Source organism: Collinsella aerofaciens, assembly GCF_027679495.1.
In the GTDB taxonomy this organism is placed as follows: domain Bacteria; phylum Actinomycetota; class Coriobacteriia; order Coriobacteriales; family Coriobacteriaceae; genus Collinsella; species Collinsella aerofaciens_AK.
In genome coordinates, this window is the sequence record NZ_JAQEKC010000007.1 from 1 (window position 1) to 110,181 (window position 110,181).

The window sequence follows — 110,181 nt, forward strand, 5'->3', positions numbered from 1 at the left end:
TTTTCGTTAAACGGACGCTAGGGCGTCACCCTTACACCAACATTTTCGACGCGATCACATGCAGCAATCGATCCTAATCCGTAATCTCCGAAAATGTGGTCGTCGTATTTCATAAGCACATTGGGCGTTTCTAATAGAGCTAGGTCGGATTTATCATTCTCAATGATGAGGTTGATCTGCTCATTCATTTTGATGACGGCGGATTGGCCACCATCAAAACTAAGGGTGTTGCAGCCCCAGATTTCATTTAAAGGATTGAAGCTCAAAGCGCATAGATTGGGATGGTGCTTTCTCATCTCGCTGACGATGCTACTAAACGTAATTGTTGAATCGGCGGGTGTATATAGATTCCCGACAACAATTTTTGGTATCAGGGCTAATTCCTGCATGTCGCTTTTGCTAGACTCAATTTGTTCAGTGGCGAGTTGACTGACAACCTTCTTATTTACAGAATGTGCATAGGTTTCAGCGTGTTTACTAAATTCTATGAGTCCTGTGGCGCTTTCTTTCGTCGATAAAACGACAACCAGGTCTGATTCATCGATTGTCGTTACATAGTTAATTCGATTTCTTATGCCAATTTCTTTGCAATTAACAAGGCTGGCAACATCTACGCCGTCCGGTAGAATGCCGCATGGTGTTGATACCCGAATATTGTAGCCAATTCCTAGCAATCCAATTAGAAGAGGATAGTCATCTCTCGTGAAAGATATAAGTCCAATTGTCTTCATGATTTTTATCGCTTGTTCCTTTTAAGAGCCGTTGTAATGGACACTTCGTGTCTATGAAGCTCAAAGCGAAGTATTTTCTGATTAAGTCGATCAAAGGCAATTCGTTTTGAGTTGTCGCATGCTGTTCGCTTGTAATCAGGGCTAATTACTCCTTTGCAATCTGCGCTTTTAATGCATTGAGTGCACAGCTGAAATGCCCAACATTTTTTACATGAATCGCTGGTCAGCTTTGAAACATTGATCATCTTTTCAATTTGACCTAAATCAAATCCTGAATCCAATGTACCGATATACATGTCCTTGGTTGTTTCGCTGACCCTTTCGCAAGGAAGAAGCGCTCCTGCTGTTGTCACAAATAGACGCGTAACTCCTGGCTCGCATGGACCACCGGGTATAGCTTTTGTTGGGATGTTCGAAGGTGCAAATCGCTTAATGTTTTGGTTGATGCTTGCAAGCGTATATGAAGCGAGCCTATCGCTGCGGTTTCCTTTTTCGATCTTTCGCTCGTCCATAATTCTTGCTTTAAATAAGGCGTAATTCAGTTGACTTGAGAACTTGTCATTGTAGGGGGCGATACGTCCGTTGCGTTCCAAGTAGTTGAACTGAACATCGCAAGCCTCGATATCCTTATCATTTATAAAGGAAGAGACTGTTTTATAGATGTTGTTCGTGTCGACTACGGCATTAAAATGAATTTATTTGTTGCGTTCAGGATGGTTGTCTAAGATCATATGAACATTGTCTATAACTGCTTGGTATGAGGACTCACCATTAGCGTAATGCCTAGACTTATCATGGATTTGCTGCGGCCCGTCAAGACTGATTAGCAAATAGAATTCATGTCCAGAATCGAAGAAGAATTTAACCATATCTTCAGATAAAAGAGAGCAATTGGTTGTAATTCGAAATGAGATGTGTTTTCCTTCAAATACCTGTTCTGCATATTGAGTAATTTGCTTAATTTCACTAAATCGAAGGAGAGGTTCTCCTCCATAAAATGCTACGACCGGGTTTGGGTTGTCAATCGAGTGCATCTTAAAGAATTCGATTGCATGTTTGGCCGTCGAAACAGACATAGAGTTATGACTGTGGGTTCTGTTGTATAAGGAGTTTTCGGAATAGATACAGTAATCACACCGGAAGTTGCAAGATTGAGTCAGCTGAAGGGTTATCATCCGTAAATTTCTTTCCAGCTTAACTTTCAAAAGGTCAATTGATGGATAAGCGACATCCTGCAATGGCGAATCGCAGCAGTAGCCACATGATTGTAGTAACTGGAATTCTTGGTCTGATTTATAGGAGTCGGGGCAAACTTCGCCTGCTTGGACTTCTGAGATGTAATTGAAGAGATCTTTGCTTACTGCAAGTATCTCATTTCGATTGGCATCATAAATGTAGTGGCCCAAGAGGGTCTTTATGGGTAGAGCTAACATCTCTACCGCCTCTTTCATTTCACTAATGTTATTTTAGTGAACTAAGATGTTCACTATAAGGTAACCATTTATAAACGTATTGTCAAACATATATTGCTAAAACAGAAACAATTTATAGACTGAGTCGGTCGTATTCTTTGGGCGATTGCTCCTATAATCTAGCCTTCGCTGCTGTCGAGAGGGAAGGACTAGGGCTCCGTTATTCTGTTGAAACGCTTTAACAATTTTGACGTTCTCACGTGTTTTTCGTTTCAAAAGCGTTAGGATGGGACTCATAGCGTGGGGCGTATGGGTGCCCCGCACACGATGGGAGCCTATCAATGGCTAATCGTTTCGTTCTCAACACCATTTCTTATCATGGTTCCGGCGCCATCAAGGAGATTCCCGGCGAGCTCCAGCGTCGCGGCTACAAGAAGATCTTCGTCTGCTCCGACCCCGATCTGGTCAAGTTCGGCGTTACCGCTAAGGTGACCGACGAGCTCGACGCCGCCGGCATCGCTTGGAGCCTCTACTCCGAGATCAAGCCCAACCCCACTATCCAGAACGTCAAGGACGGCGTCGAGGCCTTCAAGGCCGCCGAGGCTGACGCTATCGTGACCATCGGTGGCGGCTCCTCCATGGACACCGCTAAGGCCATCGGCATCATCATCAACAACCCCGAGTTCGCTGATGTCCGCAGCCTCGAGGGCGTTGCTCCCACCAAGAACCACGCCGTGTTCACCATCGCCGTGCCGACGACCGCCGGTACCGCTGCCGAGGTGACCATCAACTACGTCATCACCGACCCCGAGAAGGTCCGCAAGTTCGTGTGCGTCGACACCAACGACGCCCCCGAGGTCGCCGTCGTCGACCCCGACATGATGGCTTCCATGCCCGCCGGCCTGACCGCTTCCACAGGTATGGACGCTCTGACCCACGCCATCGAGGGTTACACCACCAAGGGCGCCTGGGAGCTTTCCGACATGTTCCACTTTGAGGCTATCAAGCTGATCAGCGAGAACCTGCGCGACTCCGTTGCCGAGGCCAAGTCCGGCCAGCCCGGCTCCGGCCGCGAGGGCATGGCTCTTGGTCAGTATGTCGCTGGCATGGGCTTCTCCAATGTTGGCCTGGGCATCGATCACGCCATGGCTCACACCCTGTCCGCTCACTACGACACCCCGCACGGCGTCGCCTGCGCCATGCTGCTGCCGATTGCTATGGAGTTCAACAAGCCGGTTTGCACCGAGCGCCTGGCCAAGGTCGCCGTTGCCATGGGCGTTGACACCACGGGCATGAGCACCGACGAGGCCGCCGATGCCGCCATCGCCGCCGTCAAGCAGCTCTCTGCCGACGTGAACATCCCGCACGTCTGCGAGGCCATGAAGGCTGACGAGATCGAGGTCCTGGCCAAGGACGCCATGGCCGACGCCTGCTTCCCGGGTAACCCGCGCGAGGCGACGCTCGACGACGTCATCGAGCTCTTCAAGAAGATCTGCCCGGCTGCCTAACTTGGTTCGGCGGGCCCCTGCCCGTTAGCCCCACAATCGTCCTCGGACATGTCGGAAGCCCCCGCTGCGCACTTCGTGCGGCGGGGGCTTCCTCCGTCCTGCGGAAAGATTGTGGGGCAAACGGGCAGGGGCCCGACGGCTCGTTATCGTGGCGGGCGCAGTTCTGAAGAGCTCGATGGGTCATCTCGCTAGGTAAAAAGATGGTTCGCGGTGGTATTGTTGCTGTGGGTTTAATTCGATACGAAAGGGTGACTTTGGTGTCCAAGATGGATTCTACGCTCTCCTATATTACTGACCAGTTGAAGGCGCTTACCTCGATTGCTTCGCCTACGGGCTATACCCGTGCGGCGACTGATTATCTGATGGAAACGTTGCGCGATATGGGCTTTGGGCCCGAGCGTTCTAACAAGGGCAATGTGCTCGTTGAGCTTGGTGGTGAGGGTGAGCCGCTCGTACTGGCGAGCCATGTCGATACCCTGGGCGCCATGGTGCGCTCCATTAAGGACAATGGCCGCCTGCGTCCCACGACGCTTGGTGGGCACCAGTGGTCTACGGCCGATGGCGAGAACTGCACCGTCTACACGCGTGACGGCAATGTGTACACGGGCGTGGTTCTCAATACCGAGCCTTCGGCGCATGTGGCCGATGAGCCGGTCAAGACCATCGAGAAGAACATGGAAATCCTGCTCGACGAGAACGTTGACAGCAAGGACGATGTGCTCGAGCTGGGTATTCAAACCGGCGACATCATCGCTATGGATCCGCGCACCACGGTAACGGAGAGCGGCTTCATCAAGAGTCGCTTCCTTGACGACAAGCTGTCCGCGTCGATTCTGCTGGGTTTGGCCTGCGCTGTCGCCGACGGCGAGGTGACCCTTTCGCGCAAGGTGTCGCTGCTCTTTACCGTGTACGAGGAGGTCGGCCACGGCGGTGCTTTCGTGCCGGCCGACACGCGCGAGATGATCAGCGTTGACATGGGCTGCGTGGGCGACGACCTGGGCTGCACCGAGCGCATGGTGTCGATTTGCGCCAAGGATTCGGGTGGTCCCTACAACTACGATCTGGTGACCACGCTGTCCAATATCGCGCGCGAGCTTGAGCTCGATTATGCCATCGACGTGTACCCACATTACGGCTCGGACGTCGAGGCCACGCTTTCGGCCGGCTACGACATTCGCCATGGTCTGATCGGCCCCGGCGTGTACGCGAGCCACAACTACGAGCGCAGCCACATGGACGGCGTGCGCAACACCTTTGAGCTCGTCCGCGCCTACGTCCAGCGCTAACGATGCAGCGGCCTCGGCTGATATGGCAGTACCGACCGAGGCCGTCCTCTCTAAGTTGCGGTGAAATAGGGACTGTTTGGCGGTTTTAAACGCATAAGCAGTCCCTATTTCACCGCAACTTATGAAGGGGGTGGGACTACTTGATGGCGGCAGTCACGGTGCCGCCGCCGAGGACGATGTCGCCGCGGTAGACTACAACGGCTTGGCCGGGGGCGATGGCTCGCTGCGGCTCGTCAAAAGTCAGCAGCATTTGCCCGTCTTCGCCGCGCGTAAGGGTCGCTGCCTGGTCTTTCTGACGGTAGCGGTGCTTGGCGCCCACGCGAATGCCGCCGGCATCGAGCCCTGCTTCCATGCGGTCGGCGGGGGCGCTCCAGATCCAGTCGTTGGCCGTGAGCGCTGTGGCCGTCAGGTCCTCGGCCTCGCCCAGATGCACGGTGTTGTTGACGGTGTCGACGCCCGTCACATACACGGGATGCGCCATCGCGACGCCCAAGCCCTTGCGCTGGCCGATGGTATAGCGCAACGCGCCGTTATGGCGTCCGACCACGCTGCCGTCGCGCCACACAATGTCGCCCGGTGCAGCGGCATGTCCGCAGCGGTGCTCGATATAGCCCGCGTAGTCGCCGTCTGGAATAAAGCAGATATCCTCGCTTTCGGCCTTCTTGGCGTTGATGAAGCCCTGCTCGGCGGCAATGCGGCGCACGTCGTGCTCCTTGTCCAGGCCTGCCAGCGGAAAGATTGTGCGTGCCAGGCGCTCCTGCGTAAGCGAATACAAAAAGTAGCTTTGGTCCTTCTTGGGGTCCTCGCCACGGTACAGCTGCCAGGTGCCGTCGGACGCCTGGCTCGTTTTGGCGTAGTGACCTGTGGCGATGTAGTCGCAGCCCATATCGAGCGCTGCATCGAGCAACGCGCCAAACTTAATATGGCGGTTGCAGATAATGCACGGATTGGGCGTCAGCCCCTCCTGGTAGGCGTTCACAAAGCGCTCGATAACGCTGTGGTCGAAGGTCTGCTGCAGGTCGAGCACATGGTGGGGTATCCCCAGACGCTCGGCGACGGCCTTTGCATCGGCGATGTCGCGGTCGACTTTGCTCATGCCCGTGGCGGGGTCGGGTGCGGGGCAGGTGAGGCGCATGGTGGCACCGACGCATTCGTAGCCCTGGCTTTTGAGCAGGTACGCGGTCACGCTGGAATCGACGCCGCCGCTCATGGCGACGAGCACGCGCTTGTTGTGCATGGGGAGGTTCTCCTTGGTGGCATGTGGCCAAAAAAGAAAAGCGGCGCGGGAGGCTGGTTCCGCGCCGCAGACATTGTAGCAAGTTCGGACGTCTCGTGGGACACCCTAACGAGATGGACTCAGGCTGCCAGAAGAGAGGGGAGACTGGCGTGCCCTGGACTCGTTCTAAGAACGAGAAGCTCTAGTCCTGGAAGAGCGCCGTGGACAGGTAACGCTCACCGGTGTCGGCGAGCAGCGCCACGATGGTCTTGCCCTCGTTCTCGGGGCGCTTGGCCAGCTGCAGTGCGGCCCACACGGCGGCGCCGGACGAAATGCCCACGAGCACGCCCTCCTTGTGGCCCACGGCGCGGCCGGTCGCAAAGGCGTCGTCGTTCTCGACGGGGATGATCTCGTCATAGACCTGGGTGTCGAGGACGTCGGGCACAAAACCGGCGCCGATACCCTGGATCTTGTGCGGGCCGGCTTGGCCCTTGGAGAGCACCGGGGAAGTGGCGGGCTCGACGGCGACGACCCTGATTTCGGGGTTCTGCTCCTTAAGGAACTCACCCACGCCGGTCACGGTGCCGCCGGTTCCAACGCCGGCGACGAAGATGTCGACCTTGCCGTCGGTGTCATCCCAGATCTCGGGGCCGGTCGTGGCCTTGTGGATGGCGGGGTTGGCGGGGTTCACAAACTGGCCGGCGATGATGCTGTTTGGCGTCTCCTTCTGCAGTTCCTCGGCCTTGGCGATGGCGCCCTTCATGCCCTTGGAGCCGTCGGTGAGCACGAGCTGTGCGCCGTATGCCTGCATAAGCTTGCGGCGCTCGACGGACATGGTCTCGGGCATGGTGATGATTACCTTGTAGCCGCGGGCAGCCGCCACCGAGGCGATGCCGACGCCGGTGTTGCCGCTCGTGGGCTCGATGATGGTATAGTCGCCACCGCGCACGAGCTTGCCGGCCTTCTCGGCTTCGTCGATCATGTTCTTGGCGACGCGGTCTTTGACGGATCCGGCGGGGTTGAAGTATTCCAGCTTGACGAGCACGCGGGCCTTGAGGTCCTCATCGGCCTCAAAGTGAGTGAGCTCCAGAAGCGGAGTGTGGCCGATAAGCTGATCGATGGACGTGTAAACATTGCTCATGGTGAACCTCCAAAGTGTTCAAATGACTGGATACCGTGTGGTTTTACGGTGTGTAGCAGCGAAACCCATAAACCTTATGGGTTGTTCGTTTTGCTGTTGGCAAGCATAGTAGACAGTAAAGCCTAGTAATGCAATAGGAAATAGGAGATTATTGCAAGTTGATTAACCATCTTGACCGGAACGGGTATTTTCAAAACCAATTTTTCGGCTAGAATTTCTACGGACTAAATGACCGAAAGGCAGCACTATACATGTTGGTTTCTACTAAGGGCAGATATGCCCTGCGCGTTATGGTCGACCTGGCCGAGCACCAGGCGGCCGGTCGCATCCCGCTCAAAGAGATCGCGGCGCGACAGGGGATTTCCGAGAAATATCTGGAGAACATCTTGGCTACGCTCGTGCGCGCCAACATGCTCTCGGGCATGCGCGGCAAGGGCGGCGGCTATGTGCTCACGCGCCCGCCCGAGCAGTACACGGTGGGCGAGATTTTGCGCCTGACCGAGGGCAGTCTGGCGCCGGTCGCCTGCCTGGATGGCGACTGCAAAGGCTGCTCGCGTTCGGATGAGTGCCCCACGCTCGACGTGTGGAAGAACCTTGACAAGCTCATCAACGACTACCTCGACGGTGTGACGCTCGATCAACTTGTCGCTCCCAACCATGGCTACGACTACGTCATCTAGCCCCACCTGCCATTTGGGGACGGGGCAGAAATGGTAGATTTTCTTGCCCTCTGAGGCTTGACAAATGACATGGCCGCCCATCGTTGCGATGGACGGCCTTCGTTTTGGCGTGTTGTGGCGGTCCGTATCTGGTCGCTTTAGTTCCTGGCGATGCTGTCGAGAATGCTGCGCATGATGGATACCAGGATGCTGCCCATAAAGGCCGATCCAAAGCTGGCAATGGAGATACCCGCGCCCAGCAGATTGACCGACAGGTAGCTGGCCAGCTCGAGCATAAAGCTGTTGACCACAAGCTGAAAAATACCAAGTGTGATAATAGTGAGCGGCAGCGAGATGACCGTCAGGAACGGCTTGACGAGCGAGTCGACGATGTTGAGGAACAGTCCCACGAAGGCAAAACACACCCAGGCGTCGGCCATGCCGAAGGGCTGAATGCCGGGGACGAGAAACGTTGCGATCGCGATGGCGATTGAGGTAAAGAGCCAGTTAAGCATAAAGCGCATGGTGTGAATCCTTTCTTGCGCAAGACGTGGCAAAGAGGCGTGAGAGGCACATGCCTTTGCAACTCGGATAGATGCGCGGGCACGGCCCTGTTTGGGCGCCCATTGTCTCAGATATTCATGGAGCTTGCGTGCGTATTCGGTTTCAAAACGGCGTTCGTCCTAGAAAACGCGCCGCTGGCAGAGAGTCTTGTCGCTTTAGTTTGGTGGTGTGCTACACTGCTACGGGCAAAAGCCACAGGCGTTGCCCTATTGCATAGAACGGGCGAACGATGTCCGATGTCAGTATCAACTTCGATGCCTTTTGGCGGGTTTGGCGGTGATCGATGAATATCGAGAACATGTTTGACAAGCCTGATGTCAAGCAGCTGGTCCACGCATTTAGCCTTTTGGACGACGAGAAAGATATCCAAGCGTTCTTGACCGATATCTGCACGCCGCGCGAGATTTGTGATCTATCGCAGCGTCTGCAGGTCGCGCGTTACCTGGACGAGGGCGAGCCCTATGTTGAGGTTCAGGCGCGTACCGGCGCTTCGTCCACCACGGTGAGCCGTGTGTCCAAGGCGCTCAACGGCGAGTACGGTGGCTACCGCAAGATCCTCATTAAACTGGAGGATGGCGAGTAGGCCGCGCCAAAAACGAATTGTGCAAAACCGCTCCTCCGGGGGCGGTTTTTTTGATCCCTTGGGGACGGAGGAAAACGGATCACCGGGTTAGACAGACCCCCTCGGTGATCCGTTTTCCTCCGTCCCCAAGGGATCAAATCTGTTGGCGTGGGGCAAATCTGTCCGCTTGGGCGGGTAGGATGGATGCATTGATTATTGCGAACAGTTTGAGCGGAGGACCATGCCTGTTCGAATCTATACCACCAATGCCGGCACGGATTTGAGCGATGCCGAGTCGGCGTTGCTTGCCGACCTTATTGCCCGCCACGGGCGTGCCGTGTTGCTGGCACCTACGTTTGCCGAGCTCGACCTGTGCCGTCATGATGCGGCGGAAGCCGGCGTTTCGCTGGGTATCGACTACAAGACGCCTACATCGTGGCTTCGCTCGCTTTGGGAGCTTTTGGGCGACGGGCGAGGTTTTGTCGACAACCTGCAGCGCCAGATGCTGTTCTCGGACATGGTCACGCGTCTCGACGATGCCGACCTGCAGCCGCTTTCGCGCAGCCAGGGCACGGTGCGTATGCTTGCGCGCATGGCCCGCGATGTGCTGCCGGGTGTGGCGGGGACGACGGCCGAGCGATGCCGTGGCAACAATTGCCAGCCTGAGCCAAAAAGCGATGCCGAGGCTCGTGTGTTCGAGCTTTTGCGTGCCTACGCGGGCGGTTTGGACCGTCGAGATATGGTCGAGCCCTGCGAGGCGGCTGACATTATGGCCGGTGCCCTGGCCGATAGCCTGCCGGCGTGCGCCCGCGCCGTATGCGTGCGCGGTATCACGTCGTTTACGCACGGTCTGCTCGAGCTGCTGTCTGCCGTGGCGAACAATGGGGGAGAGGTCGTCGTGCTGCTTGCCCGCGAGCAGGCGGCGATGCGCGAGGAGCTTGCCACGGCATTTGATGCCCGCGGTGTGCTGTTTGAGGTCGGGCCGCTGGGGGAGGGTGTCGGCGCGTCTGATGCCGCTTGCGGGACCGCCGCTCAGCCTGCCTTTATTGAGGTCGCCGGGCCCCATGCCTGTGCTCATGTCTATGCGGACGCAATTGATGATCTGGTAAAAACGTGCCAGGGTTCCGAGGTCGACGGCGCCGCAACGCCCGCCGACCCCGTGCGCGTGCTCGTTGTTTCTGCCCGGGCACCCCAGCTGTTCGGTGAGCTCGCCTCTCGTCTGGCGGCTCGTCATATCGCCGCCGAGACAGCTGAGTTCACGGCGTTTTCCCAATCCATTGCGGGCAGGCAGTTTGCGGCGCTTGCCGGTCTGATCGAGCGTATGAAGGCCGCCGATGAGGGCATGGCGTCAAAGACCGAGTGGTGGCCCGCGCCGGAGCTTACCGACTGGATCTACAGTCCGCTTTCGGGCGCTGATGCCGTCAATGCCCGTACCTTCGATAAGAATATGCGTCTCTCGCGCAGCAAGACTACCGCGGGCGTTAAGAGCCTGCTGCAGAGTGTCCAAGGCCAGGTGAGGGGCGCGCGCAAGGCGGCGAGCGACGATAACTGGTTTAAGAACGTACCGTGTGTGGTCTCGGACGTGTTCCAGGCTCTGTGGCGTGACAAGCCCGTGACGGCGCTCAAGGCCATGCTTGCCGTTGCCGAGGCGTTGCCCGATCGCTCGCTGGGCAGCTTGGATGGCCAGGCCCGTCGCCAGGCGGAGGTAGCCCTGCTGCGCCACGCCATCGACATCCTTATGAATGGCGCCCGCGCGCTCGACGTGTCGCAGGCCGCGACCGTGCCCGTGCTCGATGGCATTCGCACCAAGGTGGACAAGCGTAGCACCGCCTACGATTACGAGACCTACGAGGTTGACCGTGCGCCACGTGCTCAGGTTCGTTTTGCTTCGCTTGCCGATGCGGCAGCTCTGCGCCCCGGCAGCTACGATGCCGTGCTGTTTGCCGATGTCGATCTGGACAGCTATCCGCTCTCGCACGAGGAGGGGCCGCTGGCCACGCTGACGGCGAGCCTTGGTCGCGAGGGCGTGACGCTTGAGCCCGCGGCCTTGCTGCGCGCGCGCTTTGGCCACGCGATGCAGGCGTCACGCGGCCCGGTTACGCTCGCCCGTGTGACCCACGATCGCCAGGCGCGCGAGTGCTATCCGGCTGCCGTGTGGACCGAGTTGCGGGCGCATGCCGAGGCTGACGGCGCTAAGATCGCTGACGACGCTAAGACCGCTGGTGACGCTAAAGCCGCTGGCGCCGACAAGGCGAAGTGCGTGGGTGAGGGTGATATCGTAAAGGACTTCGATCCCGCGGCAGGCGAAGGTCTCAAGCGCGAGCGCGTGACCTGTGAAGCCCCTCAGCATCTGAGTGCCGAGGCCGTGCCGTATTTGGTCCTGCGTCGTCGCGATGGCGAGGGCGAGGACGCGCCGCTCGTGCCGCGCCTGACGTCCGCCTCGCAGATCGAGGCCTATTCCACCTGCCCGCTGTGCTGGTTCGTCTCGTATCGCGTCAAACCTCAGTCCATCGATGCAGGCTTTGGCAACATGGAGAAGGGCAACTTTGTCCATGACGTGCTGGAGCACTTGCATGCACGTCTTCCGCAGGAGGGCATGGAGCGCGTGACGCCCGAGAACCTGCCGCGTGCACAGAAGCTGCTGCACGAGGTCTTTGACGAGACGTTGGCCGAGCACGCCGGCAAGCGAGGCACGGAGGGCCCGCTGGTGCCGCTCTCCCCGGTGGAGGAGCGTCAGGTGGCCGAGATTTTGCCCCAACTGGAGGGCGTGCTTGCCTACGAGTCCGAGGCGCTCACCCTCTTTGCTCCGCGCTACCTGGAGTTTGCGTTCAACGAGCTCCAGGTCGAGTATGCCGGTTGGCCGCTCGGCGGGCGCATCGACCGTGTGGACGTGGACGCCGAGAATCGTGCCGTGGTAATCGACTACAAGCATCGCACGGGCGTTGAGGAGTTTAAGCTCGCCGACCCTACGGTGCGCGACGAGGAATCGGGCACGGCGCCCATCGACGATCCGCGCTGGCTGCCGCCCCATACCCAGACACTCATCTACGCGCAGGCCATGCGTCGGGCACTGGGCCTAGATACCCGCGCGGCGCTCTATTTTTCGACCAAGGGCGGCAAGCCCGCACTGCGTGGTGCCGCAAGTGCCGAGTTGCTCGAGGAAGAGCGCGGCGACGGCCGCATTCCGGGCCTCAAGAAGGGCTTTCCGGGCGAGGGCGGCAACATGGACTTCGATGCGCTGCTCGACCGCGTGGAGACCGGCATTGCCGAGCGCCTGCGCGAGCTCGAGGCGGGCAACGTTGCCGCTGTCGACCCAACGTCGGCTCAGGCCGCGCATGCGCGCTGCTCGTATAACCACGAAGGAACGTTTGTAAGGAGGGACGTGTAGACCATGGATCTTTCGACCTTGATGCCGCAACAGCTGCAAGTCGTCAAAACGCTCGACCGCCCGCTGTTTGTCTCGGCGGGTGCCGGCTCGGGCAAGACCTTTACCCTCACGCGCCGCATCGTCTATGCGCTCTCGCCCGAATCCGGTCCGTTTGTCGAGCATCTGGACCAGGTGCTCGCCATTACCTTTACCAAAGACGCCGCGGCCGAGATTCGCGACCGCGTGCGCTGTGCGCTTATCGAAGAGGGCATGGACGAGGAGGCCCTGACGGTCGACGACGCTTGGATCTCGACCATCCACGGCATGTGCTCGCGTATCCTGCGCGCGCACGCGCTGGAGCTGGGCATCGATCCTGAGTTCACGGTGCTCACCGATACCGATGAGCTTATGGATCAGGCTGTCGAGCATGTGCTGGGGCGCGCGACGGCGCCCGATGCCGCGCCCGAGCTTGCCGCCTCGCTTAAGGCCCTCTACGCTTGGTATCCCATGGCGGGCGAGGGCGGGCCGTTTGGCGCCGGTACCACCATCAAAGGCCTGGTGCGCGACCTGTTGGAGCTATCGAGCCAGCTGCCGGGCGGCATGGACGATGTGTGCGTGGCGCGCGGCCAGGCCGACACCTCGGCGCTTGCCGATGCCTATCGTGCGGCGCTGGGCGCAAGCAAGGCCACGACCGAGAAAGCGCAGGCGGCACTCGACGCCATCGACGCGTTTGAGGCGAGCGGCAAAACCATGGAGGATGCGGCGCGACTCATGATGTCGTGCAGCATGCCGCGCGCGAGCAAGGCGTTTCCTAAGGAGCAGGTGGAGCTACTCAAGGCCGAGGCGGCTGATGCGTTTATCAATATCGTGCTTGCCTGCGGCGGCCCGGCGCTCGATGCGCTGGTGGGGCTTGCCCGTGCCGTAGAGGCGGAGTACCGTGCGCTCAAGGCCGACCAGTCCGCGCTCGATAACAATGACCTGCTGCGCATGGCGTACGAGGCGCTGCGCGACTACCCGGCTATTCGAGCTGCCTATGAGGGCCGCTTTAAGATGGTCATGATCGACGAGTTCCAAGATACCGACCAGATGCAGGTCGATCTGATTCGCTATTTGACGGGTGCGGGCGAGCGCGCGCTGTGCACGGTGGGCGATGCGCAGCAGTCGATCTATCGCTTCCGTGGTGCCGAGGTCGAGGTGTTTCGCCGCCAGGAGCGCAAGGTGGGTTCGACGACGGCGTCCGAGACGGTCACCACGTCCGATGCTCCCGCCGGCGAGCTCGTCAAACTCGTGCGCAACTTCCGCAGCCACGACGAGGTGCTGCGCTATGTGGCGCGCGTCTTTGACGGCGACACCGGTGGTTTGATGCAGGGGTTCTTGGATCTTGAACCGAGCGACAAACGCAAGGACAAGCTCAAGGCAAAGGCTTCGCGCCGCCAGGCGCTGTTCGTTGCCGGCGGCAGTATGCAGGAGCGCACGCAGGCCAAGGCCCGTGCGATCGCCGAGCGATTCCATGCGCTTGCCGATGCCGGCCAGCCCCAGGGCGGCATGGTGCTGCTGCTGGGTCGCATGACCAATGCCGACGTCTACGCGCAGGCCTTCCGCGACCAAGGACTCGACTGCGTCATCGCAGGCGGCTCGGTCTTTGCCCAGGCGGCCGAGGTGCAGACGGTGCGTGCCCTGGTCTGCGCGCTCGCCAATCCGGCTGATACGGCCCAAGGCCTTATGCCGTTGCTGGCCTCGCCGATGTTTGCACTCGGCGCCCAGGAGTTCCTGGCGCTGGCGACCAAGCTCGACGAGCAGACGGGCGAGACGTCGCGCCGCAATATCGATGTGGGCATCATGAGCGATTCCGATGTGCCGGGTTTGCAGAGCCTGCCGCTCGTGACGCGTGCCCGCGAGGTGCTGCGCTACGCGCTTCGTCGCGTGGGACGCGATTCGTTCGCCGCCATCGCGCGCGATGTGGTCAATGCCTCCGGCTGGTTCGTGCGTCTGGCGCAGCGCGGCCCCGAGGGCAAGGCCATTGCCGCCAACGTGCTCAAGGCGCTCGACGCCGTGGCCGAAGCAGAGGCCGAGCTCGGCAATTCTCCGCGCTCCATCGCGCTCGCCTTCGACCGCTTCTTGGCGGGCAAGGAGGCCCCGGGCGCCCTCAACGAGGAGGGCGACGGCGCGGTGCGCATCATGACCGTGCATGCGTCCAAGGGCCTGGAGTATCCGGTCGTGGCGGTTGCCGAGTGTTTTGGCGTGCGCAAATCGTCCGGTGCGGCACAGATGGGTCGCGTCGAGGGCGGAGCGCAGGTCGTGGCACTGCCGGCACGCTTCGACGGCGTTAAGCTCGCCGACGGAACCTTTGTGAAGGGCGACGACGTTAAAAAGCAGTTTGAGCATGCGTTTAAGGGCAAGGGCACGTCGCTGTGGTTGCCGCCGGAGCTCATGGAGGACGTCTGTGCGACGGGTTCTCCCGCCGAGGCATTTGCTCGCTTGCGCAACGACGACCTTCAGCTTTCGCTCGAAGAGCGGGCTCGTTTGCTCTATGTCGCCATGACGCGTGCGCGCGAGCTGGTGATCTTGGCGATGGATGCCGGCGTGAGCCGTGGCAAGGTGACGGCGCCGACCTTCGACGTCGAGACCGATCTGACCTACGACGTGCTGCGCCGTATTTTGCCGACCGACGCTCTGGACATGCCGCAGCTCGATGCCGACCGCCTGGTGTTCGACAACTCCCAGCCGGGCGACTACGAGCTCATCACGCTGGCGAACTTTACCTTTGGCGAGCAGGCGTTTGAGGCCAACGCTTCACTGGATGCCGAGGGCAGGCTTGTCCGCGGCGATGCGGAGCCGGAGGGCGCCGGTGCAGATGCCCGCGCCGCTGTTCCCGGCCCTGCCGACCCCGAGCCCGATGCGTTTGAGCTCGTGTATCCCCAGGCAGTGGGCGTGCGCATGGGCATCTGTCCGTTCCCGGTGCGTGACTCGTATAGCTACTCGTCAATTGCCGTGGCGCTGCATGCCGAGTCCGAGGACCGTGCCGCCGAGGCGCTTGTTCCCATGGACGAGTCCGGCGATGATGCGGAGTCGGATGGCTCGGAGATGGCCGATGCGGACGTGGCTGCTGTCGAGCCCGCCGGCAACCCCATGGCGCTGGGCTCGGCCTTCCACGCCGCTTGCCAGTGGCTCATCGAGATGGGTGCCGATGCGCTGCCCGTTGAGCGTGCCGACGCCCTGGCTCGCTTGTGGCGCCTGACGCCGGAACAGCGCGAGCGCTTCGATGTCGCTCTGGATCGCTGGCTCAAGTCGTCGGTTCGTGCCGAGCTGCTCGCGTGGCCGTGCATCCGTGCCGAGGTGCCGTTCTTCTCGCTGGGCTGCGAGGACGAGGATATCGCCCGCTACGGCGCCTATGCCGAGGGCGCCATCGATGCCTTGGCAACCGACCCGGCGGATCCGTCGCGCGCACTGGTCATCGACTACAAGACGGGCGGCACGCCGGATGAGACGCCGGAGCAGCTGCTCGAGAAACACGCCTTGCAGGCGCGCGTTTACGCCGACGTTCTGCACAAGGCGGGCTTTGAGGTCGTGACCGTCAAGTTCGTTCGCGTGGAGCGGGCGAATCCAACCATCTTCGTCAATCCCGCCGAACCTCAAGTGGTCACCTACAACCTCTAGTCCTCAGATAACTTGCGGTGGAATACGGACTGTTTTGGTCAAAAAAGCCGCCAAACAGTCCGCATTTCACCGCAACTCAATAGGAGCCGTGTGGGTTTGGGCTAGGTTCGGGTGCCGTCCGCGCTGTGCGGTAGAATCGTAACCCTAAGATCACGAACCCGCATCGGAGCTCATTACATGGCATTCGTCCATCTGCACAATCACACTGTTTTCTCCATGCTCGACGGCGCAACCCGTATCCAGGATATGGTCAACCGTGCCGTTGAGCTGGGCATGCCCGCCGTCGCCATTACCGACCACGGCTACATGTATGGCGTGCCCGACCTGGCGCTGGCCTGCGACGCCGTTAACCACAACACGCCCGAGTACAAAACCTGGAGTCACGACAAGGCCTTCTTGGAAAAGGACCGCCGCGACGAGCTGGTGGAGCCCGATCCCGAGGAAAGCCCGCGCGAGCATGCCCAGTATGTGAAGGACATGGCCATGTGGGACGAGAAGGGCAACATCGACGAGCTCAAGCCGCCCCTGGTCATCAAACCCATCTTTGGCTGCGAGGTCTACTTTACGCCGGACGAGACGCTCGCCCGCGACCATAAGCCCGAGCTCTACCACATGATTCTTCTGGCCAAGGACCAGGAGGGCTACGTCAACCTGATGCAGACGGTCTCCGAGGCCGCTGTGCAGGGCTTTTACTACAAGCCGCGCGTGACGCTCGACAACCTGCGTCGCCATGCCAAGGGCATGATCTGCACGAGCGCCTGCATCGCGGGCATCATTCCCAAATACATCGACCGCGGTGACATGGAGGGCGCCATCAAGTGGGCCGAGACCTTCCGCGACACCTTCGACCCTGGCGACTTTTACATCGAGATCCAGGAACACGGTATTACCACCGACAACGGCCTGACCGACGAGCAGATGGACCGCACTCTCATCGACATTGCCAAACAGGTGGGTGTCAAGGTCATCGCCACCAACGACTTCCACTACCTGCGCCGCGAGGACGCGCCCGTACAGGACGTCATCATGTGCATCGGCATGAACGCCAAGGTCGACGACCCCAACCGCATGCGCATGACCGGCTCGGAGTTTTACATGAAGACCGAGGAGGAGATGCGGGCGATGTTCCCGTATTGCCCCGAGGCCTGCGACAACACGCTCGAGATCGCCGACAAGTGCTACGTGGAGCTGGACTGGGATTCCATCATCCTGCCGCGCTTCCCGCTGCTCGACCCCGGCGAGACGCACGAGAGCCAGTTCCGCCGCGAGTGCGAGAAGGGCCTGCGCCAACACTATGGCGATGACTGGGCCACACGCGAAATCGGTGGCGTCAACATCAAAGAGCGCTTTGAGTACGAATACAAGGTCATCTGCGACAAGGGCTTTGCCGCCTACTTCCTCATCGTTGCCGAGTACGTGCAATGGGCCAAGGACAACGGCATCGGCGTCGGCCCCGGCCGTGGCTCGGCCGCCGGCGCTATCGTCGCCTACGCCATGAACATCACCGCGTTCGACCCGCTCGAGAACGGTCTGATGTTCGAGAGGTTCCTGTCCCCGCAGCGTACCGAGATGCCCGATATCGATATGGACTTCGACGATGAGCGGCGCCTCGAGGTCGTGGAGCACGTTCGCCAGCTCTACGGCCCCGAGAAGGTCACCCACGTCATCACCTACTCGACCATCAAGGCCAAGCAGGCCATCAACGATGCCGCGCGCGTTCTGGACTACCCGGTCTACATGGGCCAGCGCCTGTCCAAGATGGTCTCGAGCGACCCCAAGGTCAAGCTCAAGCAGGTACTCGAAAAACAACCCGGCAAAGAGGATCTGTTTAACCCCGACTTTGCCGAGGCCTATAAAAAGGACGACGACGCCCGCCGCATCATCGACACGGCGCTCTCGATCGAGGGCCTTACCCGTGGCGAGGGCGTGCACGCGTGCGCCGTTCTGATTTGCCGCGACCCCGTCAACGAGCACGTGCCCACCAAGCTCGATACCAAGGGCGGCGTCGAGATTACCCAGTACGAGGGCCATACCGTTGCCGACATGGGCCTGCTCAAGATGGACTTCCTGGGCCTGCGTACGCTGACGGTTATCTCCAAGGCCAAGGCCAACATCAAAAAGAACTTCGGCATCGACATCAAAGAGGAAGAGATCCCCTTTGACGATCCCGAGATCTTTAAGCTCATGGGCTCCGGCCACACCGCCGGCGTCTTCCAGGTCGAGTCCGCCGGCATGACGGCCACGATCAAGAACATGAAGCCCACCGAGTACAAACACGTCGTAGCATTGATCGCCCTGTACCGCCCGGGCCCGTTGGGCGCCGGCATGGTCTCGTCCTACATCAACCGTATGAATGGTAAGGAGCCGGCGGTCTCCTACGACGACCGCCTGGACGACATCCTGGGCGAAACCTACGGCACCATGGTCTACCAGGAGCAGGTTATGCTCATCTCCGTCGAGATGTGCGGCTTCTCCAAGGGCGAATCGGACTCGCGTATCCGTAAGCCCGTGGCTAAAAAGAAGATCAAACTGCTCACGTCAACGGTGCTCCACTGGGAGGATGGCTCGGACGAGACCACCTACGACCACTGGATGAACGGCGCTATCAAGAACAACTACACGCGCGAGGTCGCCCAGAAGATTTGGGACGATGTTCTCGAGTTCGCGTCCTACGCCTTTAACAAGTCGCACTCCGCCGGCTACGCCATCCTGGTTATGCAGACAGCGTGGCTCAAGGCGCACTATCCGCACGAGTACATGGCGGCCGTTCTGACGTCCTATACGGGCAAGACCGACAAGATCGTTCACTACGTCTCGGCGTGCCGTCACGACGGCATCCCCGTGCTGTCGCCAGATGTCAACGAGTCCGGTACCGAGTTCACGGCTACCAAGGAGGGCGTGCGCTTTGGTCTGGCCGGCATCCGCGGCGTGGGCACCGGCGTGGCGCAGGCGATTATCGCCGAGCGCGAGGCGGGTGGTCCGTTTAAGACGCTGCACGACTTTGTCGAGCGCGTGGACTCGAGCCAGGCCAACCGCCGTGTGATCGAATCGCTCATCAAGGCAGGCGCCTTCGACTCCACGGGGTATCCGCGTCGCCAGATGATGCACTTTGTGGATAAGAACAACCCCGAGAACATCATCGATGCCGCTGTGAAGCGCCAGAAGGATCGTGCGAGCGGTCAGACGTCGTTCTTCGATATGTTTGGCGACGTTGAGGGCTCGGGCTTTGAGGTGAGCGTGCCCGATCCGGATGGCCAGGAGTGGGACCGCCACCTTAAACTGAGCCAGGAGAAGGAGGTTCTGGGCATCTATGTCTCGGACCACCCGCTGCGCCCGTTTGAGTATGCGCTAGCCAAGGCACGCGACTTCTCGTTCTCGCAGATCGATACCGGCTACGAGGTGCAAAACCCCACGGGCGGTACCATCAACCAGGAGATTCCCGAGGGCAAGGCGCTGTGGTGGGCCGGCATGGTCTCGAGCGTGTCCAAGCGCGTGACCAAAAACGGCGACCCCATGGGCATCGTGCAGCTCGAGGACATGGAAGGCGAGGCCACGGTCGTGGTGTTCCCCAAGACCTACAAGGAGGCCGAGGGGTACCTGTACGGCGAGGTCGATCCCGAGACCGGCGCGCAGCTGTCCGATGCGTTTGTGCGCATTAAGGGCAAGCTCGAGCGCTCGGACCGCGGCGACCAGATCATCGCGCAGGAGATCGTGCCGCTGGAGCTCAACGAGGAGAACAACAAGCCCAAGGTGTTTGAGGTCATGGTGCCCAACAGCCGCTTTAGCCAGGGCAATATGGCGCGTCTTGCCACGGTGCTTACCGCCAACCCGGGCGGCGACCGCGTGGAGATCTTTATCGAGCAGGTGGACGGGCGTGTGCTGCGTGCCGAGGTGCCGGCCAAGGTCAACGCACGCTCGATTCCGCTGTTGGCAGAGGCAAAGGCCATCGTCGGCAACCAAGGCCGCGTGACGGTGATCTAGGGACGGCGTTGCTGGTCCGCGCGAGATTGGAGGAAGTGATGGAGCAGGGGACGTTTGCGCAGGCGCTTCGTAAGGAGGCGGCGCTCAGCAGTACCTTTATGAAGGGGCGCTCGCTCATGCTCAACGGCGCCGTGCTGTCGTTTGAGGACTCCGGCTCGCGCTTCTCCAAAAATGTGACTATTGAGGGCACGGTGCGCGGCTCGCGCGGCGACCTGTACAAGACGCACGTGGCGCTCGACATGGACGAGCACGAGGTTGTCGACTACGACTGCGATTGCCCCGCCGCCTTCCGCTATTCCGGCATGTGCAAGCACGCTATCGCCACGGCGCTGGCGTATCTGGATGCCAGTGGCGCCGAGCCCGTCGAGGGCTTGCGTACGCCGGTCCGCACGTTTACGGCACCGCCCGCACAGTCAAAGCAGCCCACACACCCCGCGCCCACCGCATCTGCGGTCAACCCCAATTTTCCCTTCCCGGCACCCGTCCCCACGAGCCCGAGCCTTGTGGCGGCGCTTTCCGATCTTTCGGACGCGCGCATGGACGAGCTCGTGGCTATGCGTCGCAAGTTCGCCAGCACCATTGACCCCGATGCGCCCAAGGCAGTGCTGGAGCCCTCGCTGGTGCCGTACTACAATCCGCTGTTTGCCGATCGTTTTAACTGGGCACTCGAGTTTCGCATTCGCTGCGGTTCGGTGTCCTACGTGGTTAAGGATATCGACGGCATGGCCGATGCCTATGTGCGCGGCGGTACGTTCTCCTATGGCAAGAAGCTTACGTTTGTCCATGTGCCCGAGGCATTCGATGACGTGTCGACAAAGCTGCTTGACTTTGTTGCAATGACGGTCGCCTACCTAGGTGATATTACGAGCTCGCGCTCGGCATCGTACGACTTTGCCCGCAGCGGCTTTGTCGCCGAGCGTCAGTTGCCGGTATCCGAGTATTCCGTCGTGTCCGTGCTGGACCTGCTGCGTGGCAGGACCCTGTCCTTTGAGCCTGCTTGGTCGCGGGGGACGACGACGCATCGCGCCTACGAGGTGGCGGTCGAGCCGTCGCCGCAGGGGGAGGGCGAAGTCCCGGCCAAGCGCCCGCCGCTCCTTGCCGCCAAGATTGCACCGGCGGCGGGAGGCAGCTACGACTTGCGTCTGCCGGCCGATACGTATTGCTTTGTCGCTGGTGACGCAGCCTATCTGGTCGATACGCGCCGCGCACGCCGTAGCGACACGGCGTTTGCCCAGCATGCGGCACCGTTCCTATCGCACTTGTTGCCCTGCCGCACGCCGGTCCATATCGCCGCCGACCAGGTGGGCGAGTTCTGCCGCATGGCGCTGCCTATCTTGCGCGACTACACCGACCTGACCGCTCCCGCCGCGCTCGACGCCGTGGCGCCCGAGCCGAGCTTTGCCATGGCGATCGGCGTCGACGATGGTCTTGTGACCTGCAAGATTACGGTGACCTACGGCGATTGGTCGGCAGATCTCTTTAGTCTTGGTGCTCCGGGCAGTCCCTTCGAAGAACAACGCCCCGGCGTTCCGCCCCGCGATACGGTGGCGGAGTTTCGCGTTATGGACACGGCTGCCCTGTACTTCGATTTCTACGAGGGCGGCCTGGCATTTGAGGAGCGCGATGACGCCCGCCTGTTCCACTTGCTGACCGAGGGCCTGTCTGCCCTGTCCGAACTGGGCGAGATCATGCTCAGCGATCGCCTGCGCCAGATCTCGGTCCGTCCTGCGCCCAAGCTTTCGGTGCGTGCGACCGTCAAGAGCAACTTGCTCGACGTCGAGCTGGGTGCGAGCGGGCTTTCAGCGGCTGACCTTGCCATCTATCTCGATTCGTATAAGCGCCACCAGACGTTTGCGCGCCTTACGTCCGGCGGCATCGTTCGCCTGGACGAGGGCGCTCGTGCCGCGTTTGGTCTTGCCGAGGACCTGGGCGTCGATGCCGTCGACCTGCTCGACGGCGTGTCGCTTCCCGCCTCGAGCACCCTTTTTGTCGACAGCATGCTCGCGCGCACGCCGGCGCTCGAGGCCGATCGCGACGCCGCGTTCCGCCGCACCGTCGAGCGTCTGGACACGCTCGGCAAGATGGACTTTACGGTGCCCGCCTCGCTCAAGGCTACGCTGCGTGGCTACCAGGTCGACGGCTATCAGTGGCTCGGCTCGCTTGAGCACTTGGGCCTCGGCGGCATCTTGGCCGACGATATGGGCTTGGGCAAAACGCTGCAGATGATCGCACATATCCTGGCGCGCGTGGAGGCGGGGGATACCAAGCCCACGCTCGTGGTATGCCCCGCGTCGCTCGTGTACAACTGGGCTGCCGAGTTGGAGCGCTTTGCCCCCTCGCTTGATGTGTGCGCCATCGTGGGCGCCAAAGCCCAGCGTCGCGTGCAAATTGCCGGCGCAGCCGAGCACAACGTGGTCGTGACGTCGTATGACCTCATGCGCCGCGACATCGACGAATACATCGAGCAGGACTTTACCCGCGTGGTGCTCGACGAGGCCCAGTACATTAAAAACCCGCTCACCCAGGTGGCGCGCGCCGCCAAGCGCCTGCCGGCCGGCGTGCGCTTTGCCCTGACGGGCACGCCCATCGAAAACCGCCTGTCCGAGCTCTGGAGCATCTTCGACTTTTTGATGCCGGGCCTTCTGGGCACGCGCGACTCATTTGCCAAGCGCTTTGAAAGTCCCGTCGAGCATGCTGAGGGCGATAGTGCCGCTCGTCTGCAGGCGCTCGTATCGCCGTTTGTGCTGCGTCGCGTCAAGGAAGAGGTGGTGGCCGATCTGCCCGAGAAGATCGAGGATACGGTGATGGCGCAGCTTACCGGCGAGCAGCGCAAGCTCTACCTGGCCAACCAGGACCGCATTGCCCAGCAAGTGCAGCACCGCGAGGCCGGGGAGTTTAAGAAAGACAAGCTCAAGGTACTTGCCGAGCTCACCAAGCTGCGTCAGATCTGCTGCGACCCGCATCTGCACTATGCGGACTACAAGGCGGGAAGCGCCAAGCTCGATACGTGCATGGAGCTCGTTCACGGCGCGCTTGACGGCGGTCGCCGCATCTTGCTGTTCAGCCAGTTTACGGGCATGCTCGATATCATTGGCAAGCGCCTGGTCAAGGAGGATATCGCCTTTCTTAAGCTTACGGGTGCATCGTCTAAGGAGAGTCGCGCCAAGATGGTTGCGCAGTTCCAGGCGGGCGAGGTGCCGGTGTTCTTGATTTCGCTCAAGGCGGGCGGCGTGGGCCTTAATTTGACGGCTGCCGACGTGGTCATCCACTACGACCCGTGGTGGAACGTGGCGGCGCAGGACCAGGCGACCGACCGCGCCCACCGCATTGGCCAGCAGCACACCGTGACCGTGTACAAGCTCATTGCCAAGGACACGATCGAGGAGCGCATCATGCAGATGCAGGAGTCCAAACGCGATCTGGTCAACAGCGTGCTCGGCGGCGACGGCATCTCATCGGCGCTGTTCACGCGCGAGGATGTTCTGGCGCTGCTCGGCGGCGACGGTCGCTAGCTGCGCGCGGGATGGGGCTGCCGGGTCGGGCCGGGTCACCGGTTCGTCCTGGCCCGACCGCTTGCCTCCCCGTTATGTGTTCATTTGCAATGCCATGGATGGTTCGGCGCTCTTTGGGCATAAGAAGCGTCAAGTACATTGGCACATCAGCAAAGGAGAACATCATGGCGAAATTCTTTAAGGACTCCGATGGCAAGCTCGTTGCCGCCCTTGGCGACGGCGTTGCGACCCCTGCCGGCTGCACGGAGCTGACGGCGAACACCGAGGACGCGGCGCACGAGAAGCACGTGCCTGTTGTCGAGATCGAGCGCGACGGCCACGTCATTCGCGCACGCGTGGGCTCGACGGAGCACCCCATGCTGCCCGAGCACTACATCGAGTGGATCGCGCTTGAGGCCGAGGGGCGCCTGGAGGTCCATTACCTCGAGCCCGGCATGAAGCCCACGACGTTTTTCGCTGGCGGCTCCAAGACCGGTACCGTCTATGCCTACTGCAACCTGCATGGGCTGTGGTCCGCGACGTTCTAGGAGCGCGCCCCCGCTCGGGGTATCATAGCTAGCATATGCACATGCGAGCGCCGGCTGCATTATGCGGCCGGCGCTTTTACTACGACAACGACGATTTACGACGGAAAGGGCTGGGCCATGAAGCTCGCACTTGCACAGATCGATATGCGCCTGGGTGACATCGAGGGCATTTGCGGCCGCATCGAGGACCAGGCTCGCCTGGCTCATGAGCGCGGCGCGCGCGTGCTGTGCGTTCCGGCTCCGCTCTTTATGGGTGCCATGCCGGGCAGCCTGGTGGGCGCTGCCGATTTTGAGCACGATATGCTGACGGGCCTGACGGGCGTTGCCGAGCGCATCCAAGAGCTCGATATGATCTGCATCGTGCCCGCTGCGGTTTCGTTTGAGGGCCAGCCCCTGCTTGACTATATGATGCTTAAGGATGGTCGCGTGGTGCCTGCGCGCGCAAGTATTGCCCTGCAGCGCGGTGAGAACAACGACACACGTTGGGCACCGCCGGTGTTTGACGTGGACGGCGTGCGCATCGCCGTGGTGTTTGACCTGGATCGCGAGCTCGAGATGCTGCCGACCGGTGTCGACCTCATTGCCTATTTCCAGTTTAATGCGTTTGACATGACCGATCGCGAGACCGCCGCCGTCGCCGCCGTGCGCAGCGGTGCTTACCGCAAGATCGCCTCCAAGCGCAGCGTATGGTTTGCCTGCGTGGCTCCGGTCGGCGCCTATGACGAGTCGGTGTATACCGGCGGGTCGTTTGTGCTCGACGATTGCGGTCGCGTGGTGGCCCAGGCGCCGTGCTTTGAGGAGAGCCTGCTGGTTCAGGAGATTCAGCGCGGCGTGATGCTCGATGCCCTGGAGGACCATGAGCTGCCCCAGTTTCGCTCCGAGGAGTGGCTGTGGCAGGCGCTGGTGCTTGCCGTGCGCGACAATGCCCGCGCCCGCGGTGCGTCGCGTGCCGTGGTGGCGCTCGAGGGCGATTTGCCGTCGTCCCTGTTGGCGGCGCTTGCCGTCGACGCTCTGGGCCCGCGTAATGTGATTGGCCTGGTGCTGGGGCGCAACCGCATCTTTACGCCGGCGCAGGAGGAGTCCGAGGCTGCCCGCTGTTCCGCTGTTCGCTCAATCGCCGAGCGCCTGCACATTCGCACCGTCGAGCGCGATGCGCCGGATGCGGCGCGCGTGCTCGACCGCGACGTGTCGGCGGGCGATGCCGAACGCCTGCGTTCGCGTGCGCTGGGCCTGATGCTCGAGGATACGGCGCTCGAGCTGGGCGCCATGGCGTTGAGCCCGCTTTCCAAGACTGAGTACGCACTGGCGGCGCCCGCGCTGTCCGGCGGCTATCAGGGCGACTTTGCGCCCTTTGGTGACGTGTATCTGTCGACGCTCGAGTTTGTTGCACGCGTGCGCAACCGTGCCTCGGCCGTGGTGCCCCAAGAGCTCGTGACACTCAACGCGGTGGAGGATTGCATGGATCGCGTGCTGGCGCAGGCGCTCTCGACGCTCGCCGGCCCGGTTGATATGCTCGATCGCGCGGCGCAGCTGCTGGGCGGGCTTGAGCCGGGCGAGGTCGATGGTGCGCTCGAGTCGCACGTGGACCGCAATCGACCTTTCGACGACATCCCGATGGCCGCCGGCAAGCCCGAGGCCTGCTCGCTGCTGTTGATACTCGTGCGCCAAGGTGAGGCTGCTCGTCACATGCTGCCGACGGTGCCGATCGTCTCGGCCCGTTCGTTTGCCGAGCGCGCTTGGCCGTACATGCTTGCGTGGTCCGATCTGGGGCTCAACGGCAAGGAGCGCATGACGGTTGATTCGCTGGCACGCGCTGAGGTGCGACGCTTTGCCGACGACGATACGAGTGACCGTATGCGCGGCGAGATGATGGGCTTATTAGGCGAGCTGTTGGGTATTTCGCCCGAGCAGATGGAAGAGCTGCGCTCCGAGGACGGTCAGCGTCGTCTGCATGAGGGCATGAAGCGGTTTGAGGGCGAGGTCCAGGACGCCATCGAAAAAATGATGGGCGGCCAGGGCGGACCGCAGGGTGGTCCGATGCCGCATCCGCCGGTAGACCCCCGACAGTTCCCATTCTTCTCGCAGAACTAAAAAGGTTACGCGGTTTTACCAAACCGCGTAACGAGTCGACGCTGCGCGCCCGCCAGAGCGGCAATCTGCCTTTCAATCGTCGGGCATGACCACCAGGTCAATGCCCTCCTCTTTCAAGGCACCTTGCTCGCTCTGGCGGGCGCTCGCTTGCGTATGCTCAACCTACAATTCGATCTCGGCTGACTTATAGGGCTAGCGTTGTGTTATTCTAGAACAGACGTTCGTGAATGATGCGCGGGGCCTTGCCTTGCGCTTGGAAAAAAGGCGAGGGGAGGTTGGCTTGGTCATTTTGGGTATCGACCCCGGTTTGGCCCATACGGGCTGGGGGATTATCGAGGAGCGACGTGGCGAGGTTCGCTGCCGTGCCTACGGTTGTATCGAGACCAGCGCGGGCAGCCCGCTCGCGGTGCGCCTGTCGCATATCGCCCACGACCTCAAGGGCGTCGTCGAACGCTACCGTCCCGATACCGCGGCTATCGAGAGCATCTACTTTGGCGCTAACGTCCGCTCGGCCATCCCCACGGCGCATGCCCGCGGTGCCGCGCTCGTGGCGCTTTCGGAATGCGCGCTCGAGATTGGCGAATACACGCCCATGCAGATTAAGCAGGCCGTGGTGGGCACGGGTGCCGCAGACAAGCGGCAGGTTGCCTACATGGTGCGCACGCTCACGCAGCTCGATCACGACCCTCACCCAGACCATGCCGCCGATGCCCTAGCTTGCGCCATCTGTCACGTTAACCTAAGCCGCACCCGGGCGCTTACCGGCGGCGAGTTCTATCAACAGAGAGGAACCGGATACTGATGATCTCCCAGCTCCATGGAACGCTTATCGAGGCCACGATGAGCTCGGCCGTCGTCGATGTGTCGGGCGTGGGCTTTGAGCTCGGTATTTCGGGCAGCACTGCCGCCACGCTGCCTACGCCCGGCGGTGAGGTTCGCCTCTATACCCGCATGCAGGTGCGCGAGGACGCCATGACGCTTTTTGGCTTTGCTTCCAAGGACGAGCGCACGATGTTCGATCGGCTCGTTTCTGTCTCGGGCGTCGGTCCACGCCTGGCGCTTGCCGTGCTTTCCACCTATACCGTGGGACAGCTGTATTCCCTGGTAATGGCCGAGGATGACAAGGGCATGGCCAAGGTGCCCGGTGTGGGCAAAAAGACCGCCCAACGCCTCATCTTGGAGCTCAAGAGTACCTTTGCCAAGGACAAGGGCTTTGTTCCGGTCGACGTAATTCCCGGTCAGGTTGCGATGCCGGTTCCCGCCGCCGCTCCCTCGGCGATCGATGACGCCCGCGCGGCGCTCCTTTCCATGGGCTTTAGCCCTCAGGAGACCGAGGTTGCCCTGAGCGGGTATGATGGGCAGGATATGCGTGTCGAGGATCTGCTCGGCGCGGCGCTTAAGCGACTCGGAATGGATGCGTGATGTGGGAAGCCGATGACTCTCAGGACCTGTGGGCGACGCCCGGCAACTCGCCGGCGGCATCCATGGCGCACGGCGAGCGCATGGTGGGCTCGGAGCTGACGGCCGAGGACCTCGATGTCGACCGCACTTTGCGCCCCCAGCGCCTGGACGATTACTGTGGTCAGGAGCACATCAAGCAGAGCCTGCGCGTGTTGATCGAAGCGGCGCAGAGCCGTGGCGAGACGCTCGACCACGTGATTTTCTCGGGTCCTCCGGGTCTGGGCAAGACCACGCTGGCCACCGTTATCGCCAACGAGCTGGGCGCTCAGATCAAGACCACGAGTGGCCCTGCCATCGCGCGCACGGGCGACCTGGCGGCCATCCTTACTAACTTGCAGCCGGGTGATGTGCTGTTTATAGACGAGATCCACCGCCTCAACCGTTCGGTCGAGGAGGTCCTGTACCCCGCGATGGAGGACTTTGCCCTCGATATCGTGATTGGCAAGGGTCCGGCGGCGCGCTCGATTCGCCTGGATATTCCCAAGTTTACGTTGGTAGCGGCAACGACCCGCTCAGGCATGTTGACAGGCCCGTTGCGCGACCGCTTTGGCATTTCATATCGCCTGGATTACTACACGGTCGAGGAGCTCGCGCAGATTGTGACGCGCTCGGCGACTATCCTGGGCGTGACGATCGACCGTCCCAGTGCACTCGAGATCGGCTCGCGTTCGCGCGGCACGCCACGTCTTGCCAACCGCCTTCTCAAGCGCGTGCGCGATTACGCACAGGTGCGCGGCAACGGCCCCATCGAGCTCGATATCTGCCGCCAGGCGCTCGAGTTCTTCGAGATCGACGAGCTCGGTCTGGACTGGATGGATATTCGCATTTTGGAGACGCTCGCCAAGACGTTCTCCGGCCGCGCCGTGGGACTTACGACCCTTGCCAGCGCGGTGGGCGAGGACCCAGGCACGCTCGAGGATGTCTATGAGCCCTATTTGCTGCAGTGCGGGTTGATGATTCGTACGCCGCAGGGCCGTCAGGCAACCCTTCGCACCTTTGAGCACCTGGGGATTGAACCTACCGTTTAGGGCGCTTTGTTTTGGCGGGCTGTTGGGCTATCGCTGGGCATCGGGTAAACATATCGCCGTTCATCGGTTATGGGCGTTTTACTATTGCGCGCCCGTGCTATGCTGAATTGGTCTTTTTCTCATTCGGTAACGAAAGGACCGCCCATGCCTACTGACATCGAAATCGCACGTTCTGTCACGCCGCTGCCTATTACCGAGGTGGCCAAGAACGCCGGCGTCGACGTTAAGCACCTTATTCCGTATGGCTTCGACAAGGCTAAGGTCGACTATTCACTGCTCAACGAGCCGACTGATCACCAGGCCAAGCTCGTCCTCGTGACCGCTATCAACCCAACGCCTGCGGGCGAGGGCAAGACCACCACGACCATTGGTCTGGCCGATGGCTTGCGTCGTCGCGGCGTCAAGAGCGCCGTAGCCCTGCGCGAGCCTTCGCTCGGCCCCGTCTTTGGCGTTAAGGGCGGTGCTGCCGGCGGCGGCTGGGCTCAGGTCATCCCCATGGAGGATATCAACCTGCACTTTACCGGTGACTTCCATGCCATCGGTGCTGCTAACAACCTGCTGGCCGCCATGCTCGACAACCACATCCAGCAGGGCAATCAGCTCGGTATTGACGTTAAGCGCATCACTTGGAAGCGCGTCGTCGATATGAATGACCGTCAGCTACGCCACGTTATCGACGGCATTGGCGGTAAGGCCCAGGGCGTGCCGCGCGAGGACGGCTTCGATATCACTGTCGCCTCCGAGGTCATGGCAATCCTATGCCTGTCTACGAGCATCAGCGACCTCAAGGAACGCTTGGGTGAGATCGTCGTCGGCTACAGCTTTGCCGGCGAGCCCGTCCGCGCCCGCGACCTTAAGGCTCAGGGCGCTATGGCCGCTCTGCTTAAGGACGCGCTCAAGCCCAACCTGGTCCAGACGCTCGAGGGCACGCCCGCGTTTGTCCACGGCGGTCCCTTCGCCAACATTGCCCACGGCTGCAACTCCATCATGGCCACGCGTATGGCGATGCGCTTTGGCGATGTTGCCATTACCGAGGCCGGCTTCGGTGCCGATCTGGGTGCCGAGAAGTTCCTCGACATCAAGTGCCGCATGACGGGCGTTCGCCCCAGCGCTGTCGTAGTCGTCGCGACCGCTCGTGCGCTGAAGTACAACGGCGGTGTTGCCAAGGCCGACCTCAACGAGGAGAACCTCGAGGCCCTCAAGGCCGGCATGCCCAACCTGCTGCGTCATGTTGACAACATCCAGAACGTTTATGGTCTGCCCTGCGTGGTCGCCATCAACCGCTTCCCGACGGACACCGAGGCCGAGCTTGCGCTCATCGAGTCCGAGTGCCAGAAGCTCGGCGTCAACGTTAAGCTTTCCGAGGTCTGGGCCAAGGGCGGCGAGGGCGCGCTCGACCTGGCCGATGAGGTCATGCGTCTGATTGAGCAGCCGAGCGAGCTCAAGTTTGCCTATGAGGACGGCGCTGATGTCGCTGATGCCCTCGAGGCCGTTGCCACCAAGGTCTACCGCGCCGACGGTGTCGACTTTACGCCGGCCGCCAAGCGCCAGCTCGCCGAGCTGCGCGAGAATGGCTTTGGCAACCTGCCGGTGTGCGTCGCCAAGACGCAGTACAGCTTTAGCGACAACGCCAAGGCGCTGGGCGCTCCCGAGGGCTTCCGCATCACCGTGCGCGAGCTCAAGGTTTCCGCCGGTGCCCACTTTGTGGTCGCGCTGACCGGCAGCGTTCTGACCATGCCGGGTCTGCCCAAGGTTCCCGCGGCCGAGAACATCGACGTCGACAACGACGGCAACATCACCGGCCTGTTCTAAGTCTGCTGTCCATAGCTGATAGCCCGCCCCGCCGTGCCCACAAGGCCCGGCGGGGCTTTTTGATCCTTAGGCCCGCGCATGTCTTGTAGATACCGACGGGCTCTGCCCATCATGGGCTTTTGCGCGGGTAGAATGCATGGATAACTTGATGCTTACAGGCGACGGAAAGGAATCGTTGCATGGATCAGGACAAGACAACCGTGATGGGCGGCTACGGTTCCGCGCAGGCTGGCGATAGCGCCGATGCGACCCGCGTTGTTCCCAACCCCGGTTATACCGACCCCGCCGCGACGCAGCCTTCTGCCGAGCCCACCCGGGTTATGGGCTATGGCGACACGGCGCAGGACCCTTACGCTGCATCTTTGCAAAGCCCCTATGGCAACGCGGCGGCAGACCCGTTTGATTACGCGCCGCAGGATTCTTATGCCGCCTCGACGCCGAATCCCTATGATGACCTGCCGCAGAATCCCATTCCGCAGCCTCAGCAGACGACGTATATGCCTCGCACGGCGCAGCCTCGCTACGAGTCGCGCGAGCCGTATCGCGAGTACCCCAAGTCGATTCCGCAATATGGCGAGGACGAGGAAGAGACGCCGTCGCGTTCGTCGAGCGTGATTAAGAAGATCCTCATCGTGCTGGCGATCTTCTTTGCGCTGTCGGTTGTGTTTGCCATCGTGTCGGGCATGCTCAACAAGCGAGGGAGTTCAACGGCCGATACCGCTGCCGAGCAAACCGAGTCCGCCTCGTCTAGCACCGTCGATCTGAGTGATATCCCGGGGCAGTACTGGTCCAACGCCAAGAAGATCCTCAAGTCGCGCGGCGCCGATCTTTCGAATGCCGTGGTCCTGACTGATGATGGCTCAACGCCCGTCGTCGATGCCAACTGGGTCGTTACTTCTGCCTACTATAACGACAACGGCAACCTCGAAATTCAACTCACGCACAAGAACAGTTCGGGCAACTCGTCCGACGGCCAAAGCGGTACCGACAGCTCGAGCTCCAATACGCTGGAGGACTTGAGCAACAAGGCGCAGGAGTTGGGAGACAAGGCGCAAGGGCTGGGCGATACGGCACAAAATCTGGGCGATACCGCGCAGAACTTGGGCGACATGGCGACGGATGCCTGGAACGCCCTACAAAACGGCATCTCGGGCGCGCAGGGAAACTAGCTGTTAAGTGGGCTACAGCTGCTCGGCCGGACGGTCGGGCGAGCTAAAGCCCGAGTCAAACGTAACGACGCATGAGGCATCGGGTCGGCGCTCGTGCACGATGCGCGTGACGAGCCCCAGCAGCTCCTCGTCGGATATGTCAAAGCCGTCGGGACGCACAAGGTCAAATGACACAAAGCCATCGTGCTCGTGCAGGTCGTGGATGGAGAGCGCAGGATCGATCTGCATGATGCCGCGCTTGACCCAGCCGCGCAGGTCGTCGCCGGTGGTGGCGATGGGGTCGCAGTGTAGCGTGATACCGATGCCCATCTGATGCTTGATATCGTGTTCGATGGTGTCCAGAATCTCGTGGTGCTCAAAGGCATCGCCCTCGCCGGGCATTTCCACGTGTGCGCTGGCAAACTGACGGCCGGGGCCGTAGTCGTGCACCATGAGGTCGTGTGTGCCCAGGACCTGCGGATAGGACATGATCTTGTCGCGGATTGCCTGGACGAGCTTGGGGTCGGGCGCTTGCCCCAGCAACGGGCTGATGGCGTCGCGCACCAGGCCCATGCCGCTGATGCAAATGAAGATGCCCACGCCCAGGCCCGCCCAGCCGTCGAGGTCAAAGCCTGTCGCTTGCGAAATAAGCGCCGCCGCTAAGACCGAGCCCGAGGTGATGACGTCGTTTTTGGAGTCCTGCGCCGTGGCGATGAGTGTCTCGGAATCGATGCGGTTGCCCAGCGTGCGGTTGAACGCTGCCATCCAGAGCTTAACGAGCATGGACGTAGCCAGTGCCGCAAGGGAAATAAACGTGTAAGCGGTGGGCGAGGGCTTGATGATCTTGGTGACCGACTCGAGAATCAGGTTGATGCCGACGGCGCAAACCAGGACGGCGACGAACAGGCCGGCTAGGTACTCGTAGCGGCCGTGACCATAGGGGTGGCCTTCGTCTGCCGGGCGGCTGGCAAGGCGGAAACCGAGCAGGCTCACAATGTTGCTCGAGGCATCGGAGAGGTTGTTGAAAGCGTCGGCGATGAGGGAGACGGAGCCGGCGAGCAGACCCGCGATGCCCTTGGCCAGGCACAGGGTAATGTTGAGGCCAATGCAAATGAGGCTTGCGGCAAAGCCCGCGTTGGTACGGCGAGTCGTATCGACCGGCTCGCCCTCGCTGCCGGGAACAAGCGTATGTACCAGCCGATTTACAAATAGCATGGCGATCGTCCTCACAATCATGGTTAAGGGGATAGTGTAGCTCGCATGGGCGCACCGTGCGCCGGTGCTCAGAAAATGCAGTAATGGTCTGCTGGAGCTAACGAGCGGCCCTTCTTGTCCGACCGGGTGCTCCATTTTGGGCCACATGGGTATGGGCATGTGCCTGCCTGCCCGACATACTTAATGTCGACAGCCCCTGCGCAAAGGAGGACGTATTCATGGACGAGATGTTTGCCATTAAATGCCAAAACTGCGGCGGCCCTATGTACTCACACCAGGCTAAACGCAGCTTTGAGTGCGCCTATTGCGGCACGGTCGTTCCGTGGCAGGCCGATGCGGGGGAGCCCAAGAGCGCCCTGGGCATTCGCCATACGCCACTGACGGTTGTCGATGGACTGCTTAAGCTCACCCACGTGTCGCAGCTCGAGCGCCCGGAGGACCCGGACTGGTATTTCTTTAATTCACACTGGCGCAATCAGTCGGTTCTGGAGCATCTGCTGTGGGAGGACCGCGGCACGGCGCAGGAGTTCCAAGAAGCCACGCACGTGAGCATTCCCTGCCCCTTCTGTGGAGCGTCCTTTGAAGGCGAGTCCACTCAGCGCGTGCTTGAGTGCCCGTCCTGCGGAAATAAGATCGGCGTTGCCGACCTACTCAAGCCCGGTACCTTTAGCAAGCGTCTGACCATGGGCGTTGGTGCCGAGTACGTGCCTGAGCAGGGTATTCCTTGCGAGATAACGCCGCAGCAGGCACGTGCCAACGCGCTGCAGCTGGTGCGCCAGTATCCCGATGCCTTTGCCGGGCACGACGTGGAAGACGCGATTCAAAATGACATGTCGCTCTTCTACTTCCCCATGGCGCTCGCGGATTTGCGCATGATGGCGTCCTTCCCGGGCAAGGGGCTGAGCAAGGAGACCCTGGTGTACTACGAGGTGCTCGACTGGGCGTATCCGCGGGCAAACTACCTGGACGTTCGCCTTATGGGCATTTTGGAGCCTTGGGACTTTGCCAAGGTTGGGCCGTTCGATCCCGCTATGCAGGAAGGCGACTTCCGCGTTGTCTCCGTCGATGCGTCTACCAAGGACCAGGTGGTCATTGATAAGCTGGCGCTCGACATTGCCGGCAACGATGCCGAGGCGGTGCTGGGGCTCAATAAAAAGAGCATCCGCACCTGGGCGCGCAAGGCTCGCAAGCATAAGGACGGCCTGGTGATGGTGCCGGTCTACTTTGTCGATCGCCCGGCGACGGACAGCCGCGATGGCGAGCAGGTGCGCATTGCCGTAAACGGCCAGACGGGCCGCGCGGCCGCGGCGGTGTTTAGCGACAAGCGTGAGACGCATGTGGTGGCGCCGCTCAACCCGAGTCTGCATCTGTCCAGAGAAAGCACCGTGCACGCCACGCCCATCGAGGTCAAATACGTTAAATCGCCCTTCCTATACCAGATCGTGCGCCGTGGAGACGGCGAACAGCCGCGTCAGGTGGCAGCGGTTGCCGAGGGTTCCTACCGAGAAGAAAAGCCCAAACGTCGCGGCCTGCTGGGTGCGCTATTTGGTAAGTAGGGGAGTGGTGTCAGTTGGCGCTGCGATCCGATAGCTAGAGGAACGGGGCAGCTCGCAGGAGTGCGGACTGTCGTCTGATTGTTTGAGGGTGCCAGATGTAAATAATCGGTGGAGCGGCTGCAAAAGAGCCGTCTCGCTGGGTAAAATCAGGATGTGCCGCGGAACCCGCTCCTCAGCTAGTCACACTTCGGAAGCGCGGGCAACGCAGGTATTATCGTCTAAAGGGCCGGCTGCAACCGGCCCTTTTTATGACTCCCTTCGCTATCCGTTACTGCTTATATTCCCGCCAGATCGAGTAGAGGTTCCGGGCAATGCCGGTCACATACATCGAGAGGCGCAGGATTTCAAGAAACAAGTTCATAGGCTTCACCCCAATCGGAGATCGGAGCGTTGCCCGCAGGCGGATTCCGCGGCAGTCAAGATTTTACCTCACAGGCCGCGGTGGGAGACATCCTGCCCATTCCATGGTTTGGAACAGTGTCGATCTAACGGGCAATCAAACCCCTAGCACTCTTTGAATTGAGCAAGCATCTGCCCGAAGAAGCTGAGCCCGGATGGCTCATAAATGAGTGAGCCGCCATCTTCGGTTCGGTAGACCCCGCAGGGGAGGTAACGCCCGTCGGGGAGAACATAGAGGTTGGCTTCTTCCTTCAGTCCTGCTGGAAATAGCGGAATCCCGTTTTCGTCCACTTGGAACTCGTCTATATTTGCGATCTTTCTTTCCGTGGTGCCTCCTGGTCAGTTTCTATCGTAAGTGCGCCCTAAAACAAACACTGCTCTATCAGCTCTTTACCGCGCAAGGCGTCGGTCCACTCCTGCGGAATTGCGTCGATGCCGTATACCGTGCCGGCGAGGGCGCCGGCAACGGCTGCGGTGGTATCGGTGTCGTCGCCTAGGTTGACGGCGGCAAGCACGCAATCTTCGTAGCTGTTAGTGTTGACGAAGCACCAGGTGGCTGCCTTAAGCGTGTCGCGCACGAAGCCACCTGACTTGATCTCCTGCTCAGGCATGCCTTTCAGATGGAGTGCCCACGAGGGGAGCGCGTCGTTCATCACATTCCTCATCAGCTCAACAAATATGATGCATGCATCGGTTGATGTTCTGTGGGCGTGCGTGATTGCCGAGACCTCGCGGATCTCGTTGTCCGTCGCATCGGTGAACGCTAGGGGAGCGATGCGCATGAGCGATCCGTTGCCGTTGTCGCGCTCGCCGGAGCCTCCTTTGCCGGTGTGCAAAGCGCGGGCGGTCGTGCCGCCGTAATCGAAAACGCCGTCGATCGTATACTCGCCACGGGCAATCCAACTTACGAACTTGTCGCGCATGTCCGCGGTGTCGATGTGCCCAAGCTCCCTAATCGAGTCGCAGGTAGCAAGCGTCATGGACGTGTCATCGCTCCAGGTGCCGGCGGGCTGCCCATGCGTGCCGTAGCCGATCATGTCGGTGCATTCGAACGTGCCGCGGGGCCTGAACTCGTAGGGAACGCCCAGTGCGTCGCCGACGGCGAGCCCATAGATGCAGTCGCGCAGTGTTGTTTTCGGTCTGTCTGTCATGGAAAGCTCCTCTTATCCCAGGTGATGTGGAGCGCCATCGGTGGTGTCGGTCGCAACGTATTGCTATCCTTGTGCTTCGCCATTAGTCGCTTCGTTGATGGCGCGGTACTCGGCACTCAGCTCGCGCGCCAGCTCTTCCTTACTTGGAAGATACGGCAGGTATTTGGCGGCAAACACTTGGTCGTTGTCTTCGGGCAGCGTGTACTCGACAATCGAATCGCTTTTGTCCGCGCAGAGCACGATGCCTATGGGCGGATTGTCGCCTTCGTTCATGAGCTCGCGCGTGTAGTAGTTCACATACATTTGCATCTGGCCCAAGTCCTGGTGCGTAAGATCGTCCGTCTTAAGGTCGATAAGCACGAAGCAGCGCATCAGATAGTTGTAAAACACAAGGTCAATATAGAAATGGCGCCCATCAAAGGTGATGCGCTTTTGGCGCGCCTCGAAAGCGAAGCCACGGCCAAGCTCCAGTAGGAACTTCTGAAGATGTGTGATGAGCGCCTGCTCTAGATCGCTCTCGCGAAACGCAGTATCGTCCGAGAAACCTAAAAACTCCAGTACATATGGGTCGCGGATGATATCCTCGGGGCGACGAGCCGGGGCGCTCTTCTGGATTTCTTGGGCGGCGGCCTCCTTGTCCTTGCTGGCAAGCAGGCGCTCGCGGAACATGGTGTTGATCTGGCGCTCGAGCTGACGCGTGCTCCAGCGAGAGTCAGCGCATTCGTTCATGTACCAGGCGCGAGCTTCGGGGTCGGGAATGCGCATCAGCCTGCGGTAATGAGTCCAGCTCAATTCGCTACGCAGTGCGTCGCGAATTGGAAACGCAAGAAAGAACTGACGCATATTGCGAAGGTTTGCGATGCCAAAGCCTCTTCCGAAATCCGCTGTAAGCCTTCTGGAGAGGCCCGCAATCAATGCCTCTCCATATGCTGCGCGCTCCTCTCCACCCTGTTCATCAACAATACTCTTGCCGATTTCCCAATATGCCTCAACCATCGCAAAGTTAACGGCGGTATAGGCCTTGTCGCGAGCGGCGTTGAGAATCGAGGAAACCTGCTTGTAAAAACCTTCGGGCACGATTGCCGATTCTCCACGGTTTACCAGTTCGCCCATCACTGTCGCCCCACTTTCCTCTTGTGGAATGCATCTTTATCGCATTTAGTTTAAAGCCTCGCGCGGACACGAATTGCTGTGCTGTCTGACATCTTCGCATGGGGCCTTGAGGTGGTTAAAATGTGGCCATAGAGACAGTTTTAATGAACCCCATGGGGGTGACGCGCATGGACAACAACACCTTGCTGTTCCAGGACAAAGGTTCGGGCGGGTTTAAAGACGTCAGGATCTACCCCAACCGCATCGAGGTGTTCAAGAAGGGCACTTTCGGCGGCAAGCATATCGAGATTGTCTACCTTAAGGACATCACGGGCGTTAACAGGATCAAGGGCCGCAATGTTTTTCTGCGCAACAGGTTGTTGACTGCCTGTGTCTTTTGCCTGAGCAGCCGCTCCCGGGCTCAGGAATTCGTCAACGTGCTCAATATGGTGATGTGACCGGGCGCTTTCGAACACAAAAAGCCGGGATGCAAGGAGTCACACCTTGCATCCCGGCTGAGCTAAAACGGCGCTGCTGCATGCCGTTGGAGCTTTAGCGCTTGATCTCGATATCGTCGAGCTTAACGTCCATGGCCTCGGTTTTTGCCTCGGCGATGTCATCGGCAAATTCCAGAGACTTCATCATGGTTTCGACGGCATCCTTGTGCTCCTCGACATTGTCGATGCGCACGTAGACGCTGCCGCCGCCTGCTTCGGTGAAGTACTCAGTCGTCACGCCGCCCGAGTGTGTATAGGAAGCGTTGCGCCAAGTCTTGCCGTTGTACTTGACGGGGTCATTCTCGGTCCACTCAAAGCTGGCATTCCACTTTGCCTCGTAGTCGAACAGCTCGTCGGCGTTCTTGTCAGGATCGAAGACGGGGATGAAGCGGTCGCTGGCGTGCTCGCTCTCGGTGAACTTAAACTGGGCCCTGTCGGCCGTGTCGCCGGCAACATCGGTGATCTCAACGCCCTCGGGGACCTCGACCTTAAACCAAATGAAGTCGGTCCTCATATCCACGGCTGGCTTTTCTGCTCCGCCGCCACCGCCACTGCCGGTAGCGCCGCCGCTTCCGCCACAGCCCACCAGGGCAACCGCGGCAAAGAGACTGATGCAGAGGGTGAGAATCGCAAAGGCCTTCTTTTTCATGGTCGTGTCCTCCTCGATCTGTAACCGCCCATGGATTACCTGCTTTTACTGTACGCGTTGACGGCTCGCTAGGGTGGGCCATGTGTCCCATTCTGAGGGCCGGATTTGCGCCGTTAAGTGGCAATATGTTCGGGCGCAAAAGAGGGGAGGGCCGATGTTGTCGGCCCTCCCCGGGGTTGGGTGCCCGTTGTTTTAATGGGGCGCGCGTACGTGGGCGTTGCCCCAACAGATTCCTTGTTTATAGATATGCCCCAGTTTGTGACGTCCGGAAGTCCCGAAAGGTGGGCCATGTGTCCCATGTTTGCGTTGGCATGGCCTATCGTGTGCCATAGAAATCCGCGATGGCCAGGTGTACTGACGCTAATGTGCTTATGGGCTAGACTTAGCATCATTACGTGTTTGATGCGGTTGGCCGGCGGTTGCCGCCCGACCGATCTATATGACTTGAAGGTGCATGCGTATGAGCCAAGAGATGATGGACAAGACCTGTCGCGGGTTTGCCGAGGCGCTGGCCGCGCGCGAGCCGGTTCCTGGCGGTGGCAGCGCGAGCGCCTTTGTGGGCGCGCTGGGCGCCTCGCTGTGTGGAATGGTTGCCCGCTACGGTGCGACCAATCCCGCGCTTGCTGATCGTGCGGATGACCTGACGCGCGCGTTTGCCCAGGCTGATGAGCTGGCGCAGGAACTAGTGGGTCTGGTTGCCGAGGATGTGCGCGCGTACGGCCAGGTGTCTGCGGCATACGGTATTCCTTGTGATGACCCGGCTCGACCCGTGGCGATTCAGGACGCGTTGCGCGTGGCGGCCATGCCACCGTATCGGATCATGGATGCCTGCGCCCGCGCGCTGGCGCTGCTCGAGGACATGGCCGACAAGGGTTCGCGCCAGTTGCTGTCCGACGTGGCATGCGGCGCCGTGTTCTGCCGCGCCGCCATGCAAGGCGCGAGCCTGACGCTCTTTGCCAACACCACATCTATGAAAGACCGGGCGCGCGCCGAGGAACTCGAGGCGGCGTGCGATGAACTACTAGATACGTGGCTGCCGCGCGCCGATGCACTGGCGCGCCGTGCTGCTGACGCCGCAAGGAAGAGGGGATAGCCATGGCCGAACTGCTCAAGGGTGCTCCCGTTGCCCGCGCTTTGACCGAGGAACTTGCCGCTCGTTGCGCCGCCCTGCGCGAACAGGGCATCGTGCCGACACTGGCCATCGTTCGTGTGGGCGAGCGCGAGGACGACCTGTCCTACGAGCGCGGCGCCCTCAAGCGCTGCGAGAAGATTGGCATTGAGGCTCGCCGCGTTTTGCTTCCCGCCGATGTTTCACAGGACGAGCTGTTGGCGGCTATTAAGGACATCGATGCCGACCCCGCTGTTCACGGCTGCCTGATGTTTCGTCCGTTGCCCGCTGGGCTTGACGAGGATGCAGTTGCCGCGGCACTCGAGCCCGCCAAGGATGTTGACTCCATGACGCCGGCCTCGCTGCTCACCACGCTTTCGGGGCGAGGCGAGGGCTTTGCTCCTTGCACGGCAGAAGCCGTGTTGGCGCTGCTGGACCATTACAGCGTTGAGCTGGATGGGGCCAAGGTCGCGGTCGTCGGTCGGTCGCTCGTGATTGGCCGTCCCGTTGCCGCCATGCTTACGGCTCGCAATGCCACGGTGACGATGTGCCATACGCATACGCGCGACTTGGCTGCCGAGTGCCGTGCGGCTGATATTGTGGTTGCGGCCGTTGGACGCGCACGCACGATTGGCGCGGATGCGGTTCGCGAGGGCCAGACGATCATCGATGTGGGCATTAACTGGGACGAGGCCGCTGGCAAGCTGGTCGGTGATGTCGATTTTGATGCTGCGCAACCGATCGTTGGCGCAATTACTCCGGTGCCGGGCGGCGTGGGGGCTGTGACCACCGCGATTCTCGCCAAGCACGTGATCGAGGCGGCGGAGCGCGCATCGAAATAGTCGTTTTTGACCACAGGGGTTGCCGGGGCGGCTGTTTCGCCCTTTTTGCGCCGAAGCGATACACTGTTGCCGTTTGATTTCTTCGCTCAAGGAGGATGCGCATGCCGTGCACAACGATTTTGGTTGGTAAGAACGCGAGCTACGACGGGTCGACGCTTGTCGCCCGCAACGAGGACTCGTCCAACGGGGTGTTTGAGCCCAAGCGCATGCGCGTGGTGCACCCCGACGAGCAGCCGCGTGTCTACACGATCGTTCTGAGCCACCTGACCGTTGAGCTGCCCGATAATCCCATGCGCTACACAAGCGTCCCTGACGTTGTCCCAGGCCATGGCATTTGGGCCGAGGCCGGCTTCAACGAGCTCAATGTTGGCATGTCCGCAACCGAGACGCTCACCACCAACGAGCGCGTCCGCGGCGCCGATCCGCTCGTGGACTACGTGCCCGCCAAGGGCAACGAGGGCGAGGACGGCTATGTTCCGGCGCAGCCCGGTGGTTTGGGCGAGGAGGATATGGTGACCCTGGTGCTGCCGTACGCCAAGTCCGCCCGCGACGGTGTGCGCATCCTGGGCGACCTGCTCGAGCGCTACGGCACCTACGAGAACAACGGCATCGCCTTTAGTGATGTTGACGAGATCTGGTGGCTCGAGACCATCGGCGGCCACCACTGGATCGCCAAGCGCGTGCCCGATGATGCCTACGTGACCATGCCCAACCAGCTGGGTATCGATAGCTTTGACCTGGACGACGCCGAGGGCGCCCAGGTCGACCACATGTGCTCCGCCGACCTGCGCTCCTGGATGGCCGAGTGGCATCTGGATCTGACGCTGGGCGTTAAGGGCGATGGTCCCGCTGCGGTCTTTAACCCGCGCGAGGCCTTTGGCTCGCACAGCGACAGCGACCACGTCTACAACACGCCGCGCGCCTGGTACATGCAGCGCTGCCTCAACCCCAGCGATGTGTGGGACGGTCCCGACGCCGACTACACGCCCGAGAGCGACGACATCCCCTGGAGCCGCGTGCCCGAGCGCAAGGTGACCATCGAGGACATCAAGTACGTGCTTTCGAGCCACTACCAGGGCACAGAGTACGACTGCTACGGCAGCAAGGGCACGCCCGCCACGCGCGGCGCCTATCGTCCCATCGGCATCAACCGCAACAGCCAGCTTGCCGTGCTGCAGCTGCGCCCCTATGCGCAGCCGGCGTATCGCGCCGTGCAGTGGATGGCGTTTGGCTCCAACTCGTTTAACGCGCTCGTGCCGCTGTACGCCAATGTCGAGACCATGCCCGAGTACTATGCCGACACGCAGGCTCGCGTGACGTCCGAGAATTTCTATTGGGCAAATCGCCTGATCGGTGCCTTGGCCGATGTTCGCTTCCATGAGTGCGGTCGCGCGGTCGAGGATTATCAGGAGAAAGTTGGCGGCATGGGCCACAAGCAGATCCACGACGTCGATGCCGCCGTGGCCGCGCTGCCCGAGGCCGAGGCGCCCGCCGAGCTCGCCCGCGCCAACGAGGCCTTTGCCGAGCTCGTGCGCGTGGAGACCGATGCCCTGTTGGGCAAGGTGCTCTACACCACGAGCTGTGCCATGAAGAACTCCTTCGCGATGAATGACAACGTAAGGTAAAGACGGCCTTGCGGCGAACGAGCGGGACAAACGCCGTCAAAGGCTTCGCCCCGCTCGATTTCTATCTTGGCGATAAAACGATTTTGTGTCGTTCACCCAATCTTGGGTACAAGAACGCCAATGCAGTTGTTCATGATTGGAGCCAACCATGGTTATGAAATTCGATCAGCTTGTTAACGGTGCCATCAACGTGGGCTTCGGCGCCGCTGCCGTTGCCGTTGAGGGCGGCAAGAAGGTCCTTGACGACCTCAATACTAAGGGCGAGCAGGTCCGCAAGGACGCCGGCACCCCCGATATCGCCCGCAGCGTGTCCGATATGTTCGAGCAGGCCGGCGGCACCATTTCCGACCTGACCGAGCGCCTGGGCATGCAGGGCGAGACTGCGGCGCAGCGCGTGCTCGACGAGCTCATCCTGGCTCGCGTCCGGGTTATGACCGCCCTCGAGCGCACGGCCTTCCTGGCCCATGTGCGCGACATCGTCGACTCGGTCGAGGACAACGTGACTTCGGTGCCCGTCGAGTCCGTTGAGCCCGACGATGCAGAGGACACCGAAGAGGCCGAGTAGCAGCGCAGATGGCAGATTCCACCACCGATTACAACAATCTAGATCCCTTGGGTGACGAGACGGCGGTTGTCGATGAGGTTGAGGCCGCCGTCTCGGGTGCTCGTAAGAAGCCACGCGCTGTCGATATGGTCCCCGAGGAGCCCGACGCGATGGCGCCGGACGAGGAGTATCAGCTCACACCGGCAGGTCGTCGTGAGCGCATTGGGCAGATCGTTCGCCTGATCAAAAAGTACCGCGTATGGGATAACCTCACGCCGGTGCGTCTGCGTCGTCTGCTCGAAGAGCTCGGTCCCATGTTCGTCAAGATGGGGCAGATTCTGGCTAACCGCTCCGAGATTTTGCCGCAGCGGTTTTGCGACGAGCTCCGTCGCCTGCGCTCCGACGTAGAGCCGGTGCCATATGAGGTAGTGCTCCGCTGTCTGGAAGAGGAATACGGCCAGCGCCTGGGGCAGATGTTCGACGCGATCGACCCCAACCCGCTCGGAAGCGCGTCGCTCGCGCAGGTGCACCGCGCCCGTCTGGTGACCGGCGAGGACGTAGCCGTTAAGGTGCAGCGCCCCGGCGCGCAACAGGTCATGGCGCAGGACATCGACATCATCCGTTCGGTGGTGCGCATCGTTTCCAAGTTCGTCAACACCGATCAGTTTGTTGACCTGCACGGTGTGGTCGAAGAGCTGTGGACCTCATTTCGCGAGGAGACCAACTTTTTGGCCGAGGCCAAAAACCTCAACGATTTCTATGACTTCCACAAAAGCGTGCACGGCGTTTCGTGTCCCAAATCCTACCTGGACCTTTGCACCGAACATGTCGTGGTCATGGACTACATCGACGGCATCTCCATTGCCGATCCCGAGCGCCTGGTGGCCGAGGGCTATGACCTGGAAAAGATCGGCTCGGCGATCGTCGAGGACTATTCGACGCAGGTGCTCGACGACGGCTTTTTCCATGCCGACCCGCATGCGGGAAACATCATCCTCAAAGACGGCATTGTCTACTTTATTGACCTGGGCATGGTCGGGCGCATGTCGAGCCACGACCGCGGTATCGTCAAGGATATGATTTTCGCCGTGGCCGAGGGCGATGTGCCCAAGCTCAAGGATTCGCTCATGCGTTTTGCCGTGACGCGCGGTGATTCGGCCGAGCTCGATCATTCGGCCTTTTTGTCCGATTTGGACTTTATCGTTGCCGACTTTGCGGGCCTCGACCTTAAGGATCTTGATATCGGCGAGTTTTTGACCTCGTTGCTAAACCTGGCGCGCAAAAACGACGTTGAGCTGCCGAGCGTGGTGACGATGTTCGCCCGCGGCATGGTGACGCTCGAGGGTCTGCTGACCGAGTACATGCCCAACGTCAACATGATCCAGATCATCCAAGCGCACATCAAAAACGAGAAGAGCGCCTATGCGCGCGTCCGCGAAATGGGGCGCGATCTTGCCGCGAGCAGCTATCGCGCGGCAAAAGGCTCGCTCGAGGCGGCCGAGTATCTGGGCTTGGCGTCGCGTATGCTCACGCGCGGTCAACTTAAGGTAAACACGCAGATCATGAGCAGCGATAAGGCGCTGCGACAGCTGGGTGGAATTATCGACCGCATGTCGATGGCAATTGTGATTGCCGGCCTGTTTATCGGTTCGTCGGTGGTGTACTACGCGCGCATCGAGCCGGTTGTGTTTGGTATCCCGGTGATTGGCTTTATGGGCTACGTGAGCGCGCTGGTGCTGGCGCTGATGCTGGGCCGCGAGATCTGGCGCAACAGCCACGGCGGCAAGCGGTAATGACCCCTGGGGGACGGAGTAAAACGGATCATTTTGCTCAGCGATCCATCCATGCCCTAGTCTATCGCAAACCATAGCTTTTACCTTGGGCTTCGCCTGCGTGCGGGACCCTTTTGCGTGATACCATAATGACAGTAATAATCGATGGCCTAGATGGTGGTGCGGAGACGCACGAATGCGCGGTTTTCCTGCGCGTTTGGGAGAATCGGGGTGCAAGTCCCCGGCTGTACCAGTAACCGTAATTCCTCTTGGCCCGGGATGGTCGCGTTGCAGATCGGACGGCGCGCCCGGGTCGGTAAGGTTAAGTCGGATCGCCTCCCATCTTGCATGCGGCTGCGGCGTATGCCGCCGGTGTGCATAGGGCTCTGGAGGGAAGGGGGACCCCGATGGGGGAACTCGAGCGTAACATGCGCGATGACGTGGGGCAGCCGCTGGGCAATGCTCCAAGTACAGACAATGGGGGACAAATGGATATGTTTGAGGACGAGCGCGAGCGCGCCTCGCTGCATCGCCGTGGCGCAATTGCGCGCGGCGTAGCCAAGCGCGGCCTGGTGGCATTCCTGGCCTTCGCGATGGCCCTTGGCACCACACCGGCTCAGCTGTGGGCCGAGGGCGCCGAGGGCATTGCCGAGGCTGTGGCTCAGGCTGCGACGCCGGGCGAGGACGCAGCGCTTGCGGGCGGTGCCGCTGAGCAGAGCGGCGCCGAGTTTTCGGATTCTGGGAGCGCGTCTACAACTAGTGCCGCCACAACTGAGGCGGCAACTGGCGACGAAGGCTCGGCGACAGGGGAGAGCCCTGCCACGAGCGAGCAGTCTTCGACGGCATCCGCTGGCCAAGCAGGATCTGCCGCCGCGGCTGCCGTCCAGACAGAGAACCCGACAGAAACCGGCGATGTCGCCAAGAAGCAAGTCGAGGTCTCGTTCTCGATTATCGGCACCGATGCCGACGGCAAGGCTCAGACCTGGGTGGCACCTACGCAACTCAAGCTCGACGAGGGCGCGACGGCTGCGGATGCCTTCGTTAAGCTGCAGCAGAAGACGGGCTTCAAGGCGGATTACGATCCGAACACGGCATACGGTTTCTACCTCAAAAGCATCACATCCCCGAGCGATGGCCGTACGCTTGCCTTCGATCCGGCGACTTATGCCTACTGGCAGCTGTTCGTCGACGGCGCGTCTTCCTCGGTTGGCGCGAGCAGCGTCAAGCTCACCCAAGGGCAGAAGATTGAGTTTGCCTATACGGCTGGTAGCGCGTCCCCTGTCGTTAAGGACCAGGTTGCCGCAAATGTGACCGTCATTGGTCGCGATGCCCAGGGCAAGACTCAGACTTGGGTCGATAACGCGCAGTATGTGGTGACGTCCGGTTCGAGCGCGCTTGACCTTACGAAGGCCGCGCTCGAGGCGAATGATATTGACGCCGTTGCTGCGGGCTCCTTCATTCTGAGCCTTAAGTACAACGGTGTTGAGCTGGGTACGCCCCAAGATTATTCGACCTATTGGCAACTGTTCATCAACGGCAAGTCGAGTGACTATACGGCGGACAATGTCACCATCCATGCCGGCGATACCGTTACGTGGTTCTACGGTGGCTGGGGCGACCAGCTGCCCTCCGATTCTGTCCATGCTTCTGTTCAGGTTCTCGGTAAGGACAAGGACGGCAAGCAGCAGGTTTGGGCTTCGACGGGCCAGACGAGTCTCAAGGCAGGCTCCACTGCTAAGGATCTCCTTGAGCAGACCGGCCTTAAGCTCGATGCTAGCGAATCGTCTTGGGGCTGGTTCCTCAACGGCATTTATTCGCCGTTCGATGGTAAGTCCTATGGCTGGGATGCTGCGACCAGTAGCTATTGGCGCTTCTACGTAAATGGCAAGTTCGCCGACGTTGGCGCCGGTGCCTACGAGCTCCATGAGGGCGATGCCATCACCTTTATGTATGGTGCTGACGCCGATGCCCTTCCTGGCCAGGTGCTTGGGTCTGTCGATGTTATCGGTCCCGATGTCAACGGCAACAATACTCGCTGGGGCTCGGCAAGCAGTGTTTCTTTGCCTGAAGGCTCTACTGCCCAGAACCTTATTGAGACGGTCCTGAAGGCCAAGGGCGTTACGTACAACGGCTCCCAGAGTGGTGAGTACTGGTTCCTGAATTCCATTACTTCGCCGTTTGATCACAAGTCGTATGGTTGGGATGCTGCGACCAATAAATATTGGCATCTGTATATCAACGGAGAGTCCTCCTTACTCTGCGCCAATCAGATTACGCTCAAGAGCGGCGATAAGGTTACGCTTGCCTATACCACCGACGATTCGGCCATGCCCGATCCCGACAAGATTGTCGTGGACCCGGGTGCGACGACTCCTGATTGGGATGCCGAGTGGGCCGGCTACGGCAACAGTGGCAACGGTTCGACCGTAACGGATGCCAAGACGCCTGCGCAGGCCGCCGGTCTTAAGTGGGCCTTCGATTGGAAGGCCGAGTCTGGTCAGCAGTATGCCAACTGCAGCGAACCTGTCATCGCTAACGGCTTTGTCTACATCGCGACCGAGAACGAGCTCATTAAGATCGATTCGTCCACGGGCAAAAAGGTTGCCTCTGCGCCGCTTGCCTCTAAGGTGAGCTATACCTCTCGTCCAATCTATACCAATGGCCTTCTCATCGTTCCGCTCAACGGCGGTGCGGTCCAGGCGATTACTGCGGACAAACTGATCTGCAAGTGGCTGACGCCTGGTTTGACGGACTTGACGCAGAGCTCCTGCACCGTCGTTTCGGACGGCGAGTACGTCTATGTAGGCTCGGTCGATATTTCGTATGACGAGAATTACAACGCGACCTACGGCAACGGCTCCTTTGCGCGCATTAAGATTGCCACGGGCGAAGTTTCTTGGCAGAACATCGACCCTGCCGAGGGCTATTACTGGACTGGTGCGGCTTTGACGGATAAGTATGCCATCGTTCCTACGAGCGCGGGTACGCTTAAGTGCATTGATAAGACGACGGGCGATGTCGTTTCGACCATGAAGCTCGGCGCTGTCGCAAATGCCGATTGCATTGCCGATCCGACCAATGGTTCGACCTTCTATCAGATGACGCACGACGGAAAGCTCCATGCGATTTCGCTTTCGGCGAAGGGCGTGCTGAGCGAGCAGAAGACGGTTGATCTGGGCCTCACAAATAACATGAGCGCCCCGGCGGTGTCTGGTGACAATCTGATTGTCGGCGGACAGACGGCTACTGGCTCTGCTCTGGTTCTCTATAACCTGAAGACTGGCAAAACCACGATGGTCACTGCTGCCGACGGCAAGGCGCTGCCGGCTGGTTTCAACGGTATTGCTGCTACTCCGCTGGTGAGTGTTCAGGGCGGCAAGACCTATGTGTATTTCACCGTTAACAGCGCGGATAGCAAGGATTACGTCAACTACTCTGCTGGTGGTGGCGTGTATCGCTATACGCTCGGCGATGCAGAGGCGACGCAGATTTATGATGCGGCTGGCCATTACCAGTACTGCGACTCTCCGGTCATTGCCGATGCATCTGGCAACCTGTACTACATCAATGACTCGGGCACGCTGTTCAAGCTTGGTGCCGTTGAGTCGTGGACGGTTGCCTTTAATTCCAACGGTGGGTCTGCTTGTGACACTAAGTTTGTTGCTACGGCAGATGGCAAGCTGGTCAAGCCGGCCGATCCGACGCGCGATGGCTACACTTTCGGCGGTTGGTATACCGATGAGGCTTGCACGCAGGCGTATGACTTCGGTACGCCGGTGACGGCCGATCTGACGTTGTATGCCAAGTGGACCAAGAACGCCGTTAACCCTGGCGGCATTGGCGGTTCTGGTTCCAATGGCGGCAATGGTGGCGCTGGTAACGGTTCCGGTGCTGGCACGGGCGCTGGCACGGGTTCCGGCTCCGGCACGAAGGGCCAGCAGGCTGGCGGCGCTGTCGCCCCGGGTCATAAGCCGACGACCAAGACGACGGTGTCGACCAAGACCGAGACCAAGGACAACAAGTCCGACAAGAAGGACTCCGATAAGTCCGATAGGAAGGACGAGAAGAAGTCTGACAAGAAGGACAGCAAGTCCGACAAGAAGTCCGACAAGAAGTCCGATTCCAAGTCCGATACGGGTGCTGCTTCTACGACCACTGCTAAGAAGTCCTCTAGTGCTTCCGAGCAGGAGACTAGCACCAATCCGCTCGCCATTGTTGGCGTTGCCGCCGGCGTCATCGGACTCGCCATCGTCGGCATGTTCGTGTTCACCAAACGTCGGTAGGTGAGGGCTGTGTCCAATAAGTCCAAGGACGCTGACCCCAAGCAACCAGATTCCTCGTTCATTCAGTTCGACGATGCAAAGCAACAGGGCGCCGTTTCGGCGGCGTCCGCCCCTCGACGGAAGGCGCTCCTTGGCGTTCTGACTGCCGCGTGCACCATTCTGATCGTCGTCTCGCTGGGCTTTGTCCATCCCTCCGAGAGTGGCGCCTGGTCCATTGACTGGATCATTCAGACCGTGACGGGGGAGAGCGTCGTCACCAAGGACACCAAGGCGTCTGGCTCGTCTGCCGCTTCGGGCGAGGCCAGTTCCAAGGATTCCAAGTCATCGAATGACGCAAAAGATGAGTCCAAGTCCAAGGACGATTCCGAGTCTTCGCACAAGGAATCGGATAAAAGCTCGGATAGCAAGAAGTCTGAGGACCAGGACGGCAAGAAGTCTGGCGATAAATCTGCTGCCCAAAATACGGGAGCCGGTGATACTTCCAATGTGTCTGGCGGTGCTTCTTCGGGCGGTGGCCAGTCGTCTAATGGAGCCTCATCCTCTAATGGTGGAAACGCCTCCTCGGGCGGCCAGAGCGGCTCACAGGAGTCCAACTACGTTACGGTGACGGTTTCGGTCACATCGAGCGCTGTGGGCAATCCTGTGTCCTCTGGTGGCACCTTTACCTTTAACGAAGGTGCTACCGTCTACGATGCCCTGTGCGCGCTGGGCCTTTCTGTCAACGCACACGGCTCATCGTACGGCACGTATGTTTCTGCGATTGGTGGTTTGGCCGAGAAACAGTACGGCGGCACGAGCGGCTGGATGTATTCCGTCAACGGCAGAACGCCCATGACGGCCTGCAGTAACTACGTTCTCTCCAATGGCGACAACGTGGTCTGGTATTACGTTACAGGCTAGGGACCTCGGCATATCGTACCAAACGGGCGGTTCGGACAAACATCCGGGCCGCCCGTTTTCGTGCGAATGGGACTGGGTCGCCGGGTCTCTCGACAAATAAAAAACCGGTTGGAACGAGAATTCCAACCGGTTATACCTTCAAGCAAATGTCGAACAAACTACGACTGCGCGCCCTCGAGGAAAAAGCGGCGGCTGAAGTAGTTGTACCAGGTGACGAGGAACGTGGCGATGGCCTTCATGGCCTGGTAACCGATGCTCAAAAACGTGACGCCCACAAACATGTACAGGTCGTTGAGGCCCAGGCCGATCACCGACAGGATGGTGAAGATCGTGAACTCGCGCTTGCGGCTCATGCCCTCGCGGTGGTCGAACACGTACTTCATGCTGAGCCAGTAGTTGACCACGACGGACGTGATAAACGAAACCGTGGTGCTCATCAAAAAGTCGAGGTGGAACAGCTCGACGAGCGCAATGAGCATGCCCCAGTCGATGCCAAAGGAGATAAGACCCACGACGGCAAACTTGAGGAACTGCTTGGTATGAGGTTGTGCCAGCGCCTTGCGCACGTAATCACATCCAATGCGTTGATGAATCGAGCAGGGGATACTTTAGATCTTTTGCAAAGGAAACGTAAGGTCTTTGCCAAGAACTATACGAACTCGTCAAATTTTCAAGAGTCAATCCGCAAACGTTGAGAATTTGCCCGTAAACGAACGATGCCCACGGGCGATACTGCGCTGAGCACGCATTGTCCGTGGGCATCGTAAGGCTGTAAGGTTGCGAGTTACTTGGTCTCGTCGCCCTCCAGAAAGATCTTTCGGGTCACAAAGTTGTAGACCATGACAAGTGCGGTGGCACAAATCTTGGCGATATTGGCCTCGAGTCCCAGGCCGGCGTTGAGTGTCAGCACAATACCGTCGTTGAGCACCAAACCGATCACGGACAGCACGACAAAGATGATGAACTCGCGGCGGCGGCTCATGCCTTCCTTGTGCGCAAACACGTATTTCATGCTTGCGAGGTAGTTAAAGATGAGTGAGATGATAAAGCCGCTGGTGTTGGCGATTAGGATGTTGAGGCCCAGACCGTAGTGGAGCAGATTCATAATGCCAAAGTCGATAACCGTGGCAATGACACCGACGACGCCAAATTTCATAATCTGCGCAAGGAGCTTTTGCATAGTACCTGCCTTAAGCTGGCGCCGAAGCGCCGCGGGGATGACAAACTTAGCAAGTTTAGCCAATCCCCGCGGGTGGTGCTAGGCGCGCTCCTCGATAGCACCGTTTCTATATGCATCGAGCAGCTGGCGCAGGTCTTGGATCTGGCTGCGAATCTTGGCGCCAGTATCGGTGTCGCTCACCATGCGGCGACGGTCTGCTTGGTCAAAACGGTTGGTCTCGCTCTCGATGTCCACGTTGCGCGTGAGTGCCTCGGCAACCGTCGTAAAGGCCCGGTGCGACTTGAGGCGGCAGCCGCGCGAGCTCGAGATGAGCGTATAGCCGGCGATGCCCGTCTTGGGATGGTAAGCGCGGCAGAAGCCGCCATCGATGACCAGTAGCTTGCCCTCGGCGCGGATGGGCTGCTCACCCTTGGTGGTTTTAACGGGCGTGTGGCCGTTGATGATGTGGCCGGTCGGCGAACATGCCATGGGCGCGACGCCAAACTCGCGCATGATGTCGTCGCAGACCGAGGGCGACTTGGTAAGCGTAAAGTATGGGTCCATCGGCTCGACCCAGGTGCTCTTATCGGCGATATAGGCGCGCTCAAAGGTACGCACCAGGCGTCCGCTGGCGGGCGAGTTAAAGCCAATCCACAGGTACCACATCCAGTCGAGAGCGTCGCGGTCGCCCACGCGCCAGGCGCGGCGGGCGATGTGGTCGCAAAAATCGAGATAATCGCGGCCAGCGTGCCAGGTGCCCAGACAGTTCATGCTGCTAAAGGTGCCGTCTTCGTTGAGCGGAACGCAGCCGTGGAAGAGCAGGTTGCCGTTGGCGACCTTGTACATCGAGCCGTGGGAATAGAGGAAATCGATATGGCGATGCAGGTGATCGGCGGTGACAAACTCGGACACGAGCTTGTCGATGATGTGCTGCTCCTGGGGCGTGAGCGTATAGGGGTCCGCCGGGTCGACGGTGGGGAAGTCGTTGGTCGTGAGCGGCCACACGCTGCCGTCGGCGAGCGTGACCGTGCCGTTGTCGTGGTCGATCTTGTCGAGCAGCAGGCGGTCGGTCATATCGAACTCGGGGTGACGCTGGATAATCTGGCCCTCGAGCTTAAAGAGCAGCACGTTGATGGCCTTGATCAGCGGGGTGATGGACTCACCGGCGGTATAGGTGGCATCGGCAAAGGCGACAAGCTCACGCAGCGAGATGCCGTAGTCGTTCTCCAAGATCTCGTAGTTGTCGTAGCGTAGGTTGTTGCGCAATACCGTGGCGATGCAGGCGGGCTCACCGGCCGCAGCGCCCATCCACAGCAGGTCGTGGTTGCCCCACTGGATGTCGAGCGAATGGTAGGTGAGCAGGCGGTCCATAATCTTGGCTGCGCCGCCGCCGCGGTCGAAGATATCGCCCACCAGGTGCAGGTGGTCGACGGCCAGGCGCTTGATGAGCGAAGCGAGCGACTCGATAAAGTCGTCGGCGCTGGCGGTCTCCAGGATGGACTCCACGATGCGCTCGTGATAGCGCACGCGATAGTTGTTCTCGTCCGGGTGCGTGTGCAACAACTCGTCGATGATATAGGCGTAGTCGCGCGGGATGGCCTTACGCACCTTGGAGCGCGTGTAGCGGCTTGAAAGCGAGCGAGCGACCATGATGAGCTGGTCAAGCATCGTCTTGTACCAGGTGGGCGAGTCCTCGCGCTGGCTGCGGACCAGCTCAATCTTCTCGCGCGGGTAGTAAATGAGCGTGCACAGCTCGCCCTTTTCGTCAAAGGAGAGCGTGTCGCCAAAAATCTCGTCGACATGCTCGCGTACGACGCCCGAGCAGTTGTTGAGGATGTGCATAAAGGCTTCGTACTCGCCGTGCACGTCGCTCATAAAATGCTCGGTGCCCTTGGGTAGGTTGAGGATGGCCGAGAGGTTGATAATCTCGGTAAATGCGGATTGTTCGGTGGGGAACTGTCTCGACAGCAGGCGCAGATACTTGAAGTCTTGCGGGTTGCGATCGAATGCGACCATGAAACACCTTCCGATGGGGCTGGTAAAACTGATAAACAGCGTCAAACGTTTACCAGTATGCGCCGCTTTTGTTTCGATTTTGCGCCAGCGGCTGAATTGTTGACTGAACGGTTTGGTAAATCGATTTAGTGAAGGTAGATGTGTCGGTTGGGTGGAGACGACAGAGAGTGTTTTCTCAGATATTTATGCGTGGGGTCGGTGGAGACGATGGTGGTAAAGATGTTCACTATTTTTGGTTCGATTTGGTAAATAGTGGACATATGTACCGCATATAGGCTCACTGTGCGATAATTTGCGCAGCAATGAGTAAGGAGCCTCATATGAGTGATTTTGTCCTGACCTGTGAATCCGCCGCCGACCGAACCCGTGAGTTCTTTGCGTCGCGCAATATTCCTGTCGTGTGTTTTCATTACGAGATCGACGATGTTGTCTATACGGACAATCTGTATCAGTCGATTACGCCGGACAAGTTTTTTGCCCAGATTGCCGCGGGCGCCATGCCCAAGACGTCTCAGGTGAGCGTGGGTGAGTACGAGGAGTTTTGGGAGCCGTTTGTTGCCGAGGGTAAAGACGTGCTGCACCTGACGTTGTCGTCGGGTATTTCGGGCACGTATGGATCGGCTTGCGTTGCGGCGCAGATGCTCGCGGATCGCTATCCCCAGGGCGGCAAAGTGCGCATCATCGATTCGCTGGCGGCGTCTTCGGGCTTTGGTCTGTTGCTGGAATATGCCGCCGACGTGCGCGATAGCGGGGCTTCACTCGACGAGACGGCTGCCTGGATCGAGGAGCACAAACTCAACCTGCACCACTGGTTCTTCTCGACCGATCTGTCGAGCTACCTACGAGGCGGTCGCATTTCGGCTGCGAGCGCGATCATCGGCACGGCGCTTAAGATTTGCCCGCTTATGACGGTCGATTGCGAAGGTAAGCTGTCGCCACGTGAGAAGATTCGCACTAAGAAGCGCGCGATTTCCGAGATGGCTAAGACCATGATGGCACACGTACAGGACGGTGCGGATTATTCGGGTAAGTGCATCATGTCGCAGTCGGCGTGCCGCGAGGATGCCGAGGCGGTCGCGGCGCTGATTGAGGAACAGGTTCCGCAGCTTAAAGGCAAGATTGAGATCAATGACATCGGTACTCTGATTGGCTCGCATACCGGACCTGGTACGGTGGCGCTCTTCTTTATGGGCGACAAGCGTGTGGATTAATTTGCCCCATCACATCGCTGCATGATTGTTCAAACGAAAACGGCCCGCCTCACGTTTGTGGGGCGGGCCTTGCTGTTGCGGCTAGCGTTTCTTTCCGCGGAAGAAGAAGCCGTGCAGTGACGGCTTGAGGCCGCGATTGGCGCGATGCTCCTCGACGCGCTCGTGGATCGAAGCGACGCGCTCGATGACTTCGTCGGGAATCGGCACGTCGGGATTCATGTTCTCGACTTGGCTGACCTCGGCGGCGGCGACCTGGTCGATAATGGGCACGTCGTCGCGCGAGATGACAGGTGTGGCGTCTTCCTTCATCTTGCGATAACGCTGCATCATGTCGGTCTGTAGCTGCTGGGCCGAAGGCGGCGTCCAGATGATGGCGTTGGCGCCGGCGGCGACGGTTTCACGGATGCTCTCTGGCGTCTTGCCGCCCGGCGCGATGAGCGGCAGGTTGGGATAGTGCTCGCGCAGCTCGCGTAGGACCTGAGGCGTGTTCTTGCCGGCGGCGATGTTGAGAATCTTGGCGCCGGCGCGCACCTTGGCGTGGGCATCGTCGTCGCAGCGAACGACCGTGGCGATGACGGGGATGTCGGCGATGTTGGTGATGTGCTCTACCATCTCGGCAGTAGCGGGGGAGTTGACCACGCAGCCCGCCGCGCCCTGCATCTCGGAGACGGCTGCCATCTGCACGGAGCGCTTACCGGTCGTAGTTCCGCCGCCCACGCCTACAAAGACCGGGCACTCGGCGACGGTCAACAGTGCTTGCGTAATGGCGGGCTGCGGCGTGAAAGGGTAAACGGCAAAGACGGCATCGGCGTTGGAGTTGCGGATAACCGCGACGTCGGTGGTGTAGATGAGCGACTTGATGCGTCGGCCGAAGAGCGTAAAGCCGCTGGCCTCCTCGATCTCGTCGGGCATGCGAAGGGCCGCCTTGCGCAGGCGCCCGTCGATGGGCAGGGGCTCCATAGGGAGTAGGCCGTTGGGCGTGACGGCTACTTGGGGCTCGGTGAACTCGTCTGCGAGCTCGACCTCGGAGAAATCGACCGAGGCGACGATGTCCTCGTGAACCTCGGCGGGCACATCGATGGGAGCTTGGTCGTTTGCCGCGGCAGGCGTGTCGAAGGAGCTGGTGCCGACGAAGGCGTCGACGCGCTCATTTAGATCGTTGAGGGTATCCATGGAGGCTCGATTCTATGTGATAACGGCCGGCGCTATGCAGCCGGAATTGTGAATGCTAAATCGTTTGACGAGTTGATTTTTCCCCGCCGCGCCATCCGTTAGACCGAAGGGCCGGCGAACGTGAAGGAGCTGTGGTGGCGGGTATCGAGGTGCTATCTTGAAAGTCCCGTTTAAAAGAGAGGTGACGCGGTATGGAATTGACAGCAATGTTTGGCTCGATTGGCCTGTGTGTGGCCGCAATCGTTGCCGCCGCGGTCATCTACTTTGTGGTCACGGCCATTAAGGGCAAAAGGGCCGAACGCAAAGAGCGCGCGATGCTTAAACAACATCGCGACCAGCAGGGCAAACGCGCACAGAGATAGCTTGTTGAGTTTTGGATCCGTGCGCTAGCTGCGTTTTCGAATCAGGGCAATGTAGAAGCCCTCAAAGTCGCGGCTAGGCGGAATGGTCAGCGTGCCGGGCAGGCCGTTGGCGATGGCCGATACCTGACCCGCGGCAATGGCCTCGGTCAGGGCGTTGGACTCGATGCGCGGCTCCTCACCAGCTTCCTGGGCGCGGCGTGCTTCACTTTCGCTTGGCGTGCCGTCGAGGGGGATGAGCTCGCAGTCCATATGCTTGTCGAGGGCCTCTTGCAGGGCGTCCTCGTTTTCCTGCGGCAAGATCGAACAAGTCGAATAGACGAGCGTGCCGCCCGGTTTGAGGGCCCCCATGGCGCGGTCCAGAAGTGCTCGCTGCGAGCGGGCGCACTTGCTCAGCAACTGCTCGGTGAGGCCGCGCAGGCTTTTCTTGTTGCCACTGATGACGGTGCCCGTGCCGGTGCAGGGAGCGTCGAGCAGGATGCGGTCAAAGCGGAAGAACTCGTCGAGCTCGCGTGCGTCGATGCGCATGACGGGCACGTTTTTGGCACCCTGGCGATGGAGGTTCGACTCGAGCTTTTCGGCGCGGGGAATGCTCATCTCACAGGCGGTGAGGTGCGCCTGTCCCTGGGTGAGGGCGGCGATCTGCGTCGTCTTGCCGCCGGGGGCTGCGCACATGTCCAGGATGTCCTCGCCTGCCTGGGCGCCCAGGACCAACGGCGGCATCATGGATGACAGGCTCTGCAGGTAGATCTTGCCGTCGCGGTAGATGTCGAGATCCCACAGATCGGAAACCTGGGCCTCGGGCAGGATAAAGGCGTCCGGGTACCAGGCGACGGGGTTGTGGGCGATGCCAGCGGCATCGAGCGCCGCAGCGATGTCCTCGGCGGTTGCCTTGAGCGTGTTGGCGCGCAGCGTGACCGGGCGTGTGACCGCGGCGCCGAAGCCCTCGATCATGAGCTCGGCATCGGCGGACGCATAGGCGCCGGCGACTGTGTCGACCATAAAGCGCGGCAGGTCGGCGGCGGAGTGTTGGGCGGCAAGCTGGTCGGAAAGCTCGGTGGAGGCAAACTGCCTAAGCTTGAGCTCGGGCTTAACCTGCTTTTTCTGCTTACGACGACGCGGCTTGGACATCCGTCTTTCCTTCCCGTTCCAAATTGACTACTTTCCGGGCACGCCGCTGCTGGCGTGCTTTAGTACTGGCTCTCGTGCTTGCTAAAGAAGTCGAAGCGCGGGGGCAGCGGCTTCACGCGGTGCTCGCCGGGCTTCTCGCCCAGGCTCTCCACAAACTCATCCGTGGAGGCAAAGATGTTATCCCAGCTAAAGAAGGCGACCGGGTCAACGTCGAAGTACTCGCAGATGAGCTCGCAGCCGGCCGGCACGATGCCGTGCATGAGCACGGTCGCTACGCGCAGCTCGGTAAAGGCGTCGACGAGGGCCTGCGTCATGGCGGCGTTGGCCGGCTCGACCTCGAGCTTGTTGGCGGTCTTGGAGGCATCGCTCCAGCGCTTGTTGGCGGCGCGCAGGTAGTCGTCGCACACAGCGAGCGCTCGGTGCGTCTCGAACTTGTACATGGCCTGCTCAAAGGCGAGGGCTGCCTGCTGGGCGGCTTCGACCACGGTGTCAGAAGCGGCACCGGCGGGGATGCAACCGTTGCGATAGGGACTCTCGTCGCCCTCCTTGACGGCGACGCCGTAGAAGCAGCTGCGGGCCAGGCGGTTGAACACGCCGGTCAGCAGCGCGCTCTCCTTAAGGGCGGGGTCGATAACGCGCTTGTCGTCGCAGGCGCGCACCTCGTTGCCGTCCTTGTCCTTGCCGGTCACGCGCGTGTCGTATGCCTTGGGGCTAAAGCTCACCGGCTTCTCGGACAGGCCGAGCGACAGCCAATGCGCGCGCATCTGCTCGCAGGTGTAGTGGTTGAGCAGGTCGTCTGCCGGCGGGGGAGGAGTCTGCGAGGACGAGCTGGCCTTTTTGCCCATGTAGAGCAGGTGGTAGCAGGCGCTGACGGTGCTCTGCGTGAGGTTCCAGCCTAGGGCCTCCCACATGGCGGTCTGCGCGATGCAGTAGAAGTAGATGTTGTCCTGACCGATAAACTGGTAGATCTGAGCGTCGTCAGAGCACCACCAGTCGCGCCAGTCGAGCGAGCTGTGCTGGTAGGTGGGCGCGGGCACCTGCGTGGAGTCGGCAGCGGGCTCGCCCATGAGGGCGGCATCCTGGGCGGCGACGCCCTCGGTCACGCCGGCGGCCTTGGCATCGCGCGCGAGCACGGTACGCGTATAGCTGATGGGCGCCCACAGGCTCTCGGGCCAGCACCAGCAGGTGACGTCGGAGACGCCATCGACCTCGGGCACCGGAACGCCCCAGTCGATGTTGCCGGTGATGCGGAAGGGCACGAGCGCCTTGCCGCTGCGGAAGCGCACGCCGCCGTTGGCGAGCACGGCGTGGGCATCGTCGCGCTCCTTCCAGCTGGGGAAGGTGACGGTAAAGCTGCTCTTGTTGCCCTCGGGCTCCAGCACGGTGTGCTCAGGAAGCTGATCCTCGACGGCATCGAAGGCCTCGCGGAACTTGTTCTGGATGTAGAGCTGGGCCGGCAGCAGCCACTCCTCCATGGTCTTGGAGACCACGGAGCGAACCTGCGGGTTCTGGGCGAGCTTGGCGGTATAGGTCTTCATAAAGTCGAGGTAGGCCGGCAGGTCAAAGTAGAGGTTGTCGACCGGGCGCAGCTCGGGCACCTCGCCGGTGAGCTGGCTCTTGGGCGCGATGAGCTCCTCGGGCTCAAACTGGTGACCCAGGTCGCACTCGTCGGCGTAGGCTTTCTCGGACTTGCAGCCCTGGATGGGGCAGCGGCCGATCACCTGACGGCCGTTGAGGAACGTGCCGGCCTTGGCATCGTAGAACTGCAGCGTGGAGCGCTTGGAGATGGTGCCCTGCTCGTGCAGACGCTCGATAATCTCGGCGGTCACCTCGTTGTGAATCTGCGCAGCCGGCTCAAGGCCCGAGCCGCCGTAGATGTCACAGCTGATGTTGTAGTTGTTGAGGGTCGCGGCCTGGCGGGAGTGATTGGACTCGACGTACTCGTTAATGGACTTGTCGTAGCCCTCGTTCTCCTTGAGCTTGCGGTAGCTCTCCATGATGGGCGAGCCATAGCAGTCGGTGCCCGAGGTGAAGATGACGTTCTCGCGGCCCAGGCGGTCGCGCAGGAAGCGGGCGAAGAAGTCGGCAGGGACAAAGACGCCGCCAACGTGGCCAAAGTGAAGGCCCTTGTTGCCGTAGGGCTCGCCGGCGGTAACGATGGCGCGGCGAGGCCAGCTGGGACGGTCGTTCATGGAGTATTTGGATGCCATGGGACTCCTTCGCATATGGTGAGGGCGCGGCCGGGCGCGGGGCTCGGCGGCGCGGTGGTCAATTCGTGCATATCGTTCGACATTATCGCACATGCGGGCGGGTGCGTGGCAGGGGCGCTATCCTAAGATGCTATGAATGAGATTTCCAACATACATGCGTTTGAGGACGAGGATTTTCTGCACGCTTGCTTCGTGTGGGGGATGGTCGTAGTCGGCGTGTTTGCCGTGTGCCTGGTGCCGGTGTTTATGCTGCTGGGCGGGCCCGCGGACCTGGATGCGGCTGACGCGGGCGGTTGGACGGCGGTTGTGGGCTGGATAGTCGGCTTGGCTGCGGTTTCGGCGGCTTCATTTGCCGTGCACGAGCTGGTGCACGGTGTGTTTTTTAAGCTGCTGGCGCCTGCGGGCGCGCAGGTGACCTTTGGGGCGAATCGCGAGACGGCGATGATCTATGCCTGCGCCGAGGGCGTGGTGTATTCGCGCCGGCGGTACGTGGCGGTTTGCCTGGCGCCGACGGTTGTTGTGACGACAACGCTTGCCCTGGGGTTTGCGTTTTCGGGCTATCCGCTGCTGTGCTATCTGGCGGCTGGTTTGCACCTTTCGGGCTGCGTGGGCGACTGGTACTACGTGCGGACGATCCTGCGCGACCGCCGCATTGTCGCCTGCGAGGATACGTCCTTTGGCGTGCGCTTTTTTGGGTGAGGAGATATCGATGAAGTCGTTGTTGCTGCATGCGTGCTGTGCGCCGTGCTCGCTTGAGCCGGTTCGCCTGCTGCGCGAGGAGGGGTTTGAGCCCACAATCTGCTGGACAAACCCCAATATTCAGCCGCACGATGAATGGCAGCGGCGTTTGGACGAGCTGCGCCGGTGGTGTGCCGATGGCGACATCGAGCTTATCGAGGCGGGGGAGGACCGGGAGCGCTGGGAGGCCGGCGTGGCCCCGCTGGGCGCCGATCGAGCCCGTCGCTGTCGCGCATGCTATGCCCTGCGTCTGGCCGAGGCGTGCCGTGTGGCCCAGGAGCGCGGGTTTGAGTTTGTGGGCACGACGCTCGCCGTCTCGCCGTATCAGTTGTTTGAAACCTGCAATGATGTGTTGGAGCGCTTGGCGGCGGCACATGGGCTCACCCCGGTGATTCGCGATTTTCGCCCGTATTACCCCGAGGCGACACGCCGTTCGCACGAGCTTGGCATGTATCGGCAGAACTACTGCGGTTGCCGCTTCTCGGCTGTCGAGGCGGCTATGGACCGCGCCCGCATCCGCGACGAGCGCAAAGCCGCCAAAAAGTAGTTCATTTGGGCTGGGGCTTTGAGCTGTCTGTGCGGTACGGTCGTTTTTGGGAAAGTCGATTTAATTAAGCGTGTGATCATGGCTTGCTTGATACCAAACGACGACTCCTATGATCCTAATTCTCCGTTTGTTAAACATCAGATCCGGACTTGCTGTTGCATAAGAATGGGACGACAGCACAATCATGTCGTTTCCTTCTGCAAATCGCCTAATTACCGGTGTTTTACCGTCTGCGAGCGCCAATACAGCACAGCCGTTCCAAGGCTTTGCGGTGGTATCGACAAGTAGTAAGCTGCCGGGAGGGTAAATGCGGGACATTTCGTCACCTTTGATTTTAACGAAAACGCTATGTGGGTGACGCTTGGCTACGTCTACGGGCGCGCAAACATTTTGTTGGCTGTGCGTGATGCGGCGCTTTTGCGATTCGATATCGATGACGGGAAATGCGCCCTCCATTTCGTGGATAGCAGGGTCTTCGTCGGTGACGATTCTTTTATTTGCGAGTTTTACGGCCAAATCGTTTTCCTCGCCAACAAGTTCATCGCGGGTGCAACCGATGTTAGCGCCGGAATAATTTAGCCAAATATAGTCGGCCGAGATTGACCAATCCCGGCCGACCCATTTTAGCCAACACGCCCGCATCTATGACTTTCCTATCGCATTCCTACATCCCCTCGGGCTGGATCCCCCTCACCTTCACCGCCTGGGGGACGGCCTCCACCGAGTAGGTGTCAAGCTCCCTGCCGCGGTAGCTCGGGCCCCGCATCACGAACACCGACGCCTTGTCGAACAGCCTGTCGAGGGCGCAGAGGAGCGTGTCGTCGCCCGTGAAGAACTCATCCCACCCGCTCGGGGCGATGTTGCTCGTGAGGACCATCGCGTTCGGCCCCTCCTTCTCGTAGCGCCTGTCGACGACATCGAAGAACAGGTCGGTGCACGGCCTGTCGTAGACGCATCTCCCCACCTCGTCAACGATGAGGCACGACGGCTTGACGAGCGAGGAGACGACCCGCGAGGTGTTTCCCCGCTGGACGGCCTTCTGGAACCTGTCCCTGAGCTCGGTCGCCTTTATGTAGTAGGTCTTGAGCCCCCGCATGCAGCACTCGCGCCCGTAGGCCTGCGCGAGGTGCGTCTTCCCTATGCCGCCGGGCCCGACGAAGGCGACGTTGCGGTGCGCGTAGAGGTCGGCCAGCGACGGGAGCTTGCCCAGCGCGGCCGCGTCCCGGCCCTGGATCCTGGAGAAGTCGAAGCCCTCGAAGGTCTTGGGCTCGCGCCTGGGCAGCCTGCTCAGCCTCAGCAGCGTCTCGATGGAGGCGAGCCTCCTCTTCTCCGCAAGGTAGGAGAAGGTGGCTGCCACGGCGGCCATCTCCCCGTCGCCGAGGTCGAGGTCCGAGGCGAGGGTCGCGAGCTCCTCCGCCCCGACGGCGATCCCGAGCCTCGACGCGGCGTCGCTCGCGAGCTCGTAGGGGCTCGCCCCCGCGCCCGCCATCATTCGGCCCTCCCGAAGTCGAACCTCTCGAAACCGGGTTTCGTCCTGGGCGGGGCGATTTGCTCGACCACGGTCCCCACCGGCTGGGTCGGCAGCTCCTCGGGCTGCGCCGGCGATGTCTCCCACTGCCCCTCGCACCAGCTGTCGGCGCCGGTGCCGACGGCGTGGGCGACGAGCTCGCGGGAGAGGTCGTCGCTGTATATGTGCACCACGCGCCCCTCCCGGTTCACCCTGCACTCGCGGCGGACGTACCAGTAGGGCACGCCGTAGCGGTGCCCCTCGAAGCTCACGAAGCCGTCGAAGGAGATCTTCCGGCGCGGGCACAGGTACCGCTCGACCTCGGCCGTGACCTCGAGCGGCCTGGTGTTCGCCGAGCACGCCGCCTCGTGCTCGCGCATCGGGACGCATGCCGCCGCGCGCCGCCAGCGGCCTCCCTGCTCGGCGCACCAGAGGGCGGCCTCCCGGTTGAGGGCGTCAAGGTCGGTAAAGGACCTTCCCGCGAGGAAGTTCCCCTTCACGAAGCGGACGAGCCTCTCCACCTTGCCCTTCGTATAGGGGTGGCGCGGCCTGCACAACCTGGTGCGGAAGCCGACGACGCCCATGAACTCGGCGTAGTCGGCCTGCCAGACGGGCCGGCCGTCGGCATCGCGGCGGACGACCACGCTCTTCATGTTGTCGGTGAGCACGGTCGCGGGCACGCCCAGCGCCGAGAACGCGTGCAGCATCCCGATGAGGAGGTTCTCCTGGCGCGCGTTCGGGAAGAACTCGACGTGGGCGCCCCCGCAATGGTGGCAGACCATGGCGAAGCAGGCGATCCGCGCCCGCTCCCCGCCAGGGCGCTCGACCGCGACGAAGCCCCAGTCCATCTGGTAGGCCTCTCCGGGCGCCGTCCTGAAGCGCTGGCCGCGGCAGCCCTGCGGGGCCGCCTGCCGCCTCTTCGCGGGCACGAGGTCCCGGTGCGCGGCGATATAGGTCTTCACCGTGGTGAGGCCGCCGGCGTAGCCCTGGCCGAGCAGCCGCTCGAATATCACCTGCGAGTTGGTGACGCCCTTCCGCAGGAGGTCGTCCACCAGGCCGGTGTGGCCGGCGAGCACGCCCGGCGCGGCCCTCCTCCCGCTGTTCCCGTGGGGCAGGGCCCTGAACCCGTGTGCCCTGACCGTCCTCGCGCGGGAGCGGGTGAGCCCCGTCCTCCTGCAGAACTCCGCGAGGTTGCATGCCTGCGGGTCGAACCCGTCGCCCTCCTCCGCGGCCATCTCCCGGAGCGCCGCGTCTATAATCTCCTGTAGGTCATCGTGTCTCTCGTTCACCTCAATGGTCCTCCTAACGCCGGCGTGTTGGCACCACCAGCGTAGTGGCGGCGGGGAGGCACGGTGGCCATTATTCGGTGACCGGGATTGGTCAAAATAGTTTGACTATTAGCGGCTAAAATCGCCCGGCGCTAACACCGAAGAGCGTTTGTAACTTTTCAATATGGCGCTCACGGGGGGCATACCGACTTTTTTCCCAACGACAAACGGTCTCTTTAGATACCCCCAACATCTCTGCAAGTTGCGCCTGACCAAGATGCTCCATGGTGCGGAGTTTACGAATATTTGCCCCGAAGCCCATGGCTATAGATCCTCTCGCCACAGAGGGAGGCATAGACAGTTTGTGCCACCATAGCCTTTGGTGAGCTCGTCAATGGATAACGGGAATAATTCCATTCCTGCTTTCTCAAGCGCTTCGTTGGTCCAAACGTTTTCTTCATATACGCATAGTTTTCCTGGCGAGAGCGCAAGGATAGACGTTGCGTTGTTCCGGCGCTCTCTTTCGTAGGCGGTTTGATTCCCGCCTCCGCAGTCAATTACTTTTATTGGTTCGCAACAGGCTGCAGAGAGTATTTCCGGAATCGTGCGATCGATAGGAGTGATCGTAAGGCCCTTTCCGGATCGTTTTAGTTGAATGCGGTATGCATCAACGGCATTGCATATCTCACGATCGATGAGGAACGCGTCGTGATCAATTCTACTTATGAACGTATCGAGGTGGATACGCAGCCCGTCAGAGGGGACTCGAATCGCAATTAGCTCGGTGGTCTGGAATTTATTTGAGGTCAGGAGCTCTTTGGCAAGTGACTCGACGGCGGCGGGTTCAGTTCGGTCAGAGATTCCAGCTAATATTGTCTTAGCACTGATAACAAGAATGTCTCCGCCTTCGATATGGTAACTACTCCTGTTCAAATCACATACTGGGGTTTCTCCCATGATCTTGTGGTGGGTGAATATCTGCCGGTATAAGGCGACCTCACGATCACGCTCAGGCCAATACATATGATTTAGGATGATGCCGTCTCCGACTACCACAGCAGGATCACGAGTGAAAAAAAGCGTGTTGAGGGGATTGACCAAGAGCGAGGCGGGGTCAAATTGCTCGTGCACGAGCGCCCGTAGTGTTTCCGACTGGTTTGAACATAGCTCAGTGTCTCCAAAGCGAATGCCGTTAAGTACTATATTCACCAATTCCTGGGTGTTCTTAGCGTTCTCAAACAGCTGGGTTATTGTCTCGAGGAACTCTCTGCCTGTTGCCCCACTGCAACGGAGGTAGTCATCAATAAAATATTTAAGTGATTGGGGCTCAGTTTCAAGTGAGTCTTCGAGAAGGTCCCTAATTTCAATGGTTTCTACGCCATGTTTCTCAAGCAATTGAACCATGGAATCGTGCTCATATATTGCTTTGTCGAGGTCAAAACGACCGCTCCATTTTCGCAGGGAGAAAACTTGGCTGAAGTCGGCATCAGGGTAGTTTTGTGTTTCAGCTCCTGGTCGATGGACAAGTACGGCTTTTAAATGACCGATTTCATTTGTTATGTGTACGCCTTGCATGTCTGTCTCCTGTCCTGCTGGTTTTTATATAAGGCTAAGGCAGGTTCCTTGTTGTGTTGCGGAAAAGTTAAAAGACGTATGTAATTGATAAATAACATCAATTTTAAATATCAGATTGATTAATAACGTCACTTTAGCTGCCGTTCATAGGTGAAAAGCGACACGATGGCGATGGTTGGCCGACCACCGCTGAGCAACCTCATACATTTATGGTGCCAGCTGGATAGAAGGGAAAAGGAATGAAGGAGGAGATATGGCAGCGGAAAGTTCGAAAGGCATCAAGCAGTTCAAGGTCCCGCACGTATATGCGATCATCTTTGCACTTATGGTCATCTTCGCTGTTCTCACGTGGATTGTTCCCTCTGGGTCCTATCAGCGTCAGGAGGTGAACGGTCGTGAAGTCACTGTCGCAGGTACGTATGAGCAGAGTGAAAAGACATATATTGACGAGGAAACCGGGGATGAAGTAGATCTCAGACAAGGCGTCTTCGATGTTCTTCAGGCTCCAACGCGCGGTATACAAGAGGCAATTGAGGTCGTTGCATTCATCTTGATTGTGGGCGGTTCGTTTCAGGTTATTACTAAAACGGGCGCTATCACGAGCGGAATGGGTCGTGTCGTTCGCCGCTTTAAGAACAAAGACATTCTAATTATTCCTATTGCGATGGTTCTCTTTGCATTGGGCGGAACGAGCTTTGGCATGGCGGAAGAAACTCTCCCGTTCTTTGCGATCTTCATGCCAATTATGATGGCTATGGGCTTCGACTCGATGACGGCGTTCATGGTCGTGTTCGTTGGAGCGCGCACGGGTTACATCGCCTCAACGATTAATCCGTTTAATGTTCTCATTGCGCAAGGTATTCTTGGTATTCAGGGCAACCCCCAGCTGTGGCTGCGTATGATTGCCTGGGTTGTTTTGACCGCCGTTGCAATTACTTGGGTTGTCCTCTATGCACGAAGGGTAAAGAAGAACCCTGAGTCATCGATCACATTTGAGGATGATATCGCCAAGAAAGTCGAGTTCGCTGCCGATGAATCTGCCCTTGACGCGGAATTTACGGGTCGTCAAAAAGGCGTGCTTGCGGTATTTATCGCTGGAATGTGCCTTATCATCTGGGGACTTGTGACCCAGGGCTGGTATATGAACGAGATTTCTGCGGTCTTTTTGGCCATGGGTCTGTTGGCTGGTGTTATTGCGGGCTTTAGTCAGGACGTCATCGCTCAGGAATTTGTTGCGGGTATCGCTGACTTTGCTTTCTCGGCAATTGTCGTTGGACTTGCGCGTGGCATCCTTGTCATTGCCTCTGACGGCATGATCATTGATACCATCCTCAATGCGCTCGCTACTGGTCTGGGCGGCATCCCGGCGGTTCTCTTTACTACGCTTCTTTATGCGGTTGAGAACCTCCTGGCGATTCTGGTTCCCAGCTCATCTGGCCTTGCAGCACTGACCGCTCCCATTTTTGGACCTTTGACCGAACTCATGGGCCTTAATCCCGAGGCTGCCGTGTGGGCTCTCTCCATGGGTAGCGCGACGATGTCTTTGATCTGTCCTACTAGCGCCATTCTTGTAGCGGGTTTGGGCGTGTGTAAGATCAAGCTTGGCCAGTGGTGGAAGACCGTTTGGAAATTCTTCTTGGTCGTGTCGCTCATCAATATCGTATTCGTAGCAATCTCGGGACTTATTGCCCTGTAGGTTTCATGGCTGAAATGGAGTAACAGGAATGTCTAAAGGACTGAATGTACACAGCGAGATTGGTAAGCTCAAGAAAGTTGTGCTTCACCGCCCCGGCCGTGACCTTGTGAACGTAAAGGCGGAAGAGTTCGAGGATGTCTGGATTCACGACTGTTTCTATCTTGATGTGGCTCAAAAGGAGCATGATGCCTTTGCGGATCTTCTGAGGAGCGAAGGTGTTGAGGTTCTCTATATGGAGAAACTCGTTGCTGAGGCGCTGGATGCATGCCCCTCGGCTCGCGCTGAGTTTACCGATACATTTATGGCTGAGAGCGGGATTGTCAATCCTCTGCTTGAGCAGGCTGTTCGTGAAAAGCTCGACGCTATTTCAGATTCGTATCAGTTCGTACTTGAGGCTATGGGGGGGGGTATCGTTATCGTGACCTTGAGCTGCCTCGCGTCTCGACTACGCTTAGTATGATGGATAATGAGGATGCGAAGCCCGATGATTTGGTGTTGAAGCCTCTTCCGAGCTCATATTTCTCTCGCGATCCTCTTGCTTCCGTGGGCAAAGGCGTTCTGCTTCACCATATGTATTGGAAACAGCGAGATCGTGAAGTGCCCTTCTATGAAGCGATTTTCAAATACCATCCCGATTATGTAGGGACTCCGATTTGGTACGACCATAAGAATCCCTGGCATATCGAGGGCGGTGATGTGCTTAACATTAACGCTCATACCTTGGCTATTGGAATTAGCCAGCGAACTGAGGCGGCTGCGATTGAGGAGCTTGCGAAGAATTTGTTCTGGGGATCTGGGAATTCTGAGATCGATACCGTTTACGCTATTAAAATCCCCAACGGCTATGCTTACATGCATCTTGACACCGTTTGCACCATGGTGGATTTCGATAAGTTCACAGTTTATCCCGGTATTTTTGAGACCCTTCGTGTTTATCGTCTGACTCGTGGTGACTCTGAGGGAATGGTCGCTGTTCAAGAGATTGATGACACGCTTGAACATATTCTTGAAATGGCTACTGGCGTGGAGAAGGTGCAGCTTATTGAGTGCGGTGCCGGCGATATGGTTGAGGCATCTCGCGAGCAGTGGAACGACGGGTCGAACACTCTTGCCGTTGCTCCTGGTAAAGTCTGTGTTTACGAGCGCAATGTTGTCACAAATGATGAGCTCTACAAGAACGGTTTGGAACTTTTGGTCGTTCCCTCCGAGGAGCTGTCCCGCGGTCGTGGCGGCCCGCGCTGCATGAGCATGCCCTTCTGGCGCGAAGATATTTAGTTGCAAATCCACTGTGATGGGAGATGGCGAATATGGGTGTTAACATCGCTGGGCGCAGTTTTCTGAAGCTGCTTGATTACACGACGGAAGAGATTGAGTATCTGCTTGAGCTTTCTGCTAACTTCAAAAGCATGAAGCGTGCCGGTGTTCCGCATAAATACCTTGAAGGTAAGAATATTGTTTTGCTATTTGAGAAGACTTCCACGCGTACTCGTTGCGCCTTCGAAGTTGGTGCACTTGACCTTGGCATGGGTGTAACTTATTTGGATCCGGGCTCGTCCCAGATGGGCAAAAAGGAGTCGATTGAGGACACGGCTCGCGTCCTTGGCCGCATGTATGACGGAATTGAATACCGCGGCTTTGAGCAGACGAAGGTTGAGGAGCTTGCTGCAAAAGCTGGGGTTCCCGTTTGGAATGGGCTGACTACTGAATTTCACCCGACTCAAGTGCTTGCCGATATTCTGACCATGCGTGAAGAGTTTGGAGAGATTAAGGGCAGGAAACTTACATTTTTTGGTAAGGCGGCCGGAAACGTCGCCGATTCGCTCATGGTCATTTGCGCTAAGCTCGGCATTAACTACTGTTCTTGCGGCCCAATCGGGGGAAATTCGGAGGGGGCTACATCCTATGACCCTGAACTCCTTGCAGAATGTAGTCGTATTGCGGCCGAGCATGGATCGACGATTACCATTACAGAGGATATTGAGGAAGGCGCTCGTGATGCCGATGTAATTTACACGGATGTTTGGGTTGGCATGGGTCAGCCCGCAGAGCTGTGGGAAAGCCGCATTAAGCTCATGTCGCCGTATCGTGTGACCGCTGAGGTGATGTCTATGGCAAAGCCCGAGGCGATTTTCCTCCACTGCCTTCCGAGCTTCCACGATACTAATACTACTGTTGGTGCCGAAATTGCTGAGAAGTTTGGAGTCACCGAAATGGAAGTCACGGACGAGGTTTTTGAGTCCGATAAATCTCGTGTTTTCCAAGAAGCGGAGAATCGTATGCATACGATTAAGGCGGTGATGTACGCAACGCTTAAGTAGCGGGGCGTTGAGAAAACAGTCGCAAATCTGTTTGCCATACTATATTTCTCTCAACAAGCTGATAGGATACAGGGGAGAATGATGCGCGCGTCAGTCGATTTTTTCGACTGACGCGCTTTGTGAAAGAGGCAAAGATGCGTACCGATGATTTTGACTACAACCTTCCTGAGGAACTGATTGCCCAGGCTCCTGCCGAGCCGCGCGACTCCTGCCGCCTGCTGGTGGTGGATCGCAAGGGCTCCCAGGCGGGAACGCCGCTGGAGCACGGCGGCACCGTTGAGCACCGCATCTTCCGTGACATCATCGACTATATCGAGCCGGGCGACGTGCTCGTCATCAACCAGACGCGCGTGATGCCGGCCCGTCTGATCGGTCGCAAGACGGGCTCGGGCGGCGTGGTCGAGACGCTGCTGCTCAAGCGCCGCGAGGATGTTGACCCGCTGGGCCATGTTTGGGAGTGCCTGGTCAAGCCGGGTAAGCGCCTGAAGCCCGGTGCTCAGATTGAGTATCGCGCCGGTGGTGCCCATGCGCCCGAGGGGGCTCCCGTGGTGCTGACGGCCGAGGTCGTCGACTTTGTCACCGATAGCCGCGGCGGCCGCCTGGTGCGTTTTGAGCCGGCCGGTTGCAATGCCGCCGGCGAGCCGCGCACGCTCGACGAGGCTATCCATGCTGCCGGCCACGTGCCGCTGCCGCCCTACATTACCGATTACGAGGGCGATCCCGAGAAATATCAGACCGTGTACGCCATGAAGGAGGAGCACTCGGCTGCCGCTCCCACGGCGGGCCTGCACTTTACTCCCGAGCTCATGGCCGCTATCGAGGCCAAGGCCGCGAAGTTTGCCGCCGTCGAGCTCGAGGTGGGCATCGATACCTTCCGTCTGGTGGAGGAGGATGACCCCACGCAGCACGTCATGCACACCGAGCGCTACCACGTATCGCAGGAGGTGGTCGACGCCGTGCACAAGGCTAAGGCCGAGGGACATCGCGTGATCGCCGTCGGCACCACCGCAGTGCGTTCGCTCGAGAGCGCCTTTGACGTGGATGCCCCGGTGTCCGATCCGGCCGTGACGGCGCGCTATTTTGAGGGCCGCGAGGACGGGGCCGATACGCTCGGCCGCGGCGACATCGTGGTGCGCGAGAACGCGACAACGCAGCTCTACCTCATGCCTGGCTCGACCTATCACGTGGTCGACGCGCTGATCACGAACTTCCACGTGCCGCGCTCCACGCTCATGATGCTCGTGAGCGCACTTGCTACCCGCGACCAGATCATGGATGCCTACGCCGCCGCTATCGAAGAGCGTTACCGCTTCTTCAGCTTCGGCGACGCGATGCTCATTTTGTAGTTACGCGGTTCTACGAACCGCGTAACTGCTCGACGCTGCGCGGGCCGCATTTGGACAATCTGACGTTCAACTTCAAGGGCGCGACCAGAAGGTCAGCGCCCTTTCGTTTCACGTCACCTTGTCTCAAATGCGACCCGCTCGCTGTCGTTGCCAAAACATCGGCGTTGCCGTGGTTGTCGCTGTAGTCATTGGGTAGTCATTGGACGTTCTTAAATGACTAGTCAAAGGGGACACTCTTACGGCACTTGGCACTTGGGGACGTTCCTTTTGTGCCGGCACCTGGGGACAGTCCTTATGTCAAGAGATCGGTGCAAGAGGGATAGGTTGCCTTGCGTCGATCTAAATAAGTTGCGGTGAGATAGTTCTTGAATTGGCCTTTTTGGGGCTAAACAGAAACTTTCTCACCGCAACTGAGTTGAGGCGTTTTTTGGCAGCTGGTTTACTTGCTCGCGAACAGCCAGATCAGGATGATTGCCAGAATCACGGCGACGATGCAGACGATGGCGCCAGTGAATTTGATGCGTGAGTCGCGGGTACGCTCGCGCACCGCGTCCTCGGTGGCCTCGAGCTGGGCGACTTCTTGCTCGGTCTCGGCGTGTTCGGCTTTGTCTCGGGCCAAGGATCCTGCAAGCGACTCAGTGATCTCTGGGTGGTCGTGTACTTCGGTCGCCTGTTCGATGATCGACTGCGCATGTGCGGCATCTGCTTGGGCGTTGGCGATGCTCTGCTCTTGGTCGCGGCGTGCCTTGTCCTCGGCGGCGATCTTCTCGCGCAGTTCGCGCTGGCGCGTTGCGGCGGCGGTTTTTGCAGTCTGCAGCTCGTCGCGCGCGGCATCGGCCTCTGCCGTCACGGCTTGGTGCGCGCGTTTGGCTTCGGCAATGGGGGCCTGCGCCTGTTCGACGGCCTGCTCGGCTGCGGCAAGCGAGTGCTCAAGGTCGGCGGTGATACGCGGGACATCTTCTTCGGCTTTACGCAGGGCATCTGCCGTGTCGGAGATCTGCATCGAGAGCTCGCTGGTGCGCACCGTATAGTTGGCGGGATTTGCCGAGGGATTGCGTTGCAGCTCGGCATACTCATGACGCAGTGTCTCGAGCTGGGCGCGCGTGGCGTCGACGGTTTGTTGTGCGGCGGCAATGCCGGCGTCTCGCTCGGCCTGTACCTTGTCGCGGATGCGCTTGGAATCCTCAAGACGGCGAACGAGGCGGTTGCCGGTCTCGCGCGAGCTCGTCTCGCGGGCCTCCACGGCATCGAGCGCGGCCTTCAGGCGGAGCTCGGTCGCGTCATCCTCTGTTTTCATTTGTTCGAGCTGACCCTTGAGCTCTGCTACTTTGGAAGCATGGACATCGCGATCGATTTCGGCTGCCGCAGCGGTCTTTTGCGCTGTGGCGATCGCCTGACGCTGGTCGGCGACGATCTGCTCGTAGCGGCCTGCGATATCCTGGCGCGTCTCGAGTTCCTCGGCCTGATCGGCAATGCGCTGCTCAAGTTCGGCCAGGTGGGCGCGGGCATCGGCAAGTGCCTTTTTCGCGGCGTTCATCTCGCGCATGGCCGAGGCGCCCTGGGCGATAAAGGTGCCCACGGCGTTCGCAGTGTTCGAGACAGCGGTCCCCAGATCGCGGCTCGCGGCGGGGGAATGCGGGGCGGTCGGGCGAGCGGTGTCGGCAGCGTCCGCATCGGCAGCCTGCGGCGCGGCGATATTGCCGGTACCGCCCTCGACCACAGAAAAGCCTGCTGCGTGCGGATCGACCGCATCGGCGCCAATCGTGGGGTGCTCGAGCTGCAGAAACGAGGGCATGGTGCTGCCCTGGTCGGCAACCGGAGTCTCGCCGGGCACAAAGGTTGAGGCCGCCACGGCGGCCTCCTCTTCTTCGGCATCAATATCGGCATCGGCCACGGCGTCTTTCATCGCTTTGACAGCATCCATCATGGAGTCCATGACGGCATCGAGCTCTTCTTCCGAAGAGACCTCGATGGGGCCCGCTGCTTGCGGGACGTCGTCCTGTACAGGGGCGTCGTCCTGAGCGGGCGCATCGTCGTTTTGCTCATCGGCGTTTTCTGCGGCAGGGGTTTCCGCCGTAGCGCTTTCGTCCAAGATGGGGTCGTCGATGTCGATACCATCGCAGGTTACAACGTCAGTATCTGCGATGACGTCTGCGGAATCATCAATATGCTGTTGAGTCTGGGGGTCCAGCTCGTCTGTCATAGGCATGTGCTCCTCATCGTTGTTTGTCACCCTATGATAAAGTTTCGCGCCGACATCCCACGCGCCGCAGCAAAGTTTCAAAACGTGTTCGATGGCTCGATTTGATAACAATAACTCGGTCGTTTTATCCAGTTTGTACTTGACAATCCCTTCGCCGAACGACGTGGTGCCGTTCGCCTACCGCGGTCTTTTATTTTCGCTTGAACACGCTAAAGTTGCATCTCAGCTTTTGGCGCGTGAAGTTGGATACGCGCAGTCGGCGGGCGTGCCCGTCGCGATTTGAAAGGACTTTGTATGGGACTTTTCACTGGTAAGACCGTGATCGTCACCGGCGGCGGCAAGGCCACGCTTAAGGACGGCTCCGCTGGTTCCATCGGCTACGGCATCGATATCGCATTTGCCAAGGAGGGCGCGAACCTCGTCATCACCGGCCGCAACGTCGCCAAGCTCGAAGCTGCCAAGGAATCCCTCGAGGCCGAGTACGGCGTCAAGGTTCTGCCTGTTCAGGCCGATGTCTCGGCTGGCCAGGACAACGAGGCCGTCGTCCAGAACGTCATCGACAAGGCCATTGAGGAGTTCGGCCGCATCGACGCCGTCGTCAACAATGCTCAGGCCAGCGCCTCGGGCGTGACCATCGCCGATCACACCATGGACCAGTTTAACCTGGCCATTTACTCCGGTCTGTATGCTACCTATCTGTACATGCAGAAGGCCTATCCGCACCTGAAGGAGACTAAGGGCTCCGTGGTCAACTTTGCCTCGGGCGCCGGCCTGTTTGGCAACTATGGCCAGTGCAGCTATGCTGCCGCCAAGGAGGGCATCCGCGGCCTGACCCGCGTTGCCGCCAACGAGTGGGGCAAGGACGGCATCAACGTCAATATCGTTTGCCCGCTTGCTTGGACCGCTGCGCTCGAGAACTTCCAAGATGCCTATCCCGAGGCGTTCAAGGCCAACGTCCACATGCCGCCGGCGGGTCACTACGGCGACGTCGAGAAGGAAATCGGCCGCGTTGTCGTTCAGCTCTGCGGTCCCGACTTTAAGTACATGAACGGCGAGACCGTCACCCTCGAGGGTGGCATGGGCCAGCGTCCTTAGGGGTTACGCGGTTTTACCAAACCGCGTAACGGCTCGACGCTGCGCGGGCCGCATTTGGACAATCTGACGTTCAACTTCAAGGGCGCGACCAGAAGGTCAGCGCCCTTTCGTTTCACGTCACCTTGTCTCAAATGCGGCCCGCTCGCTGACTTATGCTCAACCTGCGGCGCCATTTTGCTTGAAGGCACCTTGCTCGATCTGGCGGGTTTTCGCCGTCGGAAATGATCCGTTGGGGACGGAGGAAAACGGATCATTTTTATCCTGGTGCATTGGTGCAGGGGGGGGGGCAGGTTTCCTTTGCACTAGTTTCTGTCGAGTCGGTGCTTCTTGCGGGTTGCCCGTATAATGGTTTGCGTATGAACCGCAACCAAGGAGTTCCAGTTTATGGACCAGAGCCTTTTTAAATTCGACCTGATCGCCGAGGACCCGACGACGCACGCGCGCGCCGGCGTGCTGCACACCCCGCACGGCGACATCGAGACGCCGATCTTTATGCCCGTGGGCACCAAGGCAAACGTCAAGGGCATTCCTACCGAGACTGTCAAGAAGCTCGGCGCCCAGATCGTGCTCGCCAATACCTATCATCTGTCCATGCGTCCCGGCGAGGATACCATCGCCGAGCTGGGCGGCCTGCACAAGTTCATGAACTGGCACGGCCCCATCCTCACCGACTCGGGCGGTTTCCAGGTCTTCAGCCACAACGATGCCGTCAAGCTCACCGATGAGGGCGTGCGCTTTATTGTCAACGATTACGACGGCCGCCACGTGTTTTGGACGCCCGAGGACAACATGGAAATCGCCATGAAACTCGGCTCCGATATCTGCATGCAGCTCGACCAGTGCCCGGGCTATCCCGCCACGCGCGCCTACGTTGAGCGCGCCGTTGAGCTGTCGAGCATGTGGGCCGAGCGCTGCTATAAGGCGCATACCCGCGATGACCAGGCGCTCTTTGGCATCGTTCAGGGCGGCATGCACCTGGATCTGCGCCTGCGTTCGCTGCGCCATCTGGAGGAGTGCGGCGACTTCCCGGGCTATGGTATCGGTGGCTATTCGGTGGGCGAGGATCACGAGACCATGTTCGAGACCCTTGCGCCGCTCGTGAGCGAGTACATGCCCAAGCATAAGCCGCGCTACCTGATGGGTGTCGGCAACCCGACCACGCTCGTGCGCGGCGTTGGCGTGGGCATCGACATGTTTGACTGCGTGCTGCCGACGCGCACCGGCCGTATGGGCACGGCATTCTCCAGCGAGGGTCGCCTCAACTTCCGCAACGCTCGCTTTGCGCACGACGACGGTCCCATCGATCCCACCTGCACCTGCCCGGTGTGCACGGGCGGTTACAGCCGTGCGCTCATCCGTCATATGGTCACGCAGAAGGAGATGCTCGGCGGCATTCTGCTTTCGATGCACAACATCTACTACCTGCTCAACCTTATGCAGCGGGCCCGCCAGGCCATTATCGAGGGCCGCTACGGCGCGTTCGTGAGCGACTGGATGAACAGCCCTGCGGCGGTGGACTACTAAGAGCGACAGACACGCTTGCAGAGCGTGGGCACGGCAATGGTCGAGCGCCAGCCGGTCGTCACATTCGCTGACACCGGTTGCACGACCGCTGACCGATAGCTTGCAAGTGCTTGATGCATCGTGGGTACCATACCGAATAGTTGATGTTCGGGCGGGTGTTTGACGCATGGCGTCGACCCCGCCCGCTTTTCTTTTTCTCGATAGGAGTACCCATGATTAAGAATGAGAACGTCGAGGGCGAGCCTGCCTACGACGAGACGTACCGCCGCGGCCCCGTGGTCATGCGCGGCCCCATGATTCCCAAGGACAACACCTACGCCAACCTGCTGGCGCCCGAGGACTCGACCGACTGGTTGCACACCGACCCCTGGCGCGTGCTGCGCATTCAGGCAGAGTTCGTTGATGGTTTTGGCGCACTTGCCGAGCTTGGTCCTGCAGTGACCATCTTCGGCAGTGCCCGCACGCCCAAGACCGATCCGCTCTACAAGGCGGCACGCGCCGTTGGCCGCAAGATCGCCCAGCGCGGCGTGGCGGTTATCACCGGCGGTGGTCCCGGCGTCATGGAGGCGGCCAACAGGGGAGCGGCGAGCGCCAACGGCAAGTCGGTCGGCTTGGGTATCGAGCTTCCGCACGAGCACGGGCTCAACAAATATGTGAACCTTGGCATGGACTTCCGCTACTTCTTTGTGCGCAAAACCATGTTCGTTAAGTACAGCTCGGGCGCCATCGTATTTCCCGGCGGCTTTGGCACGCTCGACGAGATGTTCGAGGTTCTCACGCTGGTGCAGACGCACAAGGTCAAGCGCATGCCGCTCGTGCTGGTGGGCACCGAGTACTGGCAGGGCCTATTCGACTGGCTCAACGGCCCGGTGATGGACGCCGGTATGATCAGCCCGCTCGATCCCGAACTCGTGCACATCACCGACGACCTCAACGAAGCCGTCGACGTTGCCCTGAGCGGGCTGATGTAGGGCGCTGTGACTGTTGTTATAGTAATGTGAACGGCATACTGATGCTATTTAACATCAGTATGCCATCAAAACGGGGTATACTGATGCAAAAGACGAGGCGAGGAGGTCGCGTATGTCTACTGCAACGGTTAAGCCTACGACGGTTCGCATCGAAGAGGGGCTCAAGGAACAGGCGACTGAGTTCTTGGATTCGGTCGGCCTCAGCCTCAATTCCTATCTCAATCTTGCCGTTCGGCAGCTTGTAAATCAGCGAAAGATTCCTTTTGAGATTGTAGGAAGGGCGGAGGTGCCCAACGAGGCGACGAGGCGTGCCATGGTGATCGCCGAGGCTCATGAGTTGGTGATTTTGCCGGACGATAGCCCGTCATTCAACAACGCTGATGAGCTTATGTCATTCCTCGATGAGGAATAGCGATGTTCGAGATTAAAGTCGAGGCTCAATTTAGGGCGGACTACAAACGAACGATGCGCATGCATCCGCAGCTAAAGAGTGAGTTTAAGGCGGCAGTCGCAGAGCTTGCAGCTCACGGCTCGCTTCCCGCGGAATATGGCGCCCATGAGCTTTCAAACCCGGGCGGAAACTACAACGGCCACATCGATTTCCACCTATCCGATGGCTTGGTCGACGTGGTCGTTCTCTACTTACCGCATAAGACTAATCCTGTGATCCGGCTGGTCAGAATGGGCTCGCATGAGGAGCTGTTCCAGGGCCCGCAGGGCTGATTGCCGATTTCTAAGTTGCGGTGGAATAGGGATTGATTGACGGCTAATAAGTCAAAAACAGTCCCTATTTCACCGCAACTGCTGGGGGTACCCCGTTCGTCGCCGCGGCCTCCGGTTCCACTTTTCGCTGAATTTCGCTCAAAAGCTCGGCTGCGACTTCGCTGCTTTTGAAACGAATGCTGCAGTCTTCTTTCTTTGGGAAAGCCAGCAACGGAATAGCTCCGTACCAGACAGTTTCCTCGTCAATCACTGATGCGCACAGGCGTCCTTCGGCTTTGATGAGATAGTTGACGTTCATCTCGGCAAAAATCGCTTTCACGTCATCGCGTGGAGTTGAAGCAATAGAAATCTCAAGGGCAATTCCACGGGTAGCGGCATCCGCGAGTGCAGCGGCGAGCTTTTCAAGGCATGCGGCGGACGCGTAGGGTGCGGCAATAAAAATGCTTTTCGATGCGTTCTCGATGTCATTCACTAAAGCCTCCACGGCTCTTGCCGACCTAACGAGGATGTTTCGATCGTCCTGTCTGTTGTCGTTTGCCGCAAAGACTTCATACCCCAGCTTGGCGTAGGTCTTGAGCCTCTTTTGGTACATGCGCGCGAACATGGGTATCGACAGGTCAACATAGTCGAATATCTCAACCCGCTGTTTGCCCTCGTGGCTTCTGTGTAGCCTACCTGCCTGCTGCGTTATGCTGCCGTCCCAAGATATTGGAGTGGCAATGAGCAAAGTGTCAAGGTAAGACAGGTCGAAGCCCTCGCCCAGAAGACTTTCAGTTGCGACGATGATTCGATGATCATGCTCAAAGCTGGGAAGACTCTTCAGTATTGCTTTTCTTTCTTTGGCGTCGATTTCTCCGGTTAAGAGTATGGGTTCGTGTCCACGGCTTTGAAGTAGCCTGCATAGCTCTTCGGCATGCTTTTTTCTTTTAGATAGCACAAGCGGATGCCGGCCGTTTGATGCGGCCTCGAGGGCGTCCTCGATAATTGCTTCGTTTCTCGCGGCGTGTACACACAGGAGATCGAGAATTTGGTTAAAGGATGCTCCTGGTCCGTAGGTGGGTAATCGAATTCCGGTGAAACGCGGTCTAACAATGCGCTGAATCCCCTGTTGGATTGCTTGCGTTTTTGGATCGACGACATAGCGAACCGGGCCGCAGAGCATCGAGAGTGCCCGCGTGAGTCCGTCCGAACGCTCGGGCGTTGCGGAAAGGCCATATACATATTTGGCAGGAGCGGACTTGAGGACAAGCTCAAGCTGTGGCGCGGCCGCATGGTGGCATTCGTCACAGATGATGAGACTGTAATCGCGAACGAACTCCTTGGCTAATGACTCGCCGGTTTGGGGATCCTTGCCGGATAGCGACTGGAATGAAGCAATGTCGATGAGACGGCTTATGGCGGTCTTGCCTCCTCCGATTTGCCCAATGAGCGGAGGCTGTCTTTTGCTGATTCGTCCCTTTGGGGTTCGGACGGGCTCTCTGTTGTCCGTGATGTCGAGAAATCGTTCGAGTTGGGATTTCCATTGGGCAATGAGCGCAGTTTTAGGAACGATGACGAGCGTTGGAAGACCAATGGCAGCAATAAGATAAGCTCCGATGACGGTTTTGCCGAACCCCGTCGGTGCGGACATGATCCCGTCTTCATAGCTGAGCATCTGTTCAGCGACAATTTGCTGTTCAGGGCGAAGAGTCCCTTTAAATGCCATCGCAATTGGATGGCTCGACTTGCGTTTGTCTGAATAGTGGGCAGAAACGCCGGCTTCTTGAAGCAGCCGCTCAAGTTGAACCTTGCAGCCTCTGGGAATCGCGACGTAGCCATCTCTAAGTTCGCTGAGGTCTATGAACCGCGGTTTGCCGAATACCGATTGATGCATAGATTGTGCGCGGAAGAATTCTGGGTTGGCAAATGTTGCAAGCCTGCGGACTTCCATTTGAGCTGCGGGACTCAGAGTTTTTTCGGGGATATAGAGCATATCGGTCTGCGTGACGGACAGCGATGACGGGAAGTCCCGCGGTGTGAGCGGAAGCCGCTTTCGCAGTCTCTGGGAATGTGGCACACCGGTGTTTGCCGCCGCAACAGCTGCTATTCCATGTGACCTATTTTCGATGCTCTCGATCAGATTTTGCACCGTCACGCGCGGGATTAACTGGATTTGCGAAAGGTAAAGCCATTGATCGGGAAAGGGCTCAAATTGCTCGTCAACAAATACGCTGTTCCCTTTTCGCTGCGCTTTTCCTTGAAAAGGCAGCGCTATGAGATTTCCAAAGCCGCCCTCAGGAATGGTGGACTGCGCGGGCAGCATTCGGTCAAATGCTTTGAAGGTGATTGTCTTGTTCAGTATCGCCGCTTCGGTGATAAGGCTGCTTCCAAAATCTCGTGCGGTCTTTGCGCTGACGAGCTCTAGGAAGAAAAACCAGACATGTGCGCCGTCGCCCGATCTCGATCGCTCAACTGCGACATCGATTCCGTGGCTTTTTGCGACATGTCGAATGGCTTTCGTCGCTTCTTTCCAATCGGCTCCGTCAAAATCGATGACCAGGACTTTCGTGTTACTGTCTTTATCGAGCACATATTGGCCTATAACGTCTCGAAGCCTATCGTCATTGCCTCTGAAATGGGCGATGATCGCGGCATCGCTCAACTCGGGGAAGACGCGGCTGCTGCATTCCGTGCATTTGACTCTCTGGTGGCTTGCTTTGGGGCAAATGCCTGACTTCCACTCATTTGCGCAGGCGGGCGTATAGCCAATTCCTCCGTCTTTTCTGCGGTACCCATGAGCGTAGACATCTTTGCGACCAGTAAAGAGATTGCGGAAGAGCTCGAGTTTGTCGCGCGCTGGGCTTGCGCTGGTGACGATATCTTCGATCTGCGCCCGTCTATCGAAAGAATCGCCAGCTTTCTCCCATTCTTCCAGCGTTGTATAACGGATGTCTGGACCGCTGCTGCAGATAACGATTTGCTTGCACGGATCCGAAGCGTGGACGACCGTTTTATTGAATTTGAATAGGGCGCTCCCGAAAAGGGCGTATTGATGCGTGCCGTTGCTCATTTGAAAGCCATTCTTATCAGCGTTCATTGGGATGAGGGTACGTCATTTCAGCTTTATGAGATACGCGACTTCGATTTTGGTTCGGTAATAGTGGGGTACCGATCCGTGAGTGGCAATCAGCCGGTGCCAAAACGTGCGGCGGCTGTTGTTAAAGGTTTTTGACGGCTATGGGGCGGGTTGGCGGCGTGGGGAGGGGTTTTCGAATGACCCCGTGGTCAAATAACGTCAAATGTGAGTACTGCTGTTAATGTAGTCTCATAATATTTGGCAAGAATAGAATACCAATTCGACATTATTCTATATATCTAACCCACCAAACACGGCATTTTGAGCCTTGGCAAGGCGTGAAATTAATCGAAACGATCGATTCCGGCGAGATTTTGCTGCTACTAATTTGGTGGCAGTACTCATATTTGCCATTTTTGTCCAGTGGGTACCGCGAGGGGGTCTGTTCGACTGGCCCAACGGCCCGGTGATGAGCGCCGGTATGATCAGCCCGCTCGATCCGGATCTGGTACACATTACTGACGACCTCAACGAGGCCGTCGACATCGCCCTGAGCGGGCTGATGTAGAGTAGCTAAAATGGGACGGGGCTAAAAAGACTGGTCTGAAACGTTTGATACCAGTCTTTTTAGCCCCGTCTCAAACGAACTGCTTCTAAGTTGCGGTGGAATAGGGATTGATTGGCGGCTAATAAGCCAAAAACAGTCCCTATTCCACCGCAACTGATGTGGGCGTCCCTAGTGAGTTGGCTGGTAGCGGGGGCAGTAGCTGATGGCGATGGCGTCGACGCCTACGTGGGTGGCGATGGTGCAGCCGATGGGGCCGGTGCCGGCGTCTACGTAATCCTGACCCGCGAGTGCCTCGTTGACAAGCTCCTGCTCCTCGGCGGCGCCGGTCGTGAGCACGCGCACGCTGGAGCCCGGATACTCGGCCAAAAATGCGAGGCAATCGGCCATGGTGTTGGTAACGATGCGCTTGGCACCGCGGCCCTTTTTTATGGCCTTGATCTCGCCCGATTTCCACTCCGGCGAAACGGCCAGGCGAATGTTGAGCATTTGCGTGAGCTGGCCGGCGAGCTTGGGCGCGCGGCCGTTCTTAACGAGATTCTCGAGCGTGCGGGGAATCAGCAGCAGGTGGGCGTCGGGCAGCGTCGCGCGGATTTGCGCCTCGGTCTCGTCCAGGCTGCGGCCGTCCTCGCGCATGGCCAGCGCGTACTCCACCAGCAGGCCCTCGGCGCCCGAGCCGGTGCGCGAGTCGATGCAGCGCACGTCGAGCTCGTGCGTCTCGGCCGTCAGGCTGGCGTTGGCGTAGCAGGCGGACCACTCGCTGCACAGCGAGATAAAGATGGCGCTATCGTGGCCGTCGGCGCGCACGCGGTCAAAGAGTTCCTTGAACTCGCCGGCACTCGGCTGCGAGGTGTGCGGCAGCTGCTCGGAGCCGGCCATGCGGGCGACGTACTCTTGGGCGGTAATCTGCACCTGGTCGAGCAGGTCCTCGCCCTCGATAATCACATGCAGCGGAATCACGTAAATGCCGAGCTCTTGGGCGCGGGCGGGGGAGATGTCCGACGTGGAGTCGGTTATGATGGCAAAAGACATAATTGCACCTTTCGTTGGGGCGCGACGGCGCCGCCTTCTGAGAGCAAAGTGCGACAAGTATAGTGGAGTCGTTCCACATTTCTAGGTTCAATTGTTGAATAGTCAACAGTTTGAAGTGTCGGTGTGGAAATCGTCAACTGGGGAAGAGGGATGCCGATGGAGGCGCTGGAGATATGCAAACGGCCGGTCGTGCTGTTTGATTTTGATGGCACGGTGGCCGATACGGGTCGGGCGGTGATGACCTCGACGCGCAAGACGCTGGCTGCACGCGGGTTTTCGGAGGCGCAGATGGGTGACCTGCGTCGCATGATCGGGCCGCCCCTGTGGAAGAGTTTTCACGACTTTTATGGCTTCTCCCGCGAGGAGTCGCTTGTGGTGGCCGACGAGTACCGCGCCTTTTTTGACGAGCTGGGACCGGAGGAGTATCCCGTGTTTGACGGGATCCCCGAGCTGCTGGATGGGTTGGTCGCCCAGGGCAAGCGCTTGGCCGTGGCGACGTCGCGCATGGAGGCAAAGTGCATCGACATGGTGCGTGAGCTCGGGCTTTCTCAGTTTGAGGCGGTGGTTGGCATGAATCCGCCGCAGGGTCGCGAGACCAAGGCCGATTCGGTCCGCGACGCGTTGGCGGCCTTGGGTGCGGCCGCGGGCGATGCCGTGATGATCGGCGATCGCTTTAACGACGTCGAGGGCGCGCACGCGATGAGCGTGCCGTGCATTGGTATCTATTCGGGCGCGGCGGCGCCGGGCGAGCACGAGGCGGCGGGTGCCGATGCAGTGGTGCACTCGGTGGCCGAGCTTGCTAAACTTTTCGCTATATAGGTATTTGATGTGAGGGGCGGGCACGCTCGCCGCTCATTGGTAAGGAGGTCGTCCATGAATCAGGTGGAGCAGAGCGTTGCCGAGTATGTCGACGAGGTCTGGGAGGATGTCGTCGCCGATATCGAGCAGCTGGTGAGTTATCCGTCCGTGGCAGTTTCTGCCGATGCGGAGCCCGGCGCGCCGTTTGGCCGCCCGGTCCGTGACGCGCTCGATTGCGCGCTCGGCATCGCGCAGAAGCTCGGCTATCAGACGAGCGACGACGAGGGCTATGTGGGAATCGCCGATATCCCGGGCCGCGGCGACAAACAGCTCGCGACTATCTGCCACGTGGACGTGGTTCCCGCCGGCCCTGGCTGGAACACCGACCCGTTCACCATGGAGCGCCGCGAGGGCTGGCTGCTCGGTCGCGGCGTGATTGACGACAAGGGCCCGGCGGTATTGTCACTCTACGCCGGCGCCTACTTGCTCAAGCACGGCATTGTTCCGCGCTACACCTTCCGCGCGCTGCTGGGCTGCGATGAGGAAGTGGGCATGTCCGACGTTCACCATTATCTGGAGAACAACGCAGACCCCGACTTTTTGTTTACGCCCGATGCCGAGTTCCCGGTCTGCAATGCTGAGAAGGGCCAGCTTGGGGCGACGTTCGTGAGCCCCAAGATCGACGGCGGGCGCATTGTGTCCTGGAGCGGTGCCGAGGCGAGCAACGCCATTCCGTCGCAGTCTATCTGCGAGCTCGCGATTGCCGCCGATGAGCTGCCGGCGCCGGTCGAGAATGCTGACCGCCTGGAGATCACGGCTCTCGACAATGGTCATGTGCAGATTTTCGCCCACGGTATTGGCGGTCACGCCTCGATGCCCGAGGGGACGATCAATGCCGTCGGCCTGATCGTGTCGTATCTGCGCGAGGCCGAGGACGCGTTTGGTGCACGCGACGAGCGCCTGCTGACGCCTGCCGAGCACGAGTTCGTCAAGTTCCTGGCCTTTGTGCATGCGGATGCCTATGGTCGCGGCCTGGGTATCGACGCGACGAGCCCAGCGTTTGGCCCGCTTACCTGCAACGCTGGCGTCATCCGTGTGGCGGATGGCCATATCGAGCAGGTCATCGACGTGCGCTTCCCCGACAGCACGAGTGCCGATACCATCCGCGAGCAGCTCGAGCCGCTCGTGGGCCGTTTTGGCGTGACGTGCCGTGTGGGTCGTGCGAAGGTGCCGTTCTCGGTGTCTGCCGACGATCCGGCCGTGAAGGCGCTTATCGATACCTATAACGAGTTCACCGGCAAGCATGCCGAGCCCTTTGCCATGGGCGGCGGCACGTACGCGCGCAACTTTGCCCGCGCCGTCTCGTTTGGCCCCGAGGAGACCGGCCTGGAGCTGCCCGCATGGGGCGGCCAGATGCACGGCCCCAACGAGTGTGCCAGCGAAGAACAGCTCAAGCAGGCGCTCAAGATTTATATCGTGGCCATCTTAAGGCTCAACGAGTTGGAGCTTTAAGGTTACGGCGTTTTGCCAATCTAAGTTGCGGTGGAATAGTTCCTAGAATCGGCTGCCTGACAGCCAAACAGGAACTATTTCACCGCAACTTTTTTTATCGGTGTAAAAGGCGCGCCACGCTAAATGCCGGGATTGTTATTCGTTTGTAAAGGCTGGGCAGCGCTTGCGGTAAGGGTCTATCAGATGCCCGTAAGAAACCGCAGCTGGCGCGGCTGTCGCCTGATCGAGGTCGTATCTTTCCAAACAGCAAAGCGGGCAGGGTGCCCGCGAATCGCATGTATGAAAGGAAGATCATGCTCGATCAGGCTTATTCTCGTCGTCAGTTCCTCGGCCTCGCTGGTGGTCTTGCCAGCATCGTCGGTCTCGGTCTCGTTGGGTGCGGCGGCTCCGGCGCATCCGATGCCGCCGACAAGGGTAGCGCCGCTGCTGCCGAGTCCGTCTCCGGCGAGGTGACCTACGACGGTGCCTCTTCGTTCCAGGCTCTCGTCGAGGCCGCTGCCGAGAAGTTCATGGACGCCAACCCCGATGTCTCCGTCTCCGGCTCGGGTAACGGTTCGGGCAAGGGCCTGACCGCTGTCGCCGCCGGCACCGTCACCATCGGCAACTCCGACGTCTTCGCCGAGACCAAGCTTGAGGCCGATCAAGTCAAGAACCTCGTCGACCACGAGGTCGCCGTCGTGGGCATGGGCCCCGTCGTCTCCAAGAACGTCAAGGTCGACGACCTGTCCCTCGAGCAGCTCAAGGGTATCTTCTCCGGTCAGATTACCAACTGGAAGGAGGTCGGCGGCGACGACGCCACCATCGTCGTCCTCAACCGCAAGGCCGGCTCCGGTACCCGCGCCACCTTCGAGGCCGCCGTCTTTGGCGACGAGACCGTCGACTTTAAGGGCGACGCCGAGCTCGACAAGTCCGGCGACGTCCAGACTCAGATGGGCAGCACCGATAACGCCATCTCCTACCTCGACTTCTCGCACTTCGATGACTCCAAGTTCAACGCCATCAAGGTCGAGGGCGTCGAGCCCAAGAGCAAGAATGTCACTGATGACTCCTTCAAGATCTGGGCTACCGAGCACATGTACTGCTCCAAGGACGCCGACGAGGCCACCAAGGCCTTCCTGGAGTTCATGCTTTCCGACGACGTCCAGGGCAAGCTCGTCGAGGAGCAGGGCTTCATCCCCGTCTCTGCCATGAAGGTCGTCAAGGACGCCAGCGGCAAGGTCTCTGCTAAATAAGTAATCGCCCCGGAAAGGTTTGCAATGGCAAAACAGCTGCCAAAGCGCGACCTTGAGAACGTGGGCCTGGGCGTCACGGGCGCGTGCGTAGCGCTCGTGACGCTTGTCGTTGCCGCGCTCATCTTTATGGTCGCCCAAAAGGGCCTCTCGGCTTTTGTCAAGGACGGCGTCTCGGTCGTCGAGTTTTTCACCGGCACCAAGTGGGACCTGGCCAACACAGCCGAAAACGGCCTGCCCTATACCGGCGCCCTGCCCCTGATCGTCACCTCGTTTGCGGTCATGGTGCTCTCCACGCTTATCGCGCTGCCCATCGCCATCGGCTCTGCCATCTTTGCGGTCGAGATTAGCCCTAAGTTTGGCTCTAAGATCTTTCAGCCGCTCATTGAGCTTTTGACCGGCATCCCCTCGGTCGTCTTTGGCCTGATCGGTTTTCACGTGGTCGTCGGTCTTATGAAGAGCGTTTTCCACGTGAGCACGGGCCTGGGCATCTTGCCCGGCGCCATCGTGCTGGCCGTCATGATCCTGCCGACCATGACCACGCTTTCGGTCGATGGCCTGCGCGCCGTGCCCGACGGCTACCGCCAGGGCTCGCTCGCGCTGGGCTACACCCGCTGGCAGACCATCTGGCACGTGGTGCTCAAGTCCGCCATGCCGTCGCTCATGACCGCGGTTATCTTGGGCATGACCCGCGCCTTTGGCGAGACGCTCGCCGTGCGCATGGTCATCGGCGGCATCGAGGCCATGCCGACGTCGCTGCTGTCGCCGGCTTCGACCATCACCACCACGCTCACCACGTCCATGGCAGTCTATGCCGAGGGCTCGGCCCAAGACGATGTTCTGTGGGCGCTCGGCCTGCTGCTGATGGGCATGAGTCTCATCTTCATCCTGATCATCCACCTTATCGGCCGCAAGGGGGCGAAGGCTCGTGGCTAGCACGCGTATCCACATCGACGAGGCGAGGCTCGGGCGTGTCCAAAAGCAGGACCGCTTCGCCACGGGCGTGTTGACGGCGATCGTCGCCATCGTCATGCTCATCGTCGTCTCCATGGTGGCCTATATCCTGTTCGAGGGCATCTCGACGCTGTTCCAGCCGGGCTTTCTCACGGAGCCGTCGCGCGCCAACGGAACGCAGGGCGGCGTGCTCTACCAGCTGTTCGACTCGTTCTACCTGCTGCTGATCACCCTGATCATCTCGGTGCCCATCAGCCTGGGTGGCGCGGTCTTTTTGGTTGAGTACGCACCCGACGGACCCGTCCGCGACATTGCCTCCACCGCCATCGAGACGCTGTCCTCGCTGCCTTCCATCGTTGTCGGCATGTTCGGTTTTCTGGTGTTCTCGGTGCAGCTGGGCTGGAAGTACTCCATCATCTCCGGCGCCGTCGCGCTCACCATGTTTAATATCCCCATTCTGGTGCGCGTGATCCAGCAGGCGCTCGAGGACGTGCCGCAGGCCCAGCGCGATGCGTGCCTGGCCATGGGCCTCACCCGCTGGGAGGCCACGCTGCACATCCTGATTCCCGAGGCCATGCCCGCCATCGTGACCGGCATCGTGCTTTCGGCCGGCCGCGTCTTTGGCGAGGCCGCGGCGCTGCTCTTTACCTCGGGCATGAGCTCGCCGGTGCGTCTGAACTTCTTGAGCTTTAACCTGTCGAGCCCCACCTGCGCCTGGAACGTGTTCCGCCCCGGTGAGTCGCTCGCCGTGCACATCTACAAGATCTATGGCGAGGGCAGCCCCGAGGCCCAGCAGATCGTTTGGGGCACCGCGGCGCTGCTGATGATTTGCGTGCTGCTGTTTAACGTAGTCGCCCGTATCGTGGGCAAACAACTGGCAAGGAAGATGACGGCCGAATGAGCGAGATAAATGCAACGCCCGCAACTGAGGCGGCATCGTCCGAGACCCAGGACTTTTTGTCGAGCGTGGGGGAGAGCGAGAAGCGCGTGCGCGCGAGCGGCAAGGCCGTGAGCGACGAGGTCGTGCTCTCCACCAAGGACGTCAACGTGTACTATGGCGACCACCATGCACTGCACAATACGTCGCTCGACTTTCACAAGGGCGAGATCACGGCGCTCATCGGGCCTTCGGGCTGCGGTAAGTCGACCTTCTTGCGTAGCCTCAACCTCATGAATCGCGAGATTCGCGGCTGCCGCGTGGAGGGCGAGATCAACTATCGCGGGCGCAACGTGAACACCAAGACCGAAAACACCTACGAGCTGCGCCGTTCCATTGGCATGGTGTTCCAGCAGCCCAACCCGTTCCGCAAGTCCATTCGCGACAACATCACGTTTGCGCCTAAGCGCCACGGCATCACCGACCGCGACGAGCTCGACCGCATGGTCGAGGAAAGCCTGCGCGGCGCGGCGCTTTGGGACGAGGTCAAAGACAAGCTCGACAAGAGCGCCTACGCGCTTTCGGGCGGCCAGCAGCAGCGTCTGTGCATCGCGCGCACGCTGGCGCTCAACCCCGACGTGATTCTGTTCGACGAGCCCTGCTCGGCGCTCGACCCCATCTCGACGCTGGCGATCGAGGACCTCATGTCATCGATCGTGGCCGACCGCGCCATCGTTATCGTGACGCACAACATGGAGCAGGCGTCGCGCGTGTCCAACCGCACGGCGTTCTTCTACATGGGCGATATGGTCGAGTACGACGAGACTGACGAGATTTTCCAACGGCCCAAGGATAAGCGGCTGAATGATTACCTCACCGGCATGTTCTCCTAGTCCGGGACATGCTTGAGGCCCGCGGCGGCCACGGTTGCCACGGGACTGATTGGAGAGGCGGGTCATCTCTTTTGGGAGATGGCCCGCCTTTTTGTGTCGTGTGCGGCCCGCCTTTTCGCTGCTATTATGGACAACGTTGAATTTCTACGAAGGAGCAGGGCATATGGCGATTCTTTTGGGATGCGATTCCGTCAGCCTAGAGTTTCCCACCAAGCATATTTTCGATAGCGTGACGCTCGGCGTGGGCGAGGGCGACCGTATTGGTATTGTCGGTAAAAACGGCGACGGCAAGTCGACGCTGCTGAGCGTGCTCGCCGGCACGCTGGAGCCCGACGACGGCCGCGTGACGCATCGTCGCGGCACCACGATCGGCCTGCTCGGCCAAAAGGACCAGCTTGTCGACACCGACACCGTGCACCATGCCGTCGTGGGCGACACGCCCGAGTATGAGTGGGCGTCGAGCCCCCGCACGCGCCAGATCCTCGCCGGTCTCATTAGCGATGTGCCCTGGGAGGGCACGGTGGGCGAGCTTTCGGGTGGCCAGCGCCGCCGCGTGGACCTCGCGCGCCTGTTGATCGGCGACTACGACGTGCTCATGCTCGACGAGCCCACTAACCATCTGGACATGCGCACCATCAACTGGCTTGCACGCCATCTTAAGGCTCGCTGGCAGCGCGGTCAGGGCGCCATGCTCGTGGTCACGCACGATCGCTGGTTCTTGGACGAGGTCTGCACCAGCATGTGGGAGGTCCATGACGGCCAGGTCGATCCCTTCGAGGGCGGCTACTCCGCATATATCCTGCAGCGCGTGGAGCGCGACCGCATGGCCGCCGTTACCGAGGAGCGCCGTCGCAACATGGCGCGCAAGGAGCTCGCGTGGCTGAGCCGCGGTGCCCAGGCTCGTTCCACCAAGCCCAAGTTTCGCGTGGATGCCGCTCGTGAGCTGATCGCCGACGTGCCGCCCGTGCGTGACGAGCTGGAGCTCAAGCGCCTGGCCGTGAGCCGCTTGGGCAAGCAGGTTATCGATGTGGTCGACGTGGATGCCGGCTATGCCGATACCGACGGCGCGCCCAAGCAGGTGCTCACCGATGTGACCTGGCTCATTGGTGCGGGCGACCGCTATGGCCTTTTGGGCGAGAACGGCGCCGGTAAGTCGACGCTGCTCGACGTGATCCAGGGCAAGATTGAACCCACGCGCGGCCGCGTGAAGATTGGCCAGACAGTGCGCTTTGGCGTGCTGTCGCAGCAGCTCGAGGAACTCAAGCCCTACATGGGCGACACGATCCGCGAGGTGCTCGGCAACTATAAGAAGTACTACGTCATCGACGGCAAGGAGACTTCGCCCGAGAAGCTCTGCGAACGTCTGGGCTTTACGACGCAGCAGCTCTGGAGCCGCATCGGCGATCTTTCGGGCGGCCAGCGCCGTCGCCTGTCGCTGTTGCTGACGATTCTGGACGAGCCCAACGTGCTCATCCTGGACGAGCCGGGCAACGACCTGGATACCGACATGCTCGCGATTGTCGAGGACCTGCTGGACGGCTGGCCCGGCACGCTGATCCTGGTGACACACGATCGCTTTTTGATGGAGCGCGTGACCGACCAACAGTGGGCACTGCTCGATGGCCATCTGACGCATATGCCCGGCGGCGTGGACCAGTACCTGCGCCTGTGCAACGCTACCGCCGAGGGCGAGCCCGTGGGCGCGCCGAGCGCTAAGACCGGCACGTTCGACACCGGTGCGGCGGCTGCTGCCGACAAGCCCAAGTCGAGCGGTCAGCCCAACGGCCTTTCCAACGCCGAGCGTCAGAAGCTCCGCCGCGAGGTGAGCTCGCTCGAGCGCAAGATGGAGACGCAGCGCGCCCGCGTGGAGGAGGCCGAGGCCGCCATGGCCCAGGTCGATCCCACCAACTACACGGCGCTCGGCGAGCAGCAGGCAAAGATCGACGAGGCTCACGCCGCCATGGACGAGCTGGAGATGGCGTGGCTCGAGGCGAGCGAAAAGCTCGAGGGCGAGGAGTAGGCGAGAATGATCAAAGCCGCGTTTTTCGATATCGACGGTACGCTGCTGAGCTTTAAGACCCACCGGATTCCGGCGTCGGCGCAGCAGGTGCTCGACAGCTTTCGCGAGCAGGGGATTGCGTGCGTGATCGCCACGGGCCGTCCGACCTACCAGATGCCGGACTGGCTGTTCGACCTGGGCTGGGATGCGTACATTACGCTTTCGGGCCAGCACTGTTTTGATGCCAAGGGCGTCTACCGCAGCTGCCCGATCGATTCGGACGACGTCGCGGTGATTGTGGACCAGGTGGCGCAGGGGCGCTATGACTCGCTGTGCATGCAGGGCGAGAACTCGTTTGTGAACCGCCTGTCCGAGCGCGTGGTGACGGCTGGCAGCAACGCTGGAATCGTCTACCACGAGGAGCCGTTTGAGCACGCCTTTGACGCGCCGGTCTACCAGTTTTGCGCCTTTGTGGACCCGGCCGACGAGCATATCGTGACCGATGCCGTGTCGCATTCGCTCACCACGCGCTGGTGCGACCTGTTCTGTGACATTATTCCGGCTAACGGCGGCAAGGACCTGGGCGTGGCGGCGACGCTGGAGCGCCTGGGCATCGACGCGAGCGAGGCGATTGCCTTTGGCGACGGCGAGAACGACCTGTCGATGTTCTCGGCCGTGGGCACAAGTGTGGCCATGGGCAACGCGCAGGAGACCGTGAAGGCCGCAGCGACCTACGTAACGACCGCCGTGGACGACGATGGGATCTACAACGCCGCGAAGTACTTTGGACTGCTATAGCTGCGGGCCGTCACCCGGCACCAGGGGACACTCCTTGCGGGGTGTATCCCCGTTTTGTTTTCGTCCCGTGCGTTTTGTGAAACACGGTTAACTTTTAAACAAAGTAGTAAGACATGGGCAACTTTTGCGGTAAAGTAAATCAAGCAAAAGTATCCAAAGGCTAACTAGAAGCCATCGCGAAAGGCGGCCCATGGCCCTGCGTGAATCTGGAGAAGACTATCTCGAATCTATTTATGTGCTCTCGGAGCGCCAAGGCATCGTTCGATCGATTGACGTTGCCGAATACCTGGGCGTAACCAAGGCAAGCGTCTCTAAAGCCATGGCGACGCTGGAAAGCAACGGCTACGTGGAGATGGGCAAACGCGATGTGCATCTGACGGAACGCGGTCTTGAGGTTGCCCGTCAAATGTGGGAGCGCCACTGCTTTTTCGTGCGGTTGCTCGAGGACGCAGGCGTTTCGGCAGAGGTTGCCTCGCAAGAGGGCTGCCACATGGAGCACTGCCTGAGCGAGGAAAGCTTTGAGAAGCTGAGGGCGATGCTGGGACGGGACAGCGACCGGGACCAGTAGCCCCGCCAACCAAGTCCAACTCAGACAAGGAACCCCGCCACCAAGCGATGCCCAAGAACCGCCAGCAACGTTACCGCAGGCCGGGACCGGGCTTGGTTTTGAAAACACTCCGCAGACCAGAAGCGCCCCCGTTCGTAGCTCCGAAGGAGCAGAACGGGGGCGCTTCATTGGTCGAGGATGTTTTCAAAACCAAGCCCGGTCCCGGCCGGAGGGACCACAGGCGCTACAGGTTCTTGACACCCATCGCGCGCATGGCGTTCAGGATAGCGATGATCGCCACGCCTACGTCGCCGAACACGGCAAGCCACATGTTGGCGATGCCGAGCGCCGCAAGCACCAAAATCAGCAGCTTAATACCCAGCGCAAAGATGATGTTCTGCCAAACAATCGACATGGTCTTGCGCGCCACACGGATGGCGTGGGCGATGTTGGACGGTTTGTCGTCCATGAGCACCACGTCGGCGGCCTCAATCGCGGCGTCGGATCCCATAGCGCCCATGGCAATACCCACGTCGGCACGGGTGAGCACCGGTGCGTCGTTGATGCCGTCGCCCACAAAGGCGAGCTTGCCCTTGCCGTTCTCGCTCGCAAGCAACGCCTCAACACGGTCGACCTTGTCGCCCGGCAGCAGCTGCGCGTGGAACTCGTCGAGGCCGAGCTGCTTGGCCACCGCAGCAGCCACTTCCTCGCGGTCGCCCGTGAGCATAACGGTGCGCTTGACGCCGGCGGCGTGCAGATCGCGAATCGTCTGCTCGGCATCGGCTTTAACGGTGTCGGCAATTACGATGTGGCCGGCGTACACGCCGTCAACGAGCACGTGGAGGATCGTGCCGACAACCTCACAATCCGGTGCTTCAACGCCGGCCGTGGCGAGCATCTTTGCGTTGCCAACGACGACATGCTTGCCGTCGATGGTTGCCGTCACGCCGTGGCCCGCGTCGTTGGCGGAGTCGCTCACGCGCTTGGGGTCGACTTCGCCCTGGTAGGCGACGCGCACGGACTGCGCGATGGGGTGATCCGAGAACGACTCCGCAAGGGCCGCGACCTCGAGCAACGACTGCTCGGTATAGTCGGCCTCGGGGTGTACCGCGACGACCGAGAACGTGCCGTTGGTGAGCGTGCCCGTCTTGTCGAAGACGACGGTGTCCACGTCGGCGAGCGTCTCGAGGTAGTTAGAACCCTTGATGAGAACGCCCAGCTTGGACGCGCCGCCGATGCCGCCAAAGAAACTGAGCGGCACGCTGATCACCAACGCGCACGGGCAGCTGACGACAAGGAAGGTCAGGCCGCGCAGGATCCAGTCGGACCAGGCGCCGGTGACCAAGCCGCCGCCGAGCGCGAGTACCGCGGCAGCGCCGGTGACGGCGGGCGTGTAGATGCGGGCAAAGCGCGTGATGAAGTTCTCGGTGCGCGCCTTCTTTTCGCTGGCGTTTTCTACGAGCTCCAGGACGCGCGCGACGGTGGACTCGCCAAAGGGCTTGGTGGTGCGCACGTGGATGAGCCCCGTCATGTTGATGCAGCCGCTGATGATATCGTCGCCGGACTTGGCGGGGCGGGGGACTGACTCGCCCGTGAGCGCGGCGGTATCGAGCTGTGTCTCGCCCTCGACGATGACGCCGTCGATAGGCACGCGCTCGCCGGGCTTGACGACGATGACGGTGCCCACGGCGATGTCATCGGGGAAGACCTGCTCGAGTGTGCCGTCGGGTTGCTCGACGTTGGCGTAGTCGGGTGCGATGTCCATCATGGCGCTGATCGATTTACGGCTCTTGCCCACGGCGTATGCCTGGAACAGCTCGCCGACCTGGTAGAACAGCATGACGGCGGCGCCTTCGGCCATGTGCGGATCGGTGTCGGGGAAGAGCACCATGGCAAACGCGCCGATGGTCGCGACGGCCATGAGGAAGCTCTCGTCGAACGCCTTGCCGCGGCGGATGTTGTTGTATGCCTTTTGGAGCACGTCGTAGCCGGCAATCAAAAAAGGCACGAGGAACAGTGCGAAGCTGGCGTAGATGTCGCCCGGGGTGCCGAATGCGGCAGTGAGGGTGCCGAGCTCATCGAGGGCGTACACCACGGCAAAAATGCCCAGCGCTACCAGGATGCGGTTGCGCTTATGCTCGAGTGACTCTTTTTTCTTGCGCTTCTTCTTTTTCTTCTTGGGGTCGGCGGTGGCCATGACTCGTATCCTCCCATTTGAATGTATGAACACTCGCTCATATAATTTCGCGAGCAAAGGCCGCGGCAAGCGCGGCCTTGCGGGTTGGCGTAAACCTTGGCTAGAGAATGATCTCGCAGTCCGGCTCGGCGTCGGCGGTGAACTCCACAACGCGGTCGAGGACCTCGTCGAACTCGGCTTCATCGGCCTCGAGCGTCAGCTTCTGGGTCATAAAGTTGACCGAAACGGACTTGACGCCATCGAGCTTGGCCAGCTCGTCCTGAAGCTTACGCGCGCAGTTGGCGCAGTCGATCTCGTCGAGCTTGAACTGCTTTTTCATGGTGGATTCCTTTCCCCGTATTTGCGGCTTGGGTGCAGGCCGCGCTGGTACCGTGGTTGGTCGCTATTCGCAGATGTGGCTCATGCCCTGGTTGAGCATGGTGTAGACGTGGTCGTCGGCGAGCGAGTATAGGATATTGCGCCCGTCGCGCCGGAATTTAACCAGGTGCGACTGCTTGAGTGTGCGCAGCTGGTGCGACACCGCGGACTGCGAGGTTTCGGTCGCTTCGGCGATGTCTGCTACGCAGAGCTCGCGGCCCATGAGGGCATAGAGGATCTTGATGCGCGTGGTGTCGCTGAAGACCTTGAACAGGTCGGCGAGGTCGTAGAGAAGCTCCTCGTCGGGAAGGTCCTCGGGCGAGCAGGTGGTGGGGATCGCGGGCTCGGTGGCCTCGATGTCGGGCTTCGTTTCATCAACGCGGATGCTCATTGCAATATCCCTTCATATGAACATGCGCTCATATAACTTGCTTCCGATTATATGAGTGTATGTTCATATGTCAATACAATTTGCGTTAATTTCGATGACTGCTTGCCGCTTCTGCGATTTTCTGTGGGTTGGGAGACATCGACGCAATGCTCGCCAACATATTTCGAGATGTTCGGCTAGCATGCTAAGAAAGCCACCTTGAGAAGCATTAGAACTGTTCATATTTGTACTTTATCGTGTCAAATACCGCGAGAATCAGTTCTTCCTCTACGGGAGTTTCTGCAGAATCAGTTTTATCTAAAGTTATATTGAGCATTGCTGCAGCCAATCTGGCACATCGGTGGCCGAATAAGTCGAAAAATGTAGGTGGACATCCGCAGAGATCGCCTTTAGAAGAGCGAATTCTCAATTAGATCAATAATCGTGTCGTCTTCCGTGCGGTTTTCATCGATTTTTGCGAACATGTCGCATTCCCAAGCCCCATTGATTTCCTCAGCAAGGGCCCCGACGTGTTGCATGTCGTCGGGTTCGGGCACATCGTTGATGCTCGGGTCATCAGCTTGCGGATATTGGCTTGCAATTTCGCGCTTGGCGGCCTCTTCTTCTTTGAGTGTCTCCAGGACGCGGCGACCGTATTCGAAGTAGCGCCGCAAGACAAATTGACGAAGAGTTTCTTGCAGGATGGCGAAGTTATCCGGGAGTCGACCGGGCCATATCTTCTCGCGAATGCGAATCGCTTCCATGACCCGTTTAAAAGCGGACTGCTTGAAAAACGAATGACGATTAACCGTGATAACGGCATATCCCATGTTTCGCAGCGTGTTTCGGCGCTCCTCGTCAATTGATTGCTGCTCGGGTTCGTCGTGGTAAAAGCCGTTGTATTCGATATCGGTCATCGAATTTTCGAGCAGCGCGTCGAGGTAGAAAACCGTCCGTCGCGTTAGGGCGGCGTATCTTTTGGGGACTGGGATCGGATAATCCGTTTTGATAGCGCGTATGGCTAAGCCACCCATTGACTTGGGCATTGTCAGCATCATGACAAACGCCGTTTCGAGTGGGGAGCGACAGCCTTCGTGTACATAAGAAAGTGCCTTAAGTGCTTTATTAGATCCACGATACCCCGGTGCCTCTGAAAAGAAGGCTCTGAGCTCTTCAACGCTGGTTAGGGCTGGGCGCTCGCGATATTGAGTTTCGTCGGACGTTCCAAGCGCGTAGGAGCCGCAGATTTCAAAGTAATACTCAACGAGCTCCGAAAGGTTGAGGTCGGCTGTTGCTTCTAACGCGCACAGCTTGATATCGACGATGTAGACGTTCGGCTCGAGTTCTAGGTAGCTTTCTGCATCAAACGTATAGCGCGTGCAGTGGCAGATGCAGCCCTTGCGGTGCCTTTTGGCATTATTGGAAAACGTCAGCACATGGATACGTTCAGAATCGACATTCTTTCTGTTGAGCCATGCTCGTGCCGCTTCCAGGTCGGACGTGGTCGGCGCAGACACCCTGATCTTTTCCATAGGTATGGGACCGGTCGCGTAGCTTGCGAGCGAGTTGGCTGTTTGGTATACAGCGCGTGCCGTGGTATGTGACAGAATGATTCCCATACGCGCATGATGGCATAGCGGACGCCGCATACGCCCGAAACTTCGGGCAACGGTATTGGGGCGCGGCTTATCTTCTGCGAACGGTGGGTTTTTGAGCTGTCGTATTGAGGGAGCAGCTTTGGCTGGGGAGGTTTCTGCCGGCTGCCCCTTTTTGATGAACTTTAGTTGCGGATTCGTAGCTTCTAAGCGTTTTTGCCGACCGCTCAGATGCCTCACCAACATAATTTGAGTTATTCGGCCTTATCCTATACAAATGGTGCGATCGCAACGTCCTATTCGAATTGATTCAGGTAGATTTATGGGGCTTGGTTGCGAAATTAAGGCGATTTTAGCTTCGATTGCGGTTCAAGGGGCCTTGACTAGTGGTTCAGCTGGCCGAACAACTCGAAAAATGTAGGTGGGCCAACCTGCCGACTATGTGAAGCACGCGTATTTGCTCGTTTTGATGAAAACTAGGGTGCAGCCATAAGGCTGCGCCCTAGTTTACTGCGTGTCGGTGTGCCCAGACGGATTGCGCTGTGCCTGGCAGGCGCTCCCGCAGATGGATCGGTTATTTCGCGAATAGGTTCTTGAGGTTGAACTCGGCCTGAACCGTGCGGAGCATGAGGTCGGTGTCGTCGAGGCCCAGGTGCTGCTCGTTGGCGTCGGCGGCGAGGGTTCCACGGCGGCGCGCCCAGTTCTCGAGTGCGGCGGGCGCGGATTCGCGGGGGAGCGAGCGGACGTCGGCATCCAGGCTGCGGCAGATCTGGCGCGAGTCGATGACGATGATCTTGCCGGCGCGGCGTGCCTCGGCGTAACCGTCCAGGTGGATCTTGAACCAACTGTCCTCAAAGGCGGCGTTGTGCGCCATGTAAGGGTACTTCTTCATAAGCTTGAGCAGCTGCTTCTGCAGTTCCTTGTTCTCGCGGAATGGCTTTTTGCCGTCGATGTCGTCCCAGGTGATGTGGTGGATATTCGACAACGGCACATCCTCGCCGCGGTAGATGTCGGGCAAACCGCAGTAGTGCGCCTCGGCGTCGTGCGGGACGGCGTCGCTGGTGAGCTCCATGATTTCCCAACCCACATTGATGATATAACCGCGCTCGGGTGCACGGCCGGTGGTCTCGATGTCGATACCGAGCACGGTGCCCTGGATGGGCTTGCGGGCGTAGGCCACGCCGAGCGCGTCGCGGTCGCCGCGGATCTCGCGCATGACCGACGCGGCGGTGCGCTTTTGCATCTTGCCGATGGCGGCGCAGGTGTCGGCATCGGACAGGCCGCGCGAAAGCGTCGCGGGCGTCACGTTGCGCAGGCGCGCCTCGCCAATCTGGTCGCACAGGTCGCGGTTGCGGTCAGCCAGGTCGCGCACGGTGGCAAAGTCGAAGCTGGGGTCGCCCTCGGCGGTAAAGTACTCGGTTTCGAGCACCTTAAGGGCCTCCTCGCCCTTCTGGCGCTCGGACTCCATGGCGCCGTGATCGCCATAGATAAACATGGGAATAAACGGCTGGCGCTCGTATTCAAGTGCTTGCGAAACGTTCATAGGCTGCTCCTTGGACGGGCCGCGTCGCGCGGCTCGGGGTTACTGAGTTATGGCGAGATGATAGTTTACCATGGGCAACTATTGGCACCACGCCTAGGTCAACTACAATACCCTAGTTGACCGCTAGGACTTTTACAATGCTGCCGAAAGACACGAAAGGTTCCATCCTTCATGGATTTGCTGATTGATATTCTGCTCGACGCCGGCAAGGACACGCTGTCGCTGGTGCCGTTTTTGTTGGTGACGTATCTTGCTCTCGAGACACTTGAGCACGTTGCGGGCGACCGCGTCAACGGCGCTATCAAGCGCGCCGGCGCTGCGGGTCCCGTGGTTGGCTCGCTGCTGGGCATTGTGCCGCAGTGCGGATTTTCGGCCATGGCAGCAACGCTGTACGCCGGCCGTGTCGTGACCTTGGGCACGTTGGTGGCGGTGTTCCTTTCGACCTCCGACGAGATGCTGCCGCTGCTACTTGCCGAGCAGGTTCCCGTGCAGACTATGGCGATGCTTTTGGCTTCGAAAGCGCTTATCGCACTGGTCACGGGCTTTATCGTAGATGCCGCCATTCGCGGTCTGCGTCGCAACGCCCGCGCGCATGCGGCGATTCGTCGTACCGTGTTGGGGACCACTGTCAATCCGGCGCACGTTAACTGCGCGCATGACGACCACAGCGGCGGTGACATCATCGACGAGGTGGCCGAGGCGGGCGTGAGCGCCGACCACATCCACGAGTTGTGCGAGCGCGACCATTGCGGTTGCGATGAAGACGAGGACGAGCACGAACACGGACATGGCCACGATCACGGTCATGAGGGCGAACATGAACACCATGATGGTCACGGTCACTCCCACTCCCACGAAGGGATGCCTGTCCTGTCGATCATCCGCAGCGCGATCTCGCACACCGTGCAGGTCTCGGTATTCATTTTTCTGGTGACGCTGATTCTGGTCGCCGTGCTCGAGACGTTCGGCGAGTCCGCGATCGAGCAGTTCCTGCGCGGCAACGAGATACTCGCTGTCCTGGGTTCGGCGCTTGTCGGGCTGATTCCCAATTGCTCGGCCAGCGTCGTCATTACGCAACTGTACCTGGAAGGCGCGCTGCAGCTGGCCCCGATGCTCGCCGGCACGCTCATTTCCGCCGGCGTGGGTTATCTGGTGCTGTTCCGCACCAACCGCAGCGCCCGCGAAAATGCCGTGTTCCTGATTATGATGTACGTCATCGGCGCGGGCTGGGGTCTCATCCTTTCCGCCTTTGGCCTCTAAGTAGATGTTTGGGATAGGCCGTAAAAACTGGGGTATACCGTAAAATCTACCGCCATGACTTGGGCGTTGGATGCGCGTCAATCGCCAAAACAAAAAGGTAGATTTCCGGACATGTCCCAAAAATCTACCTTGGTTAGCGCAGCAGCTCGGTGAGGTTGCGTTTAAAGCGGGCGCGGTCTTCGCTGGTAAATGCCGCCGGCCCGCGAGTGCGTCCGCCGGCGCGGCGCACCTTCTTTTCCTCGTGGCGAATAAACAGCTGCATGTCGATGGTTGCTTTGTCGTAGACGCGCCCGCGCACACCGATAGCGGCGGCATCGCGCCCGAGCACCATGCTCGCCAAGCCAATGTCCTGCGTCACGACCACGTCGCCCGCCTGCAGGCGTTCGACAATGGCAAAGTCGGCGCTGTCGGCGCCCACGCTCACATCGAGCGTCGTGACCCAAAAGCCGCGTCGCGCGTGCTCGGCATCGCGCGGGTCGTCGCGGCGAATGTGCCGTTCCAGGTTTTGCGTGCTGTTGCCGGCGATAACAACGGCGACGCCCGCCCGCCGCGCGCAGTCAATCGACTCGCGCGTGACCGGGCAGGCGTCTGCATCAATAAAGAGCGTTCGTGGCATCTAGCGCACCAGTTTGCCAAATTGAATAGCGCGAACAATCAGCGTTACGCCAAACACCAGCAGCGCGGCGCCGCTAAAGATGACGAGCATCTTGGCCGACCACAGCGGATAGATAAACACGAACATGCCGGCGATGATGGAAAGTGCGCCGCTCAGGATGGCGAGGGCACGGTTGGACGAAAGCTCGGACTCCAGAATGGACATGACACCTTCGACGATCCAGCCAAAGCCGGCCACGATAACCACCATCGTGGTGAGCGTCGCGGTCGAGAAGGCCTGGTTGCGCAGGATTATGACGCCGCCCAAGATAATGAGTAGGTTGGAGATGATGCTCGTCACGCGCCAGCCGGTGGGCAGCAGTGGCTCGAAAACTGCGGTAAACAGCCTGATCGCGGCCGTGATCACAAAGTAGAAGCCCAAGACGGTCGTTAGGAAGACGAGGGACTTGGCGGGCGCAAACAGCAGTGCGATGCCGGCGACGAGCGCCAAGACGCCCGTGATGGCGTAAATCCAGCGCACGGCCTTGACGGCCTTGCCTGCCATGCTTTTCTCGTCAAATCCAAACTGGCTCGATTTTTGGTCATCGTTCTTAAAGATGCCCATAATGTCTCCTTTCCGTGCGGCGTAAGCCTTGATCGTTACAACCAGTATCGCCTAAAGGCGCTGGCGTATGGGTCGGGGAGGGCGAAACGTAACCCAAAGGCCCCGAATTGTTTCCGTTGTCCCCACGTCGCGATTTTCTATTCAACAGGTGTAGAACATTGCAGCCCTGTTCGTTATTGCCTACGTTTTAGGTTAGATTTTCCTAAAGACAATTGGCTTGAATTGGGGGTCCCTATGAACGAAGCAGTTCCCGAGGCACCGTCGAGTGTCGAATCGATGGCAAAGCAAGGTTGCGAAAAGCTCGGTCTGGAAGCGTTTGATGCGCTGGTCCGTCGTGCCCGTACGTGCCGTCGCTTTGACGAGTCCATGCGCGTGCCGCGCGAGTTTTTGCTCGAGCTGGCGGAACTGGCGCACCTGACTCCCTGTGGTGCCAATGCTCAGCGTCTGCGTTTTCATGTGGTAAGCGGTGCAGAGGACTGCGCGCGTGTATTTGACGAGCTTGCATGGGCCGGTGCGCTCAAGGATTGGCCGGGTCCCGATGAGGGCGAGCGCCCGACCGGCTACATCGCGATTCTTGCCGAGCGCGCCGTTCCGGGTAAGCCCGCCGCTCCTATTACTGAGGTCGACACGGGCATTGCCGCGCAGACGATGATGCTCGCCGCCCGCAGCGCCACGCCCGAGGTGGCTGCCTGCATGTTCAAGGCCTTTACGCCCCACGCGATCGATGCCATGGGGCTCGATAGCGACAAGTATGAGCTCAAGCTGATCATGGCGTTTGGCGTTCCGGCCGAGACGCAGGTGATCGATGCGATCGATTCCAACCCCGACGGCTCAATTAATTACTGGCGCGACGAGGCGCAGGTGCACCACGTACCCAAGCGCCCGCTTGCCGACGTACTGGTGTAGCTGAGCGTCACCGCGGTGTGATCCGGCGGTAAACCACCACAAAGGTACCTGTCCCCTTTGCGGTGGTGCGAGGGGAGGACGTGTGGCAGATTTGTATTTGGTGCGGCATGGGCAGACTGAGCTCAATGTGCAGAACATTTTGCAGGGTGGGCACGATTCGCCGCTTACGGCGCGCGGGCGCGAGCAGGCGCTGGCGACGCGCGCGGCGTTTGAGGCGCGTGGCGTGACCTTTGACCGTGTGTATTCCTCGCCGTTGGGCCGGGCGCGGCATACGGCTGAGCTAATTGCTGGTGAGGGCCGCTCGATAGAGCTGGTCGATGACCTGCGCGAGTGGCATTTGGGCTCGCTGGAGGGTACATCAAATCGCGAGATGCCGCCGCAGCCCTGGGGCGATTATCCGGTGGCCTTTGGCGGCGAGTCGGAAGTGCAGCTTCAGTCGCGCATGGTCGCGGCGCTGTCCCGTATTATGGCCCGGCCGCAGCACGACTGCGTGCTGGCGGTTTCCCACGGCTCAGCCTGCCAGGAGTTTCTTGAGTATGTGACTGGCGGGGGAGAGCTACCCGACAACGGTGCCGTGCTTCATTTTGGCTATTGCGACGGGGCATTTTCGCTCTTGGGTTGGTAACGAACGAAAGGACCCCTATGAATAAAGATCTGTATCTGGTCCGTCATGGACAGACGATATTCAACCTTAAGCGTATCATTCAGGGGTGGAGTGACTCGCCGCTTACGCAGCTGGGTTGCGACCAGGCGGCGCGCGCCGGCATGTTTTTACGTGCGCGCGGCATTGAGCCCGATCATGCCTACACCTCCACGCTTCATCGCACCGAGCAGACTATCGCCAACTTGTGGCCGGGCTTGGCGTACGAGCGCCTGGACGGCCTGCGTGAGTGGTTCTTTGGCGACTTTGAGGCCGAGCGCGTGATGCTCATGCCCGAGCGCCCGTGGCGCGATTTCTATCGGCAGTTTGGCGGCGAGGGCCAGATCCAGGTGCGCACGCGCATGGTGGCGACGCTGACCGATCTTATGCAGCGTCCGGACCATACGTGCGTGCTCGCGGTAAGTCATGGCTCAGCTATCAAGGAGTTTTTGGACCACGTGCGGGGCGCGGCGGCCGACGAGCGCGAACGCGTGCCGGGCAACTGCTCAGTGCTGCATTTTGCGTTTGACGATGCGGCCGATACGTTTGAACTGGTCGAAGTCTTTACGCAGGAAGACTACGCGCGCGAGCTGGGGCTAGAGCCGCTCGTGGCGGCGGCAGGTCCGCAGCGTGGATAACGCTGACGTTGCGGCCCGGTTTACCGGCGTAATTGTTTGATGCGAAAAGGGCGGAGGTGCATGCGTTTGCTGCATCTCCGCCCCTTGTTTGTTTGGATGCTGGGTTTTCCAGCTTAGCGTTTGAGTTCGCTAGAACCGTGAGACCTGGTGAGTGAGCAGACCCGTCGGAACCTGCGGCGCGCTGCCGCTGACCTGCGCGGCGGGGAACAGCACGGCTACAGCAAAGTTGAACGGCTCTTTGCCAGAGTAGGCGTCGGCAGTGCGGGCCTCGTCGGCCAGAATCTGCGATGCCCCAGCCAGCGCGGCAGCGTAGGTGGGGTCGTCTGCCGGCGTCGGCTTCGGTGCCTGGTCGAGCATGGCTCGGATGGCGGCAACAGCGTCCTCGCGCTTGACTTCCCATACGCGATGCGTAATGCCGGTGGGGTCGGTGACGGCATAAAGCGACGCTCCTTCTTTGGCGGCGCCAAGGATGATATCCATGACGGGCGAGGCTTCGTAGGCGAGCGTTACAGGGCGGGGCTGCACCTTAAGCTCGGCGATCGTGCGCGCGGCGGCGAGTGCGTCGACGCTCTCGGCGGCAGCCTCGTCGCTACCCGTCAGTACGTTAACCGGGCAGATCGCCACGACACCCGTCACGCGTCCCGGCTCGCCCGAGCATTCGTACACGTAATACGCCGCACCCGGGTCCTTGAGCATCAGGCCATCGGCAAGGGCTCCGCGCAGAGCATCGTTGCCGCTCAGGATGCTGCCCATTGCAGGCAGCGCCTCGAGTACGCGGTCCTGAGCCGGGCGGATGCAGGGAAACGGAAGTGCTTTCATGGGCGGTCCTAACGCACGAGTCGGTTTGTTCGCGGCTTATTATGCCCCAACTTGGCCGCTCGCGTCCCAGAGCACGTTATCGGCGAGCGCGATTAGCACCTGCTGACAACGAACGATATCGGCATGGGGCACATATTCGTTGGGCTTGTGTGCGAGCGCGAGCGACCCGGGACCGTAGCTCATGCAATTGCGGTTGCCTGTCTTGCCGGCAATGACGGCGGTGTCGGTGTAGCCGGTAAAGAAGCCGACGGTCGTGTCCGCGTCCGTCACGTCATCGGCGGCACGCTTGAGCGCTGCTAGAAGGGGAGAGTTCGGGTCGCGCTCGATGGCGGGGCGGTCGCCCGTCACGGTGTAGCTGCCATGGCAACCGGGAACGGCGGCTTCGGCGACGGCGATGGCCTGCTCTACCATGCGCGTCGCGGCGGCCGTATCGGTCGGCGGGGTCAGACGCATGTCGACCCAGACTTTGGCGCGGTCGGGCACGACATAGGGGCGATATCCGCCCTCGATTTGGCCAAACGTGATGGTCGAAGACCCCAGCTCATCGTGCGCGGGCAGCGCCACAAACACGCGACGGAGCGAACACACGACCTCGGCCATGGCGGCGACGGCATCCGCGCCCTTCCACGGCTGGCTCGCATGCGCCGTTACGCCAGCCATTTCAATCTCGAACCACGTGCGCCCCTTGTGCGCCACCTGAATCTGTTCGTCGGTGGGTTCGGTGTCCAGCACCCATTCACGCGAGCCGACCCAGCCGGCATCGATCGCGGCCTCTGAGCCGCGCATAAAGTCTTCCTCGTCGACCGAGCAGATGAGCGAAAAGCCGCGGCGTGGCAGCGCGCCATCCGCCGCCACGCGCTCGAGCGTATGGACCAGTGCGGCAATGGCGCAGGCCAGGCCACCCTTCATATCGCAGGCACCGCGGCCATAGAGTTTATCGTCGCGCACAACCGCCCCAAGCGGTGCGATGTCTGCGTCCCAGCCATCGCCCAAGGTGACGGTATCCATGTGGCAGATATAGATCAGCCGCGGCTCGTCGCTTTGGCCCGGCACGGTGACTTTAAGGTTGCGGCGCCCGGGCAGCACCTCGAGTTCCTCAACCTGCACGGCATGGAGCACCGGATGACTCAACCGCTCCAGCTGAGCCTCAACCAGCGCTTTGATATACCGCTCAATTTCATCCTCATACGCGCCCGGGTCTGAGCTGTCGATCCGCACGAGCTCCTGCGCAAGCCGCCAGGCAAAATCCTCATCAACCATATGCAACCTCACAATCAGTTTGCTTTCCAAACCGATTGTAAGCCTCCTGAGAGATCCGCGACGTGGGCGTGGCAGTATTTACCGTTCGCAGGCCGAGCCATCGCGTTTGCCGTCCGAGCGGGTTTACAAACGACGCAGTGGGTACGTACTCTCCATGGACGACATGCTGTGCGACATATCTGCCTTTCGGTATCACCGGATACCCCCACAGGTCTTGGCGATAATGCCGGACCTGCCCGATTCTGCGGACGATCCGCGCAGGGAGCGCCTTTGTGAACATCCACTCGTCAAGCATTTCCTGCGCATTCCGTTACATGTGTTGGCGCAGGGCGGCTGCGGACGTAAGGGCGGTCGCATTGTCAGACATGTTTGGAACGGGGAGAGGCCGTTTGGCTCCGTGCAGCAGACGGAGTTTGGCCTTGATGTCGCGTCCCCGCTCTTTACCCTGCTGACCCTGGCTTCCTCGGTTTCAAACGAGCGTCTGATCATGTGCATGTTTGAGATGTGCGGCACCTTTGCCGTGTGCAAGATTGCACCTCAAGTAAAGTTGGCGCTTGAGCAGGCATATGGGAGCCGGTGGGGTGACGCACGGTCGGGCTGGGAAAACGTAAAGGATGCCTCGGGGAATCCAACGGACTTGTGGAAACGACCTCCCTTGATCGAGCTCTCTGACCTTACGGAGTTCGCCAATAAGATCCAGGGACTCCGCGGTGCTAAATCATTCACACGTGCCGCGAAATGCATTACGGGGGTTGTGGCATCGCCGCTTGAGGTCCAAGCTTCGATGCTGTTTGGCCTTTCGAGGCTGCGCGGCGGCGAAGGGCTGCGCCTTACCAATAATGTTGAGATTCGCATGACGCGCAGCGCCCGCCTGATTTCGGGGCTTGATAGGCGCTACGCCGATATTCTGCTGGCAAATAAGGACGGCAGCCGAGAGTGCCTGGTTGAATGCCAAGGTAAAGCCATTCACGGATCCATAGAATCCAAGATCTCGGACTCCGATCGAACGACGGCCCTGCAAGCCATGGGATATCCCGTCGTTCTGATGACCTATGGTCAGCTGGTCGACTCCGATGCCTTCCATGTAGTGATGGAACTCATCATGTCCTATCTCGATATGCCGTTGAAAGACAAGACACCGCGGCAGCAAGAGCTCGAACGGCGGCTTCGTGAGGAGATTTTTATCGATTGGGCGGGAATGTAGCCGCGCGGGTGGAAAACGGTCGCGGAAGCTAGGGTTTTAGTTGCGAATAGCCTTCAATTGCTCCTTGGAATTGGCTTGAAAAGTGCTACCTAGAGCAAGTTATTTCGGAAAATGGACAGTCAACATTAGTTTGGCATACAGAGATCGATTTTTACCTACTAAAACCCCTGATAAAGCTGTTTGTAAAAGCAGTTGTGCTTAGCGACTAGGGCCTCACTGTCGATTATCCGAAAAAACTTATTATGGGTAGCATTTTCAAAACCAGCCGGAGCAACGAAATCGGCCCCCGTTTCGTGAAAACGGGGGCCGAATGGACTTCGTGGTCTGTCTGGCAGGCTTGGCGCCGACGCTACTTGATCACGCGCACGCGATACATCGACGGAATCTGCTTGAGCGCCTCGATGGTGCTGCTGTTCAGGTGCTCGTCGGTGTCGAACATGGTGTAGGCGTTCTCGCCAGCGGACTCGTTGGTCATACGCTGCACGTTGGCGTTGTCCTTGGCGAGAATGGCCGTGATCTGGCCGATCATGTTGGGCACGTTGGCGTGCAGGCAGGCGATGCGGCTCGCGGCGCGCGCCTTGCCCATGCTGCAGGCGGGGTAGTTGACGCTGTGCGCGATATTGCCGTTTTCCAGGTAATCCTTGAGCTCGCTGATCGCCATGTCGGCGCAGTTGGCCTCGGCCTCGCCGGTGCCGGCGCCCGAGTGCGTGGTGATAAACGTATTGGGCATCTTGACGGTCTTGGGCGTGGCAAAGTCGCAGCTAAACCAGCTAAGCTTGCCCTCGCGCAGGGCGGCGTCGACGGCGTCCTCGTCAATGGTGGTCTCGCGCGCGTAGTTGATGAGCACGGCGTCGGGTGCCAGCAGGTTGATTTGCTCGGTACTGATCATGCCGATGGTGTCGGCCTTGCTGGGCACGTGCACGGTGAGGTAGTCGCAGCCGCGGCAGAGGTCCTCGAGCGTGCCCACGCGCTGCACCTCGCGGCTCAGCACCCACGCGTGCTCGACGGAAATGAACGGATCGTAGCCGTAGACATCCATGCCCAGATCGACGCAGGCGTTGGCGACCTTGGAGCCCACGTTGCCCAGACCGATAACGCCGATGCGCTTGCCCTTGAGCTCGCGGCCCACAAAGGCCTTCTTGGCCTTCTCGGCATCGACCTGAATCTCGGGATCGTCAGCGTTGTCGCGCACCCAGTTCATCGACTGCACCACGCCACGGCTCGAGAGCACCAGCATGCCCAGGACGAGCTCCTTGACGGCGTTGCTGTTGGCACCGGGGGAGTTAAAGACGACGACGCCCTTTTTGGCGTACTCCTCGACGGGGATGTTGTTGACGCCGGCGCCGCAGCGGGCGATGGCGCGGATGCCCTCGGGCAGCTCGTAGCCGTGCAGGTCGGTCGAGCGCATCAGGATGGCGTCGGCCTCCTCAGCGGTGTCCACAAACTCGTAGCCCTCGCCAAACTCGACTTTGCCGTCTTTAGTGATGTCGTCGATGGTCTTAATCATACGCATGAAAAACTCCTTAGCAGGTTTGGTTTAAACAGGTGGTTTGAAGTGGCTGGTCGGCCCGCGGGTTGCGGGCTAGTTAGATCGCGGGCTCAAACTATGCTGCGCTTCGAAGTCCTTCATGTACGAGGCCAGTGCCTGCACGTCTTCCATGGTTACGGCGTTGTAGACGCTGGCGCGCATACCGCCCACCAGGCGATGGCCCTTGACGTTTTGAATCTGGTGCCCGGCCGCGCCTGCGACAAAGGCCGCGTCGAGTTCGGCGTCGCCGGTGCGGAAGGTGACGTTGGCGATGGAGCGGCTGTCTGTCTGCGTGGTGCCATGGAACAGCTCGCTTTGCTCGAGCAGGTTGTAGAGCAGGTTGGCCTTGGCCCAGTTGCGCTCGGCCATGGCGGCAAGTCCGCCGGTCTCCTCGACCCACCGGAACACCTTGCCGCACACGTAGATGCCAAAGGTGTTGGGCGTGTTGAGCATGGAGCCCTTGGCGGCCTGGGTCTTAAGGTCCATGTACTGCGGAGTCTGCGCAAAGGCCGGACCGTCGGTGATCAGGTCGCCGCGCACGATAACGACGGTGACGCCCGCGGCGCCGGCGTTTTTCTGAGCGCCGGCGTAGATGAGTCCGTAGCGCTTGACGTCGAGCGGCTGCGACAAAAAGCAGCTCGAGACATCGGCGACCAGCGGCACGTCGCCGCAAGCGGGCAGCTCGTGGTACATGGTGCCAAAGATGGTGTTGTTCTGGCAGATGTAAACGTAGTCGAGCCCGTCGCTCGCGGCCTCGGCGGCAATGCGAGCGTTGATGTCGGCCATGTCGGGGATGCGGTCGAAGTTGGTGTCCTCGGAGCTCGCGAGCAGCACGGCCTCGCCGTACTTGTCGGCTTCTTTGTATGCCTTGTTGGCAAAGTTGCCGGTCACGATGTAGCCGGCGCGGCCGCGGCGCATGAGGTTCATGGGGATGCCCGCAAACTGCAGCGTGGCGCCGCCCTGCAAAAACAGGACGCGGTAGTTGTTGGGGATGCTCAGCAGGCGACGCAGGGTTACCTCGGCGTCGTCGATGATCTGTTGGTACATGCTAGATCGATGGCTCATCTCGAGCACGGACATGCCGCAACCGCGGTAGTCCATCATCTCGTCGGCGATCTCGGCGAGCACGCTTGTAGGCAGTGCGGCCGGGCCAGCTGAGAAGTTGTGCACACGTGCCATCTTCTAGTTCCCCCTCGTAGTCGTTTGAACGTTCGGGATACTTTAGCACAGTGCAGCGTCAGGCGCGACCGCATCACAGCAAAACCCGAGCGCGCCGCTATGATTTACAGGATGGTTACATGGGGGAGGGGTGCTTTACTCCTCAGGCAAATCCAAATCTGCGAGCGAAGACATGAGGTTCCTAGGCGCTTGATCTCTTCGTCCTAAAGTAGCTACCTCCTAGTCACTACGATGCTAGCGTGGCGATGACGGCTTCGTCGCCGGCGTATATTAGGGTGTTGCCGTCGGGGATGATCGTTTGGCCTTCGCGCTTGAGCATCACCACAATAAACGGATGTTTGCCTTGCGGCACATCGCACAGGCGCTGGCCGGCCAGGCGACCGTGGGGAGTCACGGTGACCTCGCGCAGCGTAACTTCGGTACGCTCTTCAAACGTCGGCGCGGCCATCACCAGCAGATCGCCTTCCTGGATCACGGTGTCGCCATTGGGCAGTACCGGGTGCGCCCCGTCGCGCAGCACCAGGACCACGAGCATATTTGTGGCGCTGCCAATGTCCGCGAGCGAGCGTCCGGCAAACGGATGTCCAGCGCACACCTTGAGCTTTACAAACGACATGCCGTCCTCGTCGCGGTAGTCGTTAAAGGTGCGGCGCACGTCGCCGGTCGCATCGATCATATCGAGCTTCTTCGCCACCGCCGGCAGCAGCGAGCCCTGCACCACAATGCTCGACACGGCAATCACAAACACCAGGTCAAACAGGTCGTGTCCGCCGGGAACGCCGGCCACCACGGCAAAGAGGCTAAACACGACCGAAGCTGCTCCGCGCAGGCCCGCCCAGCTTACGAGCGCGACCTGGCGGGGGTTCGTCTTAAAGGGCGCCAGGAGCACGCCGACGGCGATGGGGCGGCTCACGTAGAGCATAAACGCCATGAGCGCCAGGCCCGGCAGCAGCATCTGTGGTAGGCGTGCGGGCGTGACGAGCAGGCCGAGCAAGAAGAAGATCGTCATCTCGACCATCTCGGTGAGGGTGTCAAAGAAGTGCGCCATCTCGACCTTGCCGGTGATGTCGCTCGCACCCAGCACAATGCCGGCCAGGTATACGGCCAAAAAGCCGTTGCCGCCCAGATAGCTTGGTAGCGCGTAGGCGACGATCGCCACGGCGAACAAGAAGATGGTCTGCGCGCCCTCGGCCGTTGCGTGCGCGCGTTCAATCAGACGGCCCGCCGCCCAGCCGATGGCAAGGCCCAGGCCCGCGCCCAGGATAATCTGCTTGGCCAGCAGTGCGGGAATGTTGATGTCGCCGCCGGCCGCGAGTGCGGCGAGCACGGCGGTGAGCATGTAGGCGACGGGGTCGTTGGAGCCCGATTCGACCTCGAGCAGCGAGTCGGTGCCGCCCTTCAGCGAAAGGTTGTGCTCGCGCAGCACGCTAAAGACGCTGGCCGCGTCGGTGGATGCCACGACCGATCCCAACAGCAGGCCGTCGATCCAGTCGAACCCCAGCGCGAAGTGGGCGAACACGCCGGTGATGCCGGCAGTGATGACGACGCCGAGCGTGCTCAGCAGCACCGCCGGCACAGCGACGGGTTTGGCACGGTCGATATTGGTGTTAAAGCCGCCGTAGAACATGATGAACAGCAGCGCCGTGCTGCAGACGGTTTCGGTGAGCGCATAGTCGCTAAAGTCGATATGCGCCGGGCCGTTGACGCCCAACAGCATGCCGAGCGCGATAAAGATGAGCAGGGTGGGGAAGGGGAGCTTTTTGCCGACGGGTTTGATGGTCAGACACAGAATGATGACGAGGCCGATAAAGAGAAGGATCTGGTTCATGGATGGTTTCCGCTCCTGGTTGGTTGGCGTGGCACGGTCAGTTGCCTGCGGTTATTTGTACCCAAAGATGGTGGGTTTATGGGGTTGGATTGCGGGCGTGCGCGATATCGTCATAGACGGCTGCCGTCTTTGCCTCTGCTCGGAAACCCTTTCCAGCTTTATTGCAACGGAGTACAATGGGTAACGTTTAAGTTCAACTTGAAGTTTTAGTTGCGGCGCCGGGCTTCGGCCGCAATGCAAGGAGAGGCGTACCATGGCGATCTATGTGACATCTGATGCTCACGGGCACGTGCGTGCGCTTGACGAAGCCCTGTCTAAGATCTCGTTGACGTCCGACGACACGCTGTACGTGCTGGGCGACATGATCGATCGCGGGCCCGATCCGGTCGGCGTTATTAAGCTCGTGCGCTCGCTGCCCAACGCCCACGTGCTCAAGGGTAATCACGAGCAGATCATGCTCGATGCCATCATTGGCCAGGATCCGCTCGATGCCGAGACCTGGGATATCAACGGTGGTTGGACGACGCGCGAGCAGCTCAACGACATGGAATTTGAGGCATACGAGGAGCTCGTGCGATGGATGGCCGCGCTGCCGCTCTACGCAGTGGTCGAGACCGAGGAGCGCCCGTATCTGCTGGTACATGCTGGAATCGAGATGAAGGCGGCGCGCGCGTTTTTGCTTGAGCATGGCGTCGATTGTGCCGATGGCGTTGGAGCGGTGGGTGCCGATCGCGAGCTGCTGCAGCAGATGCTCGCGGTGCAGTCGTCCGATGACCTGCTGTGGATTCGTCATGGCTATTGGGATGCGTCGACCGGGCTGCTTTCTGCCGAGGGCAAGGGCCCGGTCGTGGTGAGCGGTCACACGCCCACGGTATCGCTTGGGCGCTATTGCGAGGTCGGTGGTCTGGCGGGGCTCGATGAGGAATCGGGACGCGGGCAGATCGTGCGCTTGGGCGGCGAGGACACTGCTGGTGTGCCCGATCGCATCGACATCGACTGCGCCGCCGCCACCGGCTCCGAGTTCGGTCGCGTGGGCATCCTGCGGCTCGATGATGGGGCGGAGTTCTACGCGAACATCAACCCGGGCGAATAATCGGTGCAAGGGGTAGCTAATATGGGAAGGGTTTTTTGACTACTTTTGCCCTTCTGCCCGCAAATTGATTTCTCTGGGACGGGATTAAATAATCATTTGGCTGCCCGCCGGCTAAGTGAGTAGACTTTTTTGGAAATGCCGAGCACCCAACATATTTGCCTCAATAAAACCGACGCTCCTATAAGTTGTCAAGAGGCAGTTTGCGGGAGCGTTCTCTCCA

At 59.9% G+C, this 110,181-nt stretch carries 87 protein-coding genes and 2 pseudogenes; 52 read left to right on the forward strand and 37 right to left on the reverse strand.

Annotation, left to right across the window (positions count from 1 at the left end):
- Positions 1–17: 17 nt before the first annotated feature.
- From PGW49_RS03800 to PGW49_RS10460, 3 genes are all read right to left on the reverse strand, one after another.
- A complete protein-coding gene (locus PGW49_RS03800; protein ID WP_270225588.1) occupies positions 18–731 on the reverse strand; it encodes a hypothetical protein in 714 nt (237 codons plus the stop codon).
- 5 nt (positions 732–736) lie between these two features.
- The gene (locus PGW49_RS03805) at positions 737–1,243 is read right to left on the reverse strand and encodes an SPASM domain-containing protein (protein ID WP_270225589.1); all 507 of its coding nucleotides are present in this window, start codon (positions 1,241–1,243) and stop codon (positions 737–739) included.
- Positions 1,244–1,426: 183 nt separating this feature from the next.
- Positions 1,427–2,182 (reverse strand): radical SAM protein, encoded by a 756-nt coding sequence (locus PGW49_RS10460; protein WP_416242465.1) that lies wholly within the window; start codon positions 2,180–2,182, stop codon positions 1,427–1,429.
- Between the two features lie 302 nt (positions 2,183–2,484).
- On the opposite strand from PGW49_RS10460, the gene fucO reads away from it, so the two are divergent.
- Both fucO and PGW49_RS03815 read left to right on the forward strand, forming a co-directional pair.
- Positions 2,485–3,651: a lactaldehyde reductase gene (gene fucO, locus PGW49_RS03810; protein ID WP_117759609.1), complete on the forward strand. Its 1,167-nt coding sequence runs from the start codon at positions 2,485–2,487 to the stop codon at positions 3,649–3,651.
- A gap of 266 nt (positions 3,652–3,917) precedes the next feature.
- Positions 3,918–4,937 carry a M42 family metallopeptidase gene (locus PGW49_RS03815; RefSeq protein ID WP_270225645.1) on the forward strand — a complete coding sequence of 340 codons (1,020 nt, stop codon included), beginning with the start codon at positions 3,918–3,920 and terminating at the stop codon, positions 4,935–4,937.
- 136 nt (positions 4,938–5,073) lie between these two features.
- On the opposite strand, the pseudogene mnmA reads toward PGW49_RS03815, so the two are convergent.
- Both mnmA and cysK read right to left on the reverse strand, forming a co-directional pair.
- A pseudogene (mnmA, locus tag PGW49_RS03820) lies at positions 5,074–6,177 on the reverse strand (tRNA 2-thiouridine(34) synthase MnmA); the annotation flags it as partial.
- A gap of 178 nt (positions 6,178–6,355) precedes the next feature.
- Positions 6,356–7,294 carry a cysteine synthase A gene (gene cysK / locus PGW49_RS03825; protein WP_270225591.1) on the reverse strand — a complete coding sequence of 313 codons (939 nt, stop codon included), beginning with the start codon at positions 7,292–7,294 and terminating at the stop codon, positions 6,356–6,358.
- Between the two features lie 251 nt (positions 7,295–7,545).
- Between cysK and PGW49_RS03830 the strand changes: the two genes are divergently transcribed.
- A complete protein-coding gene (locus PGW49_RS03830; RefSeq protein WP_022094857.1) occupies positions 7,546–7,974 on the forward strand; it encodes an RrF2 family transcriptional regulator in 429 nt (142 codons plus the stop codon).
- A gap of 137 nt (positions 7,975–8,111) precedes the next feature.
- Here the strand turns inward: PGW49_RS03830 and PGW49_RS03835 are convergent, their stop codons facing one another.
- Positions 8,112–8,477, reverse strand: coding sequence for a phage holin family protein (locus tag PGW49_RS03835; protein ID WP_270225593.1), 366 nt, complete (start codon positions 8,475–8,477; stop codon positions 8,112–8,114).
- A 323-nt stretch (positions 8,478–8,800) separates the two neighbouring features.
- Here PGW49_RS03835 and PGW49_RS03840 point away from each other — a divergent pair, with 323 nt between their 5' ends.
- The 12 genes from PGW49_RS03840 (at position 8,801) to PGW49_RS03895 (ending at position 31,684) form a co-directional block, all read left to right on the forward strand.
- Entirely contained in the window at positions 8,801–9,100 is a 300-nt protein-coding gene (locus PGW49_RS03840; protein WP_022094855.1) for a YerC/YecD family TrpR-related protein, read from the forward strand.
- 220 nt (positions 9,101–9,320) lie between these two features.
- The gene (locus tag PGW49_RS03845) at positions 9,321–12,467 is read left to right on the forward strand and encodes a PD-(D/E)XK nuclease family protein (protein WP_270225594.1); all 3,147 of its coding nucleotides are present in this window, start codon (positions 9,321–9,323) and stop codon (positions 12,465–12,467) included.
- 3 nt (positions 12,468–12,470) lie between these two features.
- Entirely contained in the window at positions 12,471–16,103 is a 3,633-nt protein-coding gene (locus PGW49_RS03850) for a UvrD-helicase domain-containing protein (protein ID WP_270225595.1), read from the forward strand.
- Positions 16,104–16,280: 177 nt separating this feature from the next.
- The gene (dnaE, locus tag PGW49_RS03855; protein ID WP_118079527.1) at positions 16,281–20,084 is read left to right on the forward strand and encodes a DNA polymerase III subunit alpha; all 3,804 of its coding nucleotides are present in this window, start codon (positions 16,281–16,283) and stop codon (positions 20,082–20,084) included.
- Between the two features lie 38 nt (positions 20,085–20,122).
- Positions 20,123–23,596, forward strand: coding sequence for a DEAD/DEAH box helicase (locus tag PGW49_RS03860; RefSeq protein ID WP_270225596.1), 3,474 nt, complete (start codon positions 20,123–20,125; stop codon positions 23,594–23,596).
- Between the two features lie 164 nt (positions 23,597–23,760).
- Positions 23,761–24,123, forward strand: a complete 363-nt coding sequence (locus PGW49_RS03865) for a desulfoferrodoxin family protein (RefSeq protein ID WP_161156252.1) — start codon at positions 23,761–23,763, stop codon at positions 24,121–24,123.
- 117 nt (positions 24,124–24,240) lie between these two features.
- Positions 24,241–26,214 (forward strand): NAD(+) synthetase, encoded by a 1,974-nt coding sequence (locus PGW49_RS03870; RefSeq protein WP_270225597.1) that lies wholly within the window; start codon positions 24,241–24,243, stop codon positions 26,212–26,214.
- A 280-nt stretch (positions 26,215–26,494) separates the two neighbouring features.
- Positions 26,495–27,016: a crossover junction endodeoxyribonuclease RuvC gene (ruvC, locus tag PGW49_RS03875; RefSeq protein WP_117639774.1), complete on the forward strand. Its 522-nt coding sequence runs from the start codon at positions 26,495–26,497 to the stop codon at positions 27,014–27,016.
- Entirely contained in the window at positions 27,016–27,636 is a 621-nt protein-coding gene (ruvA, locus tag PGW49_RS03880; RefSeq protein WP_225093764.1) for a Holliday junction branch migration protein RuvA, read from the forward strand. The genes ruvC and ruvA overlap by 1 nt, the downstream gene beginning before the upstream one ends.
- Complete coding sequence (gene ruvB / locus PGW49_RS03885) at positions 27,636–28,703, forward strand: Holliday junction branch migration DNA helicase RuvB (protein ID WP_270225598.1); 1,068 nt, start codon at positions 27,636–27,638, stop codon at positions 28,701–28,703. The genes ruvA and ruvB overlap by 1 nt, the downstream gene beginning before the upstream one ends.
- Positions 28,704–28,847: 144 nt before the next feature.
- A complete protein-coding gene (locus PGW49_RS03890) occupies positions 28,848–30,515 on the forward strand; it encodes a formate--tetrahydrofolate ligase (RefSeq protein WP_270225599.1) in 1,668 nt (555 codons plus the stop codon).
- A gap of 179 nt (positions 30,516–30,694) precedes the next feature.
- Positions 30,695–31,684 (forward strand): hypothetical protein, encoded by a 990-nt coding sequence (locus PGW49_RS03895; protein ID WP_270225600.1) that lies wholly within the window; start codon positions 30,695–30,697, stop codon positions 31,682–31,684.
- A 12-nt stretch (positions 31,685–31,696) separates the two neighbouring features.
- Here the strand turns inward: PGW49_RS03895 and PGW49_RS03900 are convergent, their stop codons facing one another.
- Positions 31,697–32,878 (reverse strand): cation diffusion facilitator family transporter, encoded by a 1,182-nt coding sequence (locus PGW49_RS03900; protein ID WP_270225601.1) that lies wholly within the window; start codon positions 32,876–32,878, stop codon positions 31,697–31,699.
- A 218-nt stretch (positions 32,879–33,096) separates the two neighbouring features.
- On the opposite strand from PGW49_RS03900, the gene PGW49_RS03905 reads away from it, so the two are divergent.
- Positions 33,097–34,434 carry a TFIIB-type zinc ribbon-containing protein gene (locus PGW49_RS03905; protein ID WP_270225602.1) on the forward strand — a complete coding sequence of 446 codons (1,338 nt, stop codon included), beginning with the start codon at positions 33,097–33,099 and terminating at the stop codon, positions 34,432–34,434.
- A gap of 504 nt (positions 34,435–34,938) precedes the next feature.
- On the opposite strand, the gene PGW49_RS03910 is transcribed toward PGW49_RS03905, so the two are convergent.
- From PGW49_RS03910 to PGW49_RS03920, 3 genes are all read right to left on the reverse strand, one after another.
- Positions 34,939–35,124 (reverse strand): hypothetical protein, encoded by a 186-nt coding sequence (locus PGW49_RS03910; protein ID WP_270225603.1) that lies wholly within the window; start codon positions 35,122–35,124, stop codon positions 34,939–34,941.
- 71 nt (positions 35,125–35,195) lie between these two features.
- Positions 35,196–35,984, reverse strand: coding sequence for an ADP-ribosylglycohydrolase family protein (locus PGW49_RS03915; RefSeq protein ID WP_270225604.1), 789 nt, complete (start codon positions 35,982–35,984; stop codon positions 35,196–35,198).
- A gap of 63 nt (positions 35,985–36,047) precedes the next feature.
- Positions 36,048–37,097: a PDDEXK nuclease domain-containing protein gene (locus PGW49_RS03920; protein ID WP_270225605.1), complete on the reverse strand. Its 1,050-nt coding sequence runs from the start codon at positions 37,095–37,097 to the stop codon at positions 36,048–36,050.
- A gap of 167 nt (positions 37,098–37,264) precedes the next feature.
- On the opposite strand from PGW49_RS03920, the gene PGW49_RS03925 reads away from it, so the two are divergent.
- Positions 37,265–37,534, forward strand: a complete 270-nt coding sequence (locus tag PGW49_RS03925) for a hypothetical protein (protein ID WP_270225606.1) — start codon at positions 37,265–37,267, stop codon at positions 37,532–37,534.
- 94 nt (positions 37,535–37,628) lie between these two features.
- Here the strand turns inward: PGW49_RS03925 and PGW49_RS03930 are convergent, their stop codons facing one another.
- Positions 37,629–38,222, reverse strand: coding sequence for a hypothetical protein (locus PGW49_RS03930; RefSeq protein WP_225093755.1), 594 nt, complete (start codon positions 38,220–38,222; stop codon positions 37,629–37,631).
- Positions 38,223–38,682: 460 nt separating this feature from the next.
- On the opposite strand from PGW49_RS03930, the gene PGW49_RS03935 reads away from it, so the two are divergent.
- The 7 genes from PGW49_RS03935 (at position 38,683) to PGW49_RS03965 (ending at position 49,296) form a co-directional block, all read left to right on the forward strand.
- Positions 38,683–39,315: a cyclodeaminase/cyclohydrolase family protein gene (locus tag PGW49_RS03935; RefSeq protein ID WP_270225607.1), complete on the forward strand. Its 633-nt coding sequence runs from the start codon at positions 38,683–38,685 to the stop codon at positions 39,313–39,315.
- Between the two features lie 2 nt (positions 39,316–39,317).
- Positions 39,318–40,172, forward strand: a complete 855-nt coding sequence (locus tag PGW49_RS03940; RefSeq protein WP_270225608.1) for a bifunctional 5,10-methylenetetrahydrofolate dehydrogenase/5,10-methenyltetrahydrofolate cyclohydrolase — start codon at positions 39,318–39,320, stop codon at positions 40,170–40,172.
- A 101-nt stretch (positions 40,173–40,273) separates the two neighbouring features.
- Positions 40,274–41,797 carry a C69 family dipeptidase gene (locus tag PGW49_RS03945; protein WP_270225609.1) on the forward strand — a complete coding sequence of 508 codons (1,524 nt, stop codon included), beginning with the start codon at positions 40,274–40,276 and terminating at the stop codon, positions 41,795–41,797.
- Positions 41,798–41,945: 148 nt separating this feature from the next.
- Positions 41,946–42,362 carry a hypothetical protein gene (locus PGW49_RS03950; RefSeq protein WP_270225610.1) on the forward strand — a complete coding sequence of 139 codons (417 nt, stop codon included), beginning with the start codon at positions 41,946–41,948 and terminating at the stop codon, positions 42,360–42,362.
- Between the two features lie 8 nt (positions 42,363–42,370).
- A complete protein-coding gene (locus tag PGW49_RS03955) occupies positions 42,371–44,134 on the forward strand; it encodes an ABC1 kinase family protein (RefSeq protein WP_270225611.1) in 1,764 nt (587 codons plus the stop codon).
- Between the two features lie 467 nt (positions 44,135–44,601).
- Positions 44,602–48,396, forward strand: a complete 3,795-nt coding sequence (locus tag PGW49_RS03960) for a DUF4430 domain-containing protein (RefSeq protein ID WP_270225612.1) — start codon at positions 44,602–44,604, stop codon at positions 48,394–48,396.
- A gap of 9 nt (positions 48,397–48,405) precedes the next feature.
- Entirely contained in the window at positions 48,406–49,296 is an 891-nt protein-coding gene (locus PGW49_RS03965; protein WP_270225613.1) for a DUF4430 domain-containing protein, read from the forward strand.
- Between the two features lie 158 nt (positions 49,297–49,454).
- Here PGW49_RS03965 and PGW49_RS03970 read toward each other — a convergent pair whose 3' ends face one another.
- The 3 genes from PGW49_RS03970 to PGW49_RS03980 form a co-directional block, all read right to left on the reverse strand.
- Complete coding sequence (locus PGW49_RS03970; protein WP_055310227.1) at positions 49,455–49,862, reverse strand: GtrA family protein; 408 nt, start codon at positions 49,860–49,862, stop codon at positions 49,455–49,457.
- A gap of 218 nt (positions 49,863–50,080) precedes the next feature.
- The gene (locus PGW49_RS03975; RefSeq protein WP_215673348.1) at positions 50,081–50,476 is read right to left on the reverse strand and encodes a GtrA family protein; all 396 of its coding nucleotides are present in this window, start codon (positions 50,474–50,476) and stop codon (positions 50,081–50,083) included.
- A gap of 78 nt (positions 50,477–50,554) precedes the next feature.
- Positions 50,555–52,471, reverse strand: coding sequence for a fructose-1,6-bisphosphatase (locus PGW49_RS03980; RefSeq protein ID WP_270225614.1), 1,917 nt, complete (start codon positions 52,469–52,471; stop codon positions 50,555–50,557).
- A 320-nt stretch (positions 52,472–52,791) separates the two neighbouring features.
- Here PGW49_RS03980 and PGW49_RS03985 point away from each other — a divergent pair, with 320 nt between their 5' ends.
- Positions 52,792–53,682: a DegV family protein gene (locus tag PGW49_RS03985; protein ID WP_270225615.1), complete on the forward strand. Its 891-nt coding sequence runs from the start codon at positions 52,792–52,794 to the stop codon at positions 53,680–53,682.
- A gap of 81 nt (positions 53,683–53,763) precedes the next feature.
- Here the strand turns inward: PGW49_RS03985 and PGW49_RS03990 are convergent, their stop codons facing one another.
- On the reverse strand, positions 53,764–54,855 hold the full coding sequence (locus PGW49_RS03990) for a beta/alpha barrel domain-containing protein (protein ID WP_270225616.1): 1,092 nt from the start codon (positions 54,853–54,855) through the stop codon (positions 53,764–53,766).
- Between the two features lie 191 nt (positions 54,856–55,046).
- Between PGW49_RS03990 and PGW49_RS03995 the strand changes: the two genes are divergently transcribed.
- A complete protein-coding gene (locus PGW49_RS03995) occupies positions 55,047–55,217 on the forward strand; it encodes a hypothetical protein (RefSeq protein WP_156327664.1) in 171 nt (56 codons plus the stop codon).
- A gap of 24 nt (positions 55,218–55,241) precedes the next feature.
- On the opposite strand, the gene PGW49_RS04000 is transcribed toward PGW49_RS03995, so the two are convergent.
- Positions 55,242–56,345, reverse strand: coding sequence for an RsmB/NOP family class I SAM-dependent RNA methyltransferase (locus PGW49_RS04000; RefSeq protein ID WP_270225617.1), 1,104 nt, complete (start codon positions 56,343–56,345; stop codon positions 55,242–55,244).
- 59 nt (positions 56,346–56,404) lie between these two features.
- Positions 56,405–58,555, reverse strand: coding sequence for a methionine--tRNA ligase (locus PGW49_RS04005; RefSeq protein WP_270225618.1), 2,151 nt, complete (start codon positions 58,553–58,555; stop codon positions 56,405–56,407).
- Between the two features lie 132 nt (positions 58,556–58,687).
- Between PGW49_RS04005 and PGW49_RS04010 the strand changes: the two genes are divergently transcribed.
- Together PGW49_RS04010 and PGW49_RS04015 are read left to right on the forward strand one after the other, a co-directional pair.
- The gene (locus PGW49_RS04010) at positions 58,688–59,254 is read left to right on the forward strand and encodes a DUF3267 domain-containing protein (RefSeq protein WP_270225619.1); all 567 of its coding nucleotides are present in this window, start codon (positions 58,688–58,690) and stop codon (positions 59,252–59,254) included.
- Positions 59,255–59,264: 10 nt separating this feature from the next.
- The gene (locus tag PGW49_RS04015) at positions 59,265–59,840 is read left to right on the forward strand and encodes an epoxyqueuosine reductase QueH (RefSeq protein WP_270225620.1); all 576 of its coding nucleotides are present in this window, start codon (positions 59,265–59,267) and stop codon (positions 59,838–59,840) included.
- A 60-nt stretch (positions 59,841–59,900) separates the two neighbouring features.
- On the opposite strand, the gene PGW49_RS04020 is transcribed toward PGW49_RS04015, so the two are convergent.
- The 5 genes from PGW49_RS04020 to PGW49_RS04040 all read right to left on the reverse strand — a co-directional run bounded on the left by PGW49_RS04020 (position 59,901) and on the right by PGW49_RS04040 (position 64,190).
- On the reverse strand, positions 59,901–60,482 hold the full coding sequence (locus PGW49_RS04020) for a S24 family peptidase (RefSeq protein ID WP_270225621.1): 582 nt from the start codon (positions 60,480–60,482) through the stop codon (positions 59,901–59,903).
- Between the two features lie 22 nt (positions 60,483–60,504).
- Entirely contained in the window at positions 60,505–61,332 is an 828-nt protein-coding gene (locus tag PGW49_RS04025) for an ATP-binding protein (protein ID WP_006235234.1), read from the reverse strand.
- Entirely contained in the window at positions 61,329–62,636 is a 1,308-nt protein-coding gene (istA, locus tag PGW49_RS04030) for an IS21 family transposase (protein ID WP_035138955.1), read from the reverse strand. The genes PGW49_RS04025 and istA overlap by 4 nt, the downstream gene beginning before the upstream one ends.
- A gap of 115 nt (positions 62,637–62,751) precedes the next feature.
- Positions 62,752–62,937, reverse strand: coding sequence for a helix-turn-helix transcriptional regulator (locus tag PGW49_RS04035; RefSeq protein WP_270225622.1), 186 nt, complete (start codon positions 62,935–62,937; stop codon positions 62,752–62,754).
- A gap of 2 nt (positions 62,938–62,939) precedes the next feature.
- Positions 62,940–64,190 carry an arginine deiminase gene (locus tag PGW49_RS04040; protein WP_270225623.1) on the reverse strand — a complete coding sequence of 417 codons (1,251 nt, stop codon included), beginning with the start codon at positions 64,188–64,190 and terminating at the stop codon, positions 62,940–62,942.
- A gap of 253 nt (positions 64,191–64,443) precedes the next feature.
- On the opposite strand from PGW49_RS04040, the gene PGW49_RS04045 reads away from it, so the two are divergent.
- The 4 genes and pseudogenes from PGW49_RS04045 (at position 64,444) to queA (ending at position 69,550) form a co-directional block, all read left to right on the forward strand.
- A complete protein-coding gene (locus tag PGW49_RS04045; RefSeq protein ID WP_035137320.1) occupies positions 64,444–65,886 on the forward strand; it encodes a YfcC family protein in 1,443 nt (480 codons plus the stop codon).
- Between the two features lie 28 nt (positions 65,887–65,914).
- A pseudogene (locus tag PGW49_RS04050) lies at positions 65,915–67,161 on the forward strand (arginine deiminase).
- Positions 67,162–67,193: 32 nt separating this feature from the next.
- Entirely contained in the window at positions 67,194–68,204 is a 1,011-nt protein-coding gene (argF, locus tag PGW49_RS04055; RefSeq protein WP_138112876.1) for an ornithine carbamoyltransferase, read from the forward strand.
- 134 nt (positions 68,205–68,338) lie between these two features.
- A complete protein-coding gene (gene queA, locus PGW49_RS04060; RefSeq protein ID WP_270225624.1) occupies positions 68,339–69,550 on the forward strand; it encodes a tRNA preQ1(34) S-adenosylmethionine ribosyltransferase-isomerase QueA in 1,212 nt (403 codons plus the stop codon).
- 439 nt (positions 69,551–69,989) lie between these two features.
- On the opposite strand, the gene PGW49_RS04065 is transcribed toward queA, so the two are convergent.
- Positions 69,990–71,753 carry a coiled-coil domain-containing protein gene (locus PGW49_RS04065; protein ID WP_270225625.1) on the reverse strand — a complete coding sequence of 588 codons (1,764 nt, stop codon included), beginning with the start codon at positions 71,751–71,753 and terminating at the stop codon, positions 69,990–69,992.
- A 294-nt stretch (positions 71,754–72,047) separates the two neighbouring features.
- On the opposite strand from PGW49_RS04065, the gene PGW49_RS04070 reads away from it, so the two are divergent.
- The 5 genes from PGW49_RS04070 (at position 72,048) to PGW49_RS04090 (ending at position 76,066) form a co-directional block, all read left to right on the forward strand.
- Positions 72,048–72,848, forward strand: coding sequence for an SDR family NAD(P)-dependent oxidoreductase (locus PGW49_RS04070; protein WP_006235414.1), 801 nt, complete (start codon positions 72,048–72,050; stop codon positions 72,846–72,848).
- Between the two features lie 384 nt (positions 72,849–73,232).
- A complete protein-coding gene (gene tgt, locus PGW49_RS04075; protein WP_161194517.1) occupies positions 73,233–74,372 on the forward strand; it encodes a tRNA guanosine(34) transglycosylase Tgt in 1,140 nt (379 codons plus the stop codon).
- 212 nt (positions 74,373–74,584) lie between these two features.
- Positions 74,585–75,343, forward strand: a complete 759-nt coding sequence (locus PGW49_RS04080) for an LOG family protein (protein ID WP_270225626.1) — start codon at positions 74,585–74,587, stop codon at positions 75,341–75,343.
- 112 nt (positions 75,344–75,455) lie between these two features.
- Positions 75,456–75,755 (forward strand): type II toxin-antitoxin system RelB/DinJ family antitoxin, encoded by a 300-nt coding sequence (locus PGW49_RS04085; protein WP_270225627.1) that lies wholly within the window; start codon positions 75,456–75,458, stop codon positions 75,753–75,755.
- Positions 75,756–75,757: 2 nt separating this feature from the next.
- Entirely contained in the window at positions 75,758–76,066 is a 309-nt protein-coding gene (locus PGW49_RS04090; RefSeq protein ID WP_195502729.1) for a type II toxin-antitoxin system RelE/ParE family toxin, read from the forward strand.
- Positions 76,067–76,130: 64 nt separating this feature from the next.
- Here PGW49_RS04090 and PGW49_RS04095 read toward each other — a convergent pair whose 3' ends face one another.
- Together PGW49_RS04095 and PGW49_RS04100 are read right to left on the reverse strand one after the other, a co-directional pair.
- Positions 76,131–79,115, reverse strand: a complete 2,985-nt coding sequence (locus PGW49_RS04095) for a TOTE conflict system archaeo-eukaryotic primase domain-containing protein (RefSeq protein WP_270225628.1) — start codon at positions 79,113–79,115, stop codon at positions 76,131–76,133.
- 742 nt (positions 79,116–79,857) lie between these two features.
- Positions 79,858–80,718 (reverse strand): DegV family protein, encoded by an 861-nt coding sequence (locus PGW49_RS04100; RefSeq protein WP_138112862.1) that lies wholly within the window; start codon positions 80,716–80,718, stop codon positions 79,858–79,860.
- 150 nt (positions 80,719–80,868) lie between these two features.
- Here PGW49_RS04100 and PGW49_RS04105 point away from each other — a divergent pair, with 150 nt between their 5' ends.
- The 9 genes from PGW49_RS04105 (at position 80,869) to PGW49_RS04145 (ending at position 90,346) form a co-directional block, all read left to right on the forward strand.
- Positions 80,869–81,537: an HAD hydrolase-like protein gene (locus PGW49_RS04105; RefSeq protein WP_270225629.1), complete on the forward strand. Its 669-nt coding sequence runs from the start codon at positions 80,869–80,871 to the stop codon at positions 81,535–81,537.
- 54 nt (positions 81,538–81,591) lie between these two features.
- Positions 81,592–83,028: a M20 family metallopeptidase gene (locus tag PGW49_RS04110; protein WP_270225630.1), complete on the forward strand. Its 1,437-nt coding sequence runs from the start codon at positions 81,592–81,594 to the stop codon at positions 83,026–83,028.
- A gap of 293 nt (positions 83,029–83,321) precedes the next feature.
- The gene (locus PGW49_RS04115; RefSeq protein WP_270225631.1) at positions 83,322–84,260 is read left to right on the forward strand and encodes a phosphate ABC transporter substrate-binding protein; all 939 of its coding nucleotides are present in this window, start codon (positions 83,322–83,324) and stop codon (positions 84,258–84,260) included.
- Between the two features lie 24 nt (positions 84,261–84,284).
- A complete protein-coding gene (gene pstC, locus PGW49_RS04120) occupies positions 84,285–85,193 on the forward strand; it encodes a phosphate ABC transporter permease subunit PstC (protein WP_006235426.1) in 909 nt (302 codons plus the stop codon).
- Entirely contained in the window at positions 85,186–86,112 is a 927-nt protein-coding gene (gene pstA, locus PGW49_RS04125) for a phosphate ABC transporter permease PstA (protein WP_270225632.1), read from the forward strand. The genes pstC and pstA overlap by 8 nt, the downstream gene beginning before the upstream one ends.
- Positions 86,109–86,981, forward strand: a complete 873-nt coding sequence (pstB, locus tag PGW49_RS04130; protein ID WP_199409513.1) for a phosphate ABC transporter ATP-binding protein PstB — start codon at positions 86,109–86,111, stop codon at positions 86,979–86,981. The genes pstA and pstB overlap by 4 nt, the downstream gene beginning before the upstream one ends.
- 163 nt (positions 86,982–87,144) lie before the next feature.
- On the forward strand, positions 87,145–89,001 hold the full coding sequence (locus PGW49_RS04135; RefSeq protein WP_138112852.1) for an ABC-F family ATP-binding cassette domain-containing protein: 1,857 nt from the start codon (positions 87,145–87,147) through the stop codon (positions 88,999–89,001).
- A gap of 6 nt (positions 89,002–89,007) precedes the next feature.
- Positions 89,008–89,778: a Cof-type HAD-IIB family hydrolase gene (locus PGW49_RS04140; protein ID WP_138112850.1), complete on the forward strand. Its 771-nt coding sequence runs from the start codon at positions 89,008–89,010 to the stop codon at positions 89,776–89,778.
- 190 nt (positions 89,779–89,968) lie between these two features.
- On the forward strand, positions 89,969–90,346 hold the full coding sequence (locus PGW49_RS04145; protein WP_270225633.1) for a metal-dependent transcriptional regulator: 378 nt from the start codon (positions 89,969–89,971) through the stop codon (positions 90,344–90,346).
- A 223-nt stretch (positions 90,347–90,569) separates the two neighbouring features.
- On the opposite strand, the gene PGW49_RS04150 is transcribed toward PGW49_RS04145, so the two are convergent.
- The 5 genes from PGW49_RS04150 to PGW49_RS04170 all read right to left on the reverse strand — a co-directional run bounded on the left by PGW49_RS04150 (position 90,570) and on the right by PGW49_RS04170 (position 96,387).
- Positions 90,570–92,522, reverse strand: coding sequence for a heavy metal translocating P-type ATPase (locus PGW49_RS04150; protein ID WP_270225634.1), 1,953 nt, complete (start codon positions 92,520–92,522; stop codon positions 90,570–90,572).
- 100 nt (positions 92,523–92,622) lie between these two features.
- Positions 92,623–92,841, reverse strand: coding sequence for a cation transporter (locus PGW49_RS04155; RefSeq protein ID WP_138374908.1), 219 nt, complete (start codon positions 92,839–92,841; stop codon positions 92,623–92,625).
- A gap of 63 nt (positions 92,842–92,904) precedes the next feature.
- On the reverse strand, positions 92,905–93,270 hold the full coding sequence (locus PGW49_RS04160) for an ArsR/SmtB family transcription factor (protein WP_055285819.1): 366 nt from the start codon (positions 93,268–93,270) through the stop codon (positions 92,905–92,907).
- Between the two features lie 389 nt (positions 93,271–93,659).
- A complete protein-coding gene (locus PGW49_RS04165; protein WP_147330606.1) occupies positions 93,660–94,781 on the reverse strand; it encodes a hypothetical protein in 1,122 nt (373 codons plus the stop codon).
- 637 nt (positions 94,782–95,418) lie between these two features.
- Positions 95,419–96,387: a 3'-5' exonuclease gene (locus PGW49_RS04170; protein WP_006235437.1), complete on the reverse strand. Its 969-nt coding sequence runs from the start codon at positions 96,385–96,387 to the stop codon at positions 95,419–95,421.
- Between the two features lie 171 nt (positions 96,388–96,558).
- Here PGW49_RS04170 and PGW49_RS04175 point away from each other — a divergent pair, with 171 nt between their 5' ends.
- A complete protein-coding gene (locus tag PGW49_RS04175; protein ID WP_270225635.1) occupies positions 96,559–97,647 on the forward strand; it encodes a putative manganese transporter in 1,089 nt (362 codons plus the stop codon).
- A gap of 133 nt (positions 97,648–97,780) precedes the next feature.
- On the opposite strand, the gene PGW49_RS04180 is transcribed toward PGW49_RS04175, so the two are convergent.
- Entirely contained in the window at positions 97,781–98,263 is a 483-nt protein-coding gene (locus PGW49_RS04180; RefSeq protein ID WP_006235439.1) for a YaiI/YqxD family protein, read from the reverse strand.
- Entirely contained in the window at positions 98,264–98,866 is a 603-nt protein-coding gene (locus PGW49_RS04185; protein ID WP_270225636.1) for an HdeD family acid-resistance protein, read from the reverse strand.
- A gap of 234 nt (positions 98,867–99,100) precedes the next feature.
- On the opposite strand from PGW49_RS04185, the gene PGW49_RS04190 reads away from it, so the two are divergent.
- The 3 genes from PGW49_RS04190 to PGW49_RS04200 all read left to right on the forward strand — a co-directional run bounded on the left by PGW49_RS04190 (position 99,101) and on the right by PGW49_RS04200 (position 101,050).
- Positions 99,101–99,772, forward strand: a complete 672-nt coding sequence (locus tag PGW49_RS04190; RefSeq protein ID WP_270225637.1) for a nitroreductase family protein — start codon at positions 99,101–99,103, stop codon at positions 99,770–99,772.
- An 82-nt stretch (positions 99,773–99,854) separates the two neighbouring features.
- A complete protein-coding gene (locus PGW49_RS04195) occupies positions 99,855–100,397 on the forward strand; it encodes a histidine phosphatase family protein (protein ID WP_270225638.1) in 543 nt (180 codons plus the stop codon).
- Positions 100,398–100,414: 17 nt separating this feature from the next.
- Positions 100,415–101,050 (forward strand): histidine phosphatase family protein, encoded by a 636-nt coding sequence (locus PGW49_RS04200; RefSeq protein WP_117563979.1) that lies wholly within the window; start codon positions 100,415–100,417, stop codon positions 101,048–101,050.
- Between the two features lie 129 nt (positions 101,051–101,179).
- On the opposite strand, the gene PGW49_RS04205 is transcribed toward PGW49_RS04200, so the two are convergent.
- Together PGW49_RS04205 and PGW49_RS04210 are read right to left on the reverse strand one after the other, a co-directional pair.
- The gene (locus PGW49_RS04205; RefSeq protein WP_270225639.1) at positions 101,180–101,869 is read right to left on the reverse strand and encodes a DUF1015 family protein; all 690 of its coding nucleotides are present in this window, start codon (positions 101,867–101,869) and stop codon (positions 101,180–101,182) included.
- A gap of 39 nt (positions 101,870–101,908) precedes the next feature.
- Positions 101,909–103,129, reverse strand: coding sequence for a M20 family metallopeptidase (locus PGW49_RS04210; protein WP_270225640.1), 1,221 nt, complete (start codon positions 103,127–103,129; stop codon positions 101,909–101,911).
- A 154-nt stretch (positions 103,130–103,283) separates the two neighbouring features.
- Between PGW49_RS04210 and PGW49_RS04215 the strand changes: the two genes are divergently transcribed.
- Positions 103,284–104,333, forward strand: a complete 1,050-nt coding sequence (locus PGW49_RS04215) for a hypothetical protein (protein WP_270225641.1) — start codon at positions 103,284–103,286, stop codon at positions 104,331–104,333.
- 349 nt (positions 104,334–104,682) lie between these two features.
- Here PGW49_RS04215 and PGW49_RS04220 read toward each other — a convergent pair whose 3' ends face one another.
- The 3 genes from PGW49_RS04220 to PGW49_RS04230 all read right to left on the reverse strand — a co-directional run bounded on the left by PGW49_RS04220 (position 104,683) and on the right by PGW49_RS04230 (position 108,868).
- Positions 104,683–105,846 (reverse strand): phosphoglycerate dehydrogenase, encoded by a 1,164-nt coding sequence (locus PGW49_RS04220; protein ID WP_270225642.1) that lies wholly within the window; start codon positions 105,844–105,846, stop codon positions 104,683–104,685.
- Positions 105,847–105,915: 69 nt separating this feature from the next.
- Positions 105,916–107,040 carry a 3-phosphoserine/phosphohydroxythreonine transaminase gene (gene serC / locus PGW49_RS04225; protein ID WP_270225643.1) on the reverse strand — a complete coding sequence of 375 codons (1,125 nt, stop codon included), beginning with the start codon at positions 107,038–107,040 and terminating at the stop codon, positions 105,916–105,918.
- Positions 107,041–107,266: 226 nt separating this feature from the next.
- Entirely contained in the window at positions 107,267–108,868 is a 1,602-nt protein-coding gene (locus PGW49_RS04230) for a potassium/proton antiporter (RefSeq protein ID WP_270225644.1), read from the reverse strand.
- A gap of 253 nt (positions 108,869–109,121) precedes the next feature.
- Here PGW49_RS04230 and PGW49_RS04235 point away from each other — a divergent pair, with 253 nt between their 5' ends.
- Entirely contained in the window at positions 109,122–109,961 is an 840-nt protein-coding gene (locus tag PGW49_RS04235) for a metallophosphoesterase family protein (protein WP_035137261.1), read from the forward strand.
- Positions 109,962–110,181: the final 220 nt, after the last annotated feature.

Coding starts and splice junctions, on each gene's coding strand:
- PGW49_RS03800 (WP_270225588.1), bottom strand. CDS start 731: ATGAAGACAATTGGACTTATATCTTTCACGAGAGATGACTATCCTCTT.
- PGW49_RS03805 (WP_270225589.1), bottom strand. CDS start 1,243: ATGGACGAGCGAAAGATCGAAAAAGGAAACCGCAGCGATAGGCTCGCT.
- PGW49_RS10460 (WP_416242465.1), bottom strand. CDS start 2,182: ATGAAAGAGGCGGTAGAGATGTTAGCTCTACCCATAAAGACCCTCTTG.
- fucO (WP_117759609.1), top strand. CDS start 2,485: ATGGCTAATCGTTTCGTTCTCAACACCATTTCTTATCATGGTTCCGGC.
- PGW49_RS03815 (WP_270225645.1), top strand. CDS start 3,918: ATGGATTCTACGCTCTCCTATATTACTGACCAGTTGAAGGCGCTTACC.
- cysK (WP_270225591.1), bottom strand. CDS start 7,294: ATGAGCAATGTTTACACGTCCATCGATCAGCTTATCGGCCACACTCCG.
- PGW49_RS03830 (WP_022094857.1), top strand. CDS start 7,546: ATGTTGGTTTCTACTAAGGGCAGATATGCCCTGCGCGTTATGGTCGAC.
- PGW49_RS03835 (WP_270225593.1), bottom strand. CDS start 8,477: ATGCGCTTTATGCTTAACTGGCTCTTTACCTCAATCGCCATCGCGATC.
- PGW49_RS03840 (WP_022094855.1), top strand. CDS start 8,801: ATGAATATCGAGAACATGTTTGACAAGCCTGATGTCAAGCAGCTGGTC.
- PGW49_RS03845 (WP_270225594.1), top strand. CDS start 9,321: ATGCCTGTTCGAATCTATACCACCAATGCCGGCACGGATTTGAGCGAT.
- PGW49_RS03850 (WP_270225595.1), top strand. CDS start 12,471: ATGGATCTTTCGACCTTGATGCCGCAACAGCTGCAAGTCGTCAAAACG.
- dnaE (WP_118079527.1), top strand. CDS start 16,281: ATGGCATTCGTCCATCTGCACAATCACACTGTTTTCTCCATGCTCGAC.
- PGW49_RS03860 (WP_270225596.1), top strand. CDS start 20,123: ATGGAGCAGGGGACGTTTGCGCAGGCGCTTCGTAAGGAGGCGGCGCTC.
- PGW49_RS03865 (WP_161156252.1), top strand. CDS start 23,761: ATGGCGAAATTCTTTAAGGACTCCGATGGCAAGCTCGTTGCCGCCCTT.
- PGW49_RS03870 (WP_270225597.1), top strand. CDS start 24,241: ATGAAGCTCGCACTTGCACAGATCGATATGCGCCTGGGTGACATCGAG.
- ruvA (WP_225093764.1), top strand. CDS start 27,016: ATGATCTCCCAGCTCCATGGAACGCTTATCGAGGCCACGATGAGCTCG.
- ruvB (WP_270225598.1), top strand. CDS start 27,636: ATGTGGGAAGCCGATGACTCTCAGGACCTGTGGGCGACGCCCGGCAAC.
- PGW49_RS03890 (WP_270225599.1), top strand. CDS start 28,848: ATGCCTACTGACATCGAAATCGCACGTTCTGTCACGCCGCTGCCTATT.
- PGW49_RS03895 (WP_270225600.1), top strand. CDS start 30,695: ATGGATCAGGACAAGACAACCGTGATGGGCGGCTACGGTTCCGCGCAG.
- PGW49_RS03900 (WP_270225601.1), bottom strand. CDS start 32,878: ATGCTATTTGTAAATCGGCTGGTACATACGCTTGTTCCCGGCAGCGAG.
- PGW49_RS03905 (WP_270225602.1), top strand. CDS start 33,097: ATGGACGAGATGTTTGCCATTAAATGCCAAAACTGCGGCGGCCCTATG.
- PGW49_RS03915 (WP_270225604.1), bottom strand. CDS start 35,984: ATGACAGACAGACCGAAAACAACACTGCGCGACTGCATCTATGGGCTC.
- PGW49_RS03920 (WP_270225605.1), bottom strand. CDS start 37,097: ATGGGCGAACTGGTAAACCGTGGAGAATCGGCAATCGTGCCCGAAGGT.
- PGW49_RS03925 (WP_270225606.1), top strand. CDS start 37,265: ATGGACAACAACACCTTGCTGTTCCAGGACAAAGGTTCGGGCGGGTTT.
- PGW49_RS03930 (WP_225093755.1), bottom strand. CDS start 38,222: ATGAAAAAGAAGGCCTTTGCGATTCTCACCCTCTGCATCAGTCTCTTT.
- PGW49_RS03935 (WP_270225607.1), top strand. CDS start 38,683: ATGAGCCAAGAGATGATGGACAAGACCTGTCGCGGGTTTGCCGAGGCG.
- PGW49_RS03940 (WP_270225608.1), top strand. CDS start 39,318: ATGGCCGAACTGCTCAAGGGTGCTCCCGTTGCCCGCGCTTTGACCGAG.
- PGW49_RS03945 (WP_270225609.1), top strand. CDS start 40,274: ATGCCGTGCACAACGATTTTGGTTGGTAAGAACGCGAGCTACGACGGG.
- PGW49_RS03950 (WP_270225610.1), top strand. CDS start 41,946: ATGGTTATGAAATTCGATCAGCTTGTTAACGGTGCCATCAACGTGGGC.
- PGW49_RS03955 (WP_270225611.1), top strand. CDS start 42,371: ATGGCAGATTCCACCACCGATTACAACAATCTAGATCCCTTGGGTGAC.
- PGW49_RS03960 (WP_270225612.1), top strand. CDS start 44,602: ATGGATATGTTTGAGGACGAGCGCGAGCGCGCCTCGCTGCATCGCCGT.
- PGW49_RS03975 (WP_215673348.1), bottom strand. CDS start 50,476: ATGCAAAAGCTCCTTGCGCAGATTATGAAATTTGGCGTCGTCGGTGTC.
- PGW49_RS03980 (WP_270225614.1), bottom strand. CDS start 52,471: ATGGTCGCATTCGATCGCAACCCGCAAGACTTCAAGTATCTGCGCCTG.
- PGW49_RS03985 (WP_270225615.1), top strand. CDS start 52,792: ATGAGTGATTTTGTCCTGACCTGTGAATCCGCCGCCGACCGAACCCGT.
- PGW49_RS03990 (WP_270225616.1), bottom strand. CDS start 54,855: ATGGATACCCTCAACGATCTAAATGAGCGCGTCGACGCCTTCGTCGGC.
- PGW49_RS03995 (WP_156327664.1), top strand. CDS start 55,047: ATGGAATTGACAGCAATGTTTGGCTCGATTGGCCTGTGTGTGGCCGCA.
- PGW49_RS04000 (WP_270225617.1), bottom strand. CDS start 56,345: ATGTCCAAGCCGCGTCGTCGTAAGCAGAAAAAGCAGGTTAAGCCCGAG.
- PGW49_RS04005 (WP_270225618.1), bottom strand. CDS start 58,555: ATGGCATCCAAATACTCCATGAACGACCGTCCCAGCTGGCCTCGCCGC.
- PGW49_RS04010 (WP_270225619.1), top strand. CDS start 58,688: ATGAATGAGATTTCCAACATACATGCGTTTGAGGACGAGGATTTTCTG.
- PGW49_RS04015 (WP_270225620.1), top strand. CDS start 59,265: ATGAAGTCGTTGTTGCTGCATGCGTGCTGTGCGCCGTGCTCGCTTGAG.
- PGW49_RS04020 (WP_270225621.1), bottom strand. CDS start 60,482: ATGCGGGCGTGTTGGCTAAAATGGGTCGGCCGGGATTGGTCAATCTCG.
- PGW49_RS04025 (WP_006235234.1), bottom strand. CDS start 61,332: ATGATGGCGGGCGCGGGGGCGAGCCCCTACGAGCTCGCGAGCGACGCC.
- PGW49_RS04035 (WP_270225622.1), bottom strand. CDS start 62,937: ATGGGCTTCGGGGCAAATATTCGTAAACTCCGCACCATGGAGCATCTT.
- PGW49_RS04040 (WP_270225623.1), bottom strand. CDS start 64,190: ATGCAAGGCGTACACATAACAAATGAAATCGGTCATTTAAAAGCCGTA.
- PGW49_RS04045 (WP_035137320.1), top strand. CDS start 64,444: ATGGCAGCGGAAAGTTCGAAAGGCATCAAGCAGTTCAAGGTCCCGCAC.
- argF (WP_138112876.1), top strand. CDS start 67,194: ATGGGTGTTAACATCGCTGGGCGCAGTTTTCTGAAGCTGCTTGATTAC.
- queA (WP_270225624.1), top strand. CDS start 68,339: ATGCGTACCGATGATTTTGACTACAACCTTCCTGAGGAACTGATTGCC.
- PGW49_RS04065 (WP_270225625.1), bottom strand. CDS start 71,753: ATGACAGACGAGCTGGACCCCCAGACTCAACAGCATATTGATGATTCC.
- PGW49_RS04070 (WP_006235414.1), top strand. CDS start 72,048: ATGGGACTTTTCACTGGTAAGACCGTGATCGTCACCGGCGGCGGCAAG.
- tgt (WP_161194517.1), top strand. CDS start 73,233: ATGGACCAGAGCCTTTTTAAATTCGACCTGATCGCCGAGGACCCGACG.
- PGW49_RS04080 (WP_270225626.1), top strand. CDS start 74,585: ATGATTAAGAATGAGAACGTCGAGGGCGAGCCTGCCTACGACGAGACG.
- PGW49_RS04085 (WP_270225627.1), top strand. CDS start 75,456: ATGTCTACTGCAACGGTTAAGCCTACGACGGTTCGCATCGAAGAGGGG.
- PGW49_RS04090 (WP_195502729.1), top strand. CDS start 75,758: ATGTTCGAGATTAAAGTCGAGGCTCAATTTAGGGCGGACTACAAACGA.
- PGW49_RS04095 (WP_270225628.1), bottom strand. CDS start 79,115: ATGAGCAACGGCACGCATCAATACGCCCTTTTCGGGAGCGCCCTATTC.
- PGW49_RS04100 (WP_138112862.1), bottom strand. CDS start 80,718: ATGTCTTTTGCCATCATAACCGACTCCACGTCGGACATCTCCCCCGCC.
- PGW49_RS04105 (WP_270225629.1), top strand. CDS start 80,869: ATGCCGATGGAGGCGCTGGAGATATGCAAACGGCCGGTCGTGCTGTTT.
- PGW49_RS04110 (WP_270225630.1), top strand. CDS start 81,592: ATGAATCAGGTGGAGCAGAGCGTTGCCGAGTATGTCGACGAGGTCTGG.
- PGW49_RS04115 (WP_270225631.1), top strand. CDS start 83,322: ATGCTCGATCAGGCTTATTCTCGTCGTCAGTTCCTCGGCCTCGCTGGT.
- pstC (WP_006235426.1), top strand. CDS start 84,285: ATGGCAAAACAGCTGCCAAAGCGCGACCTTGAGAACGTGGGCCTGGGC.
- pstB (WP_199409513.1), top strand. CDS start 86,109: ATGAGCGAGATAAATGCAACGCCCGCAACTGAGGCGGCATCGTCCGAG.
- PGW49_RS04135 (WP_138112852.1), top strand. CDS start 87,145: ATGGCGATTCTTTTGGGATGCGATTCCGTCAGCCTAGAGTTTCCCACC.
- PGW49_RS04140 (WP_138112850.1), top strand. CDS start 89,008: ATGATCAAAGCCGCGTTTTTCGATATCGACGGTACGCTGCTGAGCTTT.
- PGW49_RS04145 (WP_270225633.1), top strand. CDS start 89,969: ATGGCCCTGCGTGAATCTGGAGAAGACTATCTCGAATCTATTTATGTG.
- PGW49_RS04150 (WP_270225634.1), bottom strand. CDS start 92,522: ATGGCCACCGCCGACCCCAAGAAGAAAAAGAAGAAGCGCAAGAAAAAA.
- PGW49_RS04155 (WP_138374908.1), bottom strand. CDS start 92,841: ATGAAAAAGCAGTTCAAGCTCGACGAGATCGACTGCGCCAACTGCGCG.
- PGW49_RS04160 (WP_055285819.1), bottom strand. CDS start 93,270: ATGAGCATCCGCGTTGATGAAACGAAGCCCGACATCGAGGCCACCGAG.
- PGW49_RS04165 (WP_147330606.1), bottom strand. CDS start 94,781: ATGGAAAAGATCAGGGTGTCTGCGCCGACCACGTCCGACCTGGAAGCG.
- PGW49_RS04170 (WP_006235437.1), bottom strand. CDS start 96,387: ATGAACGTTTCGCAAGCACTTGAATACGAGCGCCAGCCGTTTATTCCC.
- PGW49_RS04175 (WP_270225635.1), top strand. CDS start 96,559: ATGGATTTGCTGATTGATATTCTGCTCGACGCCGGCAAGGACACGCTG.
- PGW49_RS04180 (WP_006235439.1), bottom strand. CDS start 98,263: ATGCCACGAACGCTCTTTATTGATGCAGACGCCTGCCCGGTCACGCGC.
- PGW49_RS04185 (WP_270225636.1), bottom strand. CDS start 98,866: ATGGGCATCTTTAAGAACGATGACCAAAAATCGAGCCAGTTTGGATTT.
- PGW49_RS04190 (WP_270225637.1), top strand. CDS start 99,101: ATGAACGAAGCAGTTCCCGAGGCACCGTCGAGTGTCGAATCGATGGCA.
- PGW49_RS04200 (WP_117563979.1), top strand. CDS start 100,415: ATGAATAAAGATCTGTATCTGGTCCGTCATGGACAGACGATATTCAAC.
- PGW49_RS04205 (WP_270225639.1), bottom strand. CDS start 101,869: ATGAAAGCACTTCCGTTTCCCTGCATCCGCCCGGCTCAGGACCGCGTA.
- PGW49_RS04210 (WP_270225640.1), bottom strand. CDS start 103,129: ATGGTTGATGAGGATTTTGCCTGGCGGCTTGCGCAGGAGCTCGTGCGG.
- PGW49_RS04215 (WP_270225641.1), top strand. CDS start 103,284: ATGGACGACATGCTGTGCGACATATCTGCCTTTCGGTATCACCGGATA.
- PGW49_RS04220 (WP_270225642.1), bottom strand. CDS start 105,846: ATGCGTATGATTAAGACCATCGACGACATCACTAAAGACGGCAAAGTC.
- serC (WP_270225643.1), bottom strand. CDS start 107,040: ATGGCACGTGTGCACAACTTCTCAGCTGGCCCGGCCGCACTGCCTACA.
- PGW49_RS04230 (WP_270225644.1), bottom strand. CDS start 108,868: ATGAACCAGATCCTTCTCTTTATCGGCCTCGTCATCATTCTGTGTCTG.
- PGW49_RS04235 (WP_035137261.1), top strand. CDS start 109,122: ATGGCGATCTATGTGACATCTGATGCTCACGGGCACGTGCGTGCGCTT.